Source organism: Bacillus sp. P14.5 (genome assembly GCF_003316765.1).
Taxonomy (GTDB): domain Bacteria; phylum Bacillota; class Bacilli; order Bacillales; family Bacillaceae_B; genus Rossellomorea.
This window is the reverse complement of the sequence record NZ_NIJF01000066.1, coordinates 173,014-262,679: the sequence shown is the minus strand read 5'-3', so window position 1 is coordinate 262,679 and position 89,666 is coordinate 173,014. Positions and strand designations below refer to the sequence as shown.

The window sequence follows — 89,666 nt, the reverse complement described above, 5'->3', positions numbered from 1 at the left end:
AAGCCATTCTCCAAAGAGAATGGCTTTTTAAAGTAAATTACTTGTTGTTTTGAGACTTTGCAGCTTCTGCTAATTGAGCAAATGCTTTTTCGTCGTTAACAGCAAGCTCAGCAAGCATTTTGCGGTTTACTTCGATACCTGCAAGTTTTAGACCATGCATCATGCGGCTGTAAGAAAGACCGTTCATGCGTGCAGCTGCGTTGATACGAGTGATCCAAAGCTTACGGAAGTCGCGCTTTTTCTGGCGACGATCGCGGTAAGCATACATATAAGATTTCATAACCTGCTGGTTAGCTACTTTGTATAATGTATGTTTTGAACCGTAAAAACCTTTTGCTAATTTAAGAACTCTTTTGCGACGTCTGCGTGTTACTGTACCGCCTTTTACACGTGGCATATAATTTCCCTCCTAGTGTTAAATCTTCGATATTATAAGTTGTCAAGCATGTGACGAATGCGTTTGAAATCACCTTTAGAAACTACAGCGCCTTTACGTAGCTTACGCTTTTGCTTCGTAGATTTGTTAGCGAATAAATGGCTTGTATAAGCATGAGAGCGTTTCAATTTTCCAGAACCTGTCTTCTTAAAACGCTTAGCTGAGCCGCGGTGAGTTTTCATTTTTGGCATGTGAAATTCCTCCTCGATCCATTACTTTTCATTAATAGGTGCTAAAACTAAGAACATACTGCGTCCTTCCATCTTTGGCTTCGATTCTACTGTAGACAGATCTTTACATGCTTCAGAGAAACGATCCAGTACGCGTTGGCCGATTTCTTTATGAGTAATGGCACGGCCTTTAAAGCGGATAGAAGCTTTTACTTTATCTCCTTTTTCAAGGAACTTGCGAGCATTGCGAAGCTTCGTGTTAAAATCATGTTCTTCAATTCCAGGGCTCAGACGAACCTCTTTCAAATTGATGATTTTCTGGTTTTTGCGAGCTTCTTTCTCTTTCTTTTGCTGCTCGAACTTATACTTGCCATGGTCCATGATACGGCCCACTGGCGGTTTTGCATTCGGAGCAACCAATACAAGATCAAGATTCACACGTCCAGCGATTTCTAATGCTTCATTTTTGGATTTAATTCCAAGCTGCTCTCCATTTTGATCAATCAAACGGATTTCACGAGCGCGTATGCCTTCGTTAACGAACATGTCTTTGCTAATAGTCAGCCACCTCCAAGGTTAATTAAGAATACTGTGTTTGGGTCAAGATCAGTATTGAGCAAATAGCTGCAGGGCAAGAATGTATATTGGTTTTAAGCCATAAAAAAATGCCGGTGGCAAAAGCACACCCGCATTATAAGACGTAAACGTCATAAAGTACATTTCGTAAAACCTGCCAACTGCCTAGTGCGTCAATCAGGTGAGAAGCGGGTAGCTCCTTCTTTACCGCAAACTGTATTCAATTACCTTAGTTACTATATCATAATCAGTCTTACACTGTCAAATGATCGCTTTCTTTTGCAACAAGATTCATCTTATCAAAAGTCTGCTCATAACGCAATAGGTTTTTTGTAAAATGTTTGAAAAGTATTTTTAGAGGCTAAATAATAATAGCAGAATTTATTAAAGGAGTGTTTTTTGTGAAAAGATTATTCACCATCGGTTCGGCACTTTCTATAACACTCATGCTTGGCGCATGCCAGGATTCAGAAGAAGGACAGAATGAGGAGAACCAGGAAACTGAGCAAAACCAGGAAGAAGGACAAGATGCTGATACAGTCATAGCCTACGACTACTTTAATCTGAAGGTTGATTATCAGGACCTTGAAAATGCTTATGCAGTGGAATACGAGAAACAAGGTGAAGGCCAGGACGTCGACATTACTGATAATATTAACGATAAAGAATACGACACAACAGACAGCAGCGTCGCTTTCGGGGACATCCAGCCTGCCTTTGGAGAACTTGATTTTGATGAAAATACACCAGATGAAGAAGTAGCGCAGCAGCTGATCGACGCTTTCGGACTGCGGGATGATTACGAAAGCATCGAGCTTGAAGTTGATTTTACTGAGGGTGGAGAAAAAGAATTCACTCACGAAAATCAATCTAGTTCTTAATCAATGACATCAAAACCCCCTCATAAAGAAAGGCCGCTCCTTTAATGGAAACGGCCTTTTTTTGTTGGTTATTATCTATTCACTTCATCTGTTACTTTCCCAATGAAATCCGAAAGTGAGATGGTTTCAGAGTTTTGCTCGCCATACTTACGGACATTGACGGCTTCCTCTTTGATTTCATTATCGCCGACCACAAGCATATATGGAGTCTTGCTCATTTGCGCTTCACGGATCTTGTAGCCGATCTTTTCATCGCGGCTGTCAAGCTCTACACGCAGCCCTTTTGCCTGCAGGTCTTCCTGTACTTTTTTGGCATAATCGAAATGGACATCAGGAGATACAGGGATGACCTGAACCTGAACTGGTGCCAGCCAAGTCGGGAAGGCTCCCTTGTACTCTTCAATCAAGAATGCAACAAAGCGTTCCATTGTTGAAACGACTCCGCGGTGGATAACAACCGGACGATGGTGCTTGCCATCTTCTCCGATATACGTTAAGTCAAAGCGCTCAGGAAGCAAGAAGTCCAACTGAACAGTTGAAAGTGTTTCCTCTTTCCCCAAAGCAGTCTTAACCTGGACATCCAATTTAGGACCGTAGAATGCTGCTTCGCCCTCTGCTTCGAAATAATCGATTTCCATTTCATCCATTGCTTCTTTCAGCATTGCTTGCGCTCTCTCCCACATTTGATCATCATCAAAATACTTTTCTGTATCCTGAGGATCACGGTAGGAAAGTCTGAAGGAGTAATCATTAAGATCGAAATCTTTATATACCTCCAGGACCAGGCGGACAACGCGCTTGAATTCTTCTTTGATTTGATCTGGACGCACAAAGAGATGAGCGTCATTCAAAGTCATTCCTCTTACACGCTGTAATCCAGAAAGAGCCCCTGACATTTCGTAGCGGTGCATTGTGCCGAGCTCTGCAATCCGGATCGGCAGTTCACGATAACTGTGAATGCTGTTTTTGTAAATCATCATATGGTGCGGGCAGTTCATCGGGCGAAGAACCAATTGTTCGTTATCCATGTCCATGACAGGGAACATATTTTCCTGATAATGATCCCAGTGTCCGCTTGTTTTATAAAGGTCCACACTTCCCATAATTGGTGTATACACATGGTCATAGCCCAGTTTTTCTTCTTTATCGACGATGTAGCGCTCGATGATGCGGCGGATTGTAGCCCCTTTTGGCAGCCACATTGGAAGTCCTTGTCCGACTTTTTGGGAATTCATGAATAAGTTTAGTTCTTTTCCGATTTTACGGTGGTCGCGTTCCTTTGCTTCTTCAAGCAGGCGCAAGTGCTCTTTTAAGTCTTCTTTTTTGAAGAAAGCAGTGCCATAGATACGCTGCAGCATTTTGTTATCGCTGTTTCCGCGCCAGTAAGCCCCGGCCACACTCAGCAGTTTGTACTCTTTGATTTTACCTGTTGATGGAACATGGATTCCGCGGCAAAGGTCAAAAAAGTCGCCTTGCTCATAGATGGAAACCTGCTCGCCTTCAGGGATTGCCTCAAGAAGTTCCAGCTTATACTCATCCCCGAGATCTTCGTACATTTTCTGCGCTTCATCACGGCTGACATCTTTTCTGACAACCTCAATGTTTGATTCTGAAATCTTTTTCATCTCTTTTTCAATTTTAGGCAGGTCCTCGGATGTGATACTGTGTTCTGAATCGATATCATAGTAGAAGCCGCCTTCGATAACAGGACCGATGGCAAGTTTCGCATCCGGATACAATCTTTTCACTGCTTGCGCCATCAAGTGTGCTGTACTGTGGCGCAGCACTTCAAGAGCATCATCATGATCAGGTGTAACGATTTCAATCGGTCCATCCTCTTTGATCGGTGTTCTAAGGTCAATCAAGTTTCCGTTGATTTTTCCTGCTAATGCTTTTTTCTTCAAGCCGGAGCTGATGGATGAAGCAATCTCTTCAGTTGTCGTTCCTTGAGGAAACTCCTTTACCGCTCCATCTGGAAAAGTTATTTTTAATGACTCTGACATAGCAATGCGCCTCCTATTTATTATGTTTGGTGTCCGCGGGGCTGGCAAACAAATTTAGAAAACAAAAAAACCCCGTCTCTTCAATAAATGAAGGGACGAGGTTTTGTAATTATTATCTCGTGGTTCCACCCAACTTCTCATTTGTATTTTCAAAATTGAAATACAAATGACTCCGGATCATATAACGGCTGCTGCCGTCAACCAATACTGACGAACGATAAGCGGCGAATTTCTGCGTCGATTTCACTCGCTCGGAGCCTCAACGTTATAGATACGCTCCGGTCCTCTCTCCCTCATCTCCTTGAACTTCTTGCTTCTCGTTCGTCAGGGGCGGGGATTGCGGCGAATTTCTGATGTTTTCGTTCGATCGTGTTCATGGTTGAAGTTCAGAGGCGGTCAGTGCTTCAAGCGTGTTGGGAAGTTCCAGCCTAAGCTTCCCTCTCTGTGAACCGTTTTTGAATACTGTTGTCCTCATCAAAACCTTGATATATGAAGTTAATATGTAGGTTATTATAGTCGGTTAGATGAGGAAAATCAAGCGCATTAGAGCAATTTGGGCTATTCATTCGCTGCATCGGGGATATGGGGTTGAATACTGCCGGGAAATGCGGATAATGGCAGAATTCTTACACGCTCCTCGAAAATGTTTTGAATGGTGCGAATTAGCTTGATTTCGGAATCAGTGCAATACACATTAATCTGTCTGGGTGCCATGGACAGCAAAGGGGCAATCGTATAAGAATCAACATAGACTGGGTGATTGGTCAAGAGGCGTTTATCCACGAGACTGAATAATTCATTTCGTTTTAACTCTTTTAAATCAGCATTGAAAAAAAGCAGATCATAGTTGGAAAAATAAAGATGAATGCACTCCTCCTGGTTGTTTTTTCCTGCCAGGTAGTCTCTCAGCATTTGGACGAACATCTGATAGTCCTGTTCGAGTTTATATTCATCGATCGCCCTTTCTACATACAAAACCGTTCTTTCATAAAGAGCTTTCAATCGGAACTTTACAAAAGAATCAAAGTGGACAGGTTCCTCTGCTTCCAATAAAGGCTCCAGATTACTTATTAGAAAACCGGTTTCATCCCACTCCTCGATCAGGCTGGTTAATTCGTCCCTTTCGCCTGAGAGCATTTCATCAATGACCATCAGGATTTGTTCCTGCTCATGCTGATCCTTGTAAAGGTAGTATTCTGACAACATAAATGCCGCCCATTCAAGCCTTTTGGTTTTCATAATGAACTGAAACAGACCATCCATGATGGCTTGATGATTCTGCCTCTTATCCAATGAAACTATATAATGCACTTGATTTTGAAAAAGAGTTTCGTGTATTAGCGAGCTGCACGACCCTTTTTCAAAGAACTTTTGGAGATTCTTAGCGTCTCCGTTTTGTTTGAAGATAATCTCAAACAATCCGCTCCCCCCTTTAAAGCCAAATCCCTGCTTTATATATATGGGGAGCTGGGACAAATTAGAAGTCTTCATATTTACTTTCAATCAAATCAAGGAAGATTTTTGTATCACCAAGAATTTCCCCTACTAGGGATGCGGCTGTTTAAGAAACTGGATTTCCGCTCCAGCCGAGCGACTCCGCGGGGCGGGCGGTGAGCCTCCTCGGCTTCGCCTGTTTAAAAAGTGGAAGCGCCTAGGTCAGCCCCGACAGGCAAATGTTCTTAAGAGAATAAAAGGCGGTCTTTCCTTTTCTTCTCTTGAGGTTATTTGACCCCGAGGGGCTAGGCGCTGGAACTAGATTGGGGGTCTCACCTGTCCCGCTAGTCCCGCAGGAGGTCGCACGTCTTCCACTCCAATCCTTCTTGCCAAAAGGGAAAGGTAGGTAAAATAGTATGTAAAAGCAACTATCTTTTAGAAAATAGTCTTAATGTATACTCCTGTGAATACCCACTTAAAAGCGTTGAAAGGTATATAGACTTTAGTTCGATAATTAAATTAGATGCATTCTCTTCATTATCCCTTTCCTAAATAAATTCAGAGCAAGAATACTGTTAAAATATTCCGAAACTTAAAGTGGTAAGCTTTCGTCTAATCACTAATGGGTTTCCTTAGGTATTATTAAAGGGGAGGATGTAAAATGTCATCGTTAAAACGGATTTTGTTTTATACCGTCTACATTTTAATTATCTTGATTACTCTTTATTACGGATTGAATTATCAAAATACACTCATTGAACAATCGAAAAATATATATGAGAAGCCAAATGCCCTTCATTATTATTCAATCGTTTACTCTATTTTTATAGGTAGTCTTTTTGCTTTACCCCATATAATTGGGATTCTTAATAAAACCGGAGTCTGGAAATATGATTGGATAAGAAGTCTAATGGTTGGTCTCCCTGCACTTTTTGTTACTTTCTTGCCAGTTCTTTACTGGACTATACCTGAATATATTCAATTCCTCCCCACTCAGCTTTTACACTTAGCAGGTCCAACTTTAATACTTCCAACGATTTGCGGAGTATTGTTTGGCTATACATTAGTGTCCAGTTTCAAGAAAGTATTTTAGTTATCTTATCTAAAAAAGGATACTAATTCACATCATGAATTAGTATCCCTGTGCAGTTTTAATTTATTTTTCTTTTACGGCTCTGAACCTCACCAGCCCCTTCTACTGTCTTCGATTAATTCCATCAAGAAGGACCGGCTTGGTTAAGTACTTGATTCTCTCCATGATTCTCGCAGCCTTCATTTTTTCCTCTTCCCCACGCTGTGAATACGTTAGGTGATGCTTTAACCCTTCGTAATCAAAGTTAGAGGTGAAGAAGGTTGGAAGGTTTTCGAGCATCCGGAATTGCAGGATGGTTCCGAGAATTTCATCCCTCACCCAGCTCGACATTGTTTCCGCCCCAATATCATCGAGCATGAGGATAGGAGCCTTCTTGACCGCGTCCAGCTTTTCATCCATTGAATGATCATTGAGGGACTGCTTCATCTCCCTCACAAACTCCGGCATGTATACCAGCATAGAGGAAATTTTCTTTTCAGCTAGCTGATTGGCGATGGCACCAAGAAGATAAGACTTCCCGACTCCGAACTTACCGTGAAAATATAATCCCTTCTGGCTTCTGCCCGCTTCATAACTCTCAACAAATTCATTAGCTATTTCCACTGCTTTCAGCCTGCCAGGCGAATCCAGATCGATAGTCGAGAAGGACGCCTGAAGAATATCCCTGGGTACATAAAGACTTTTAATCAGCTTCTCGGACTTCCTCTTCTCATCATCCATTTCCTTGCGCGGGCAAACATGATACTCGATATCGATGAGTTCCCCTCTTATGACCAAATGGGGATCATACCCTTTCATCATATTCTTACATTCGGCGAGGCTTGGACAATCCACACACTGCTTGCTCTGCGAGATGTACTCATAGAGCTTCATCATGCTGTTGTCCACCATTGTTTTTGTGACTTTTCCTTGATTCTTTTCTATAAAATGTTTAATATACTCGTCTTGCATGATCTCCTGCCTCATTTTTTCATATCTTTCTTTAAAGGCTTGGGAGCCCGCAAGCTTCTTCAGGGAATTTTGGATCGAATCCAATCTTCTTCACCTACTTTCGGTATTTCTTCAGCTTCTCTTCCAATTTCCGTTTCTGTTCCTCAAAACTTGAACTGTTCTGATCCGGCTTCTTGTCTGCTTGGTCAGCAGGTTTTTCTTCAAACCAATCAGGAAGCTTCTCAGTCCTGACCGGCTTTTTATAATTTCTCTTATTATCTTTTTTGCCTTCTGCCCATGAAAGGTATTCCTTATGCTCTTTCTTAGCCAGTTCCATTGCTTCCTGGGCTGTCGAAACTTTCTTCCGCACCCACTGGGAAGCAATCTTCTCCACATATCCTTTCGTCAGCTTCATATCCGTTTTTAAAAGTACATATTGCAAAAGGACATTGGCCACACCTGTGGAAAGTTTCTTGGAGATCATCACTTCTTCAATTGCCTGCAAATCACTTTTGGCCGGCTCGATCCCTCCGGAAATATCCTTAAGAACTTCTTTAGGGGAAGTCGTTTCAAGATACTCTATCAATTCTTCTTCCTTTGTAGCAGGAGGTTTCCTGGAGGCTTCAGGCGGCTTTCCATTCTTAGTCTGCAAATCCGGAAGCGGGTCCCCGGCATTATGCAGCTGATACCAATCCCTTGCCGCTTTGCGAAGTTCCTCAATATTGATTTCATCGTCTTCCGTCAAAGCACTGAGCACGACATTCTTCATCTGAAGAGGGTCTATGCTGTACAAACAGCTCAACTTAGCTACGGTGTCTTTCACATCGGGAGTGAAGGAACGCCTTGGTACCATGTTCTGCGAAAGTCCGGCAAGCAGCAGGTCAAAGTCGAAATCAATGGTGTCAACAGGAACTCCGGAAGAATTCCGAGGCTCCGTAAACCTTTTGCCTTCAGAAAGTGAGCTTGCACTTTCTGCTTCCTCATCAAGCAGATTGATCGACTGGCTGGATGTATAGATATCCTGAAATGACCTGGTGACTTCCCTATATTGTGAAAAATCCTTTTCATCATCACAAAAGAATTTTTTCAACCGGTTGAAATGGGTCTTCCCAATTTTTCTGAAGAGGTATACATTCAGCATCCCATCAGAAAAGAATTGCTGAGGAGATAAGGGGGGCTGCACTTCATAAATGAACTCTCTTGGATCTCCATCTTGTTTCTCATAGGTTTTCAATAATCCGATGCCCTCCAACTTCATTCTTGCCTCGTAAACATCAGGCAGGTTGGAAGAAAGGAAATTCATCAAGTGATAATGTGAGGATTGTTCGGAATTCAGCTTGTTTTCTTCCACCTCATTTAACAGGGTCATATACAGACTGTAGCATACCGGCCCTATCAACGGCTGATAAAGAAAGGTGACGGCTTTTCGTTCATATTCCTGAATGACTCCGTTTAAACAAACCGTATACCTGTCGACAGGCTGAATTTTATTCCAGTGATTCTTCATCTGATCTCCTTACCTTTCCAAATACGACGACTTGCGGAGGTTGCCCTGTAACAAAGAGAAAAAGAGCCAAGATGTACCTCAGCTCAAACACAGTCAGTCTTTTTTATCAAATCTTTCAATTCATCTATAAAAACATTAATGTCTTTGAACTGGCGGTAAACCGAGGCAAAGCGGACATAAGCCACCTCATCCACTTTGGCAAGACGATCCATGACAAGCTCACCGATTTTTTCTGATTGAACTTCCGATGACCCTTCATTCCTCAGTTCTTTTTCAATATCTCCCGTGATGCTGTCGAGGGTATCCAAGGAGACTGGGCGCTTTTCACACGCTTTAATAAGCCCCCTCAGCATTTTCTCCCGGCTGAACTCTTCACGGATCCCTTCCTTCTTGACTACGATAAGAGGATATTCCTCCACCTTTTCAAAAGTTGTGAACCTGTAAGAGCATACCTCGCATTCTCTCCGTCTCCTGATTGACCGTCCTTCGTCAACCGGGCGGGAGTCAACCACTCTCGTTCCATTATATTTACATGATGGACATTTCATAATATCAGCTCCGAATCTTTGTCACAGTCGGACTACGCTTTTGCTTGTCTACTTAAATAATATATAACCGGACGCTCAATCACAAGATGGAATTTATGCCCTTTTCAATCTGCTGTCCAAGATTTTATAGTATGAAGCGATTTCCTGCTTCATCTTCGGATACAAGCCAGGCACCTTTTTTCTGCACTGATTTTGAAATCGACTGCTGATTCAAATGGTGCAACATTAATGGCCGTTACAACTATGAAATAACCGGGGAATCCGCCTTTCTCTACTGTAATTTCCCCGCGTTCCCTCGACTCGGCAATCACCTTATACCCATTTGATGCAAACAAGTCCAGGACCGCCTGAAAAACCTTATCCTGAGCAGATTTATAGTAATGGGTCTGAATTGCTTTATCCTGAGTACTGTCAGATGTTTCGATATCCGATTTAAATATGGTCATGATAGATGTAAAAACTCCCAAATTACTCCCTCGCTATCCTCATTCAAATATCCCGCAGGTTTCCCCGTCAAGACCTATTAGTTTCCGTAAATTTATTCATGCTCTTATTGTACCGAAATTCTTCACTTAAAAAAAGCATTCCCTTCCCAAAGTGATGGACTTTTACAGATACTTGCATCTCAGAAGTTGAAAATCGGAAAGAAGAGCTTAGACAAAAGCGCAAGCGCCATGGGTCAGCCCTGACAGAAAATTTTTCACAGTGTCAGGAGAGATGTTTTTTTGCTGAGTTATGTATGAAGATGGAGCTGCTTCGGTCAGGAGAGTTGTATTTTTGCAGAGTTATGTATGAAGATGGGGCTGCTTCGGTCGTGAGAGGCGTATTTTCAACTGAGTTATGTATGAAGAGCAGTATCTTCTGTTGTGAGCGCAGCGTTTTCCTTTAAGAAACAAATGAACGAGGGGATAGTCCTTACCTGTAAATTCAGACCTTCGGAGGCTGGGGCTGGATTCATTAAAAAACGCAAATACCTTGCTCACCACAGACATGCAACAGTTTCTTAAAGAGCAATTTCTCACATAAAAAGACCTTTTTCGAAACTTTGTTGCTTTTAATATGAATTTAGAAGGATACCGTTATTATTCACCTGAAATATTCTGGTAAGTATGAAAAAAAGAGGTGCACTTCTGTATAAATGCGTTTTACTTTCATTACCCTTTACGTAGAAGGATTGGAGCGGAAGGCGCGCGACCTCCTGCGGGACTAGCGGGACAGGTGAGACCAAGGTTACGTACCCACTGGAACGTAACCCCCAATCCAGTTGCAGCGCCTAGCCCCTCGGGGTCAAATAACCTCAAGAGAATAACAGGATAGACCGCCTTTTTTTCTCTTGAGGACATTTGCCTGTCGGGGCTGACCAAGGCGCTTCCACTTTTTATACAGGCAAAGCCGAGGAGGTTCAACGCCCGCCCCGCGGAGTCGCGCGACTGGAGTGGAGATCCATTACTTTTAAAACAGCCACAACCTTTACGAAAAGAGCGCATAAAAAAAGAGCCATTCTAATAATTAGAAGGCTCCGTAATTTTTTATAATGCGGTCACTTTGGATTGTTTCACTTGTACAGGACCCATGCCGCGCGGTAATTCGATATTCTCGCGTGTTTGTGCATTTAGGGCTTCAGCTATATAATCAGCAGCGATATTAGGATCAAGATCACCGCATGTATACACATCAATGCTGGCATAACCATGTTCAGGGAAGCTGTGAATCGTCAAGTGAGACTCAGAAATGATCACCACTCCGCTTACACCTTGAGGAGCAAATTTGTGAAAGGCTACCTCGCGAACTTCTGCACCTGATTTCAATGCAGCATCTACAAACGTTCTTTCAATCTCATTTACATCGTTTAACTTGTCAAAATCGCAACCCCATAATTCAGAGATTACATGTCTACCCATTGTTTCCATTTGTTGTTTCCCCCTTTGACATAATTTTTTTCGTCAAAATGAACCTATCCTTCGGCAACATAATAACTACCACGGGGGAAAGTTAGTCCGAAGAGGTCCTAACCCTTTAAGTAGCTAACAATATTTACAATTGCGTTCAAGAAGTTCACGAAAAATAGTATACTTTGTTTATTTCAGATTTGCAATAAAAAAGTTAAATATTTTAATTGAGTGATTTTTTGGTGAAGCATGGCCAGTTAAGGTGCATATCGAAAGTCTTTTCAGATATTATTAGCATCCTCTGACAAAATGATTTGAGCTTTCCCCGTTTTTTGACTTCAGCCCTTACTATGTGTCCCATTAGTCCGGTGGTTTACTCATATACTTGTCAGTGGCCTGTTACTGTTTGAGAACGGCTCCAGCGTTTTTTTATTGTTGAAGATAACTGATGGGCTTTGTATGGGCATGATTACCTTGCTACTTCGATGGTTTTTACTCTGTAGCAGGGTGTTTACTCCCTAATTACCCTATGACACAACTAATTTCCCTTGAAGAAATACAAAAAAGCCGGGAAAACTCCCCGGCTTTTCGAAAACTTTTAAACATTCACACTGGACTTCAGCTGCTGAGCAACATATTTAGCCAAGTCCACTACCCGGCAGGAATAGCCCCACTCATTGTCATACCATGCAAGCACCTTCACTTTGCGGTCACCAATGACCATAGTGGACAAGCCATCGATAATCGCTGAATGAGGGTTCGTATTGAAGTCAATGGAAACCAGAGGTTCTGTTGTAAACTGCAGGATTCCTTCCAGCGAACCTTGAGAAGCTGTAATCAGTGCTTCGTTAATTTCTTCCGCTGTAACTTCTCTTTTCACATCAACAACCAGGTCGACAAGCGATACATTCGGAGTCGGTACACGCAAAGCCATTCCGTGGAGCTTGCCCTTCAGTTGAGGAAGCACCAATGACAACGCTTTCGCAGCACCTGTTGTTGTTGGGATGATTGATTGCCCGCAAGCCCTGGCCCTTCTCAAATCTTTATGCGGGTTATCAATATTCTTTTGATCATTTGTATAGGCATGGACAGTCGTCATCAAGCCATTTTCAATTCCAAACTGTTCATCGAGTACTTTCGCTACAGGAGCAAGACAGTTTGTAGTGCAGGAAGCATTTGAAATGATACTATGCTCTTCAATTTTTAGAGCGCTTTCATTTACACCCATCACAATTGTCACATCTTCATTTTTCCCCGGTGCAGTCAGGATTACTTTCTTTGCCCCTGCTTCAAGATGCAGGCTGGCTTTTTCCTTAGAATTGAATTTGCCGGTAGCTTCTATTACTATATCAATCTCAAGATCCTTCCAAGGAAGTTCTCTTGGATCGCGGTTGCTGATTAATTTTACAGTTTTATCATTCACAATGATGGCATTTTCTTCAGTTCTTACTTCAGCGTTGAATGTGCCATGATTTGTGTCATACTTAATCAAATGAGCCAGGGTTTCAGGAGGATAGCTCGCATTGATTGCTACAATATCAATATTCTCATCCAGGATCGCTTTCCTGAATACCATTCTCCCAATACGCCCAAAACCGTTGATTGCTATTTTCGCCTTCATAATTCGGCTCCCCTCTATATAAACGTTATACTTTTTATGTGTTTCAATTAGCATTAGTATAACATATTTAACAAAATACGGAATGATTAATTTGCATATTTTAAATGATTAATTATTCCGAATTTTCATTCCGTAATACTCTTAATGCCTTTTGCCTTCTCAAAGTTAATTGTATTTGCTTTAACTTAGGGCTGCCTGAATTTATCTGGCTGTAATTAGGGAAAACTGCCTTATTAAAATATGAGTAATCTGATCATGAAATTCCTCATTCTCTTTTAAAATCATAAAAGAACAAGCATCTAGACCAGCAAATCTGCTTAAGGGAAAGATAGTGGTCTTTCGTTTTCGCTCTATTCACAAAAATTGTGGCTTTTTCTTCAAATTATCAAGCCATTATCTTCTTGGCTCTTTGACTTGTTGGTACATTCCCAGACTAATCAAGCCATTATCTTCTTGGCTCTTTGACTTGTTGGTACATTCCCAGACTAATCATGCCATTATCTTCTTGGCTCCATGACTTAATGGTACGTTTCCAGACTAATCATGCCATTATCTTCTTGGCCCCCTGACTTAATGGTACGTTTCCAGACTAATCATGCCATTATCTTCTTGGCCCCCTGACTTAATGGTACGTTTCCAGTCTAATCATGCCATTATCTTCCTGGCTCCCTGACTTAATGGTACGTTTCCAAACTAATCATGCCATTATCTTCTTAGCTCTATGGCTTAATGGTATGTTTCCAAACTAATCATACCGTTATCTTCCTGACTCCATGACTTATTGGTAAGTTTCTCCCCTGCTGCCTCTTTTTTATATCGGCATCTCTGAAACTTTTATCAAAAGTTTTCGCGAAAAGAGCCTGCCTTTTATTCTCCGGCGCTTATTTGACCCTGAGGACCAGGTTAAAGCTCAATTAAAGCTATCCAGGAAAGTTAAATATATAACCTCCTAAATAAAATCAAACTAAAAAGAAGCTGACTGTTCAGCTTCTTTTCAAGTCTAGGGCATTAAGTTCCACCGAGCAAGAAGTCCATCCAACTGGACGGCCGTTTCCTCGATGGTCCCTCTGTTATCCAATACCGCGTCTGCCAAAGTCTTTTTTTCTTCAAGACTCATCTGGGAGTTCACTCTTGCTGAAGCTTCTTCCTCCGTCAGTCCGTTTCTCTTCATAAGCCTGGATAATTGTGTTTCTTTATCTACATACACAACAACCGTTTTTTTAACCATCCAAGTCAAATTACTTTCAAAAAGCAGCGGAATATCCATCACGACAGTCTGCATACCATTCTCAAAGGCTTTCTCTTTTTCGGCCAGCATCTCGGCTCTCACTGCGGGATGGACTATTTCGTTAAGCTCTTTTCTCCGCTCTTCATTATGAAAAATGATGCTTCCGAGTGCTGCCCTGTCCAGAGTTCCATCCTTATTCAAAATATCCTGACCGAATGTCTCGACAATTTTAAGATAAGCTGGCTCTCCGGGTTCCACGACCTTTCGCGCAGCTAAATCTGCATCCACCACCGTGAACCCTTTTTGGGCAAGAAGGCTTGATACTGTACTTTTTCCGCTGGCAATCCCGCCAGTCAGGCCGATAATTGATTGCATTATCAGTCATCCTTTCTTCCAATCAGAACCGCAGCACGCCAATCACTATTAAGAGCACTCCCGGCAGAAAAGATACCTTCTTCACCCAACCCATATGGGCACAGTTCTTTCCGATTCTCAAACCCGCTGACAGGAATACAACACTCATCATCATGACCGAAAAAGCAAGCAGCAAAGGAGAATAGCCCAATAAGGCAGCCCCAATTCCTGCACCAAACGCATCAAGAGAGAGGGCGAGACCCAGCATGACTGCTTCTACACCGGTGATTGTTCCTGATCGATCAAAATCTGCCGCCATCGGCCTTTTGAGTATATTGATTACGAGCCCGATCGATTCTATTTCAAAATTAAATAAGATTTTCTCTTCATCTGCAGCATAATCTTTTCCAGTTGTGAAAAATTGCAGAAGGACAAAGGCGCCCAGGGCAATGAGAATAAGCCCTCCAATCCTGTCGGCAGCTCCCTCTGATAGAAAGCTTTCCGCTGCTCCGCCTATAGACATGGCGGCCAGGAGAGAGCCTGCAGAACAAACTGAAATAATCACAATGGATCTTAGCGGCATCCCCATTTTCCTTAGGCCATAAGTAAGTCCGGTACTAAAGCTGTCGAGGCTTACGGCAAATGCAAGCATGAATAATAAAAGTGTTCCATCCATGATGTAAAGCTCCTCCTCCGTCTTTCAATCAAGAGGATAAAAACCAGTTGTAACACGCTGGTTTCCTCCATACGTTCATAGCTACGTTAGTATATGGAGAGAGCTTATCAATTGTTAAGAACCTATTATTATCGTGCTTCAATCAACGCAATCAGCCTGCGGTTACTTCTGACAATTCGAACAGAAATGTGTGCCTCTTCCCGCTGTCACATTTTTTTCGATGGGTTTGCCGCATGTTCTGCATTCTTCATTCTTTCGTCCGTAAACGAACAGCTGCTGCTGGAACATTCCGATTTGTCCCTGTGAGTTCACGTAGGAGCGGATGGTGCTGCCTCCCTGCTCAACCGCCTCACTTAACGTATCGATGATTTCCTTATGCAGCTTTTTCATTTCAGTTTTTTTGATTGTCTTTGCCTTTCTCGCCGGGTGGATCCCGCTTCTGAAGAGGGCCTCATCTACATAGATGTTCCCCAAGCCGACCAAAACGGTCTGATCCAGCAGAACCGCCTTTACTGCCCGCTCGGTCTTGGCCAGCTTTTCAGTGAGGTGGTCTATTGTAAAATCTGGTGAAAATGGTTCCGGGCCCAGCTGCGACAACGGCAAATGCAGAGTTTCTTCCCCTTTTGGAAACAGGTGCATGGTCCCGAATTTCCTGACATCTTTATATCTTAATTGAGAGCCGTCTTCAAAATGAAAAATCACATGAGTGTGCTTCTCGACAGGTTCTTCACCAGGGAAAACCCCATATCGGCCTTCCATCCTTAAGTGGGAGACCAGGGAGTAGTGGTCTGTCTGCAGGATGAGAAATTTCCCCCTGCGGTCGACTCCCTGAATGATTTCTCCTTGCAGCAGCAATTTGAATTCTTCCACCTCTGCCGGCAGCTTGACCATTTTAGGCCAAAAAACCGATACTGAATCAATCTTCTTTCCTGTGACTAATTCCGCCAATGTTCTTCTGACGGTTTCCACTTCTGGCAGTTCCGGCAAATCAGGTCACCCGCCTCTTCATCATTTTGCATCGTACCATGTCGGACCGTAGGAATAGTCCACTTTTAATGGAACCTCCAGCTCAATGGCATTCTCCATGACTTCCGGTACAATTTCCTTTAACCGTTGGATTTCATCTTCTGGTGCCTCAAAAATCAATTCATCGTGTACTTGGAGGAGCAGTCGTGTTTGAAGCTTCTCTTTCTCCAGTCTTTCCGCCATCTCGATCATCGCTTTTTTGATAATGTCTGCTGCACTTCCCTGGATTGGCGTGTTCATGGCTGTCCTTTCTGCAAAGCTGCGCAGGTTAAAGTTCCGGCTGGTGATTTCAGGGATATACCTGCGCCTTTGCAGCAGTGTCTTAACAAAGCCATTCTGTTTGGCTTCCCCGATGATGTCATCCATATATTCCTTAACTCCCGGATAGCTGTCCAGGTACCTCTGAATAAACTCGCCAGCTTCTTTTCTTGTAATGCCCAGGCTTTGAGAAAGACCAAAATCGCTGATTCCATAAACAATCCCAAAGTTGACGGCTTTGGCATGTCTCCTCATGTTGGAGGTCACACTGTCCGCCTCTACATGGAAAACATCCATCGCTGTTTTCGTATGGATATCCATACCTTCCCTGAATGCATGGATCAGTTTTTCGTCTCCTGCGATATGAGCCAGCACCCTTAGTTCAATTTGAGAGTAGTCCGCGGCAAACATAAGCCACCCTTTCTCAGAAGGAACAAACGCCTGTCTGATTTTCCGGCCTTCTTCCAGCCTGATAGGTATATTTTGCAGGTTTGGATCTGTTGAACTGAGCCTTCCTGTTTGGGTCAGTGCTTGATTAAATCGTGTATGCACTTTATTTGTGTCTTCATGGATGACCTTCAACAAGCCCTCTAAGTATGTTGATTGCAGCTTGCCAAGCTGACGGTAGTGAAGGATATAATCCACGATTTCGTGCTTAGATTGCAGTTTTTCAAGTACATCCGCGGAAGTAGAGTAGCCGGTCTTCGTCTTTTTGATCGCAGGCAGCTCTAACTTTTCAAACAAGATGACTCCGAGTTGTTTGGGGGAATTGATGTTGAATTCCTCTCCTGCCAGTTCATGTATTTTCTTTTCCAGGGTATCGAGTCTTTCAGCCAGCTCCGACTTCATTTCTTTCAAGCGCTCTGTATCCACAGCGACCCCTGTGTATTCCATTTCAGCAAGAATGATGGCAAGCGGAAGTTCCAAATCGGTAAATAACTGATACTGGTCATTCTTCTCCAAAGCTTCTTCGCATGTACTTTTCAATTCAAAAACCACGTTAGCTTTTCTTGCCAGATGCTCTGCCAGTCTATTTTCTTCAGGAACCTTTCTTTTTGCCCCTTTTCCGTAGACAGCTTCATCGGACTCAATAGCAGAAGCTCCATGTTTTCTCGCAACACCCGCAAAATCATCGGCAGATTCAGCCGGGTTTAAAATGTAGGAAGCAATCAGCAGATCAAATTCAACACCATTCAGTTCGATTCCCTGTCTTCTCAAGGAAACGATGGACCTCTTGGCATCAAAGACAGACTTCTTATTGTTTTCATCGCTGGCCCATTCCTTAAAAACATCTGATTCAAGGGCCGTTTTCAACGTAAAAAAGTAATTTCCCTGGCTGTTTCTCATGGTGAGTCCAACGATATCACCATTGAAATAGTTATCTTCCATAACTTCAACGTACAAGGAAGACTCCTCTTTAAGGTGCTCGTCCTTAATTTCGGATAAAATTTCAAAAGAAACATCCAGCAGATCCTGTTCTTCTTCCACTGTTTCTCCCATCTTTTCCAGAAGGGAATTGAAACCAAGCTCCTTAAAGAACTCTTTTAACTTCTTATCGTCGCTTCCTTCATAGTTCAGTTCCTCTAAAGAAACCTCTATTGGAGCTTCACGGAGGATGGTGGCAAGTTCTTTACTCATCACTGCCTGATCCTTGTTCTCTTCAAGCTTTTCTTTCAGCTTTTTGCCGCTCACTTCATCAATCGATTCCAGAAGCTTCTCGAGGGTCCCAAATTGCTTCAACAGCTTGATGGCCGTTTTCTCACCGACTCCAGGAACTCCAGGGATATTATCTGAACTGTCCCCCATCAAGCCTTTCATATCAATGATCCGGTCAGGTGTGATTTCCCATTTCTCCATGATGTGATCCGGAGTATAGACCTCAATATCCGTGATGCCTTTACGGGTAATGCCGACTGTCGTGGTTTCAGAGCTGAGCTGGGTCAAGTCTTTATCTCCGGAAATGATTTTCACTTCGTATCCGTCTTTCTCCGCTTGAAGCGAAAGAGTCCCGATTATATCATCCGCTTCATAGTTTTCCAGCTCATAACGGGGAATTTGATATGCGTCCAGCAGCTCTCTAATATAAGGGAATTGTTCCGAGAGTTCTGGCGGGGTTTTCTGTCTGCCGCCTTTATACTCGCCAAATGTTTTATGCCGGAAGGTCGTCTTTCCGGCATCGAATGCGACCAGGATATGAGTCGGGGTTTCTTCTGACATTATTTTTTGCAGCATGGTAGTAAAACCGTAGACTGCATTCGTATGTACCCCTTTCTCGTTGTTTAATAAAGGCAGGGCAAAAAAGGCGCGATAAGCTATACTGTTACCGTCGATCAATACTAACTTTTTCTTCATGAATGAACCTCCCGGGTCATGGATTTTTTCAAAAAACGAAGGCCTATGTAAATAATTTTGCACATAGGGATCAAGGACCTCTGCAGAAATTATTTTTTAAAAATAGGCTCTTTTCTCATAGATCGCAGCTGTTGAAAAGGAATGGATTTCCGCTCCAGACGTACGACTCCGCGGGGCGGGCGGTGAGCCTCCTCGGCTTCATAAAAAGCGGAAGCGGCCGTTCAGCGACGTACAGATTTTAAGGCTCTCGTATGAGATAAAGGAATCACGAAGAGCGTTAGCGATTCGATGATGACTTATCGCAAGGAGAGAGACTGAAATCTGCTAGTCGGTGGCCGCTGGAGCTGGATTCGCCTGCGGGGTCTCACCTGTCCCGCTAGTCCCGCAGGAGGTCGTACGCCTTCCGCTCCAATCCTCCTATGTTAAAGGGGATGAAGGTAAATTATAGGCTAAAAAAAGACAATAAAAAGACATTTTTTGTATTTACGTTCGAAAAATATAATGACAAAATTCTTCCTTGATACTAAGGTTTTTCTCTCTAACTGGGAAGCAGCTCTATACTTTTCCTTACCAGAAGATCTCCGGTGAATCATGTCGTTAACTTATGATTTCATACTAAATAGCAACAAAGTTTACGAAAAGAGTCAGAAAATAAGAACCAAAAAATCATTCAGCTTGCACGCAAGATTGTTCCCAGAAAAATAACTGTCTACTTATAAAAGTAAATACGACAAAAAAACCGCTATCTTTCCTTCATTCTATCATGTTCAGAATAGAAAGGAAAAATAACGGTACTGGCCGCAGGGAGCGGCAGCTTTCATATAAAATTACGTTTTACTCAGTATAGCCGCTTAACAATTGTGCGTATGGAGAGTTAGATGGAAGTACTAGTACGGTCTCTCCATTTACCGTTTTCTTGTATGATTCCAGTGTTCTGAATAATTGGTAGAATTCAGGGTCCTTTGAGAAGGAGCGGTTATATATCTTAGCTGCTTCAGATTCTCCCTCGGCACGAATCACGTTGGCATCCGCCTTCGCAGTAGCAAGCAATTCAGTAACTTCCCTGTCTGTATCCGCCATGATTCTCTGCTTCTGGGCATCACCCATGGATAAGTACTCCTGTGCTGTCTTCTCTCTCTCTGAAATCATTGCGATGTACACTGCATTCTCATTTGTTTCAGGCAAGTCGGTTCTCTTCATTCTTATGTCTTTCACACTGATGCCATAGTTTCCGTCTTCAAGCAATTCATTCACTCTTACGGTGATCTTGTCATTCAGGCTGCCGCGTGCTGATTTTTCATCATTGATAATTTCTACATAATTTAATTTTCCAAGTTCAGCACGTACAACAGAATAGATAAATTCTTCCATTCTGGTTTCAGCATTAATGACGTTTCTCGCATTGGAAATCATCTTTTTCGGATCATCTATTTTCCAGACGGCATAGTTATCGATCATCATTCTTTTTTTGTCTTTCGTATTGATTTCTGCTTCTGATACATCATAAATCATTTGATATTTTGGCAGAGTGGAAACCGTCTGGATAAAAGGAACTTTGTAACTAAGTCCTGGATCTTCTTCAATCCTGACCACTTCCCCAAATTGGCGGACCACCCGGTATTCTCCTTCTTTTACAATAAAGACATTGAGAATAACAAGAAGCAGGATTGCTATAATCGCTATTAAAAAGAGTCCCAGCTTCGTGTACTTTCTCCATTCTATTTCCGGTTTCTTTTTATCATTAAAATTGGCTATATTGGAATCACTCATTCTCAGCATTCCCTTCTTGACCTTGAACAGGTTTTTCTTTTTCTAATGGACGAATCGGAAAGTATTTCATTGTGTTTCCATCATCGTTCATTATATAAACTTCAGCATCCGGCAGCACCTGCTCAAGCGTTTCCAGGATGAGACGCTGCTCTGTAATTTCAGGATTTCCTTCATATTCTGCATAAAGCTTATCAAATACAGATACATCTCCCCTCGCCTGCTCTATTCTGGCAGCTTTATCCCCTGTTGCTTTAGATAAGATAGCATCCTTTTCACCTTGTGATTCATTCAGCCTCTGATTTTGATACTTCTCCGCTTCATTGATTTTAGTATTCATCATTTCCCTGGCATCTGTTACATCTGTAAAAGCCTTCCGGACATCCTCATTGGGCAATTCAACATCTTGCAGCTTGACTCCTATGACAGATATGCCCATATCATATTTATCAACTAAGTTTACAAGCAAATCCCTGACTTCAGCTTCGATTTCCGCTTTCCCGGATGTCAAAGCTTCATCTATTTCCGTGCTTCCGATGATACTTCTTAATGAAGAGGAAGTTGCATCATATAATATCTCCTTAGGATCTTCCGCATTGAATAAATATTTTTCAGGGTTCGTGATTTTCCACTGAACGACCATATCAGCCAGGACGATATATTCGTCACCTGTAATCATTTTGGTCTCTTTAGGGAATTCAACAATTTCTCCATCTTTTTCTTCATAGCCGAACTTAAGGCTGAACGTTTCTTTTGATAATTTTTCCACAGTCTGAATCGGCCACGGCATTTTGAATTTAAGACCAGATTCTGTTATTGGCTCCCCGGCCTCTCCGAATGTCAGAACGATTGCCTGATCGGATTCATCCACTGTGTACCAGGTTGTAAATAGAACAACGATCAACACAATGGCCCCCACTATCATTCCTGTAACCTTATAAATTTGCTTCAGGCTCATTTTCATACCCCTCTCAATCTCGATACCTTTTATACGATTAAATAACAAGAAGGTTTCAATAATATTACAAAAAAAAATAAACCCTCACCAAGTTAAAGAGCGCAGGAATACGAAATGGGGTATATCTAAAGGGGGTGGAGGATAGGGATAAAGCTAAGGAAAAGAAAAGATGCACGAGTACATTCAGAGCTAAAAATACACATAAAAATAGAAAAGGTGAGAACGGGGTCAGTTCTCACCTTTTCAGGGCTCCTTGGATGAAGGGGTTTTCACTAAGTATATTACCAGCCGATTATTAAGCTTCGTTGAAAAAAATGTAAAGACTGTGTAAAATTCTTATTTTATGAATATTCCTCTTCAGAATCATCCTGTGGAAGTTGTTTATATAAAGTCACTTTAAATGTTGTTCCTTCGTTCACTTTGCTTTCAACCCCGATATTTCCTCCATGAGCCTCTACCAAGTGCTTTACAATGGCCAGCCCAAGCCCCGTTCCTCCAGAATCACGGCTCCTTGCCTTATCAACCCGGTAGAACCTTTCAAAAATGCGGGGAATTTCCTCTTCGTCAATTCCTATCCCGCTGTCCATTATCTCTACAATGACTGTGGACTCTGTTTGGCTAACCGAAATAGAAACCTGCCCTTTTGCGGGAGTGTAGGTGATGGCGTTGCCAATTAGGTTGATGAACACCTGCTTCATTCTCATTGTATCCACCTCCGCAACAGCTGGTTCATCTGCCTGCAGAGTAAGATGTATTTCTTTTTTCTCCGGCTTCTTCTCTAGAATTGCGACTACTTCCTGTAAGATCACACTAACATCAGCTTCATGTACATTCAGATGGAAGCCCTGCTTTTCCATCTTGGATAAATCAAGCAAATCGGTGATTAAAGACTGAAGCCTGTCGCTCTCATTAAGGATAATGTTCAGAAATGCTTTAGTTGTCTCTTTATCCTCCATTGCCCCATCCAATAACGTTTCACTGAATCCTTTGATGGAAGTAATAGGTGTCCGAAGCTCATGGGAAACATTTGCAACGAAATCCTTCCGCATCTGTTCAAGTTTTTTCAATTCGGTAATATCATGGAAAACCAGAACAATCCCTTTCCACTCTTCTTTCGTCCCGATGATAGGGGCGCCGTAAACCTCAAAATGTTTACGTTCAATCTGCAAAGGGAGCAGCAATTGCTTCCTCACCTTTTGCTCTGTCATGAAAATCTCTTCAACCAATTTATTGACTTCAGGAAACTTGATCACATCATAATATCGCTCATTGACAAAGCGTTCTGATTTTATAGAAAAGAATTCCTTGAAAGCCCTGTTCGTCATAACCGCATAGCCTCTATGATCAATCAGCAGCAATCCGCTTCCCATATTTTCAATCAGGGTGGTCAAGCGATTCTGCTGAATTTCCTGTGCGGAGGTCATCTCCTGCAAATTCCTGGCCAGTATATTAATGGATGTACTTAACATGCTGGTTTCATCCATCCGGTCCTCATATGTTCTGGCTCGGTAGTTTCCTTTAGCCAATTCCATTGCCACCTGTGTCGCAGAATCAATCGGCTTTGTGTAACGCGACGTTATTCTTGACCCCAGCATAATTATAACGACAAGTGCCAATCCGAGAGAGATCGACAGAACAGCCCAGATCTGTTTATAGCCTGCCACAAGGATATCGACGCGGGAACTGAGAATTAATAATGAAGATTCCTCTCCATCACCTATTGGCTGCCAATAGTAAAAGACTTCATTCCCATTTTTCATCAATTCTGTCTGCTGAAGGCCACTGTTCCACTCTTCTGTGATTTCATAAATGGCTCCATTTTGTACCTCAGTATCAATTTCAGAAAAAGGTCCGCTGTCTTTCAGGATAGTGCCATCCGGTCCGGTTATCGTGACGCGGATATCCAGAAGACTGCTGATTTCCTCTATCTGATCGTCTGCAATGGTTTGCGGCTCCTGGGTGCTAATGACTTCATTTACTATCAGCTTGGCCTCTTTCTCAATTCTATGATTGAATGACTGAAGATAATAGCTTTTGAAAATCTGGCCTAAAAGCAAGCCAAGTCCGATCAGCACCACAATGATCAGCATGATCAGAGCAAACAAAAGGCGTGACCTGAATTTGATCATGAACCTTTTTGCTCTTCCAGCTTATAGCCCAGTCCCCGGATAGTTTTGATATAGACTGGTTTCTTTGTATTGGTTTCGATCTTGTCCCTTAAATGGCTGATATGCACATCGACAATTCTTGTATCACCGGCAAAATCATAATTCCAGACCGCGCTCAGCAGTTGATCGCGTGTCAGGACCCTGCCCCTGTTCTCCGTCAAATAGAGAAGAAGTTCAAATTCCTTGGGAGTCAGCTCCAGAAGAGTGCTGCCAAAATAAGCCTCATATTGCTCCGGATATACCTTCAATTCCCCTACTTGCAGATAATCCTTTTGTTCTGCCCGCAAATGTTCCGCTGCATCTATGACTGCCTGGCTTCTGCGAAGAATCGCTTTTACCCTTGCCATTACTTCCCGGGGGCTGAATGGTTTGGTCATATAATCGTCCGCCCCGAGCTCAAGGCCTAGAACTTTATCAAATTCATCATCCTTAGCAGTCAGCATAAGAATAGGAATCATCACTTTCTGCTGGCGAATCTGCTTGCACACTTCAATTCCGTCAATCTTTGGAAGCATTAAATCAAGGATCATTAAATCAGGAACCTGCTCTAATGCCAAATCTCTTCCTTCTTCTCCGTCATTCGCCGTGATGACGGTATAGCCGGCCTGCTCCAAGTTGTACTTCAGCAGGGTGACAATCGATTGCTCATCGTCTACTACAAGAATCTTTTTGCTCATTAACGTGTTCCTCCGTATACCTGTATTAAAAACCCCATCATCCAAAAATTATTTAGTTATAACTTCATTATAATATAAACATAGGGGATAATCCCATGTCTATCGCAGATTTCCTATTGTCAAACCTTTCCCTCATAAAAAGCTTTAGTTTTCATTCGAAATACTGCATTTTATATAACTTTTTCTTAATGTGCCTGAACGTTTGCTAATTTATGTGGATGCTTGGCTTGAACCCTGAAATCTGTACGTCGCTGAAAGGCCGCTTCCGCTTTTTACAAAGCCGAGGAGGCCCGGTTCTCGCAACGCGGCGTCGCGCGCCTGCAGCGGAAATCCATTACTTTTACAGCAGCCACTACCCTTGTGAAAAGAGCGTAAAAAAAGACCGCCCGGGATTTTTAACCAGGTCAGTCTCCTAATGCTTCCTTAAAAATTTTCTAATGCATGCCCATTCATTTTCTCTAATTTATGAGGGGGACAAACCTCCACTGAACCTTTTATGACGGTCTCGTCCTGTTCATTAGTGGCAATTACATCGATTGTAATCAAATGGCTGCTGCTGTCTATATGCTTTACTTCAAAAAGGAATTTTACAGTATCATAATGGTATACAGGTTTCGGGAACTCAATTTCCTGTTTCATAATATGGGATCCCGGCCCCGGCAAATACTTTGACACAGCAGAGTTAATGATACCTGTCAGCATGATAGCAGGTACCAAAGGCTTCTTGAAAGGCGTCTGTGAAGCATAGTCATGCTGGATGTATAAAGGATTCGCATCATTGGTCAATCCTAAATAGAGAAGCAGATCTTTATCTTCAATCTTCTCTGTTAGTGTCAGCTTTTCTCCTACTGAAATATCATCAATCTTTCTACCCGGCTTACGTTTTTACCTAATAACATAGCTGGCGCACCTCCGTTGTAACCGTTTACAATTAAGAATAAAAGAAATACTCTTTATTGTCTGTCTATTTATATTTTACCACTATTAGTATAACCTTACAAAGGAGATTTTTTCAGGATAGTTGAAATATTGTTTTATGAGCCTTTAAAAAGGCAAAAAAAACCGGGTCCAGGGAACTGGATCCGGTTTTGTCGTATGACTATGTTAATATATCCATCACATTACGCACAGAATCGGCAGACTTGGAAAGTGCTGCTTTTTCTTCTTCTTCTAATTCCAATTCGATGATTTGTTCAAGACCATTTCCGCCTAGTATGGTCGGGACACCAAGGTAGATTCCATCGAATCCGTATTCGCCTTCAAGGTAGGCAATTGCAGGAATGACTCTTCGCTGGTCTTTAAGAATCGCTTCCGTCATTTGGACCAGGGAGGCAGCCGGAGCATAATAGGCGCTTCCGTTTCCTAGCAAACCAACGATTTCCCCGCCGCCTTTACGCGTCCTTTCCACAATTGCATCCAGGCGGTCCTTAGGTATCATCTTTTCCAGTGGAATTCCGCCAGCATAGGAATAGCGGACAAGCGGAACCATATCATCGCCATGGCCTCCTAACACGAATCCAGTAATATCTTTTACAGAGAGGTTCAATTCTTGAGCAACAAATGTACGGAAACGAGCGGTATCCAGCACGCCAGATTGACCGATGACTCGATTCTTCGGAAAACCTGATTCTTTGAATACAGTGTAAGTCATGGCATCGACCGGATTCGTCAGAACAATAATAATGCTTTCAGGAGAATACTTAACGATCTCCTGTGTTACCGACTTCATGATCTTTTGATTCGTTTGAACCAGGTCATCCCGGCTCATTCCCGGTTTCCGGGCAATTCCGGCAGTGATTACAACGATATCGGAATCTTTTGTATCTTCATAGTTTGAAGTTCCGGTAATTTTCGCGTCGAATCCTTGGACCGGGCTTGCTTCTTCCATGTCCAAAGCTTTTCCTTTAGTCGGGTCTTCCATTTGCGGAATATCCACCAGCACTACATCTCCCAATTCTTTCTGTGCGAGCATCAAAGCTGTTGTAGCCCCTGTGAATCCTCCGCCGATAACCGAAATTTTCTTACGTCTGATAGCCATAAGAACCGCCCCCATTTATTAGTTTTGAACAGAGTCGGCTTGCATAAATGCAAGCCGACTCGTTTTCATCCCATGAATAGAATAGAACAGGATATTACATATTTTCGATTAAGGCAGTACCGAACTCAGAACATTTCACTTCTGTAGCACCGTCCATCAGGCGGGCAAAGTCATAAGTAACGACTTTAGAAGCAATCGTTTTTTCCATTGATTTTGTAATCAATGTAGCTGCTTCCGTCCAGCCAAGGTGTTCAAGCATTAGTACACCTGAAAGAATTACGGAAGAAGGGTTTACTTTATCTTGGCCGGCATATTTAGGTGCTGTACCATGTGTTGCTTCAAAGATCGCATGTCCTGTATCGTAGTTGATGTTTGCTCCAGGAGCGATTCCGATTCCGCCTACCTGCGCTGCAAGGGCATCAGAGATATAGTCACCGTTCAAGTTCATTGTAGCTACTACATCGAACTCAGCCGGACGTGTAAGGATTTGCTGTAAGAAGATATCAGCGATGGCATCTTTCACGATGATTTTGCCAGCTGCTTCTGCATCAGATTGAGCTTGGTTTGCTGCATCCAGGCCTTTATCGTCTTTGATACGGTCATATTCAGCCCATGTGAATACTTTTTCGCCGAATTCTTTTTCTGCAAGCTCGTAACCCCAGTTCTTGAAAGCACCTTCAGTGAATTTCATGATGTTTCCTTTATGTACAAGGGTTACAGATTTGCGGCCTTCTGTGATGGCATAGTTGATTGCAGCGCGAACAAGACGCTGTGTGCCTTCTTCAGATACAGGCTTGATTCCAAGGCCTGAAGTTTCAGGGAAACGAATTTTGTTTACACCCATTTCGTCTTGAAGGAAAGAGATCAGCTTTTTCACTTCATCAGAACCTTTAGCATACTCGATACCCGCATAGATATCTTCAGTATTTTCACGGAAGATGACCATATCTGTGTCTTCAGGACGTTTCACAGGAGAAGGAACACCTTCAAAGTAACGTACAGGGCGAAGACATGTGAACAAGTCAAGCTCCTGGCGAAGAGCAACGTTCAATGAACGGATACCGCCGCCGATCGGTGTAGTAAGAGGCCCTTTGATCGCGATGAAGTATTCGCGCACTGCATCAAGAGTTGCGCTTGGAAGCCACTCGCCAGTTTGGTTGTAAGCCTTCTCACCGGCTAATACTTCTTTCCAAACAAGCTTGCGCTCACCGTTATAAGCTTTTTCAACCGCTGCATCTAAAACGCGGGAAGCAGAAGCCCAGATATCAGGACCAGTTCCGTCACCTTCAATGAAAGGAACGATTGGATTATTTGGCACATTCAAGTTACCATTTTCGACAGAAATTTTTTGACCTTCAGACATATTATTACCTCCAAATTCATTATTAAAGGGACTGATACAAGGCAGGAAAACCTTTGAAATCAGACCCGCTTTTATTGTTGACGGAAAAGGCCGGGTTAGTAAAGCCTTTTCCATTGTCATTACACCAGATATTAAACTTTTTGTAAAATATTAACCGCGCTGCTCAACCGGAACATATTCCTGTTTGCCGGGACCAGTGTAATCCGCGCGAGGACGGATCAAGCGGTTGTTGGAGTATTGCTCAAGGATATGAGCCAGCCAGCCTGACACTCTGCTCACCGCAAAGATCGGAGTGAACAAGTCGTGGTCGATGCCCAGACTGTGGTATACGGATGCAGAATAGAAATCTACATTCGGCGGCAATCCTTTTTCAGATGTCACAATGTCTTCGATCTTCGTTGACATCTCATAGTATTTGCTTTCGCCTCTCAGCTCAGTCAGTTTCTGGGACATCTCTTTCAGGTGTTTCGCCCTTGGATCTCCCTGCTGATAAACACGGTGGCCGAAGCCCATGATTTTTTCTTTGTTGTCGAGCTTTTTACGGATTGCAGATTCTACGTTATCAACAGAATCAATTTCTGTCAGCATTTTCATAACCTGTTCATTGGCACCGCCGTGAAGTGGTCCCTTCAAAGCCCCGATTGCCGCAGTGACACCAGAATAAACATCTGATAGAGTTGCTACACAGACACGGGCCGTGAACGTAGAGGCATTCAATTCGTGATCGGCATGAAGAACAAGAGCTTTATTGAACGCTTCCACTTCAATGTCTTCAGGATCGTTACCGGTAAGCATGTAAAGGAAGTTTGCGGCAAAACCAAGATCAGTTCTTGGAGCGATTGGTTCTTTTCCGCTTCTGATACGCGCAAAAGAAGTAACAATTGTTGGAATCTTAGCTTGCAGGCGGACAGCTTTACGGAAGTTGGCCCCCTCTTCCATCACATCTGATTCTTCATCATATAATCCAAGAAGTGATACTGCAGATCTTAACGCAGCCATCGGATGGACATCCTTGATTGGGTACATTTTGAAATGCTCAAGTACTTCCTTAGGAAGAGCAGCATTCTCAGCTAGATCTTTTTTCAGCTGATCAAGCTCTGAAGCTGTAGGCAATTTTAGATTCCATAATAGATAGATTATCTCTTCGAAGCTGGCATTGTTGGTTAAATCATCGATGTTATATCCAACGTATGTAAGAGTGTCATCAATGATTGAACTGATTGAAGACGTAGTTGCTACAACACCTTCTAATCCACGGGTTGCTGTCATAAAAAAACCTCTCCTTTATCTGAATAATCGCCAGTCGTCCATTGCGGGAATGAACAATATTTTCAAGAGCGCAGGAGTCTCTTAAAATGGCTTGTTTCAAAAAATAAATATAGTTGTTTAAAACTTACGCTATCGAGCGCTCGCTCAACACAGTACCACACAATCACCATGGTAAAAATCAGATCTTCATCATGGGATGCGCTTTCATTTTCTATTATAAACAATTATCTGACTTTTGTGAACGAAAACGGTTCAATTTCTATAAGAATTATTTTAGTAGAAAAATATACTGCCCCTTCTCCAACTATATCCTAACATAATATTCCGATCTTCCCTAATTATCCTTAACCCTTCGTGCACTCAATCATAGAAAAGGGAAAATCAAGAAGCGTCAGTCTTCGTATGGATAAACGGCCAGTCCTTTCTTTATTCTCTTTTTCCTCATTGAGAGCTTAGATAGTATATGGCGAAACTAATTTTTTTCCATCTTTTCTCTAAAAGCTTTATAAGAAGTGGAACGGACTCTCTCTTATATCGAAAAAATTTCAGGCAGAAAGTCTTTTATTCTCTTGAAATGTTCAACTTTCTTTCATTTCATTCCTCAGCTAAAATATATATATACTATAAACAGAAAAATCTGGCAGGGGGTTTGTATATGAATTTGGAGTTTCTTTACCGTTGCTTGCGCTTTCTATTTGTTGTGGCGGTAGTGGCTTTGACCGGGATAGCAATCTACTATGTTTCAAAGGTGACTTATCCCTTCATCATTGCTTTGATTATCGCGCTTTTAATCAACCCGGTAGTAAATCTCCTTGAGAGGAAAGCAAGAATGCCGAGGGGATTGGCTGTTGCGTTAGCCCTGCTCTTGATCATCTCCCTTTTCATAGGACTGATTACATTGCTGATAACAGAGATTGTTTCAGGTGCAAACTATCTGGCCGATGTTGTCCCTCAGCATGTAAACACCCTTGTTGAGTACTTCGAAAATTTCATTGCTGGACAAGTCATCCCTTTTTACCATCAAATCAGCGGCCTTTTCAAAAATTTAGAAGCAGGACAGCAAGGCGCCATCCTTGAGAACATTCAAGCCGCCGGAGAAAGAATCGCCTCATCAGCTGGTGATTTCATCCAGAACTTCTTTCAGAAGCTGCCAAATATCGTTTCTTGGATTCCCAACGCCGCAACCGTATTGATTTTCTCTGCATTGGCTACATTCTTTATAAGTAAAGACTGGTACCACCTTTCTGACAAGCTCTCTAAGTATGTACCTGTAAAAGCTGCGGCAAGCGGGAGAAGGGTTTTCGTGGACTTGAAGAAGGCTTTGCTCGGCTTTGTACGTGCCCAGTTCACCTTAATTTCTATAACAGCCGTGATTGTCCTTATCGGCCTGTTGATCCTTCGGGTTGACTATGCCATTACAATTGCTCTCGTGATCGGTCTTGTGGACATACTCCCGTATCTCGGAACCGGAGCAGTTTTCGTTCCATGGATCATCTATGAATTGATTACAGGAAATATCGGATTGGGGCTGGGCCTTGGAGTCCTTTATCTTGTAGTCGTTGTCCAAAGGCAGATCATGGAGCCGAAAATTTTATCCTCAAGTATCGGGCTCGACCCGCTGGCAACCCTTATTGCCCTGTTTGTCGGCTTCAAGCTGGTAGGGTTCCTCGGCCTGATCCTCGGCCCGGTGACTCTCGTGATATTATCCACCCTGCGAAATGCCGGGGTATTTCAGGATCTTTGGGATTTCATTACCGGCAAACCGGAGATAAGAGAATAAAGCATAATAAAAAGATCCGTTCCCAATGAACGGATCTTTTTATTATCGGTATATTATAACGTTTCCATTATTTATCCATCTTCTGAACAATCTTAAAAGGAACGGCTTAATCAGTTTCCTTGTTTGCGGAAATAACAGCAGAAATCCTGTTGCATCTGTTATAAAACCAGGTGTCAGAAGAACCACACCGCCGACCAGGACACACAAGCCGTCTACTATTGCATCACCGGGAACCTGTCCGAACTTTATTTGTTCCTGCACATTCCTTATTGCCTGGAGACCTTGTTTCTTTGCCAGATAAGCGCCTAGTACACCTGTAGCAATAATCATCAGAATTGTCGCAGGCACTCCGAATGTCTGCCCTGAAAGAATCAGCAAACCTATCTCAAGTGCAGGCACTACAATCAGAAATAACATCATATATCTCATTATATTAATTCCCCCATTTTCTGGACAACCTGATTCTATTATAACATATTCACAAACAATAGACTGATGACAGCCTGCGACAACTTTTCAACAGATTATTTAAAAAGCGGAAAGGCCCCGCTCAGCGGCGTACGGACTGTACCAGCCCCGCATGAGATAAAGGAATCACGAAGAGCGACAGCGATTCGATGATGAATTATCGCAAGGAGGGGATGGGCAGTACGCTAGCCGCTGGGGCCTTGGAGCTGGATTGATAAAAAGCGGAAGCGGCCGTTCAGCGCCGTACAGATTTATGGGATCTCGCATGAGATAAAGGAAACACGACGAACAGAGTGAGTCGATGTTGACTTATCGCAAGGAGAGAGACCAAAATCTGCTAGGCGCTGGCCGCTGGAGCTGGATTCGATGAAAAGCGGAAAGGCCCCGCTCAGCGGCGTACGGACTGTACCAGCCCCGCATTGAGATAAAGGAATCACAACGAACAAAGTGAGTTGATGATGACTTATCGCAAGGAGAGAGACCGAAATCTGCTAGCCGTTGGGACCTCGAAACTGGATTTGCAAAGGAGGGGATGGGCAGTACGCTAGCCGCTGTGGCCTTGGAGCTGGATTGACAAAAAGCGGAAGCGGCCGTTCAGCGCCGTACAGATTTATGGGATCTCGCAAGAGAAAAAGGAAACACGACGAACAGAGTGAGTCGATGTTGACTTATCGCAAGGAGAGAGACCGAAATCTGCTAGGCGCTGGCCGCTGGAGCTGGATTGATAAAAAGCGGAAGCGCCCTGTTTCGCCCCGACAGGCAAATGTTCCCCGGTGAAAAAAAGGAGGTCTTTCCTTTTATTCTCAGGGGGTTATTTGATATATGACCTTCGTAAGATAAAAACATTATTCCTTGTAAATATTCTGGTAAGCAAGAAGAAAAGAGCTGTTCCCTGTTTAGAGGGAAAACCTTATAGGCTTTTTTTAAATAAATGTTCCTTTAGAATGCTATTTCCCTTCATCCCCCTTTACCTAGGAGGATTGGAGCGGAAGGCGTACGATCTCCTGCGGGACTAGCGGGACAGGTGAGACCCCGCAGGCGCAGCCGAGGAGGCTCACCGCCCGCCCCGCGGAGTCGTCCGCCTGGAGCGGAAATCCATTACTTCTCACTAGCCACAGCCTTTGCGAAAAGAGCCATTAAAAAAGCGATGCCTCCCAAAGGAGACACCACTTTTTAGAATCACTTATAGTACACTTGCATGTCCGTCATAGATGACGCCTCTTGAAGAATCAACGGTGATTTCCTGGCCATCTTGAAGGAGAGACATGGCGTTATCCACACCTACAATTACAGGGATGCCGATATTGATGCCGACAACAGCCGCATGGCTTGTGAGGCCGCCCTCTTCTGTAATCAGTGCCGAGCATTTCTCAAGTGCAGGGACCATATCTTTATCACTGCCAACCGTCACAAGAATAGAACCTGGCTGTACCTTTTCGTTTGCTTCTGCAGCGTTTTTAGCCAAAACCGCTTTGCCGAATGCCGTCTTGCGTCCGATACCTTGTCCTTTTGCCAGAATATCGCCGACTACATGGATTTTCATCAAATTCGTTGTGCCGGATTCACCGATTGGCACACCAGCTGTAATGATGATGCGGTCACCATGAGTGATCAAGCCGGAATTGACGCTTTCCTCAACAGCCATTTCAAGCATTTCATCTGTCGTGGAAACCTTTCTGCCCATTTGAGGATATACGCCCCAAACCAATGCCAGCTTACGGGAAACGGAATCATTAGCCGTTACAGCAATAATCGGTGCTTTTGGACGGTATTTTGAAATCATCTTGGCTGTATGTCCGCTTTCTGTAGGAGCAACAATCGCATTGACAGAAAGGTTGATGGCAGTATGCGCAACAGATTGTCCAATGGCATCTGTCATATTATGGCCGCTGTCTTTGCTGCGGGTAGAAAGGATGTCTTTATAATCAAGTGCCGTTTCCGCGCGTGAAGCAATATTATGCATCGTTTGAACAGCTTCCAGCGGGTAAGCTCCAGCAGCCGTTTCCCCGGATAGCATGATGGCATCCGTACCATCAAAGATGGCGTTGGCAACGTCACTCGCTTCTGCCCTTGTCGGACGAGGATTGCGTTGCATGGAATCCAGCATTTGAGTTGCAGTGATAACCGGTTTGCCAAGCGCGTTACATTTCTTGATCAAATCTTTTTGCACAAGCGGAACTTCTTCTGCAGGAATTTCCACACCAAGGTCTCCACGGGCTACCATCAAGCCATCGGATACTTCCAGAACTTCATCGATATTATCGACACCTTCCTGGTTCTCGATCTTAGGGACAATTTGAATATTGCCAGCATTATGGTCTTCCAGCAATTGACGGATTTCCAATACATCAGATGCACGGCGGACGAATGAAGCAGCGATGAAATCTACACCTTGCTCGATTCCGAATTTGATGTCAGTTGCATCTTTTTCGGTGATGCCAGGCAGGTTTACGGACACGCCGGGAACATTAACTCCTTTTTTGTTCTTTAATGTGCCGGAATTAAGGACCTTTGTTTTAATCTCGCCTGCAGACTTATCAAGGGCAATGACTTCAAGACCGATCAATCCGTCATCTAAAAGGATTCTGGATCCCTCATGGACGTCATCAATCAAGCTTTCATATGTCACTGAGAATTTTTCAGGAGTTCCAAGCACTTCAGTCATGGAGACAATCGCTTCAGATCCTTTTTCAAGCTCGATGGATCCATTTTCCATGTTATTGGTGCGAATTTCAGGGCCTTTTGTATCCAAAAGTATTCCTACTGTTTTCCCTGTTTTTTCAGCAGCAGTCCTGATGTTCTGGATTCTGGCACCATGCTCTTCATGATCGCCATGCGAGAAATTCAAACGGGCGACATTCATACCCGCTTCGATTAACTGTGTTAATTGTTCTACTGATTCACTTGCCGGTCCTATGGTACATACTATTTTGGTTTTTCTCATTTCGTAATGCCCTCCTGGATATTTCCTGTCATTTTGAATCTATTGCAATATTAATTAGATAGACAACTCTTTTGAAAGTTTGTACATATTTAAATCTAATACGTGCTCTTTAGCCAGTGCTTCTATAATATCATAATCGACCAGTTCGTTTTTCTCGATTCCTACTGCTCTTCCACCCTTGCCCTCAGCAAGAAGGTCTACTGCACGGGAACCCAGGCGGCTTGCCAGCACCCTGTCCGAAGCGGTAGGCGAGCCTCCGCGCTGCATGTGGCCAAGTACGGATACACGAGTTTCCAGATTTGTTGCTTCCTTAAGTTTAGAAGCAAATTCTTCACCGCCCATTACACCTTCAGCAACGATAATGATACTATGCTTCTTACCGCGATCCTGCCCTTTTTTCAGGCGGCGGGCAACATCATCCATATCATGTTTGTCTTCCGGGATCAGGATTGTCTCAGCTCCGCCTGCCAGCCCCGACCAAAGAGCCAGGTCACCCGCATTACGGCCCATTACTTCAATGATGAATGTTCTTTCATGCGATGTTGCTGTGTCACGGATCTTATCAATTGCGTCTATGACCGTGTTCAAGGCCGTATCAAATCCGATAGTATATTCTGTTCCCGGGATATCATTGTCGATTGTTCCAGGTACGCCCACGCATGGGTACCCAAGCTCAGTCAGCGCTTTCGCACCGCGATAGGACCCGTCACCGCCGATGACCACAAGGCCTTCGATGCCATGCTTCTTAAGCTGTTCTATTCCCTTTTGCTGTCCTTCTTTTGTCTTGAACTCTTCACAGCGGGCCGTATACAGCATTGTTCCTCCGCGGTGGATGATATCACCTACAGAACCAAGCTCCAGCTTCTTGATATTTCCATTGATCAGGCCATTATACCCTTGGTAGACCCCATATACTTCCATGTCTTGATAAATAGCCTGCCTGACAACCGCTCTGACGGCTGCGTTCATACCAGGAGAGTCTCCTCCGCTTGTCAATACACCTATTCTTTTCATTCACAATCACCTCTTATTAAGTCTTTATGTATAGTTAGTTTTGTTATTGTTCTTTTGGGGGGCAGAAAGAAGATAATCGGGGGACACGTTTTTAACACTTATTAGTATAGGCAAAAAGCCTTTGGATTATTTCTAAAATAACATGAAGATTGCCAGCTAACAACGAATATAGAGTGGTTTTTGATAAAGACGAAATTATCTAAATAATGAAAGCGTTTCACTGTAAAAGATTGCGTTTACATTCTCTGTTTCTGCTTAAATCCTGATTTCCCGAAAAAAAAGAAAAAGCGTGAAAAAGTGTCCACGCTTAAGAATTTACCCTTGAAAACTCATCTAAAACTGTATATTCACCCATAATTTTATATTTTTGATAGCGCCCTTCTACCAATTGTTCTGAAGTCTGAGGCACCAATTCCTCCAAAGAAGACTTCAAGGCTTCACCGATGCTGTCGGCCTGTGTCTTGACATCTTTATGGGCACCGCCTCTTACTTCAGGAATGATTTCATCGATAACACCAAGCTCTTTCAAATCCGGTGCTGTGATTTTCATTGTTTCCGCAGCTCTTTTTGCCTGAGCAGCATCTTTCCATAAAAGAGCCGCCGCTCCTTCAGGGGAAATAACTGAATAAGTGGAATTCTCCAGCATATGGATATGGTTTCCTACTCCTAAAGCCAATGCACCGCCGCTTCCGCCTTCTCCAATAACGATACAAATGACCGGAACACTCAATCCGGCCATCTCAAAAAGATTGCGGGCTATCGCTTCACTTTGACCGCGTTCTTCTGCAGCTTTCCCAGGATAAGCTCCTTTTGTATCAATGAAGCAAATAATCGGCCTGCCAAACTTATCAGCCTGCTTCATCAGCCTTAATGCTTTCCTGTAACCCTCAGGGTGAGGCATCCCAAAATTACGCCGGATATTCTCTTTTGTATCTTTCCCCCGCTGATGGCCTATAACAGTTACTGGGAGACCACGGAATTTTGCAATCCCGGCGACAATGGCTTCATCCTCTCCATAGAGGCGGTCACCGTGCATTTCATGAAAATCAGTGAACAAATGACTGATGTAATCCAAGGTCGTAGGTCTGTTTTGGTGCCTGGCGACTTGAACCCTTTCCCATGGTTTCATATTTTCATATAGGTCATTTTCCAGTTTCTGCAAACGATTTTCAAGCTTTTCGATTTCAGAAGAAAGATCTACTTCCGACTTTTGAGTAAATTCCTTCAACTCCGCAATCTTATTTCTTAACTGTGTTACAGGCTTTTCAAATTCCATTTCATTTACCATGTCAGTTCACCATCCCATTGATGAATCTCCAGTATTTTCGAGATCTTCTCCTTCATATCCAAACGTGAAATGACATCATCCAGCTGTCCATACTTCAACAGGAACTCCGCCGTTTGGAAATCTTCAGGCAGGTCTTCCCTGATTGTCTGTTCAATAATCCTTCTTCCGGCAAATCCAATTAACGCTCCCGGCTCCGCAAAATTGTAATCACCAAGGGACGCAAAGCTGGCAGACACTCCGCCGGTTGTAGGATGGGTCATGATGGAAATGAACAGGCCGCCATTATCACTAAACCTTTTCAGGGCTACAGATGTCTTGGCCATTTGCATAAGAGATAGAACCCCTTCCTGCATTCTTGCCCCGCCTGATGCTGTGAAAATGATGAATGGACAATGTCTTCTATCAGCCTCTTCTATTGCTCTGGTAATCTTTTCACCAACCACAGAGCCCATGCTTCCCATTCTAAAACGAGCATCCATAATCGCGACTATTGCTTCGCAGCCGTCAATTTTTCCGGCACCTGTCACAACAGCCTCGTTGATATTGGTCTTCTGACGGTCTTTCTCCAATTTTTCTATGTAATCAGGAAAATTCAGAGGATTTTCCGAAATAAGGTTTGCATCCAGCTCTTCAAAACTTCCCTCATCTATGAAGCAGTCAATTCTTTCAAATGCATTCATGCGGTGATGATACTCACAATGCAGGCAGACATTCATATTTTTTTTCAGTTCTTTTGTATACATGATCTTTTTACAATTTGGACACTTCGTCATAATTCCTTCCGGTACATCCTGTTTAGCCGCATCAGAGGGAATGGTTGCATACTTTTTCTTTTTTGTCTTTACGAAAAGATCTTTAAGCAAAAGGGAAACCTCCTTATTCATACTAGTATGAGTCCTGCCCTAAAGGGCGTATAATCTCTTATGCTTCAGGCAATAGGGTCGTATGCGGCTGATTTTGACGGCAGTTGGTCAACTGCCCTTCAAACGCCTTGCCTGCCTGTGTTAAATCGGACTTGCTTTCATACACTCTACATCAATCCAGCCAAAAAAGATGTAGGAACATGTCGGCATTTTCTCGACAATTTTCTGCCTTGTAAATCTAACTTGTTTATATATTATTGCCTTCGGTTCGTGGTTTTCAGAGTGTGGTAATACTCCCACATCTCATTTTCCCGCTTTGCACGAAGGGAATCTATTAGTCCCTCACATACTTTCTGTTTCTCATCATCCATCGGTACCGCGCTCTCTACCATCGCTCCATATTGGGAGAGTATATACCAGATCTTTCCCGCCAAAAGATTTCCTGATTGAAGGATGACCTCCCTGAGAAAACTGTCTACAGTTTGATGCTCACGGGATGCCAGGGAATTTTGCAGACCTTCCAGGCTTATGCCAGAATCCAAAATGGTTCTAAGGCTCTCTTTTTCAAGCCACTCTTTAGTCAGCAGGACATCCCCTTTTGCCTGGCCGTCCTTCAGGATAAAAGTCCCGAGCAGCTCCACTAAATGATGATTGCGGAAGTCTTTCAAAAAAGTCCCTTCACCCCGCCTGGTTTCAATCAGACCAAGCAGCTCCAGGGCCCTTAAAGCTTCTCGAATAGAAGAACGCCCTGCTTTCAGGCGTTCTGACAACTCTCTTTCGGAAGGGATCTTATCTCCCGGCTGTAAGCCGTCAACGGAAATCATCTCCCTGATTCTATTGACAATTTCAATGAATACCTTTGAGTTTGGTTTTGGTGAATCCATCCCTTGGATCATTCACCCTTTCCGATGACTGCCAGTTGTTCAGTTTTTCTGCGTACTTCTTCAGGGTCGACTTTTTGCCTTGCGACACCTGTTTCCATCGCAGCCTGGGCCACGGCTGCCGCTACGGCTGGTGCGACACGGGCATCAAATGGGGCAGGGATGACATAGTCCTCATTCAGATCTTTTTCGGCTACAAGCCCTGCAATGGCTTCCACTGCAGCCTGTTTCATTTTCTCATTGATGTGAGTGGCGCGTACATCCAGCGCACCCCTGAAAATCCCCGGGAAAGCAAGGACATTATTTACCTGGTTAGGAAAATCGGATCTGCCCGTCCCCACTACCTTTGCTCCCGCAGATTTTGCATCCTCAGGCATGATTTCCGGTACGGGATTGGCCATGGCGAAAATAACTGGATCATCATTCATGGAACGCACCATGTCTTCGTTAAGGGCTCCGGCTACCGAAACGCCAATGAATACGTCTGCATCCTTGATAACATCCTCCAAGCTGCCTTCGATACGATTGCGGTTCGTAAACTTGGCTACTTCATCCTTAATATCATTCATGCCATTAGGACGACCTTCATAAATGGCTCCCCTTGTATCGCACATGACGATATCGCGGACACCGTAGTTATGAAGAAGCTTTATGATAGCAATTCCGGCTGCGCCCGCTCCATTGGCAACTACCTTGATCTCAGACATTTTTTTGCCAACAATTTTCAAAGCATTCACAAGACCCGCAGCTGTTACGATAGCCGTTCCATGCTGGTCGTCGTGGAAAATTGGAATATTGGTTTCTTTTTTTAATCGTTCTTCTATCACAAAGCAATTCGGTGCGGCTATATCCTCCAAATTCACACCGCCGAATGTCGGCTCCATCAATTTAACGGTTTCGACAATCTTGTCCACATCATTGGTATCAAGACAGATTGGGAAAGCATCCACTCCTGCAAAACTCTTGAACAGAACAGCTTTTCCCTCCATCACAGGAAGTGCCGCAGATGGACCGATATTCCCTAGTCCAAGGACAGCAGTACCATCGGATACAACCGCTACCATGTTGCCTTTCATTGTATATTCATAAACCGTTTCAGGTTTGTCGTAAATCACTTTACAAGGTTCCGCTACACCCGGGGAGTAAGCCAAGCTTAAATCTTTTGCATTTTTGACCTCTACTTTTGCTGTCGTTTCCAGTTTCCCTTGGTTAATTCTGTGCATGTGCAACGCTTCTTCACGTAATGACAAGCTTGTTCACTCCTTAAGTATCTGCTTTTATAGGTAATGTATTGTAATGAAATCATTTTATTCTAGGGTGGTCAGACCACCTATTTCCCTTTAAACAATATAATAAATGCTTAATGAAGTAAAGGAAATACTATTAAATTACTTCTTCAAATCAAATTTTGTTATCGTAAACATAAAAGTTGATATCAACTACAGGTGCGGGGTTCCGATGGTCTTGCAGGAAACGATTTTTTGCTATTTGTACCCATTCCCTTTAAAAGAAATAAGACGGGTAAACCAGCAAAACACCACCAATACATGGCGGTGTTTTGTATTTCAACTAAGCCCTGAAGCTTCATCATATAATCTTCTATTCCTGCCATGCTGTGTTTAAGCTGTGCGCCAGGGGTGTTGCTCTCCGAACAAAATTCCCCGCAAATAAGGAAGCAGAGTCACTTCAGGACTGTATTTTTCTCTCCCAGAGCTTCCTTTAATTCACGCAAGCATTCGGCCGATGGATTCACCCACTGGTTATTCGGAAGCTGAACCGTTCTGTTTTCTCCATCGAAATGGATGATGACAGGTACCTTGCCCTTATACTTCTTCAAAATTCTCTTCACTGCTTCTATGGCTTCCCCAGCAGAATGATCCACCTTCAGATAGAGTCTCCTGTTGATTTCATCGGATAGTGACTTTACCTCTTCTATAGAGAAGGCTTTATTGACCAGCAGCTGGATCTTATCATTCCGCTCTTCAACAGAGCCCTCGAGCATGAGGATATTTCCTTCTTTAATCAAAGCAGAATACTGCTTATACGCATTGGGGAAAACAACGCCTTCCATTTCACCGCTGGAATCACTTGCGGTAATGAACGCCATTACCTCGCCTTTTTTGGTCCGGATCGTCTTCAATGAAGTGATATAGACTCCTGCCCTGATATTTTTGTTTCCCGCTTCAAGGTCGAAAAGGTCAATGGCAGAGATGTCTTTGAATAACTTTTCAAAGGGTGAAACTGGGTGGTCTGACAAGTACAATCCGAGCACCTGTTTTTCGTATTCCAGCTTCTTCTCAAGAGGCATATCCTCGACTACTGTGTACTTGGGCTTCAGGAAAAAAGCCTCCTCCTCCTCGAACAAGTCATATTCCTGATCACGCGGGCGGACCAATTCAGAATGCTCAATAGCTACATCTAGACTTGCCAGCAGAGTAGCCCGGTCTTCACCAAAGTCATCCAGTGCTCCAGAAAATACAAGAGCTTCAAGCGTCTTTCGATTGACAGCTTTCACAGATACCCTTAAGCAGAGATCAAACAAATCAGCAAAAGGCTTTCCCTGCCGCTCTTTATAGATTTCCTTCAGCGCTGCCGCCCCTACACCCCTGATCGCTCCCAGACTGTAGCGAATGCCCCTTTTTTCGACTTTGAAAGGAAATTGACTGAGATTGATTGAAGGCGGAAGGATATCAATATCATTCTGTTTCGCCTCACGGATATATTGTGCAACCTTGGCATCATTCCCGATCACCGATGTGAGCAGAGCGGCAAGAAAGTACGAAGGGTAGTTCGCTTTCAAGTAGGCAAGCTGGTAGGCGATCATACTGTAGGCAACCGCGTGTGAACGGTTAAAGCCGTAGTTGGCGAACCTTACAATCAAATCATATATTTTCTCTGCCGTTTCAAACGTATATCCTTTCTTTAATGCCCCGTCGATGAAATGCTTTCGTTCACTGTCCAGGACATCCCGTTTCTTCTTGCTGACCGCCCTGCGCAGCAAATCGGCTTCCCCTAAAGAGAAACCGGCCATTTTGGAAGCAATTTGCATAATTTGCTCCTGATAGACGATGACTCCGTATGTGATTCCGAGGATTTCCTTTAGATCGGAATGGGGATAGTCTATGCTTTCCTCTCCATGTTTCCTGGATATGAACAATGGAATGTTTTCCATTGGGCCTGGCCTGAACAAAGCATTGACCGCCACGATATCCTCGAAAGAAGTGGGTCTCAACTTCACCAATACATTTTTCATGCCATCCGATTCCAGCTGAAATACCCCATCCGTTCTTCCTTGGCTCAGAAGCTGGAATGTTTTTTCATCATTCTGCGGAAGAGCATCCAGCGAGAATTTCTTTCCCGTACCCTTTCGTATGGATGAAACGATCCTGTCCAGAATCGTTAAGTTCCTCAGGCCGAGAAAATCCATTTTTAAAAGCCCGATTTCTTCCAATACCTCCATTGGATATTGAGTCAGATGGACGTCTCCTTGACCCGCCTGGATGGGAATCAAATCTACAAGCGGCCTTTCACTGATGATGACCCCTGCCGCATGGGTAGAAGCATGGCGTGGAAGCCCCTCCAGCTTAAGGGCTGTCTGGAAAAGCCTCTGCTTGTGCTGTGACTCATTGATGAAGTCTCTAAACTCCGCCGACTCATCGTACGCAGACTTTAAGGACAAGCCATGCCGGGAGGGAACAAACTTAGACAGCTGCTCCAGTTCCTTGGAATTAAAGCCGAACACCCTTGCTGTATCTCTCAGGGCCGCTTTTGCCGCAAGGGTCCCGAAAGTGATGATCTGGGCAACATGCAGATCTCCGTATTTTTGATGCACATATTCAATGACTTCTTCCCGCCTATAATCGGGAAAATCAATATCGATATCAGGCATTGAGATTCTTTCCGGGTTAAGGAACCTTTCAAACAACAAGCCATGAACAATCGGATCTACATCGGTGATCTTGAGGATATAGGCAACGAGGGAACCCGCTGCAGATCCCCTCCCCGGTCCTGTTAAAATATGTTGCTCGCGGGCAAACTTCATGAAGTCCCATACAATCAGGAAATAATCACTGAAATTCATTTTGAGGATGACTGATAACTCATATTTCAGTCTATCCATATATATACCAGTGTTCTCGAGCCCCCGCTCCTTAAGCCCCTGCAAACACACTTTCTCTAAGTATTGGTCAGCTGATTCACCAGGCGGCAAAGGATACTTGGGCAGCAGATTTTGATTGAAAGCGATCTCCACATTGCATTCATTCGCTGCATTCATTGTATTTTCCAAGGCATCCACATGCCTGCCAAACAACTCAAGCATTTCATCCTTGCTCTTGAAATAGTACTGATCATTTGGAAGAGTTTCACGCTCATCATCCGCTAATTTGACTCCGTCCCTGATTGCCAGCAGGCATTCCTGAGCGAACGCATCCTCTTTTTCAACAAACTGGACATCATTGGTCACAATCTGTTTGACTCCGTGCTTTTGACTTAATTTCTGAAAGCCTTCCTCTATTATCCGTTCATCTTGAAGTCCATGATTTTGAAGCGAAAAATAAAAAGAATCCTTTCCAAACACTTTCTGCATCCTGACGCAGGCGGCCTCTGCATTTTCATGAGATCCCGCAAGCAATCCCTGTTCTATTTCTCCTTTGATTCCAGGGGTGATCCCAATCAGGCCATTACCGTACCCTTTCAGCCATTTGTAGGGAATTCCTTCAGGGGATTTCGTTCCAATCACGCTGGAAATCTTTAAGAGGTTTCCATATCCCGCATTATTTTTAGCAAGCAGCACAAGCGGAAAGCTTCTATCCTCACTTTCACTCATCACATCTACAGTCATCCCAATGATCGGCTTTATGCAGTTCTTCCGGCACTCCTGATAAAACGGAATGACCCCATACATCACGTTTCGATCTGTGATGGCGATAGCACGATACTGCTGCTGTACAGCTTTTTGTACAAGCGATTTGACCGATGCTGTGCTCGACAATAAACTGAACGCGCTTGACACCTGCAAGTGGACAAACGACATGAGCACTCACACTCCTTTTCACATACTCCTCCTTTCATTATAAGAAACTATAAGGAAAAAGAAAATATGTTCGCTTTTTTCATGTCTCTTATTCTTCATATGTCAGCGGCCCGTCCCATATATATAGAGGGAGGACTTTTATACGATTCTCGCCTGATGAAAAAAATTACTATTTTCGGAGTTGATAAGAATGGCTGAAGCTTTCTTCCCGGAGCTTTTCAAAAGTTATTTCATTGCATTGGGGGTTCTTCTTGGGGGATGCCTGCTGGGAGGACTTGCGGCATTCATGACAGGCCAGCCGCTCCTTACGGAAATTTCACGGCTGTCCAGAATACTGAGGATATGGGCCATCATCGCGGCCATCGGCGGAACCTTTGATACTCTGTACAGTTTTGAAAAAGGATTCCTGAACGGTGAAACCAAAGAGGTTTTTAAACAGTTCCTTTTGATCCTTTCTGCAATGGGAGGGGCCCAGACAGCAGCACTATTCATTTTTTGGCTTACACAGGAGCATATTTCCTCATGAGAATTCCTCCGTATTACAGGCAGCCTTCTTGGCAGAGATTCTTTGCAGGCGCTCTGATCGGCGGGGTCATCAGCTGGAGCATTTTCTTGTTCATGTTCGGTGTCCTGCAGGAGGAGCAGACGTTCCTTATAGAAACGCAGCAAAAAACAATAGAGGATTTAGAAGTGGACATCTCCCATTGGCAGGAGGACTTCAAAGAACTGAATAAAGAAAACAGCAAACTGCTGACCATCCAGGACATCAAACTGGAAATTGTCAACGCAAAAGAATTCAAAATCAATGATTCACTCAGCATTTTTGAAGCAGAAGAGGAAATCAAATCAGATCTCAGCCCCCTGCTTGCAAAAGACCTGGATTCTGTTTACAAAAACAAGGACCTCGTCAAAAAAACAATCGAAAACAAAACTCTGCGGATCAATGATAAGAGGTACAAAGTAAAAATAAAGGAAATCTATTTTTATACCGTTATCCAGATTTTCCTGGAACTGGAGTATGACGGGTAGTAAAGCAGTTAAGACCCGCTTGGTGGCGGGTCTTTTTTCTATTGAAGTTAATAAACGCTTTGCGTGGCAACCTTATAAGCTTTTTGGGATGCTGTTTAATATTGTTTTGTATGAATAGGGCGTTTATCCGCTATTCATCATACTATAAGACGTTTTCCTGATTAAAATGGGGTGTTTTCGGGCTATTCACTATACTATAAGACGTTTTTCTGATTATACTAGGGTGTTTACTCGCTAATCACTATACTATAAGACGTTTTCCTGATTATAATAGGGTGTTTACTCGCTAATCACCATACTATAAGACGTTTTTCTGATTATACTAGGGTGTTTACTCGCTAATCACCATACTATAAGACGTTTTTCTGATTATACTAGGGTGTTTACTCGCTAATCACCATACTATAAGACGTTTTTCTGATTATACTAGGGTGTTTACTCGCTAATCACTATACTATAAGACGTTTTCCGGATTATAATAGGGTGTTTATCTGCCTGACAGGGGATTTACCTAGGCTTCCACTTTTTATACAGGCTGGGCAGAAGGAAACTCAACAGCTTCCAAGCGGCATTCCTACTATATAAAATGCGGAGGAGGGGAAAATAGCAAAAAAACAGCAATCTTTTAGAATACAGACTTTAGAAAAGCTGGCTGCTTCTCTTTTTTTGTGCAGTCGCAATTCTCCAGAAGCCTTCTTGAAGTATTCATTCTCTTCATTTATCACTTCACAGGTCTGCATAAACTCTTTTACTATATCTCTCCCGAATATATAGTTTAGATGTCCAGAAACCCCGGCTAAATAAAACAGAGGGTCATCGCCAGGCGAATCCCCTCTTCTGATTTTCATTTATCAATTCTCTGCACAAACCTGCATCAAGTCTTCCAGAACTTCATCCTTTTGTGCCCAGTCATAAATGGAAGCTCCTGCTGCCAGGGGATGTCCGCCTCCATTATACTTTTTGGCGACAGTATTGATCACCGGACCTTTTGACCTGAAGCGAACCCGGATCTGGTCTGCCTCTTCTATAAAGAAGACCCAGGCCTTGATTCCTCTTACATTCCCGAGTGAGCTTACAAGAAGGGACGCTTCAGCTGGAACTAGTTTGAATTGCTGAAGGATTTCCTTTGTGATCGTCATGCACCCGACGTTATTCTCGAGCATCTCATAATTTTGGAGAACATATCCTTCTAATTTAATCACCTGTGGATCAGCTTCATACATTTTATTATAGAGCTCATTGCGGTCGAAATCATAACGGATGAGCTCTCCCGCTACATCAAATGTGCGCTGAGTCGTGCTTGGATATAGAAATCTTCCGGTATCCCCGACGATTCCCCCATAGAGCAGCCGGGCCGCTTCATCAGTCATTTGGAGTCCTTTATCTTTTCCATGCTGATAGAACATATAGATCATTTCGCTGACCGAGCTTGCCTCTGTATCCACCCATAATAAATCACCATAAGGATCTTCGTTAGGATGATGATCGATCTTGATGAGCTTATCACCCAGCTTGTAACGGTCATCACAGATCCTCGCTGAGTTGGCTGTATCACAGACAATGATCAAAGCATCTTTAAAAACACTATCCTCAATTATGTCCAGCCTTCTAAGGTAATGCAGTGTCGGTTCTTCTTTTCCAACAGCATAAATATTCTTATCCGGGAAGGAGGCTCTCAGGATTTCCACCAGCCCTCCCTGAGACCCGTATGCATCCGGATCCGGCCTGACATGGCGGTGCACGATGATGGTTTGATATTCTTTAATCATCTCGATAATTTGATCTTTCATGGTAAACTCCTTTTAGACATAAAAAGTTCATTTGGAATCCAGCAGAAATACCGTTAGAATAGTAAACGGAGATTCAAAAATTCAACCAACGATATTTTGGAGGATATAAGATATGCCCGTTTTTGTATTTTTAATCATTCTTTCATTTTCTTTTTATTTCTATTATAAAGTGAAGTCCGTGAGAAGCAGACGATTCATCGAGAAAAAATGGCTTTCAGGTAAATCCAGTATCGCTCTGGGACTTTTTGTCGCCTTTTTCGGAATCAATCAGCTGTTTCTGTTCCAGACCACTTTCACTTACATCATTTCTGCCCTTTTCATCATAATCGGACTGGGAAGTGCCTGGATGGGCTGGAAAGTGTACAAGCATTTCCTGCCTCAGGCTATAAAAGAAGCACAGGAACTCGATAACCAGTAACGGCTTATAAAACCTGCATTCATTTTTGAATGCAGGTTTTTTATTGTTTAGGTTTTGGGCAAAATAAGATTTGCCTGGCGGGCCTGTTCAGGGCGCTTGCGCTTTTGTAATGGCTCTTTTCGTAAACTTTGTTGCTATTTAATATGAATTTCGAAAAACATCACCAGAATTCACCTATATATCCTGGTAAGCAAGAAAGAAAAGAGCTGCTCGCCCTGTTAAGAGAGATAAACATTAGTATTCAGGGGAAAAATCCAGCTCTTGGGGTTTTTCCGAAAGCAACAGTCTATACGAAAACAGCCTTTGTAATTAATGTTTGTCGATGAGCTGGCAGATCATCATGGCTTTTCCCACTAACACCGTTTCATGATAGACTTCTACATCCACCTTCCCAAACTTGCGCCCTACATCCAATACTTTCGGCCGGATGTCGATCACGCTCTCCATTTGAATGGATCTGATGAAATAAACTGTCATATTTTCAACCACCAGATCTCCTTTTTTGTAGTATTTCAACGCCCTGTTGGCCGCTTCTGTCACCAGAGTTGTAAATACACCATAGGAAATGGTTCCGAGCCCGTTGGTCATTTGCGGAGTGACTGGAAATTGGTAGCTTGCCTCAGCAGAGTCTTTGGTATCTGAAGTTGTCATATTGCTCGTAATATTGTCATCGATCGTTTCCCCGACCTGCGGCTGGCGCTGGATCATTTGCATCGCCTTTAGAACATCCTGGCGGCTGATTATTCCTTGAAGCCTGTTTTGGTCATCAACCACCGGAAGGACTTCAATGCCTTCCCAGATCATCATATGGGCTGCAGAGGCCACACTGGTATTTGCTCTGACAGTAATCGGCTTTCTTGTCATTACCTTTTCAATAGCTGCACTCTTTTCCTGACCCATCACGTCCTTGGAAGTCGCCATCCCCTGCACCTTCCTGTTCCGGTCAATGACAGGAAAGCGGCTGTGGAAGGTCGATTGATTTTTTTCATACCAATCTTCCAAAGTATCACCAACTTGTAAAAAGGCCGTCTGATCTTCTGCGGTCAAAATATCTTCCACCAATACGATATCTTTCTTAATCAGCTGGTCATAGATCGCACGGTTGATCATTGCGGCAACGGTAAAAGTATCATAACTCGTCGATATGACAGGCAATTCAAGCTCATCGGCAAGGCGTTTGACACTTTCTTCAGTATCAAATCCACCGGTAATCAACACAGCTGCGCCTGCTTTCAAGGCGAGCTCATGAGCTTTTGTCCGGTTGCCGACAATCAGCAGGTTCCCGGCCTCTGTGTAACGCATCATGGCCTCGAGTTTCATTGCGCCAATAACAAACTTATTGAGCATTTTATGCAGCCCTGTTCTCCCGCCAAGAACTTGTCCATCAATAATGTTGACCACTTCTGCAAAAGTCAGCTTTTCGATGTTCTCTTTTTTCTTTCTTTCAATCCGGATGGTCCCGACTCTTTCAATCGTGCTTACATACCCTTTTGTCTCAGCATCCTTGATCGCTCTGTATGCCGTGCCTTCACTGACATTTAAAGCCTTGGCGATCTGCCTGACGGATATTTTTTCTCCAATGGGGAGTGTATCGATATACTCAATTATTTGCTCATGTTTGGTTGCCAAGCTTTTCACCCTTCTTATACTGCCTGAAATAGTATCTTAATTATAAAGTGAAAAGCCTGGTGTTTCAATTTTCTCCTGAATTCTCAGCCAAAAGAACGAATCTTTCTGACTTCTTTCTTCCTTTTCACCTGTTTCCCTTTCACTTTCAGTTTGCGCGGAGCAAAGAGCATCCCTGATAAATTACCTGCTATAACAATGGCTGCAAAAGCAAGCCAGCTGATGGCAAACCAGCCTGACAACCCTTCTGCAAATACATTCAGTCGTGGAACGGCATAGTAGAGCATCATCCCGGCCAGCAATAAACAAATCAAATAACGCTGCTTTTTCATATACTTCCTCCTTTTACTAGCTTGTTTAATATGTATGCGGGACAATCCCTTCTCATTATTCTTTGTGATGGAATACTTTGATCCTGGCTCAGTTTCCCTCTTTTGAGCCTGGCTCAGATCCCCCCTTTTGAGCCAGGCTCAGACCCTCCCTTTTGAGCCAGGCTCAATTCCCCAAAACAAAAGAACACTGACCCAACCTCGGATCAGTGTTCTCGATAATTAAAGTTCAATTACATCCCCAGCATTCATTACTTTTCCTTCTTGTCCTTTCAACATGGAAACAAATTTTTCAGGATCCTGTTTGATTGGCGGGAATGTGTTGTAATGAATCGGCACAACTATTTTAGCGTTTATAAATTCCGCTGCCAGAACGGCATCATCAGGTCCCATCGTAAAGTTGTCTCCGATTGGAAGGAAGGCAAGATCAATGGTATTTCGCATCCCTATCAGCTTCATATCGGAGAAAAGTGCCGTATCTCCAGCATGGTAGATTGTTTTCCCTTCTGCCGTAAGCAGGATTCCAGCCGGCATTCCAGTGTAGATAATCTGTTTGTCTTCTGTTTCATAGGAAGAGCCGTGAAATGCCTGTGTCAGCTTCACTCTTCCAAATTCAAAGTCATACCCTCCCCCGATATGCAGCGGGTGGGTGTTCACTCCCTGCCAGCCTAAGTATGTAGCCAATTCAAAAGGAGCCACTACAAGTGCGTCATTTTTCTTCGCCAAGTCGATTGTGTCACCGACATGGTCATTATGGCCATGAGTAAGCAAAATTACATCCGGATTTTCATTGTCCACTTTAAGGTCAGTGAGTTCATTTCCGCTGATAAATGGGTCAATTAGTATCGTATGATTTTCTGTGACTACTTTGACAACCGAATGTCCATGATAAGAAACTTTCATTCTTTAGCCCTCCTGTGAAATAGTTTACTGCGCTGCGAATGGGTTTTCCCCGATAAAACCATCAAACTTCTGTTTATCCAATTTCCCAATAAGCATAGCTTCTACAATACTTAGTTCTTGATTGACAGCTCATATCCTTTTTCCACGCTCCATTCTTTTTCTACCCTGTATTTTCATCTTTTAAAAGTAAATGATTTCTCTAGAAATAGAGGGAAAAACTTCCCTTAATTAATAGATGGTACTGAAAAACAGCTTAAATAGAGGGAGAATTTCCCCTTATTTGATTTAAAAGACTAAAAAATAGATACTTAAACCTTGAATAAGGGGAAATTCTCCCCTTATTCACCAACAAAATGAGCTCAGATCCGCAGTTAACGGGAAATTCTCCCCTTATTTTCCTCATGGTTTATTCCTCAGACGTACGCCCTCGTGCTGGCCTGAAGAATTCGGCCGTTCTTCCTTAGCTCAAAGCTGGTTTTCTTATTTTTCAAAAGTATTTGTTTTACTATTCAAGACGCTCTTTCAATTACTTGTAAAAGAACATCTAATCGCTCACCTCTTAGCTTTTTATGAAGCTGCTAAGGCTCACTTCCCGCCACATGGATGTGAGGAGAGAGGAAACCATCTTTTTTAAAAAAATCGATAAAAAAGACTGTCCCATTTTCACGGGACAGCCTTCGCATTAATTAAATTTGATCAAGCAGTGTTTTTGTATCAGAGTAGTCGAGGTCATGTGCTTCTGCTACTGCTTTATAGGTAACATATCCGTTCAATGTGTTGATTCCTTTTAGCAATGGCTCATTTCCAAGGCATGCATCTTTGTATCCTTTGTTTGCAATCTGAATCGCGTAAGGAACCGTAACATTTGTCAAGGCGATTGTAGATGTACGCGGAACGGCACCAGGCATGTTCGCAACCGCATAATGAACAACTCCGTGCTTCACGTATGTCGGGTCATCATGAGTCGTGATGCGGTCCGTTGTTTCAAAGATTCCTCCCTGGTCTATGGCAATATCCACCACAACTGAACCAGGCATCATGGATTTGATCATGTCTTCTGTAACCAGCTTCGGCGCTTTTGCACCAGGGATCAAGACTGCTCCGATAACAAGGTCGGACTCAGCTACAGCTTTTTCGATATTCAACGGATTGGACATCAGAGTCTGGACGTCGCTTCCGAAGATATCATCCAATTGGCGAAGGCGCTCTGGATTTAAATCCAGGATCGTTACTTGCGCTCCAAGTCCGACGGCCATCTTTGCAGCGTTTGTTCCAGCAACTCCGCCTCCGATGATTGTTACACGGCTGCGCATTACTCCAGGAACTCCTGATAGAAGGACTCCTTTTCCACCATGGATTTTTTCAAGGAACTGCGCTCCGATTTGCGTAGCCATTCTTCCGGCAACTTCGCTCATAGGCGTCAATAGCGGAAGAGTACGGTTTGCTTCAACTGTTTCGTAAGCAATCCCGACTACTTTATTGTCAATTAGTGCTTTCGTCAACTCCGGCTCTGGAGCCAGGTGTAAATATGTAAATAGGATTAATCCTTCACGGAAATACTGATATTCGCTTGGCAGCGGTTCTTTTACCTTCATGACCATATCCATGGACCATGCTTCAGATGCGCTTCCAACAATGTGACCTCCAGCGGCTGTATATTGTTCATCAGTAAAACCAGAGCCGAGGCCCGCCCCGGATTCAATATACACTTCATGGCCGAACTGGGTAAGGTTCACCACTCCTGCCGGTGTCATTGCCACTCGGTTTTCATTGTTTTTTATTTCAATTGGTACTCCGATACGCATTAAAAAAACCTCCTCATTTCAAATCCATTGTAAAACTTCTTAACTAATATAACACTATCATTCTTAAAATGCTAAACAATTTTATAGGAAATGTAAGCATTTACATTTAGACAGAAAAGCCTGAATTTTCCCTATCTATATGCGGGTAATTAGTTGATGAAAAAACCTTTAGATAACATGCCGCTGACTGTCTTTAGGATATTCCTCTTCTTTTAAAATGGCTGTTTTCTTATAGATTGTGGCTTTTTTAAACGAAATGGATTTCCGCTCCAGGCGGACGACTCCGCGGGGCGGGCGGTGAGCCTCCTCGGCTTCGCCTGCGGGGTCTCACCTGTCCCGCTAGTCCCGCAGGAGGTCGCACGCCTTCCGCTTCAATCCTCCTACTTAAAGGGGGATGAAGGTAAAAGCGCATTCAAAATCAGCAATTAGTTAGCAAACGGCCTTTTAAATAGACTGGATTCGCATTTAATTGCTTTCGGCAGTATCTCCCTTCTGATACTAAGATTTTTCTCTCTATCTGGTTAGCCGCTCATTTCTTTTGGCTACCAGAATATAATGGCGTTATCTTACGAAATTTATACGAAATTAATAAAAAGAAGCAACAAAGTATACGAAAAAGCCTTTAAAATTAAACAACTTATTACCACTGCAGCTCCTTCATGAAATATTAGGTTATTAAACTTCAGGTCTTCACTTTTCCCCCACTTCCTTTACAATAGAATAGAATTACTTCGAAGATAGAAGGAGTCCTCATGATGAAAAAACCGATGATCGAAAGATTAGGATTGGAATCTGTACCTCAGCATTTAAAAACCACTACTTGGTTTGAATATTTCATCATTCAGCTTGCTTTCTCAGTTAATGCAGGGAATTTCCTTGTGCCTGCCTTAGCTGTAATGGAAGGCGGGTTGTCCATGATATGGGCTATAATCAGTACGCTTCTTGGAGGGAGCATTGCCTTTTTATTTGTCTCACTTCTATCATTACCAGGGGCAAGGTACGGCCTGCCCGCTCAGTATGTCATAAGGTCAATGATCGGAACGAGGCTTTCAAGGCTCGTCGCATCCCCTGTCCGGTCCCTGACTTCCCTATATTGGTTCAGTGTCCAGACAATCGGCGGTACATTGGTCGTGTTGTCACTCGTGAAAAAGGCGACTGGATTCGAACTTCCTCTGGTTCCGATTGCCATCTCACTCGCATTGATCATGACGGTCTTGGCTTTAATCGGATTTGAGGCTGTTAAAAAGGCAACCAAGATGTTCATGCCTTTCCTATTGATTGGGCAGGCAGCCATACTCGTCATCTTTATCACATCTGCGGCTGATGGGATTGGAAGCGGAGTCCTGGTCTCAGGAGGAGGATTCTCTTTTGGCCCGTTTGTGTTCTTTGCCAGCCTGGCCTTTGTCCAATATGTTTCCGGAGTGAGCGCTTCTTCTGATATTACACGTTATGCCAAATCTGGAAAACAAGGGTTCTGGGGCCTGTTTGCCGGCAATGTATTCGGATTTTTCATGACAGCCCTGCTGGGAACCTTCAGTGCGGCATTATTTCAAAACTCCAACCCTTTCGTTGCTGCAACAGAACAGACCGGGTCGGCACTCCTGACCATCCTGATTGGGATCTGCGCGATGGTCTCCATGATATCGATCAATCTCAGTAACGCTTATACGGGAGGATACAGCCTCCTTAATGCCATCCCTTCACTTGGAAGAGTAAAAAGCGCACTTGCTTTCGGTTCAGCAGGCATCATATTGAGCTGTTTTCCGGCGCTGGTCGATAATGCCCAAGACTATATTTCCCTGCTCGGCGCGTTCGTCATTCCCCTCTCCGCTGTTATCGCGGCTGACTATTTGTATATCAAGAAAGCAAGGATAGCGGAAGAAGATCTCGAAAGGATCGCTACTGGTGCCTTTCAATACAATAACAAGGCCATATACACGCTGGGTGCTGCTCTGGTGATTTACTTCTTGATTCCAGAAAAATGGTCGCCTGGGTTTATCAGTTTTTTGCTTACATTTGCGATTTACAGTATCGTATCGCATCGGTCTAAGCAACATATTGTGAAGGATCAAAGCCGTCAAGCTCTTTAAGCTTGGCGGTTTTTTATTCAGCAATCAACCTGCAACCAGGATCTGTTTAAATCGCTCATTATCCATTAATATTGGCGGCGCAGAAAACACTCTTGAAGAAGAGTATAGAACGGCAGATATCCTGGCAGAGGTCCTTTCTGAGATTCATTCAGAGAACTAGGAATGCAATAAAATGCTGTCCTGAATGATTTTCAGGACAGCATTTTCTCGTCACATCTGCTCTTCATCTTGATCTTGAAGATTGCTTGAACTTAGCGGCCCAGCTTCGCCAGCATGAAGGCCTGATTCATAAGAATCCATGATTTGAGCCGAGGTTTGCTCTGCCGCTCTTTCATCATAAAAACTCTGCTGTGATAATCTGTTCTTTTTATCCATGGTTTAATGTCCTCCTTTTTCGGAAAGATAATTACTAATAGCTTTTGAAATTTTGTAACAGATATTATAGGAAATATATAGTAAAATTAAGTTAAGGAGGGATGAGCCATGACTTTGAAGTATAAAAACATACTTGTAGCAGTTGATGGGTCTAAAGAAGCTGAATGGGCATTTACAAAATCAATCGATATTGCATTACGTAATGATGCGAAACTCTCGATCCTGCATGTAATCGATGCGAGGTCATTTGCAACGGTGGAATCCTATGAGCAGTCAGTAGGTGACCGCGCTGACCAATACGCAAAAGAATTAATGACATCTTATAAAGAGCAAGCGCATCAGGCAGGCGTAACCAATGTTGATACCCTGATTGAATATGGATCCCCGAAAGTCATCATTCCGAAAGACGGAGCGGAAAAAGTCAGTGCAGATCTGATTGTCTGTGGAGCTACAGGACTGAGCGCAATGGAGAGGTTCCTGATAGGAAGCGTATCAGAGCATATCACCCGCTCAGCTAAGTGTGATGTTTTAGTAGTCAGAACTGACGATCAATAAGCAAAAGACCAACCGGCTGGCGGTTGGTCTTTTTGTTATTTATCCATCACTGCGCTTTCTGGATAAGTAACGATATTGATAATACTTCTCTGCAAAATCATTCATTTTTCTTGTGAATTGATAATTGACTCCAGCGCCGACCGCCATGCTGATCAGCGGTATTCCTGACAGGCGTTTTTTCCTAAACATCGTAATGACTGTCCCTTTGAGCATATGCTTCAAAGGACCTTCCATCCAGGTGTAATCCGTAAGTTTTTCAGTGCCATTATAAAAATAGTCATTTTCTTTTCTTTCGAGGTCCTCCATTAATTCTTCCCAGGCTGCTGCCCTCAATCTAGCCGGGAGAGTAGCTGCATGGAAAACCTTCAAAGATGTCATCATTTCAAAAGGTGTTTGAACATCGAAACCATACGAAATGGCAATCAGCTGAATGGAACGTAAATTGATGACGGCCATCGCCGGCAAATCCGCACCAAGTGCTGCCGCTCCGCCAGTACCAGTCAGTCCACCTTGTACAAAAGAATAGAACTGATGGCGGCCGGAATGCTGCATGGCTATATAATGAAGCTGATCAATCGTTAATAAGTGAAGGTCTTCGATTATCTCAACCTCATGGTGAAAAGCACGAGCGGTTTTCAATATACGTTCCCGGGCATCATTCTGAAGCTGAGAGCCCTGCAGCAAAGAATGTAAATGAAACAGCCATCCATCAAGCTTTTGGAAAAATTGCTCCTGCACATCGACCGGAAGTGCGGAAAACGCACCATCAAGCCACTTTACATATGTATTCTCAAGATCATTCGCCTCATAATCATAAAGGGAATCCTGCCACTGCCGAATCTCTTCCAGCACTCTTTCATCTCTTTGGGACAACTCCATCGATCTCAACTCCTTATGAAGACATGATTTTCTTTAATATACCATATTGGCTGGGTTACTACTTATACAATAACAAAGTATTTCTGTAAAGCTTAATTAATCAATCTGTACTTTCAATGTTGTTTAATTAAAGAGTTGTTGATTTCCGTTCCAGGTGCACGACTCCGCGGGGCGGGCGGTGAGCCTCCTCAGCTTCGCTTGCGGGGTCTCACCTGTCCCGCTAGTCCCGCAGGAGGTCGGACACCTTCCACTCCAATCAACACTGCGAAAAAAAACAATCTCTTAGAAAAGAGCCTTAGTCTAAAAATTGTCTATTTCAATTTGTATTGAAAGAAGGCATAAAGAAAGAGTGAGAATCTCTCCATCACTCTGGTAACTGGAATATTTACTACTATCTGTTTTGTGCACTTAAATTTTTGTTTGTCCTTCAGCTGCTAACAACAGAGTCAAACTGTCTTGCTACAGCTAGAATCTTCTCTTTATACAGAGTAATGTCATTTACTGATTCAATTTTAAGGTTTGTTCGACTTTCATCGTTGAATAAGATGTACTTATTGGATCCATTAAACCCTAACCTGCAAATCCATCTTCTAATGTTATCATCTAATAAAACATTAAAGTAACTCTTGTTATCCCTATAAAACACCCTGGATGGATCAAATTCTTCTTTTAGGATCAATTTCACTAGTACGTATCCTTCAATTTCTTCTTCTGTAGTGTGGATTTCATCTTGAGGGGATTTGACTGGCAAGTTATTTTCTTTTCTTTTTCTACTTCTATAGCAGCAGTTATATTAGGAGTATTACTTTCACTTGAAGTATTCAAAGCTTTTTGTAACTTTTCATTGACCTTATCATTAACATACTGATTTAGAGATTTTTTTACTAATTCTCTAAAATTATCAATAACTCTTTTCGTTTTGACACCTTGGTAAATATCATTAAGGATAACTTTGATGAAGTCTTCTGAAGGACCTTCCCATTGTTGACTTAAATACTGCTTGATTTCTCCTGTGTACTTTAATTCAGAGGCAGTTGTAAGGACATTTACCACATCAAAATCAGTCTTCCGAAATTTAGCAAGTTCAATTATATCAACATCTTTTAAATTAAGCATATCAATTGTGAAAAATGGCTTCGAATCCATTTTGTTCTGCTCTTCTAGATCAGTGAAAAATTTATATTCTATTCCATTTGTGAGGATAGCGAACTTTGCTTTGGTAGTACCAAAATACCTAAACAATTGAGAGTCATGTTTGGTTAACATTTCATTAACACTCTTTGCTTCAATTAGGATTACTGGTTCATTGTTTTGCATAATCGCATAATCAATTTTTTCTCCCTTTTTAATTCCTACATCTGCAACAAACTCGGGAACTAGTTCTTCGGGATTGAAAATATCATATCCTAAAGATTGAATTAAAGGCATAACTAAAGACGTTTTCGTAGCTTCTTCTGTTTGTATATTTCCTTTGATTCTCTCTATACGACCAGCTAAGTTTTTAATTTGCTGCTTAAATTCTTCCACAAAGTACACTCCCTTTTTAGATTTCATTTGAAATAATTTCCTACTAATTATATCAAACAGCTCTTTAGTTGTCTTTATAATTCAGAATTTTTAGATTTCACACTTGAAATGTATGTGCATTCATCCCCACGACTTTATATAAAAAAGCCTGCTTATTCTATACTAAGCAGTATAGAAAAGCAGGCTTTTTAACAAGTTATAATAATTTTTTAGATAATCAAACAGTCAAACGCTGAATATCACGGGCAATCATGACTTCCTCATTTGTTGGGATAATCATGACTTTTACAGGAGAATGAGGATAGTTGATGAATGTTTCTTCTCCTCTTACTTTGTTTCTTGCCGGATCCCAGTAGATGCCCATGAATTCAAGGCCTTTTAGGACTTTTTCACGAACGATCTGACTGTTTTCCCCAATGCCGGCAGTGAAGATGATGGCATCAACACCATACATGCGGGAAGCGTAAGAACCGATGTATTTATGGATGCGGTTTGCGAAGACTTCCAATGCCAACTCTGCACGTTCGTTTCCTTCTGCCGCCTGGCCTTCAATGTCACGCAGGTCACTGGAAAGACCGGAAACCCCAAGCATACCTGATTTTTTATTGAGGACATCTAATACCTCATCCGCTGTCTTGCCAGTCTTCTCCATGATGAACGGAATAAGGGCAGGGTCAATGTTACCTGATCTGGTTCCCATCGCAACTCCTGCAAGCGGTGTGAAGCCCATGGAAGTATCGATTGATTTTCCGCCTTCGATTGCAGCGATACTTGCACCGTTCCCTAAGTGGCAGGAGATCAGTCTCAGCTGCTCTTTTGGACGGCCAAGCATTTCTGCCGCACGCTCAGAAACATATTTATGGGAAGTTCCGTGGAAGCCGTATTTACGGATGCCATAGTCTTCATAATAGTCATATGGCAGGCTGTATAGGAATGAACTTTCCGGCATTGTCTGATGGAAAGCTGTGTCGAATACGGCTACTGCAGGGATGTTCGGCAGCACACTTTGGAAAGACTTGATTCCAGTGATATTCGCTGGGTTATGAAGTGGTGCAAGTTCAGAAAGCTCCTCAATTTTTTCGATTACTTCGTCAGTAATAAGAACTGAATCGTTGAATACTTCTCCCCCGTGGACGACACGGTGTCCAATTCCTTCGATTTCATCAAGGGATTCAATGATACCTGCAGACGTCAATTTATCAAGGAGCATCTTAACGGCTACTTCGTGATTAGGGATATCCGTAACTTCTTCCTGTTTTTCTCCGTTCACAGAAATGCTGAATACAGAGTCGTTCAATCCGATTCGTTCAATCAGACCTTTTGTAATAACATCTTCTTGAGGCATTTCGAAAAGCTGGAACTTTAAAGAAGAGCTGCCAGCATTGATTGCAATCATTTTTGCCATTTTATTTTCCGCTCCTTTTGTCTGTTCTATCTTGTGTTGGTGCGTTCTATCATAGTTTGTTCATTTCATGACTTTATATCTCTCAATTTTTCATTTAATCACTGCTTGTTTGCCTTTTCAAGGGTAAGGTTCGCAGGTAATCGTTTTCATGATAAAATAAATATTTTCAGAAAATAATACGTTTAGCAGATTAGTCCATTTAAGACTGTGCAATTTTATTGCAGGAGCAAGAGTACATATTCACAGAAAAAAGGCAAAGTCCAATAACGATTGCGACTTTACCTAGTTTTTGCTTTCCCTTATTTATTTTCCTTAAACCATTGATCCATCTTCGCCAGCATATTTTCCATCGCTTTGGGATTGGAAAGAGACGGCATATTCGCCATAAGGACTTCTTTAGGCGGTTTCACATCTGCTTTCTTCTTTTGAAGAATTAGAATGCTTTTTGCTGAACTTTCATTTTTGAAAAGAGACATCGGTAATTGCAGCAAGCCTTGAATGTAAACTTGTTCTTTAAAATAGCCGTGCAGTTTTTTTGCTTCCTCAGACTCGAATAAGTGATTCGGAACAAGGAAGAACAAGTAGCCCCCTGGCTTCGTATGCTTCACACTCTGCTCGATGAAAAGGTGATGAGAGTAAGAATGTCCTTTATCACTTCTCAATTCATAGTCGGCAGCCCTTAAGTCGTTAGGATAGTAGCCGACTGGCAGATCACAGATGACTAGGTCGACAGGGTCAATGAAAAGCGGCTCCAGTGAATCCTGGTTAAACAGTTCCAGTGGATGCTTCTGAAGATTCGCTCCAATGTAGGCCAGCTTCACCAAAAGGTCATCGACGTCTACTCCGACAGAAGCCACTTTCTTATCTGAAAGACCGTTCAGAACGGTTGTCAGCAGGTTGCCTGTCCCAATTGCGGGATCAAGAAGGCGCAATTCCCTGCTGCCTTTAGTGAATTTTCCCGTTAAGTAGCTGAGGAACATACCAATTGCGTCTGGAGTCATTTGGTGGTTAGGCTGTGAACTTTCCTTCATGCCTTTTAGAATCGCAAGCTGAAGTGCTTTGCGTATCTGCTCTTTTTCCATGCTTTCAAGACCGGCATCGCTGTATTTCTTTTGAAGCCTTTTCTTCGTCAATTCGGTCAGCTCATCTTGCAGGATATCTCCATGAAAAAGATTTTCCCCGCTTTCTGCAATGGCTTCCAGGTATGTACAGGATAATTCCTCTTGCAGGATTAACGCTGTTTCGTCTAGTGTATTAAATAAATTCTCTATTGGAGAAACCGTCATATGTCTCTGTCTCCTTTACTATTGATTCTTTCTCTATTTTACCTTTGTCTGCACAAGTGTCAAAGAAGGTTACTTGCTGTCCAGAGGGGAATGGCCAATTACATCCCGATAACCAGCCTGATAAGGATGATGATTTCGGTGAGCCTGGCTCATTTTCTGCTTTTTGAGCCTGACTCGATTTCCGCCTTCTAAGCCTGGCTCAACATTTTATTTCACCAACAAAAAACAGCCCTGAAGGATTGCTCCAGGGCCAGTCTTAATAACAACTCATTTAATTTACTGAGCGTTTTTAACCGCTTCGATTGCTGCATCATAATCCGGATGATTGGTTGCCTCACTGACATATTCAGCGTAGGTCACTTTATCATTGCTGTCGACTACAAATACCGCACGGGCAAGAAGGCGCATTTCTTTAATATGAACGCCGTATGCTTCACCGAAGGACAAATTCCGGTGATCCGATAATGTTTGAACGTTTTCAATTCCGTTTGCACCGCACCAGCGTCTCTGGGCAAATGGCAAATCAACGGATAGAGTTAATACTTCTACATTCTCAAGATTTCCGGCTTCCTCGTTGAATTTGCGTGTCTGCGCATCACAAACTCCCGTATCAATGGAAGGCACCACACTGATTAACCGGACCTTGCCTTTTGTGTCGTTAAGAGATACTTCTGATAGATCGTTAGCTAAAACTGTAAAATCCGGAGCGGAATCTCCAGGTTTTACTTCAATTCCTGAAAGTGTAACAGGATTATTTTTAAATGTGATAGAAGCCATATTGAAATACCTCCTCTTTAAGTATGAATCTTCTTTATCGTACCGAACGGTTTCAAAGGAAATCAACTAATATGATTGTATTTTTGTCCTTTTACACTGCGGTTCGCAGATTGGCAGCCTGCTTTGGAGAACCCTAATTGTTCGAGCATCTGTTATAGAATCAAACCCACCAATGAGAATTGGCGGTTTGCTCTACGCCTTGAAGCCTCTCTTACCGGCCTCTGCAAAAAAGGCCCACCGATTGGTTTCAACGCAATTTATTCCAGATGAAAAAAATTTAAGAAATAAGGGAAGAAATTCCACTTTTTTAAAAAAAATCATCAGAAACAGCTTAATTAAGCGGAGAAATTACGCTTATTTGCTAAAAAGATGTGAAAATTGGTCTATTCAGCTGTGCTTAAGCGGAAAAATTCCGCTTATATACCCCATATCCCATGTAATTTCGGAGCTTAACCGGAGAAATTCCGCTTATTGTTGATTATTCATGTTCTTCACAGGTAAACCGCCTGCTTGAATGGTAAGACGTTTTAGGGACATCTGCTTATCTCTTCATAATGGGAGATTTTCTATACTTCGCTATAAACTCTCCAGAACCCCCGGCCCATGAATAACGAAGACTGATCAGATTGTATTCCCGGCGGGAACCTGATCAGTCCTATTTATTCCATTCAATTAGAAATCAAACGATTGATTCTGCCCATTATTATGATTTTGGTTTTGGTTTTGGTTCTGCTGTTGTCCCTGACCGTTGTCCTGTTGGTTTTTCTTCATCATCCCTTGGATTTTCTCCATAACACCAGGTGCTAAATCCAGGATTTTCTCAAGTAAATGAGTATTTTCGTCTAGGTGGAGCATTTTAATTCCTTTGGAGCCAACGATCAAAAACGCAATCGGCGTGATGGAAACCCCGCCGCCGCTACCTCCGCCGAAAGGCTGCTCCTTCTTGCCTTGCCTGCCATCTTGACCTTCTTTATCTCCCTTGCCGTTGAGGATAAATTCGCTTCCGCCTGCGGCAAAACCGAAACCTACCTTTGAAACTGTCAGGATTACACTTCCATCCGGTGTTTCAACTGGATCTCCGATAATCGTATTGACGTCAATCATTTCTTTAAGATTTTCCATTGCTGTAGTCATAAGTCCTTCGATTGGATGATCAGACATAAGATTACCTCCTAAATGTTATGTACAGACACTTTACCGCTTTAAAGCAGCACAAGGGACAGTCCCTTTTAGTGCAGCAGTGCAGTAAAGCGTTTGTCTTGCTAGACTGATTGATTTTTCTCTGATACTACGGATAGCGGTTTGGTCTGGAATTTCGGCTTTCCGCCTCTCCAGAACTTGATCAATTTGATTCCTGCTAATATAGCATGCCCGATCCGAAAAGTTATGATACATGAAAATTCCGTTTGAATGATTGCTTTTTGAAACGAAGGAAAGACGGCAATCTGCGGCATTGATTGCAGCTTCATATAGCCGCTGATAACACCAATAACGCTCCCTTTCGCCCCCCACATCAACCCTGTCATTGTTCCGGTTGATGCCGCATCTCCTGTACCAAAAACAGTCTGCCACTTAATATCATAAATTTTGATCCTGCTCATAAAACTTCTGACAATTCGATGAAGCCCTGCCACATGCTGAAGCAGTTCCCGAAAATCCTTGAATGAAGCGAGCATCTCCTCAGGAGTTTCCTTTTTTACCTTATCTTTTTCTTTCCCTTGTCCTTCTTTGCCTTTCTCTGTCTTCTCTTCAAATACAATATTCGGTCCGTCTTCATCGAGCTTGATCATCGGGACTTCGATTTTATATTTAATCAAACCAAACCAGGCCCTGAATCTTATGGATATATTGTCATTATCATTGCCATGATAAAGTGAAATTGTAATTGTCAGCTTGGTAATCAGGATGATGAAGAATAAAAATAATATAAGACCCAGGACCACTATGAGTGTAACCATCCATCCATTCACTTTTTTCACAACCTTTCAATTAGAAAGTATTTGCTAATTCCTGCCAAAATAAACCTTCCACCCATGCTGGATTGCGTGAAATAGCTGATTGCTTTTTAAATTTTAACATGTTACCATTTAGTCACATGTTAATTATTACTTAGAGAGGATCTTTTTATGGAAGACCATTTATCTCCATTATTTAAAGCGCTGTCCCATCCAATAAGAAGACGAATTCTTGATATCCTCAAAGAATCCCCCTCGACTACTGGCGAACTTAATGATCAGTTCCCTGCAGTGTCCCGGTATGCCATTATGAAGCATTTGACAGCATTAGAGGAAGGAAATTTGATTCTATCAAGGAAAAAGGGCAAATACCGAGTGAACTTCCTGAATGCTGTTCCCCTTCAGGAAATGCATAATCGCTGGGTAGGAAAATATATGGAACCGGCTGCATCTTCACTTCTAAATTTAAAAGCAGCCGCAGAAGATACAGGAGGAGACAAGACTATGAAACCTGCCGGACAAAATAAAGTTTTTCAAATTGAGCAAGAAACACTCATTAATGCCCCTCGCGATCAAGTCTTTAAAGCTTTAACGGAAAAAGTAGAAAGCTGGTGGGAATTCCGTATAGCACCTGAAGGAAAATCTTCAACACTTTCCCTGGATCCAGTCCCGGGCGGGCAGTTTCTTGAAAAGTGGGAAGGTAAAGGAGGAGCGGTCTGGGGAAATGTATATTATGTAAATGCTCCTGCAGAAATCAGAATCCAAGGGCACCTCGGGATGCAGGGAGCTGTCAACAGTGCCTATACTTATCGTTTAATAGAAGAAGATGGTACAACAAGACTGCAGCTTTCCCATACAGCATCCGGACTGATTGAGGATGATTGGGAAGACAGCCACAGAAAAGGGTGGGAATACCTGCTGGGTACGCTGCTGAAAAACTATATAGAAAAAGATTGATAATCTCTTTATAAATCGAGTATGACGGAGGAACGGACATGGTAAATGTAGTGACAGAGACACTGATTGAGGCACCTGTATCCCAAGTAGCAGCCTACGCATCTAATCCTGATAACGCACCAAAGTGGTACAGCAACATAGCAAGCGCTGAATGGGTGACATCGAAACCCCTTCAACTCGGTTCTCAAATTGCCTTCAAGGCTGAATTTCTGGGACGCAAGCTTTCTTACACTTATGAAATAGTAGAGTTCATTCCGGAAAAAAAGCTGGTCATGAGGACGGCACTAGGTCCCTTTCCAATGGAAACGACCTATAGCTGGAGAGCGATAGATGAAAAGCAGACTATGATGAGGCTTCAAAATAAAGGGGAGCCTTCCGGTTTTTCAAAGTTTTTTGCTCCTTTTATGGCTCCTATGATGAAAAAAGAAAACAAGAAAGATCTTGCGAAAATTAAAGCCATTATAGAAGAACTTTAACCATAAAGGCACCTTTCATAGACTTTGTTGCTATTTAATAAAATTTCGTAAGTTATCGCTATAATTCATCTTTTACAAAAGCAGCCATATATGCGAAAAAGAAGCAGCCGACACAGCGGCTGCTTCTTCCTTTTCCCAGGTTTCCAATGACTATCCCGCACTCTCTTTAAGACTGCAGAAGTAAACCCAATCTTTATGCGCTTACCGGTTTATACAACGCGGCTCGTTTTTCCCGTATCACGGTAGTATCCGCAAATAAATCGTGAATTCCCTGCTTCTTGTTCGTAAAGGCGACAACGATATATAAGACAAAGAAACTTGCAGAGATGAATCTGCCTATCAATTCCCTGAAGAGAATCGTACTCCATTGCAGAGGTTTCCCATCCAATTCAATAACCTTCAATCCAAAAGCCATCTTTCCAAGCGTCTGTCCAAAATATTTGGTCATTAACACAAAGTATCCGTAGAAAATGATCGCACTTAAGATTGATATCGGTGCGAACATATCGTCCTTCATCAGGGACAAGTCCATTGCCCGGAATATGGGATAGACAATCAGTCTGCCAATACTTGAAATCACGATTAAATCCAGAATATAAGCCCAGAATCTCATCCAGAAACCACCTAGTTCAACGACTCCCAGGCGTGTATCTTTCTTTTCATTCACTACGGTTGTAAATTCATTCTGATTTTCAAATTCACTCATGGACGGCACCTCCTCTTAAGTTATTCCGCATAGAGATACATCAGGCGAGGTGAATTAGGCTGAGAAAGGATTTTCATTAATGCCGCCGCTTCGATATCTCCGCCGGCAAGCCTTTTGGCACCCATATTTAATAATGAACCAAATCCGCCATCACTCGTATACTCGATGACCTGGGCATTTTCAAGCTCCAGATCCTTCTTCATCTGCCCGATAACATCTTCCACATACCCAAATCCATCAATCAAATTGTTTTCTTTTGCCTGGATGCCGTCATATACACGGCCGTCCGCAAGGTCCCTTACTTGCTCTTCAGACATCCCGCGTCCTTCAGCGATGACATCGACAAACCCTTCATATGAATTGTTGACCATGGACTGCAGGATTTCCCGCTCTTCTTCCGTCATTTCTCTCGTCGGGCTCATGATATCCTTGTGAGGCCCGCTTTTGATTGTCACGAAATCAACTCCATATTTTTCTGCCAGCTCAGAGTAATTGACGCTTTGCATGATGACCCCCAATGATCCGGTAAGTGTTTCCCTGCTGGCGAAAATTTTCTCAGCAGGAGCGGCAATATAGTAACCGCCAGAAGCAGCCATTGATCCCATGGAAACATAGATCGGCTTTTCTGACTCATCCTGTATCTCGAGAAGCTTTTCATGGATCTGCGCACTTTCCACTACGCCACCGCCCGGAGAATTCACTTTAAGGATAACCGCTTTGATGCTGTCGTCCTCCTGAACTGTTTTTAACTGCTCCATGAAAACCTCATGATTATATCCAGGGCTTTCAAAAATCGAAGTTGCCGTATTGACATCCTGAATAACACCATCAACCTCTAATACGGCAATTCTCTTATTGCTGCTGCCGTCCTCTATAATTTCCTCTGTAAAAGGATTTTCTGTGCCAGCAAACATTTCTTCAAAAGCTGCGCTAAAGTCATTTGACGCTGCAGAACTCGCAAAGTTGACTACAACCGAAAATAAAAACAACCCGGCAGCAATGGCTAAAGCCGTCCAACGTTTTCCACTCATATGTACTTCCTCCTTTTTTCTCTTCATGATTGCATACGTACATCGCTATCATAAAGTTTCACTATCATGATAAAATAATCATAAGCATCCGCCACATAGAACTTCATCATGAGAGCAGCACATTGCATATAATCACTATTCTAGCAAAATCTATCGTGAATGGAAAAATTCCGTCCTGAATTGGAGGACTAATCTGGAGGAGGCAATAACATGCAGGAAAGACGCAACCTTTATTTTTATACGCTAAAAGACGCAGAAACAATTCAAAAAGTAGAAGAATTATCTCTGCTTGCCCAACAGCACGGATTCAATATTGTAAAATCTTCGGCTGATGCAAACATCGTTGTCAGTGTCGGCGGGGATGGAGCATTCCTTCAAGCCGTTCGCAGCACAGGCTTCCGACAGGATTGTTTATATGCGGGCATCTCAACAACAGGGAACTTAAGTATGTACTGCGACTTTCATATTGATGATAAGGAAAAAATGATACAGGCTATGACAGAGGAACAGATCGAGGTCCGTCGTTACCCGACAATCGATGTATCTGTCGATGATGAAGCCACTTTTAAATGCCTGAATGAATTCAGTATCAGATCAGGCATCATCAAGACCTTCGTAATCGAAGTACATATCGATGACCTGCACTTTGAAACGTTCCGCGGCGATGGAATGGTCATCGCCACTCCAACAGGAAGCACTGCATATAACAAATCAGTGAACGGAGCGGTCGTCGATCCGATGCTTCCCTGCCTTCAGGTAAGCGAAATGGCGTCATTGAACAATAACCGCTACCGCACACTGGGCTCTTCCTTCATCCTCAGCGGAAACCGCAAGCTGAAACTTGAAATTGTACAAGACGGCAATGACTACCCTTCAATGGGAATGGATAACGAAGCACTCGGTATCCAGCACGTCAAACAAGTCGAAATCACCTTGAGCGAGGAAAAGATCAAAACCGTCAAACTGAAAGACAACTCCTTCTGGGAAAAAGTGAAGAGAACGTTTTTATAAAAAGGAACAGCGGGATTTAATAAGTTATCACATAAAGAGGCTGGGACAAAACCTTATAAAAAGCTCTTTTCAAAAGAATGTGTCTGAGTATAAAGAAAGGATTTCCGCTCCAGGTGCACGACTCCGCGGGGCGGGCGCTGAGCCTCCTCGGCTATGCCTGCGGGGTCTCATCTGTCCCGCTAGTCCCGCAGGAGGTCGCACACCTTCCGCTCCAATCCGCCTACGATCAGGAACTGGCGGATAACCTAATCTAAAAAATAACATCTTTAAGGTAAGAGCCTAATAACAAAAATGAACCGCATGAGATCAAGTATATAACCTTGATCTCATGCGGTTTTATTTTCGATGATTTCTACTTGCATCAATTAGTTTTCTACTTTTGTCCCAGCCTCTTTTTTGATGATTTTTTCTAAGCCCTGCAGTGTTCAACGACAGCCATCTTTATAAATTCCCTTTAACTCTTCGTTTGTTTCTCCCGTTTACTAGATGCCCTAATAATCCTTCCCCCGCTCACTCAGCAAAGCTATGGTCGGTACTGCTTCACGGCTATACAAATTACTGACGATGATGGTGAGATAAGAACAATTGCCATGATTACCAGGCTTGTTTCTGCATTTTCTTCCATTCCATCTGCTATCCAACTAGTTTCCTGACAAAATAATAAATTTCTTCAAGCCCTATTGACGAGATTCATCATATTGAGTTTTAAAAATATAAACCCTTTCTTTTTTACCAGTTGCAAAATTCCTCCACTTATTTTATAGTGTGTATATAGACATACACAGTTACACACTAATACATGGAAAGGAATTTTTTAATATGGATACGATACGTAAAGCATTCTGGCTGGCGAGGCTTGAGATGATTGTTTCGAAAAAGCACTATCTTAATCTATTTTTGATTGCGGGGATTTACACATTTTTCTTTCAACTGACGATTCCGACTTACCTGGAAGAAAACATCTTTATCTTTGATGTCTTTTTAATTATTTTCCTTATGTCGATCTCCTTTTCGACCAAACCAAAAGGCTTTCAATATCAAAAGATGGATGACGAATTGTATGCCTCTCCTTTTGTAGCGATGCTCAACCAGCTGCCAATCAAGCGCAATGTTCTTGTTATAAGCCGCTTTATCTTACCTTACTTTGCTATTTTTGCAGGCATTTTAATAGCCCTGGCAGCAACGTATGTTTTTTCTCCTGAACTGCAGGATGTGATTGATCCGCTTCAGTTAATTTCACTGATTGTCATCTGGATCTGTATCAGTTTTTCCTTAGGCGGAATTTTTCCAGCCAGTGAACCTGGTGATCAGATTAAACGGTTTACAATTGTCTGGTCATTCGCAAGCATAATCCTATTTTTCGCAGCGATGTACCTAATTTTTCAGGTATGGCTGGATACGGGCTTTTTTAAATGGACGATCTACCTGGCAAATGACTATCCCATTCTTTCAATAATTGTCTCTATTCTTACAGCGTTCTTTGTGACGTGGTACTGGATCCGCCATGCTCTGAAGCAAATCCAAAAAATTGATTATTTACAATAAAGGAGGGCTGATATGAATCTTCCAATACGGCTTTCAAAGTCCTCGCGTGAACCGATCTATCATCAGATCGAGAACCAAATCAAAGCTCTGATTGCCAGCGGACAATTAACAACAGGAGATCCCCTCCCCTCAATCCGGCTGATGGCGAAGGAGTTGGAGATCAGTTCCATCACGATCAGAAGAGCTTATCAAAACCTTGAGTACAGCGGATTCATACAAACCTCTCAGGGAAAGGGAACATTTGTGGCCGAGGTGGATCCTGATATGAAAACATCAATGGCCAGCCAGGCAGTTGAAGACGCAATTCTAAAAGCGATCACCACTGCTAAACAGCATGAACTGACAAATGAAGAAATTATCCGCATGGTAGAAACCCTGCTCCAAAAGGAGGATAACCGATGAGTTTTCCATTAACAATCCGAAATATCGAAAAATCCATTGACGAATTTCACTTGAACATACCGGAACTTACAATTGAAGAGGGGACCATTACAGCGTTTGTCGGGACAAACGGAGCCGGCAAGAGCACTTTATTCAAAATGATGATGAACCTTGTTAAACAGGACCACGGAGAAATTCAAGTGCTCGGTCAGCCTGTCAGCGGCGAAGATGACGGCTGGAAGCGCTATATTGCTTATCATGCCCAGACGTTGATTGGCTGCGATCCATTTACTGGTGAACAGCTCCGCAGACTGATGGCAGAAATCTATGAATCCTGGGACGAAGCGCTGTTTAGAAGGTTTTCCGAACATCTCAATATCCCGTTAAATAAGAAAGTTCAGAAGCTTTCACCGGGTGTGAAGACGAAGTTAAGCCTTGCACTCAATCTTGGCAAGAACACTCCGATTCTGATTCTTGATGAACCGACAGCTGCAATGGATATTCCATCGAGAAACTATTTTATTCAATTCATACTCGAGCTTATGGAAAATGGTGATAAAACGATCCTGATTGCTTCCCATCAGGCAGATGATATTAAAAAATTGGCTGACTACCTCGTCTTTATTAACAGAGGACGTGTATCAAAGCTGCTTGAAAAGGATTCGCTCGCCTCCACTTACCGGCTGTTCTGGTTAAAGGAAGAGCCGCCAGTGAGCCGGGTCCCAGGTGAAATCAAGCGTACCTATAAGAAAGTCATTCTATCAAATCAACCCCAGTCCACCATGACTTATCTTTCTCAAAACAACATGGTGATTGTGGATGAACAAATACCCGAGCTTGAGGATATTATCCAGGAAATCTTAATAGAAGGAGAAATGTTCGATGTCTGATATAGCGCTGACAGTACAAAGTCTTCAAAAGTCCTTTAAGGATCAACAGGTACTTCACGACGTTTCGTTTAATGTGAAAAAGGGTGAGATCACTGCCCTTCTCGGTCCAAACGGTGCAGGAAAATCAACGACCATCAGAAGTATTATGGGAATTCTCTATCCCGATCAAGGAATTATTAAATTTCATGGAGAAAAGGAAGGCAGGATCCCAAAGCACAAAATCGGCTACCTGCCGGAGGAACGAGGTCTGTATAAAAACGTTAAGATCATGGATATTCTTTTGTACTTCGCAGAGCTCAAGGACTATCCGCTGAAAAAAGCAAAGGAACGTGCCTTATTTTACCTGAAGAAATTTGGCTTAGAGGGAAAAGACAAGGTTTCTATTGAAGAGCTGTCGAAGGGGATGGGACAGAAGGTTCAGTTTATCGCCTCCATCATACATGAACCGGAGCTGCTCATTCTAGATGAACCGTTTTCAGGCCTTGATCCGGTCAGTCAGGAAGTGTTCAAGGAAGAGATCAGGGAGCTTGCCAAAAACGGAACCGCGATTCTTCTCTCCGCCCATCAGATGAACCTGGTAGAGGAAATGGCTGACCGGCTGATTATGATTCATAAAGGCAGAGAAGTCATCAGCGGTACAATGGATGAAGTAAAAAGGCAGTACGCAAGCTTTAAATGTACGATACACGGCAAGAATGATGAGAAAAAGCTGCAGGCAATCCCCTCCGTTACACGGGTAGAACAGCAGGACAACGTTTCAGTTCTTTTTCTGGATCAGAATCTGCAGCCGGCAGAGTGGATCCGCAAGCTGCCGTCAGATATTCACATTGATGAATTCAGGCTGGACCGGATTTCCCTTCATGAAATCTTTATTGATGTTGCTTCAGACAGAACACTCGCATTAGAGGAGGAAGTAAAATATGCGTAACAGCTTAAAAGTCGCCCGCTGGGAATTCAAGCGGAATGCCAAAAATAAATCGTTCGTCATTTCACTTGTGTTGACGCCGGTGCTTTTCATTCTATTTGCTACCCTGCCAGCGCTTCTAACGGGGTCAGATAGTGACGAAGAACCTGTCCATGTCTCTGTATCAGACCCGTCAGGTATATGGGCAGAACGAATTGAACCTTTTCTCAGCAGTGCTGATCTGAATTGGGAGACCAGCGTTGTTACCACCTCCCCTGATGAATGGAAAAGCGGGTTGGAGGAGGATGAAAGTGCCGTGTATCTTGCCCTTGATGAAGCTGCCCTTAGTGATGGACAGATCACCTATTACACAACGGAGGAAACTCCCGACTCATTTGCAAGTGAAGTCCAGCTTCTGGCAGCACCATTGCAGCAGCTGAATCTCCAAAATGCTGGATTATCAGAAGAGCAGATGGCTGCCGTAACAAATGGCGTTCAGTTCAACAAGGAAGACCTTTCAGGTTCAGAACAGGAATCAGCTGATTCAGGCATAACTGATCTGGCCCGTATCATTCCAGGTGCATTCGCCGGACTGATTTTATTCTCTATTGTCATGACCGGCATGATGATTTTCCAGAGTGCTTCACAAGAAAAGAAGGAAAAGGTTTCTGAAATTGTGCTGTCCTCTCTCACACCAAGTGACCTGATGCAGGGAAAAATTATCGGTTACTTCTGGCTCGGCATGCTTCAGGTCGGCGTATGGCTCCTCATTGCACTGCCTTTTGTAATTTGGAGATTCAATGACCTGCCGATCATGGAATACCTGTTTGTACCGGAGCTTGCACTGCTGATCGTTATTGCACTGATTGGCTACCTGCTATTCGCCGCCCTGTTTGTCGGACTTGGCGCAACGGTAGAAGATATCAGCTCAACAAGTAATTTCCAAGGGCTGATTATGATGCTCCCGTTTTCTCCGGTTATACTGTTCGGGCCAGTCCTATCCGATCCCAATGGATTCGCAGCCCAGGTCGGCAGCTATATTCCATTTACATCCCCTGCCGTTCTGATCATGAGATTATCTTTACTCGAAGAATGGCCATGGGTGGAAATCGGCATTGCGATGGCAATACTGACCCTTTCCGTCTGGCTCGTGATGAAGCTTGCAGGAAAGATTTTTGAAGTGGGAATTCTGCTGTATGGTAAGAATGCTTCTGTTGGTGAGATTGTGAAGTGGGTTCGATCGTAGTTGATTAACATCGCACTATAGGAGGCTGAGACGTACGGTGTCTCAGCCTTTTCATGATTTTAAAGTCTGCTTTTTCTATAAGGAGAAACCAGCAGGCTAATGGAACCCTATGCTAAAAAAAGCAAGGACATATTGTTTCTCAGTATCCTGCCTCAAAATATATAAGCACCTTCAATTTTTAAGAATACCGGCACCCAATTCAGGTACCGGCTCACAAACTCTTATGCGCATTTCTCCTGTGCCTTTGTTCTTCGTTTAACTCTTTTCATTCTGGACACCGAGAAAATGGTTAATGCCGACCAAATGAACGCGAATGCCACCAGGTGTGTTTGCGTGAAAGGTTCACCGTAAAGGAAGACACCCAGAATCAATGTTATCGTAGGCGCAATATACTGCAGGAACCCGACCATATAAAGCGGAATTCTCTGGGCTCCTTTTGCAAAATAAAGCAAAGGTACAGCCGTAACAGCACCGCCGGCTATCAATAACAAGTCTGTGCCTGCGGACAACTGGAACAATGAAATATTCCCCTGCGAAGACAAATAGATAAGATAAATGAGAGCAAAAGGCGCGGTCGTCATGGTTTCAAGCGTCAATCCAATATCTGAATCCACCTTGATCAACTTTTTAGCAAGTCCGTACAAACCAAAGGAAACGGCCAGTCCAACCGCTATCCACGGAAATCTTCCATACGACGCGGTCAACACAAGGACTCCCGCCGCAGCCAGTATAAAGGAAATCACCTGTGCTTTCGTCATTTTTTCTCTTAAGATGAAAACTCCCAGCAATACACTGACGAGAGGATTGATATAATATCCTAAGCTCGCTTCAACCATCTGATCAGTATTGACAGCCCATATATAGATAAACCAGTTTAAACTGATAAGAAGCGATGCTATGGCCAAAGCAGCCAGCTTCTTTTTAGTTCGCATCATTCCCTTAATCATTTTCCAGAATTCCGGGAATTTTTTTATGACAAGCAAAAAGACAATCATAAACCAGAATGACCAGAATATCCTGTTCGCCAAAATTTCATCTGCCGGTACATGATCCAGCCACTTCCAGTAAATCGGCAATATGCCCCAGAGAAAATAAGAAAATGCGGTATAAATTATCCCGGATTGTTCTTCGGTACGAATGCCGGCCACCTCCTTCTAAATATATTTCCGTTTTCGAAATAATATCATTATATCTCGGTTACCTCTAAAGGGCAATCTGAATTTTTAACTCTGGGATCAATGACTTGGACTGTGTTTTAGATTTTGCGGGCCGTTATCTTCTTTTTTTGCCTTCTCATTGGCCCGCATTTCGCTTTTGAGGGCCGTTATCTTCTTTTTCTCGCCTTCTCATTGGCCCGTATTCCATCTTTGCGGGCCGCTATCTTCTCTTTTCCGCCTTTTGGTTGGCCCGTATTTCGCTTTTGCGGGCCGCTATCTTCTTTTTCTCGCCTTCTCATTGGCCCGTATTCCACCTTTGCGGGCCGTTATCTTCTTTTTTGTCTTCTCATTGGCCCGTATCCCACCTTTGCGGGCCGTTATCTTCTCTTTTCCTCCTTCTGGTTGGCCCGTATTCCACCTTTGCGGGCCGTTATATTCCTCTTATCTCCTTCTCGTTGGCCCGTATTCCATCTTTGCAGGCCGTTATCTTCTTTTTTCACCTTCGGGTTGGCCCGTATTCCTCCTATGCGGGGAGTTATCTTTTTTATTCGTCTTCTCATTGGCCCGCATTCCTCAATACAAGACCGCTATCCGCTATTTTGCACCTCACAGCCTGACCATCCAACCCAAAATCAAAAAAAGATGCCCTGAACACCGGGCACCTTCCTAAATTGCTTATGCTTTTTTGTAAACAATCGTTTCGTCCACGATTGTCATTTCTACTTCCATACCCAGAAGTTCATCGGCATCTATTTTAAATAAATCTTTTGGAAGAACGGTAAAGTCCGCTCTGTATCCCTCTTTGATCATGCCGTGGTCATGTTCATGGTGACATGCATAGGCACTTCCTTTTGTGAAGAGAGAAACGGCTTCATACATCGATAGTCGCTGGTCTTCCATATAGACCGTTTTCTGCGGATCTAAAGGATTGGTTCTCGTTACTGCAGCATGCATGCCCAGCAGTGGATTGACAGGTTCAATTGGTGCATCCGATCCTCCTGCGCATGGAATCCCCTCATCCAGAAGCGTCTTCCATGCGTAGTTGTATTCCATGTTTTCCTCGCCGATACGGTCAATCACCCAAGGGAAATCGGAAGCAACAAACCTTGGCTGGATATCAAGGATAAGTGGAAGTTTCTTGATTCTGTCAATCAATTCTCTGCGCAGAAGCTGTGCATGAATAAAACGATCTCTTCTTCCATTAAATGTAGGATAAGCTTCCACCACATCCAGCACATTTTCAAAGGCTTGATCACCTATTGTATGCACAGCGATCGGAAGCTGAAGCTCTCTTGCTTTTTTAACAAGCTCTGTCAGTCTTTCCTGGGTATGAATGGCGACCCCATTGGTGGATGGATCATCTTTATAAGGGTGGCTCAGCAAAGCTGTCCTCCCGCCAAGAGCTCCGTCAGCAAAGATTTTCATCGCCCCGAACTCAACAAGTGATGTTCCTCCCATAAATGTACTTCCTGCTTCCTTCCAATCGTCGATGACAGCTTGGTGGACAAGCAGATGGGACCTGAACTTTCTGCCAGCCTTCTCAATGACATTCATAAAGGTCTGATAGGTTTTTTCAAAGTTTCCATAATAGCTTAAATCCTCGGTATGCCCCCCGACAAGTCCCAGCTTCCAGCAGTTTTCGATTGCCTTTGTCATTGCTGCTTCAAGGTACTCTCCCGTTGGGGAAGGCATGGCATCCACCAGCAGATCCTGGGCCGTGTCTTTTAAAACACCATTTAACTCGCCATCAGCATTCTTTTCAATCACCCCTCCAGGAGGGTTTTCCGTCGCAAGGTCGATGCCCGCCATTTCCAATGCCTTGGAATTGGCCACCATGGCGTGTCGGCATATGCGTTTCAGAAGAACGGGCTGATCAGGCACGACTTCATCAATTTCCTGTCTTGTTACAACTTCACTGTCTTCCCAAAGGTTTTCATTAAAGCCCTCTCCGATCACCCAGCTTCCTTCGGGTGTACTCGCCGCCTTTTCTTTGACAGCCAGCAGTACCTGTTCCTTCGTATTCATTTTGGAAAGGTCTAATCGAATCAATGTTTCGCCATGGCCGATAAGGTGCATGTGGCTGTCGACAAATCCGGGGTAAACCGTGTTTCCTTGGAGGTCGACTCTGTCCGTAATGAAATCTTTAAATCTGGTTTCCAGTTCCTGAACCGAACCCGTTCCCGTGATATATCCATTCTTTGTAAAAACAGCTTCAACTGAAGCGCCTTCATCTGTCATTGTATAAAATGTACCGTTAAACCATAATGTTCCCATACTAAAACTCCTTGTCCTGACATTTTCTATACAAAAAAGGACTGGCTCACCGTCCTGATAGAGGATGTTTCAGATTGCGCTTCTCTATCGAGACCGGGAGCCACTCCCGTCTTTTCTGTCTATTTCATTTTACTATAAGACTTTACTACTTTAAAGGATTTCGTTTTCTGAAATATCAGCCTTTATAGAAAAGCCAAATCCCTTAGCTCTTCAACGCTTTATTTTCGTTCTGTCTTAACTCGATCCTTCTGATTTTTCCTGAAGTCGTTTTAGGAAGTTCTTCCAAAAATTCAATCTTTCTTGGATATTTGTAAGGTGCTGTCAATTCCTTCACGTGTTCTTGAAGATTTTTCACTAAATCGGGATCCTCCGGGTTTACTCCGTCCCTCAACACTACAAAGGCTTTGACGATGTTCCCTCTTACTTCATCAGGACTGGCAACGACTGCGCACTCTTTCACGGATGGATGCTTAACGAGTGCATCTTCCACTTCAAACGGTCCAATCGTGTATCCTGAACTGATGATGATATCATCTCCCCTGCCTTCGAACCAGAAGTAGCCTTCCTCATCCTTCTTGGCTTTATCTCCTGTAATATAGTAATCTCCGCGGAATTGCATCGCTGTTCTTTCAGGGTCTTTATAGTAATTTTTGAATAATGCAGGTGTGTCCGTATGCACGGCAATGTCTCCAACTTCTCCAGGAGCGCATGGGTTGCCCTCTTCGTCAATGATTTCAACAGAGTTTCCGGGGGTGGGTTTTCCCATTGAACCAGGCTTCAGTTCCATTCCTTTCATGATGCCGACAAGCAGCGTGTTTTCAGTCTGGCCGTATCCATCCCTGACTTCCACGCTGAAATGTTTTTGAAAAGCATCAATGACTTCCCTGTTCAAAGGTTCCCCAGCCGAAACGGCACTGTGGAGGTGTTCAAGATTGTACTGCCCCAGATTGTCGACTTTAGCCATCAGGCGATACTCTGTCGGTGTACAGCACAGAACATTGACTTCATGGTCCTCCAGCATTTGCAGGTAGGTTCCAGGATCAAATTTACCTTGATACACCAGCCCGGTCGCTCCGGAACCCAGAACCGACAGGAACGGGCTCCAGATCCATTTTTGCCAGCCGGGTCCAGCCGTAGCCCATACGGTGTCTCCCTCTTCAATACTCAGCCATTTTTTCGCCGCTGTGCGTAAATGTGCAAAAGCCCATCCATGTGTATGGACGACTCCCTTTGGATTCCCTGTTGTTCCGGAAGTATAAGATAGGAATGCCATGTCATCACGGTTTGTATCGGCAAGTTCGAGTTCATCCGAGGCTTCTGTCTTTAATTGGTCTAAAGAAAGCCATCCCTCTTTTTCTGCTCCGATGACAAACTTCTTCACTCCTTCGCTTTCTTCCACTTCATCGAATTGATTTGTAAACGGCCCATAGGAAACAATCGCTTTAACATCTCCATGCTCAATCCGGTATTTGAGGTCTTTGGAACGCAGCATTTCTGAACTTGGTATGACGACCAGTCCTGCTTTCAGTGCGGCAACATATGTTTCATAGGCTTCTATCAGCCTTGGAATCATGACAAGGACAACATCCCCTTTTTCCAATCCATGCTCCATGAAGGCGTTTCCAATTTTATTCGCATTTTTCATCAGGTTTTCATATGTAATTTCCTTCTCTTCCCCTTGCTCGCTTTTCCACAGGATCGCCTTCTTACCCGGCTCATCTGCGAACTTTTCCACTTCACTGATTAAATTGTATTTTTCAGGTGAAAGCAAATCTTCTCTTCTCATGATTCTCCCCCTTTGATGTTATTCCACTTTATTATACTAAATTTTTATAATATTTAAAATTATTTACCAAGGGGACTTTAGAACTTTTTTTGATGTTTATACAGCTTTTTGTGACACCTGCACCTCTTTATGATCCTCCAAGTGTCCCTCATGACTCTCCCGAAGGACACCTGCACCACTTTTTTGCCCCCCCTTGTGTCTCTAAGTAATATAAAAAAAGACAAATCAAAAAAGGAGCGGGGAAAACCCGCTCCTTGTAGCCATATTATTTAATTAATTATTTTTGGTAACCGCCGCCGATTTGTTGTTCAGCCATTTGAACTAAACGTTTAGTGATTTCACCACCGACAGAACCGTTAGCGCGTGCAGTAGTGTCTGCACCAAGTTGTACACCAAATTCAGAAGCGATTTCATACTTCATTTGGTCGATTGCTTGTTGAGCTCCTGGAGCTACTAGTTGGTTTGAACTGTTGTTGTTTGCCATGTGTTTTCACCTCCTTGTGAGTATAGAATGTGCGAAAATACATGGCTTCATTCGGAATTATAATTGGTAATTCTTCCTAATATTTTTACAACAGTTCGTTAAATTCATCTTGATCTGTCTGCAGTTCTCCGCCCTCTATGATAAGCGTTTCGGTTTCCTCCACAGCTTTATCAATCAAGGTTTCAAAATCAACAAAGCTTTCGTAGTACTGGATCTTTTCCCTTTTCGGCTTGGTTTTTGGCGCTGGAGGCGTAAAGACCGTACAACAGTCTTCATATGGAAGTATGGAAATATCATGAGTACCGATTTCCTTAGCAATATTGATGATATCCAACTTGTCCATAGCGATCAACGGCCTGAGGACAGGCGTGCTTGTTACTTCATTGATTGCAAGCATGCTTTCGAGGGTCTGGCTCGCCACTTGCCCCAGACTTTCACCAGTCACTATTCCGAGGCCCTCATGTTGTTCTCTCAGCTTCTCTGTGATTCTGAGCATCATCCTTCTTGTTGATGTCATCGTATAATTTTCTGGAACCTGATTATGAACTGTCTGCTGTATTTCAGTAAATGGCACCACATGCAGTTTGATGCTCCCGCTGAAAGCGGATAGTGATTTTGCAAGGTCGATGACTTTCTGCTTAGCTCTTTCACTTGTAAAAGGCGGGCTGTGGAAGTGGACAGCCTCAATTTCGACACCGCGTTTCATTGTCAAATATCCGGCAACAGGACTATCCAGCCCTCCTGATAGCATCAGCATGGCTTTTCCACTGGCACCAGCCGGCATTCCTGCTGCTCCCGGATAAATTTCGCTGGAGAGGTAGGCTCCCTCTTTGCGGATTTCCACATTCAGCTTAATATCCGGATTCTTGACATTGACCGTCAACCCCTCCGTATTTTTAAGGACATGGGAACCTACTGCATAATTGATTTCATTGGTATCCAGTTCAAATGTTTTATCAGCTCTTCTCGCCGACACTTTGAATGTCTGTCCTTCTGAAAAAGATTTTTGAATAAGGTTAAGAGCCGCATCATTAATTTCTTCCATATCCCTATCGGTTTTGACCACCGGGCTGTAGGATTGAATGCCAAAAACATTGGCCAATCTTTCCAGTGCTACCTCTCCACTTTCACCATTCAGGTAAATATGAAGCCTGTCCCGGGTGGCACTGATTTTGATATTCGGAAGTTCCTTCAATGTCATAAGGATATTTTCTCTGAGTTTCTTAGTAAACGCTTTGCGATTCCGCCCTTTTGTCGATATTTCTCCGTAGCGGACTAATATTTGATCGTATATCATCTTCTTCTCCTCGTTGTTTCCTCAAGATTTTTCTTCACTTTGTTAATTGCGTTGCACAATCGATCGACTTCTTCTATTGTATTTTCAAACGAAAAACTGACTCTTATTGAAGTATCCAGCAGGTTCTCATCCACACCCATTCCGAGCAATGTCCTTGAAGGCACATTTTTTTTGGAAGAACAGGCACTTGTCGTTGATACATAAATATCAAACTCTTCCAGTGCATGAACAAGGATTTCTCCTCGTATATCACGAACAGAAAAGTTCACAATGTGAGGGGCTGCTTCTGCTTCAGGTGAATGAATGGTGATTCCCTCTATATCTTTTAGACGATTCCGGAGATAAGAATTCAGCTTCTTCATTTTGGAGAGCTCTTTGCCGCTCCTTTCCAAATGCAGCCTTAGTGCCTTGGCAAAGGAAACGATGCCGCCAGTATTTTCTGTTCCGCTCCTGATCTTTCTTTCCTGTTCACCGCCTGAAAGAAGTGGTGAAATTTCCAAACCTTCCTTGATATATAGCATCCCTGTCCCTTTCAATCCATGAATTTTATGGCCGGAAATGGAGCATAGGTCTACTCCTGATTCATATAAGGAAAGCGGAACTTTTCCTATTCCCTGTATGTGATCGACATGAAAGATGGCTTTTGGAAAACGTTGAAGGGCCTTGCCGATCTCCTCGACAGGCTGAATACTTCCCACTTCGTTGTTAACATGCATAATGGAAACTAAAATTGTATCGTCTTTTATAGCATCCACTACATCCTTCACTCTCACCCTGCCATTCGAATCCACTGGCAGATAGGTAATATCGAAACCAAGTTTCTCAAGTTGTCCACAGGTTTCCAGGATGGAGGGATGTTCGATGACCGAGGTGACGATATGCCTGCCTCGATTTCGATACTGAAGGGCTGTCCCCTTCAAGGCAAGATTGTTTGATTCTGTTCCCCCTGAAGTGAAAAATACTTCTGTTTCTTTAATGCCCAGCAGGCCGGCGACCTGTTTTCTTGATTTGGAAATCAGGGACTCCACTCTTCCACCGAGCGCATGAATCGAGGATGGATTGGCAAAATAATCTTCGTTCACTTTTGTGAAGGCATGAACTGCCTCTTTATATGGTTTTGTCGTTGCACTGTTGTCCAAATAAATCATCGAATATACACCTTCTGATGTTTCAATTTATAATAACCGTGAATCTATTGTTTACAAATGATAATATTATCACAAATTTCATTTTAAAAAAATTTCATTTCATTGAATTTGCTGCCGGTTTCCTTCTTAAAGGTGGATACCAGGCTTCATTTGCTGTTTTTAAATGCTCTTTTCTTGTAAATAAATCCTTCATTCACCAAAAAACCTGGTAATCAAGAAAGATTATCAACAGGGGGTTAAAATCTGGACAATAAAAAGAAGACAAAACATTAATGATTTTGTCTCCCCTTGAATTCCACCCAGACTCATCCATGATGTTCGCGTGCCGCAAACTTTACATACCGGCTCCGGTCCATCCAATTATGAGCTTTTCGTTACCAGCGGCCTATAATCATCTGTCTTACAAATCACCGTTGAATGATTAACGTAGTTATGAATGGAGGTTATGCTGTGAGAATTGGCATCCGCCCGCCGGTTGTTCACGAAGTTATATCTGTTAGTAGCATAAATTTTATACCCTTTTTTTAGGCAGTAACTTAGAAATCCGGAATCTTCTCCGGTATTTACGTTAGTGAAGTGACACTCTTCCCAAAGTTCTTTTCTAAATGTCAGTGTGGCTCCCCGAATGAAAGTTACATACCTATCCTCAAATCCAGGGTAAAACAGATTTAATGATTCGCTCCCTTCAAAATAAATAAAAGAAGTACTTTTTCCAACAATAGCAGCATCCGTTTTCTCCAAAGCTTCTATTTGCTGACTTAAATAGTAAGGTGAGTAATAGTCGTCATCATCAAACTTAGCAATGTATGGATGCTTTGCCAGCTTAATTCCAAAATTCAAACATTCGCCCAGCGTCGTGTTCTGGGGTAATTGATAAATAGAAACATTACGGTAGGATTCAGCCTTTTCAAGCCAATTGTTAATATTCATGCTGTCTTTATTTAAAATGACAATCAGTTCTTTCGTTTCCGAATGCTGTCTACTGAAATTCTCAAAAACATTTTCCATATACTCTTCTCTTATTGTGCAAGTAATGACGGAAACCAATGATTGATGTCCCCTTTCTTTATGGTAACTTACTAATATCACTCTCATTACTATATGCCGGGGCAGGACATACCGTGTAGCAGTTTATTCAGTATGGATGCCCTTTTCCAAATAAAGCTGAGGGATTCTTCCAGTTCTTGCGAGTCGCTTATCCTTTCTTGACTTGTAAAGTAAGTTGCTTTATTTTGGGTAAAATAAGAACAGAGATTTTTTAAAAAATTATTTTATTATACTGAATTTTTTAACTTTTAATTATTTCGACAATTTTCGCCGCTTCTGTGATACTATATAACAGCTTGATTCACCTTGAAGTTTAGGGGGTATAAAATATGAAAGAGAAAGCGCTGTCATTCAAATTGATATTTACTGTAGGCCTGATGTTGTTTGCTCTGTTCCTCGGAGCTGGCAATATGATATTCCCTCCGTTTTTGGGGCAGCAGGCTGGAGAAAACATCTGGATTGGAATTTTCGGTTTTTTGATAACCGGTGTTGGGCTTCCACTGCTGGGAATCATTGCGATTGCCAAAACGGGTGGAGATCTGCAGACACTGGCAAACAGAGTTAATCCTGTATATGGAGTAATCTTTACTGTCATCATGTATCTGGCAATCGGCCCGTTTTTTGGGATTCCCCGGACTGGGACGGTCGCTTATGAAATTGGTGTCACACCCTTCCTTCCAGAAGGTGTGAATAAATATGGTTTATCACTATTCATCTATACGATTATCTTTTTCGGACTAACGATTTGGCTGGCCATGAATCCGGCCAAGCTTGTTGACAGGATTGGAAAAGTTTTGACCCCTGCCTTACTTGTCATCCTCACGATATTGGTGATAAAGAGTATCCTGACACCAATGGGCGACCTTCAAAGTCCTTCCGGCGCCTATATGGATGGTCCGTTTTTCAAGGGCTTTCTTGAAGGCTACCTTACAATGGATACAATCGCGGCACTTGTTTTTGGAATTGTTGTTATCAACTCTATCAGAGAAAAAGGATTTGAGTCCAAGGCTCTTATTACTAAGGCTTGTATATATGCAGGAATCATTGCAGCTGCTGGCCTGGCACTCGTATATGTGTCACTTGGCTATATCGGAGCAACGAGTACAGAAGCTATCGGATTGAAGGAAAATGGTGGAGCCATCTTGTCCGGTTCCGCAAATTACCTGTTCGGCCAGATAGGAACCATCATTCTGGGACTGGCAATTACCTTCGCATGCCTGACTACTTCTATCGGCCTGGTGTCCGCATGTGCTCAATACTTTTCAAAACTAATGCCCTTTTCATACCGTATACTGGTCATTATCATCAGTATTTTCAGTATGATCATCGCAAATATTGGATTGACACAGCTGATTTCCGTTTCCCTGCCGGTGCTGATTGTCATTTATCCATTGGCCATTGTGCTGATAATCCTTTCATTCATGCATAACTGGTTCAACGGTTTTTCCGGGGTGTATATCGGTGCATTGATATCCACTTTCCTTATCAGTTTCATCGACGGCTTAAAAACCGCAGGATTTGAATTTCCTGCTCTAAACAACACTTTAAGCTTTCTGCCTTTATTCAATGAAGGAGTCGGCTGGCTGCTTCCGGCGGTAATAGGCAGCATCCTCGGTTTCCTGATTTCTACAGGAATCGGAGAAAAAAGAAAATTATATAAAAAAAGCGGAAAGGTCCCGCTTAGCGGCGTACAGATTGTAGGGCTCTCGTATGAGATAAAGGAATCACAACGAACAAAGTGAGTTGATGATGACTTATCGCAAGGAGAGAGACCGAAATCTGCTAGCCGTTGGGGCCTTGGAGCTGGATTGCAAAAAAAGCGCAAGCGCCCCTTTCAGCCCCGACAGGCAAATGTTCTCTGGAGAAAAAAAGGCGGTTTTTCCTTTTATTCTCCAGGGGTTATTTGACCCCGAGGGGCTGGATTCAGAAACACTAACTAATTCTCGAACTAAAAAAATCCCGGGCTGGCTGCCGCCAGTACCGGGATTTTCTTTATTCATTCAGTTCTTCGTTTACAATGCCTTCAATTCTTTTGATAGCACCTGGTTCCACTTCTTCTATGGCTGTTGCCGCTTGTTCAAGGGCTTCCCTGTAGTCAAAGCTTCTAAATGCAGATTCTGCTTTTTGAAGCTTATGTGATACATCGCCATATCTGCTGCGGTACCGATTTCCATACTGTATAACTCTTTCGGCAAGCATGACCGTTTCAATCAGGTCTGACGTCTTCTTATAGAAGTGGTCGACCGTATCCACAGCTTTTTCTAAATACTTCTGTACCACCGGCATATTTAGCGGTTTTTCTTCCAGCGCACGGACAACCTCTATAATATTCTTGTGCGCTTCTTCCAAAAGGGCATTATAGTCGGTAGGAAGTCCAGGTATATTACTTTTGGAGATCATCCGGCTCGCTTCACCGATTTTCTTCTTAAGCATGGCAACCTTTTCCTTAGCTTCAATTTCTTCTTTTCGAAGAGCCTGAAGCTGCTCAGAGAAAGCCGCCTGCTCACTTTTAATCAGTTCCAGCTGCTGATTGATATCCTGCAGTTCTTCACTTAAATAGGAATAAGCGGAATCGTTTTCCTCTACTTTTTCCCGCAGCTGCTGAAAACGTTTAAACAGGGTATTGATTTTCTTATCAAGCCCGACCGGAATCTGCAAATCTTCGTCTTTCAAGTGGTAGCCCTGCTGGACGAATTCAGTTTCCAGCTTGATTTCTTTGTTGACCGCTTTGATGGTTTCCAGCAATTCGGAAGACTGTTCTTCATTTTGCAGGACAAAGTGCTTGGCCAGGACTTCTTTTTCAAGCATGTCATACAATTGCTCGACAGTTACTTTCATCCCGTTCACTTCTTCTGCTGCCTTTTCAGTTTGCAGTTTCTCAAGCGAATCCAGGCTGGCAGCCAGCTCTTCCCTCAGTTTTGAGATTTCGGTATTGATGCCGAGATGCTTCAATACATACCCTTGGGCTTCCATCTCTTTATATCCTGCTTCAACCTCGTTCAGCTGAGTTGGAAGTGAATTCTGGCAGGCTGTGAGCAAATCAGGTATGGCCTCCATCTTAACGATGATGTCCTCGATATCAGCTGTCAGTCCCAGAACCAGCTCTCTTGCTTCCAGATAATTCCCTTCTTCAGTAAGCTTATTGAAGTTCTCGATTCTCTCAGACATTTCATCCAGCTTAGCTTCAAGCCCGTATGCCGCTTTGCCATAAGTATGGCGGTGGGCAAGCAGCGTTTTCTTGCTTTTGCGGAAATCCTCCCGCAGTTCTTCAATCTCAAGCCGGTTCTTCTCTTCACTGCCGACAAGTTCTTCCACTTCCGAATGAATCCTTTCCATCTTATCTTCTGTCTGGTTCAGGATATCTTCTATCCTTGCCAGAACCTCTTTGGCGGATCCAAAGCGAAACTTATCAATATACTCTTCGGCTTCGAACAGGCGCTCTTCCACTTCAGGAAGATCTGCTGTGACAATGTCATCCCAGCCTTTACGCCATTTTTCAAAAAGTTCTTCCGTCTGCCCAGTCATGTTAAGCTGTTTGACCTTGGACAGTTCATCCAGGATGGGCCTGTTCATGATGTCGACCTTCCAGGATTCAAGCCGGTCGACGAGATGGTAGTATTTTCTTCTTATAAAAAAACCGATGATAAATAGGATAATGAATAGTATAATTCCTCCGATGATAAATTCCATCGTAAGCCCCCTGCTTCTTTAACTTAATCAGATCTATGTAAAAATTGTAAAATCTCACACCATAGCTTTTATTATGATACCATGATAACGACATTTTTTGACGATTTATTTGCAATTTTTCCTCTTCTGATAGAAGTTTTATTATAAAAGTCTACCTATATAGCGAAATTATTGGTATTTTACTATTATATATGGAGATGACAGTAAAAGGAAATGAGGGATTTGATGAAAATTGACGGACATATCCACAGCCCTTATTGCCCGCATGGGACGAAGGATACTTTTTTCGATTATATTAACCGGGCCATTGACCTCGGGTATGAAGAGATAACCTTTACGGAGCATGCACCTCTTCCCGAAGGATTCGAGGATCCGGTGCCTGATAAGGACAGCGGAATGAAGAAGGAACACCTGCAGGAGTACTTACGTGATCTGAAAGAACTAAAGAAGGAATTCGAGGGTAAACTGATTATAAAAACAGGATTGGAAATTGATTATATAGAAGGATACGAGACAGAAACCAAACAGTTCCTCGATACAGTCGGCCCGCTTCTTGATGACAGCCTGCTTTCTGTCCATTTACTGCTAAAAGAAGGATCCTATGACTGCCTGGATTTCAGTAAGGAGAATTTCGGAAGAATGATCAAGGTTTACGGCTCTGTGGACAGCATACACCGAGCCTATTATACAACCGTACGGAAATCCATCACAGCGGACCTTGGGGATTATAAGCCTAACCGGATCGGCCACATTACCCTGGCGGACAAATTCAAAAAAGATTTCCCTCCAGCGGGATCGTTTCAAAACAAAATAGACGAGATCCTGGAGGAAGTCGCCAACCGGGGAATGGAACTGGACTATAACGGTGCAGGATTTTTCAAAAAGGGCTGCGGTGTCTCTTATCCGCCGCCGGAGATTGCCCGCCAAGCCCGCAAAATGGGAATCCCTCTTGTTTACGGTTCAGATGCACATCAAGCGAAAGACCTGAATCAAGGAAGGGACCTGATGATTCTATAATAATGTTGCCTTCGGTGCAGCGTGCCTTGCCAAAAGGCATTGATCGATCCACTGCTCCAATGAAGTGAAATAGCGGTCCACAAAGTATTGTTCCTGAGGAAAGACATGCCACACTTCCCTTAGATACTGGCTGTTAAGGAATGGCATAGACATCATCGACTTCAGTTGTATGATAAAAATGCTTACGGGCATCGAAGTGAACCGGTTTTGGTCCTGTCCCATCTCAAAGAACCGTTTCAACAAGTACCTCTCTTTCATTAAATAGGAAGAAATAATTTCGCGGACAACCTGGGAATCAATAGAGATCTCCCTCCATACAAAACGGGAGAGGAGATGGTTTTCACTTTGAAACTGAAGAATATTGAAAACGGCTCTCTTCAAGCATTCATCCGCAGGGGTGAAGTCCAATTTATCGGCTTCCATCTCAAGGCATTCTAAATATGATTCGAAAAAACGGGTGAAACAGGATTCAAGCAATCCCTGCTTGCCATGAAAATGGTAGGAGATATTGGCAGCATTGACCGATGCTTTATTGGCAATATCCCTCACAGACGTGCCGCTATATCCTTTAGTATTAAATAGTGAAACCGCAGATAAGAGAATCTTTTCTTTTGTCATTCCTTGCGCAGCGGGTTTTCCCATTTTCTCACTACCTTCGAATTTATTAGTTGAATCACCTTTGGAATTATGCTAAAAATGGTTCATCAGGACTGTCTCAGACTGGCGGCATTTTATGGCTCTTTTCGTAAGCTTTGTTGCTTATCAATGTGAAAGGATAACGCTATAATTCACATGAAATATACTGGTAAGAAAGAAAAGAGCTGATTACTCCGATTAGGGAGGAACCTTAGTATCCGGGGATTTTTCCGAAAGCAGCAATTCATAAGAAAACAGCCTTTGTAATAAAAGCGAATCCCTTTCTTAACTAAAGCATTCGGGACCGCAACTGATATTCCTTTATGTATTTCTCGACACTTTCCTGCCCAAGTTGTAGGAATTCGTGGAATTTAAGCTTTTTAGATCAAAACCTGTAGAAATGAGGGAGTTCTATGTTTCAAACTTCTATGTACCAAGGTACGCGCGAAGAAAATTACGACCTGGTCATCAAGCAATTGCATGCCCTTTTAGAAGGAGAAAGCAACAAGATCGCCAACCTGAGCAACGCATCTGCCCTGCTCAATCAATTTCTGGACCGCATAAACTGGGTCGGCTTTTATCTTATGGAAGACGGTGAACTTGTACTTGGACCATTCCAGGGACTTCCAGCTTGTGTCCGGATTGCGGTCGGCCGGGGCGTTTGCGGCTCAGCAGCCAAAGACCGGGAAACATACCTGGTCGAGGATGTCCATGCCTTCCCTGGACACATCGCATGTGATGCAGCCTCTCAATCTGAAATTGTCGTGCCCATCATCAAAGATGGTGAGTTGATCGGTGTCCTGGACATTGACAGCCCTGAAAAAGGCAGGTTCGATGAAACAGATAAAATAAAGCTTGAAGCGTTTGTTTCAGCATTGGTTCAATATATTTAATGAGCTGGAGCCGGGATTTTATATTCCGGCTTTTTATTATTCCTTGCGTTTTGATGTTTTTGGGGCAGCCGCAGAAGTCTGTGGTCTTTTCTGATTGCATCAGAATTTTATTTTAGATGATTCCATTCTATCTGCTGTCTCTTCTGACTGCATCGATTGCTGGATTTCCTAATTCCATGCTGCCTGATGCTTCTTCTGACTAGTGCCGAATTTCCTGATCCCATGCATCCGGTCTTCCCGTTATTTATAAAGTCTCTCCAAAGTTTACTCTCGCCTTTACGAGGGGAAAATCAATAGTATAAGACTTTTTAAAGGAGGATCAGTATGCAGAGCAAGGACGTAGAAACTTTATATTTTGAAGAAAGTGGATCGATTCCAAAACAACCCTGATTTACCAGTCTTATTCTATAAGGGTGTTTTTAAGGATGATCCTGAAAAGGCAGAACGCACGTTTAACGACCACAACTGGAGAAACAGCTGGCAGGGAGGCGTCTTTGATTACCACCATTTTCATAGCAATACCCATGAGGTTCTTGGGGTCGTCAGCGGCTCCGCAGAGTTGATTATCGGCGGGGAAAGCGGTAAGACGATGCAAGTCAAGCCAGGTGATGTGATTGTGCTGCCGGCTGGTACCGGGCATAAGAGATTGAATTCCACTGAGGACTTCCAGGTTGCCGGGGCTTATCCAAACGGCAAAGACCATAACCTGAAAACAGCTGAAAACAATGAGAGGACCCAGCTGTTAATTGAAATTAAGGAAGTTGACCTTCCTTCTCTGGATCCAGTTCACGGGGAAAAAGGACCGCTGCTATCATTATGGGAAAATGCAGAGTAACGCAAAACACCCGAAGTGCACTTTAGTGCTTCGGGTGTTTTTCTCATGAATCATATATTTTTTTCAAAGGCTTGACTGCCGGTCCTTCTATCACATCTCCGCAAGCAGAGAATCGACTGCCATGACACGGGCAGTCCCATGATTTTTCAGCATTATTCCATCCCAGTTCACAGCCCATATGTGTACAGGTCGTATCAACCACTGTAACTTCTCCTTGGTCATTACGGTATGCGCCGGCTCTCTTTCCGTCGAGAGTGACCACACCGCCTTCTCCGTTTTCCAATTCTTCAAGTCTTCGGTCATGCTTATCAAGCTTGCCTTTTACAAATTCTTTAGCGACATCAGCATTTTCTTTGATGAAATTTTTAACAACCGGATTTGCGTTAAATCGTGACGGAGAAAACAGTTCTTCGAAGCGGTTCTCTCTTTCAAGTACCAAGTCTGTGAGCAGCAATGCTGCCGCCGTTCCATTGGTCATGCCCCATTTAGCATAACCAGTCGCCACAAGTGTGTTTCTCTCGTGTAATGTGACAGGGCCGATATAAGGAACTTTGTCCAAGGTGGTCAAATCTTGTGCTGACCATCGATACGGAAATTCTTTTGCCGCAAAGTGCTTTACTGCAAAATCCCTAAGATTTTCATAATGCTCGATTGTGTCTCCTCCCTGCCCGGTTTTGTGGCTGTCTCCGCCAAACAGAATCATTCTATCGCCATTGGAATCCGTAGTATACCTCAGAGACCGTTTCGGCTGATCGGCACTGAGATACATCCCATCGGGAATTCTGCTGTCTGTTTTGGCTGCAAGGGTATAGGATCGTTCTATATCGAGCCTTGAAAAGTAAAGTCCTTTAAAATCATTGATTGGAAAATGGGTACTTACAATTACTTTTTCAGATGTAATTTTCCCATCGTCCTCTGTCAGGACTTCTACAGGGCTGTCCCCGCTGACTTTTGTCACTCTTGTATGTTCAAAAATCAAGCCTCCCTTTGCCTTGATTTCACTCAACAACGGAAGTAAAAATTTCACGGGATGAAATTGTGCTTGACCATTTAATTTGAGAGCGTTCTTCACTTTGAATGGAAGCTCTGTTTCTGTCGTCATTTCTCCAGGAATATTCAACTTCTCATAAGCTTTTGCTTCTTTTTCAATTTGCTCTGAACCTTTATCTGTTTGAGCATATACATATGAAGGCTGAGTTGTATATTCACAAGAAATCCCAAGCTCTTCGGTCAAGCTTTGTAAAAACTTCATCGCTTCATCATTCGCCTGATAATACAGGGCAGCTTTTTCTTCGCCATGATGCTTAATCAAGTCATCATACATCAATCCATGTTGAGTGGAGATTTTGGCCGTTGTATATCCTGTAGTCCCATTTATCACTTTGCCGCTTTCAATAAGTGCTACCTTCTTGCCCTCTTGCGCTAATAAGAAGGCTGAGATAATCCCGGTAATCCCGGCTCCAACAATTGTCACGTCCACCTGAAGGTTTTCATTCTCAAGTCTATCAAAAGGAAGTCCCCTCTCCTCGGCTGCTTTCCGCCAGTACGAGTTTGACTCCTTTGGTATCATCTGCTCATTCATTTAAGCGTTACCTCCTAAATATCTGATACAGATTACTTACCCAAAAATACTTAGAAAATGCCTTTTGATATGCAGGGGGGGTTATTGTTCCGGGAAGGTAATTTCAGGTGTACTTGATTGAATGATAGGTGACGGATTTTCGACATTGGAAGCGGAAGGATATATATCATGATGGCAGGTGATTTGTTTGTTTCAACGTTTCGTCGTGCCGGCCGGCCGCGTGGGGGATATCATCTTGAGAAATCCTATTTTTCATGTACCTCGCTCGCCGTTCGAGGTTCATCATCTTTGTGAATTGCCTCTTTTCATGTACCTCGCTCGCCGTGCGAGGTACATAATCTCTGTGAATTACCTCTTTTCATGTACCTCGCTCGCTGTGCGAGGTACATCATCTTTGTGAATTACCTCTTTTCATGTACCTCGCCAGCC

At 43.1% G+C, this 89,666-nt stretch carries 76 protein-coding genes, 2 pseudogenes and 1 other annotated feature; of the genes and pseudogenes, 20 read left to right on the top strand and 58 right to left on the bottom strand.

Annotated features, from left to right (window positions below):
• Nucleotides 1-37: 37 nt before the first annotated feature.
• Genes rplT through infC form a run of 3 tightly spaced genes read right to left on the bottom strand, consistent with a single transcriptional unit; the run spans nt 38 to nt 1,152 of the window.
• Nucleotides 38-397: a 50S ribosomal protein L20 gene (rplT, locus tag B9Z54_RS11245; RefSeq protein WP_113928487.1), complete on the bottom strand. Its 360-nt coding sequence runs from the start codon at nt 395-397 to the stop codon at nt 38-40.
• Nucleotides 398-429: 32 nt separating this feature from the next.
• Complete coding sequence (gene rpmI / locus B9Z54_RS11240; protein ID WP_113928486.1) at nt 430-627, bottom strand: 50S ribosomal protein L35; 198 nt, start codon at nt 625-627, stop codon at nt 430-432.
• A 21-nt stretch (nt 628-648) separates the two neighbouring features.
• Nucleotides 649-1,152 (bottom strand): translation initiation factor IF-3, encoded by a 504-nt coding sequence (infC, locus tag B9Z54_RS11235; protein ID WP_113928485.1) that lies wholly within the window; start codon nt 1,150-1,152, stop codon nt 649-651.
• A 107-nt stretch (nt 1,153-1,259) separates the two neighbouring features.
• Nucleotides 1,260-1,393: a sequence feature (ribosomal protein L20 leader region), on the bottom strand.
• A gap of 190 nt (nt 1,394-1,583) precedes the next feature.
• On the opposite strand from infC, the gene B9Z54_RS11230 reads away from it, so the two are divergent.
• Complete coding sequence (locus B9Z54_RS11230) at nt 1,584-2,063, top strand: YusW family protein (RefSeq protein WP_113928484.1); 480 nt, start codon at nt 1,584-1,586, stop codon at nt 2,061-2,063.
• Nucleotides 2,064-2,134: 71 nt separating this feature from the next.
• Here B9Z54_RS11230 and thrS read toward each other — a convergent pair whose 3' ends face one another.
• Both thrS and ytxC read right to left on the bottom strand, forming a co-directional pair.
• Nucleotides 2,135-4,066, bottom strand: a complete 1,932-nt coding sequence (thrS, locus tag B9Z54_RS11225; protein ID WP_113928483.1) for a threonine--tRNA ligase — start codon at nt 4,064-4,066, stop codon at nt 2,135-2,137.
• A gap of 558 nt (nt 4,067-4,624) precedes the next feature.
• Complete coding sequence (gene ytxC, locus B9Z54_RS11220) at nt 4,625-5,485, bottom strand: sporulation protein YtxC (RefSeq protein ID WP_162785178.1); 861 nt, start codon at nt 5,483-5,485, stop codon at nt 4,625-4,627.
• Nucleotides 5,486-6,161: 676 nt separating this feature from the next.
• Here ytxC and B9Z54_RS11215 point away from each other — a divergent pair.
• A complete protein-coding gene (locus tag B9Z54_RS11215; RefSeq protein WP_113928481.1) occupies nt 6,162-6,593 on the top strand; it encodes a hypothetical protein in 432 nt (143 codons plus the stop codon).
• 102 nt (nt 6,594-6,695) lie between these two features.
• Here B9Z54_RS11215 and dnaI read toward each other — a convergent pair whose 3' ends face one another.
• The 18 genes and pseudogenes from dnaI to citZ form a co-directional block, all read right to left on the bottom strand.
• Nucleotides 6,696-7,628, bottom strand: coding sequence for a primosomal protein DnaI (gene dnaI / locus B9Z54_RS11210; RefSeq protein WP_113928480.1), 933 nt, complete (start codon nt 7,626-7,628; stop codon nt 6,696-6,698).
• Between the two features lie 10 nt (nt 7,629-7,638).
• The gene (locus B9Z54_RS11205) at nt 7,639-9,030 is read right to left on the bottom strand and encodes a replication initiation and membrane attachment family protein (protein WP_113928479.1); all 1,392 of its coding nucleotides are present in this window, start codon (nt 9,028-9,030) and stop codon (nt 7,639-7,641) included.
• A gap of 83 nt (nt 9,031-9,113) precedes the next feature.
• Entirely contained in the window at nt 9,114-9,578 is a 465-nt protein-coding gene (gene nrdR / locus B9Z54_RS11200; RefSeq protein ID WP_113928478.1) for a transcriptional regulator NrdR, read from the bottom strand.
• Between the two features lie 149 nt (nt 9,579-9,727).
• A complete protein-coding gene (locus B9Z54_RS11195; protein WP_113928477.1) occupies nt 9,728-10,024 on the bottom strand; it encodes a hypothetical protein in 297 nt (98 codons plus the stop codon).
• Between the two features lie 1,083 nt (nt 10,025-11,107).
• Nucleotides 11,108-11,488, bottom strand: a complete 381-nt coding sequence (gene speD, locus B9Z54_RS11180) for an adenosylmethionine decarboxylase (RefSeq protein ID WP_113928474.1) — start codon at nt 11,486-11,488, stop codon at nt 11,108-11,110.
• A gap of 577 nt (nt 11,489-12,065) precedes the next feature.
• A complete protein-coding gene (locus B9Z54_RS11175) occupies nt 12,066-13,088 on the bottom strand; it encodes a glyceraldehyde-3-phosphate dehydrogenase (protein ID WP_113928473.1) in 1,023 nt (340 codons plus the stop codon).
• Between the two features lie 1,000 nt (nt 13,089-14,088).
• The gene (gene coaE, locus B9Z54_RS11170; protein WP_113928472.1) at nt 14,089-14,691 is read right to left on the bottom strand and encodes a dephospho-CoA kinase; all 603 of its coding nucleotides are present in this window, start codon (nt 14,689-14,691) and stop codon (nt 14,089-14,091) included.
• Between the two features lie 22 nt (nt 14,692-14,713).
• Nucleotides 14,714-15,346, bottom strand: a complete 633-nt coding sequence (gene ytaF / locus B9Z54_RS11165; RefSeq protein WP_113928471.1) for a sporulation membrane protein YtaF — start codon at nt 15,344-15,346, stop codon at nt 14,714-14,716.
• Between the two features lie 162 nt (nt 15,347-15,508).
• The gene (gene mutM, locus B9Z54_RS11160; RefSeq protein ID WP_113928470.1) at nt 15,509-16,333 is read right to left on the bottom strand and encodes a DNA-formamidopyrimidine glycosylase; all 825 of its coding nucleotides are present in this window, start codon (nt 16,331-16,333) and stop codon (nt 15,509-15,511) included.
• 21 nt (nt 16,334-16,354) lie between these two features.
• The gene (gene polA, locus B9Z54_RS11155) at nt 16,355-18,982 is read right to left on the bottom strand and encodes a DNA polymerase I (RefSeq protein ID WP_113928469.1); all 2,628 of its coding nucleotides are present in this window, start codon (nt 18,980-18,982) and stop codon (nt 16,355-16,357) included.
• An 834-nt stretch (nt 18,983-19,816) separates the two neighbouring features.
• The gene (hflC, locus tag B9Z54_RS11150) at nt 19,817-20,752 is read right to left on the bottom strand and encodes a protease modulator HflC (RefSeq protein ID WP_113928468.1); all 936 of its coding nucleotides are present in this window, start codon (nt 20,750-20,752) and stop codon (nt 19,817-19,819) included.
• Nucleotides 20,745-21,707 carry an FtsH protease activity modulator HflK gene (gene hflK, locus B9Z54_RS11145; protein WP_240189888.1) on the bottom strand — a complete coding sequence of 321 codons (963 nt, stop codon included), beginning with the start codon at nt 21,705-21,707 and terminating at the stop codon, nt 20,745-20,747. The genes hflC and hflK overlap by 8 nt, the downstream gene beginning before the upstream one ends.
• 341 nt (nt 21,708-22,048) lie before the next feature.
• Nucleotides 22,049-23,836, bottom strand: coding sequence for a two-component system histidine kinase PnpS (gene pnpS / locus B9Z54_RS11140; protein WP_113928466.1), 1,788 nt, complete (start codon nt 23,834-23,836; stop codon nt 22,049-22,051).
• Complete coding sequence (locus tag B9Z54_RS11135) at nt 23,833-24,552, bottom strand: response regulator transcription factor (RefSeq protein WP_113928465.1); 720 nt, start codon at nt 24,550-24,552, stop codon at nt 23,833-23,835. The genes pnpS and B9Z54_RS11135 overlap by 4 nt, the downstream gene beginning before the upstream one ends.
• A 423-nt stretch (nt 24,553-24,975) precedes the next feature.
• Nucleotides 24,976-25,451: pseudogene (locus tag B9Z54_RS11130) on the bottom strand (MaoC/PaaZ C-terminal domain-containing protein).
• 200 nt (nt 25,452-25,651) lie between these two features.
• On the bottom strand, nt 25,652-26,590 hold the full coding sequence (gene mdh / locus B9Z54_RS11125) for a malate dehydrogenase (protein WP_113928463.1): 939 nt from the start codon (nt 26,588-26,590) through the stop codon (nt 25,652-25,654).
• Between the two features lie 94 nt (nt 26,591-26,684).
• Complete coding sequence (icd, locus tag B9Z54_RS11120) at nt 26,685-27,953, bottom strand: NADP-dependent isocitrate dehydrogenase (protein ID WP_113928462.1); 1,269 nt, start codon at nt 27,951-27,953, stop codon at nt 26,685-26,687.
• A gap of 150 nt (nt 27,954-28,103) precedes the next feature.
• The gene (citZ, locus tag B9Z54_RS11115) at nt 28,104-29,222 is read right to left on the bottom strand and encodes a citrate synthase (protein ID WP_113928461.1); all 1,119 of its coding nucleotides are present in this window, start codon (nt 29,220-29,222) and stop codon (nt 28,104-28,106) included.
• A gap of 655 nt (nt 29,223-29,877) precedes the next feature.
• On the opposite strand from citZ, the gene ytvI reads away from it, so the two are divergent.
• Entirely contained in the window at nt 29,878-31,002 is a 1,125-nt protein-coding gene (ytvI, locus tag B9Z54_RS11110; protein WP_113928460.1) for a sporulation integral membrane protein YtvI, read from the top strand.
• Nucleotides 31,003-31,044: 42 nt separating this feature from the next.
• Here the strand turns inward: ytvI and B9Z54_RS11105 are convergent, their stop codons facing one another.
• The 8 genes from B9Z54_RS11105 to dnaE all read right to left on the bottom strand — a co-directional run bounded on the left by B9Z54_RS11105 (nt 31,045) and on the right by dnaE (nt 43,495).
• Entirely contained in the window at nt 31,045-31,431 is a 387-nt protein-coding gene (locus tag B9Z54_RS11105) for an FxsA family protein (protein WP_113928459.1), read from the bottom strand.
• Nucleotides 31,432-32,653: 1,222 nt separating this feature from the next.
• The gene (gene pyk / locus B9Z54_RS11095) at nt 32,654-34,414 is read right to left on the bottom strand and encodes a pyruvate kinase (RefSeq protein WP_113928457.1); all 1,761 of its coding nucleotides are present in this window, start codon (nt 34,412-34,414) and stop codon (nt 32,654-32,656) included.
• A 54-nt stretch (nt 34,415-34,468) separates the two neighbouring features.
• On the bottom strand, nt 34,469-35,428 hold the full coding sequence (pfkA, locus tag B9Z54_RS11090; protein ID WP_113928456.1) for a 6-phosphofructokinase: 960 nt from the start codon (nt 35,426-35,428) through the stop codon (nt 34,469-34,471).
• Nucleotides 35,429-35,735: 307 nt separating this feature from the next.
• Nucleotides 35,736-36,716: an acetyl-CoA carboxylase carboxyl transferase subunit alpha gene (gene accA / locus B9Z54_RS11085; protein ID WP_113928455.1), complete on the bottom strand. Its 981-nt coding sequence runs from the start codon at nt 36,714-36,716 to the stop codon at nt 35,736-35,738.
• The gene (gene accD / locus B9Z54_RS11080) at nt 36,710-37,579 is read right to left on the bottom strand and encodes an acetyl-CoA carboxylase, carboxyltransferase subunit beta (RefSeq protein ID WP_113928454.1); all 870 of its coding nucleotides are present in this window, start codon (nt 37,577-37,579) and stop codon (nt 36,710-36,712) included. Before accD ends, accA begins: the two co-directional genes overlap by 7 nt.
• Nucleotides 37,580-37,833: 254 nt before the next feature.
• Complete coding sequence (locus tag B9Z54_RS11075; RefSeq protein WP_240189887.1) at nt 37,834-38,475, bottom strand: FadR/GntR family transcriptional regulator; 642 nt, start codon at nt 38,473-38,475, stop codon at nt 37,834-37,836.
• On the bottom strand, nt 38,472-39,710 hold the full coding sequence (gene ystJ, locus B9Z54_RS11070; protein WP_113928453.1) for an NADP-dependent malic enzyme: 1,239 nt from the start codon (nt 39,708-39,710) through the stop codon (nt 38,472-38,474). Before ystJ ends, B9Z54_RS11075 begins: the two co-directional genes overlap by 4 nt.
• Nucleotides 39,711-40,141: 431 nt before the next feature.
• Nucleotides 40,142-43,495, bottom strand: a complete 3,354-nt coding sequence (gene dnaE, locus B9Z54_RS11065) for a DNA polymerase III subunit alpha (protein WP_113928452.1) — start codon at nt 43,493-43,495, stop codon at nt 40,142-40,144.
• 190 nt (nt 43,496-43,685) lie between these two features.
• On the opposite strand from dnaE, the gene ytrH reads away from it, so the two are divergent.
• Both ytrH and ytrI read left to right on the top strand, forming a co-directional pair.
• A complete protein-coding gene (gene ytrH / locus B9Z54_RS11060; protein ID WP_113928451.1) occupies nt 43,686-44,021 on the top strand; it encodes a sporulation membrane protein YtrH in 336 nt (111 codons plus the stop codon).
• Nucleotides 44,018-44,524 (top strand): sporulation membrane protein YtrI, encoded by a 507-nt coding sequence (gene ytrI / locus B9Z54_RS11055; protein WP_113928450.1) that lies wholly within the window; start codon nt 44,018-44,020, stop codon nt 44,522-44,524. The genes ytrH and ytrI overlap by 4 nt, the downstream gene beginning before the upstream one ends.
• A gap of 851 nt (nt 44,525-45,375) precedes the next feature.
• Here ytrI and B9Z54_RS11045 read toward each other — a convergent pair.
• Nucleotides 45,376-46,314, bottom strand: coding sequence for a DHH family phosphoesterase (locus B9Z54_RS11045; RefSeq protein ID WP_113928448.1), 939 nt, complete (start codon nt 46,312-46,314; stop codon nt 45,376-45,378).
• A 112-nt stretch (nt 46,315-46,426) separates the two neighbouring features.
• On the opposite strand from B9Z54_RS11045, the gene B9Z54_RS11040 reads away from it, so the two are divergent.
• Nucleotides 46,427-46,732 carry a YtpI family protein gene (locus B9Z54_RS11040; RefSeq protein ID WP_113928447.1) on the top strand — a complete coding sequence of 102 codons (306 nt, stop codon included), beginning with the start codon at nt 46,427-46,429 and terminating at the stop codon, nt 46,730-46,732.
• Between the two features lie 309 nt (nt 46,733-47,041).
• Here B9Z54_RS11040 and B9Z54_RS11035 read toward each other — a convergent pair whose 3' ends face one another.
• The 4 genes from B9Z54_RS11035 to ald all read right to left on the bottom strand — a co-directional run bounded on the left by B9Z54_RS11035 (nt 47,042) and on the right by ald (nt 51,395).
• Nucleotides 47,042-48,361: a CBS domain-containing protein gene (locus B9Z54_RS11035; protein ID WP_113928446.1), complete on the bottom strand. Its 1,320-nt coding sequence runs from the start codon at nt 48,359-48,361 to the stop codon at nt 47,042-47,044.
• An 83-nt stretch (nt 48,362-48,444) separates the two neighbouring features.
• A complete protein-coding gene (locus tag B9Z54_RS11030; protein WP_113928445.1) occupies nt 48,445-48,690 on the bottom strand; it encodes a hypothetical protein in 246 nt (81 codons plus the stop codon).
• 219 nt (nt 48,691-48,909) lie between these two features.
• Entirely contained in the window at nt 48,910-49,590 is a 681-nt protein-coding gene (locus B9Z54_RS11025) for a metal-dependent hydrolase (protein WP_113928444.1), read from the bottom strand.
• A gap of 686 nt (nt 49,591-50,276) precedes the next feature.
• Nucleotides 50,277-51,395, bottom strand: coding sequence for an alanine dehydrogenase (gene ald / locus B9Z54_RS11020; RefSeq protein ID WP_113928443.1), 1,119 nt, complete (start codon nt 51,393-51,395; stop codon nt 50,277-50,279).
• Nucleotides 51,396-52,150: 755 nt separating this feature from the next.
• Here ald and B9Z54_RS11015 point away from each other — a divergent pair.
• Nucleotides 52,151-53,485, top strand: coding sequence for a purine-cytosine permease family protein (locus B9Z54_RS11015; RefSeq protein WP_345840722.1), 1,335 nt, complete (start codon nt 52,151-52,153; stop codon nt 53,483-53,485).
• Between the two features lie 210 nt (nt 53,486-53,695).
• Here the strand turns inward: B9Z54_RS11015 and B9Z54_RS24815 are convergent, their stop codons facing one another.
• Nucleotides 53,696-53,860 carry a hypothetical protein gene (locus B9Z54_RS24815; RefSeq protein ID WP_162785177.1) on the bottom strand — a complete coding sequence of 55 codons (165 nt, stop codon included), beginning with the start codon at nt 53,858-53,860 and terminating at the stop codon, nt 53,696-53,698.
• A 108-nt stretch (nt 53,861-53,968) separates the two neighbouring features.
• Here B9Z54_RS24815 and B9Z54_RS11010 point away from each other — a divergent pair, with 108 nt between their 5' ends.
• Complete coding sequence (locus B9Z54_RS11010; RefSeq protein ID WP_113928441.1) at nt 53,969-54,415, top strand: universal stress protein; 447 nt, start codon at nt 53,969-53,971, stop codon at nt 54,413-54,415.
• Between the two features lie 39 nt (nt 54,416-54,454).
• Here the strand turns inward: B9Z54_RS11010 and B9Z54_RS11005 are convergent, their stop codons facing one another.
• From B9Z54_RS11005 to B9Z54_RS10970, 7 genes and pseudogenes are all read right to left on the bottom strand, one after another.
• On the bottom strand, nt 54,455-55,294 hold the full coding sequence (locus tag B9Z54_RS11005) for an EcsC family protein (RefSeq protein ID WP_113928440.1): 840 nt from the start codon (nt 55,292-55,294) through the stop codon (nt 54,455-54,457).
• 427 nt (nt 55,295-55,721) lie between these two features.
• Nucleotides 55,722-56,848: pseudogene (locus B9Z54_RS11000) on the bottom strand (type I restriction endonuclease).
• Nucleotides 56,849-57,038: 190 nt separating this feature from the next.
• A complete protein-coding gene (locus tag B9Z54_RS10995; protein ID WP_113928439.1) occupies nt 57,039-58,226 on the bottom strand; it encodes an acetate kinase in 1,188 nt (395 codons plus the stop codon).
• A 299-nt stretch (nt 58,227-58,525) separates the two neighbouring features.
• Entirely contained in the window at nt 58,526-59,512 is a 987-nt protein-coding gene (locus B9Z54_RS10990) for a class I SAM-dependent methyltransferase (RefSeq protein WP_113928438.1), read from the bottom strand.
• A gap of 276 nt (nt 59,513-59,788) precedes the next feature.
• The gene (tpx, locus tag B9Z54_RS10980) at nt 59,789-60,289 is read right to left on the bottom strand and encodes a thiol peroxidase (RefSeq protein ID WP_113928436.1); all 501 of its coding nucleotides are present in this window, start codon (nt 60,287-60,289) and stop codon (nt 59,789-59,791) included.
• Between the two features lie 672 nt (nt 60,290-60,961).
• On the bottom strand, nt 60,962-61,450 hold the full coding sequence (gene ytfJ, locus B9Z54_RS10975) for a GerW family sporulation protein (RefSeq protein ID WP_113928435.1): 489 nt from the start codon (nt 61,448-61,450) through the stop codon (nt 60,962-60,964).
• A 101-nt stretch (nt 61,451-61,551) separates the two neighbouring features.
• Complete coding sequence (locus tag B9Z54_RS10970; protein ID WP_205207703.1) at nt 61,552-62,268, bottom strand: DUF2953 domain-containing protein; 717 nt, start codon at nt 62,266-62,268, stop codon at nt 61,552-61,554.
• 147 nt (nt 62,269-62,415) lie between these two features.
• On the opposite strand from B9Z54_RS10970, the gene B9Z54_RS10965 reads away from it, so the two are divergent.
• A complete protein-coding gene (locus B9Z54_RS10965) occupies nt 62,416-63,201 on the top strand; it encodes an SRPBCC domain-containing protein (protein WP_113928433.1) in 786 nt (261 codons plus the stop codon).
• 38 nt (nt 63,202-63,239) lie between these two features.
• Nucleotides 63,240-63,677 carry an SRPBCC family protein gene (locus B9Z54_RS10960; protein WP_113928432.1) on the top strand — a complete coding sequence of 146 codons (438 nt, stop codon included), beginning with the start codon at nt 63,240-63,242 and terminating at the stop codon, nt 63,675-63,677.
• A gap of 193 nt (nt 63,678-63,870) precedes the next feature.
• Here the strand turns inward: B9Z54_RS10960 and B9Z54_RS10955 are convergent, their stop codons facing one another.
• Together B9Z54_RS10955 and sppA are read right to left on the bottom strand one after the other, a co-directional pair.
• On the bottom strand, nt 63,871-64,383 hold the full coding sequence (locus B9Z54_RS10955) for an RDD family protein (protein ID WP_113928431.1): 513 nt from the start codon (nt 64,381-64,383) through the stop codon (nt 63,871-63,873).
• A 20-nt stretch (nt 64,384-64,403) separates the two neighbouring features.
• A complete protein-coding gene (sppA, locus tag B9Z54_RS10950) occupies nt 64,404-65,414 on the bottom strand; it encodes a signal peptide peptidase SppA (RefSeq protein ID WP_113928430.1) in 1,011 nt (336 codons plus the stop codon).
• A gap of 210 nt (nt 65,415-65,624) precedes the next feature.
• Here sppA and B9Z54_RS10945 point away from each other — a divergent pair, with 210 nt between their 5' ends.
• The 6 genes from B9Z54_RS10945 (at nt 65,625) to B9Z54_RS10920 (ending at nt 71,391) form a co-directional block, all read left to right on the top strand.
• Complete coding sequence (locus B9Z54_RS10945) at nt 65,625-66,425, top strand: NAD kinase (protein ID WP_113928429.1); 801 nt, start codon at nt 65,625-65,627, stop codon at nt 66,423-66,425.
• A gap of 819 nt (nt 66,426-67,244) precedes the next feature.
• On the top strand, nt 67,245-67,970 hold the full coding sequence (locus B9Z54_RS10940) for a hypothetical protein (RefSeq protein WP_113928428.1): 726 nt from the start codon (nt 67,245-67,247) through the stop codon (nt 67,968-67,970).
• A gap of 12 nt (nt 67,971-67,982) precedes the next feature.
• Complete coding sequence (locus B9Z54_RS10935; RefSeq protein ID WP_113928427.1) at nt 67,983-68,372, top strand: GntR family transcriptional regulator; 390 nt, start codon at nt 67,983-67,985, stop codon at nt 68,370-68,372.
• On the top strand, nt 68,369-69,241 hold the full coding sequence (locus B9Z54_RS10930; protein ID WP_113928426.1) for an ATP-binding cassette domain-containing protein: 873 nt from the start codon (nt 68,369-68,371) through the stop codon (nt 69,239-69,241). The genes B9Z54_RS10935 and B9Z54_RS10930 overlap by 4 nt, the downstream gene beginning before the upstream one ends.
• Entirely contained in the window at nt 69,234-70,169 is a 936-nt protein-coding gene (locus B9Z54_RS10925) for an ABC transporter ATP-binding protein (RefSeq protein ID WP_113928425.1), read from the top strand. Before B9Z54_RS10930 ends, B9Z54_RS10925 begins: the two co-directional genes overlap by 8 nt.
• Nucleotides 70,162-71,391 (top strand): ABC transporter permease, encoded by a 1,230-nt coding sequence (locus tag B9Z54_RS10920; protein WP_113928424.1) that lies wholly within the window; start codon nt 70,162-70,164, stop codon nt 71,389-71,391. Before B9Z54_RS10925 ends, B9Z54_RS10920 begins: the two co-directional genes overlap by 8 nt.
• Nucleotides 71,392-71,612: 221 nt before the next feature.
• On the opposite strand, the gene rarD is transcribed toward B9Z54_RS10920, so the two are convergent.
• From rarD to B9Z54_RS10880, 9 genes are all read right to left on the bottom strand, one after another.
• Complete coding sequence (gene rarD / locus B9Z54_RS10915) at nt 71,613-72,539, bottom strand: EamA family transporter RarD (RefSeq protein WP_113928423.1); 927 nt, start codon at nt 72,537-72,539, stop codon at nt 71,613-71,615.
• A gap of 176 nt (nt 72,540-72,715) precedes the next feature.
• Entirely contained in the window at nt 72,716-72,847 is a 132-nt protein-coding gene (locus B9Z54_RS26200; RefSeq protein ID WP_275887803.1) for a hypothetical protein, read from the bottom strand.
• A gap of 78 nt (nt 72,848-72,925) precedes the next feature.
• The gene (locus B9Z54_RS10910) at nt 72,926-73,108 is read right to left on the bottom strand and encodes a hypothetical protein (RefSeq protein WP_113928422.1); all 183 of its coding nucleotides are present in this window, start codon (nt 73,106-73,108) and stop codon (nt 72,926-72,928) included.
• Nucleotides 73,109-73,223: 115 nt separating this feature from the next.
• Nucleotides 73,224-74,822 (bottom strand): amidohydrolase, encoded by a 1,599-nt coding sequence (locus B9Z54_RS10905; RefSeq protein ID WP_113928421.1) that lies wholly within the window; start codon nt 74,820-74,822, stop codon nt 73,224-73,226.
• A 202-nt stretch (nt 74,823-75,024) separates the two neighbouring features.
• The gene (gene mbcS / locus B9Z54_RS10900; RefSeq protein WP_113928420.1) at nt 75,025-76,608 is read right to left on the bottom strand and encodes an acyl-CoA synthetase MbcS; all 1,584 of its coding nucleotides are present in this window, start codon (nt 76,606-76,608) and stop codon (nt 75,025-75,027) included.
• A gap of 277 nt (nt 76,609-76,885) precedes the next feature.
• Nucleotides 76,886-77,092, bottom strand: a complete 207-nt coding sequence (locus B9Z54_RS10895; RefSeq protein ID WP_113928419.1) for an alpha/beta-type small acid-soluble spore protein — start codon at nt 77,090-77,092, stop codon at nt 76,886-76,888.
• A gap of 85 nt (nt 77,093-77,177) precedes the next feature.
• The gene (gene thiI, locus B9Z54_RS10890; protein ID WP_113928418.1) at nt 77,178-78,389 is read right to left on the bottom strand and encodes a tRNA uracil 4-sulfurtransferase ThiI; all 1,212 of its coding nucleotides are present in this window, start codon (nt 78,387-78,389) and stop codon (nt 77,178-77,180) included.
• Nucleotides 78,386-79,537, bottom strand: a complete 1,152-nt coding sequence (locus tag B9Z54_RS10885) for a cysteine desulfurase family protein (RefSeq protein ID WP_113928417.1) — start codon at nt 79,535-79,537, stop codon at nt 78,386-78,388. The genes thiI and B9Z54_RS10885 overlap by 4 nt, the downstream gene beginning before the upstream one ends.
• A 360-nt stretch (nt 79,538-79,897) precedes the next feature.
• Entirely contained in the window at nt 79,898-80,632 is a 735-nt protein-coding gene (locus B9Z54_RS10880) for a glycosyltransferase family 2 protein (RefSeq protein ID WP_113928416.1), read from the bottom strand.
• A 281-nt stretch (nt 80,633-80,913) separates the two neighbouring features.
• Here B9Z54_RS10880 and brnQ point away from each other — a divergent pair, with 281 nt between their 5' ends.
• Complete coding sequence (gene brnQ, locus B9Z54_RS10875; protein ID WP_113928415.1) at nt 80,914-82,326, top strand: branched-chain amino acid transport system II carrier protein; 1,413 nt, start codon at nt 80,914-80,916, stop codon at nt 82,324-82,326.
• 250 nt (nt 82,327-82,576) lie between these two features.
• Here the strand turns inward: brnQ and ezrA are convergent, their stop codons facing one another.
• Nucleotides 82,577-84,274, bottom strand: a complete 1,698-nt coding sequence (gene ezrA, locus B9Z54_RS10870; RefSeq protein ID WP_113928414.1) for a septation ring formation regulator EzrA — start codon at nt 84,272-84,274, stop codon at nt 82,577-82,579.
• 225 nt (nt 84,275-84,499) lie between these two features.
• Here ezrA and hisJ point away from each other — a divergent pair, with 225 nt between their 5' ends.
• A complete protein-coding gene (hisJ, locus tag B9Z54_RS10865; protein ID WP_113928413.1) occupies nt 84,500-85,291 on the top strand; it encodes a histidinol-phosphatase HisJ in 792 nt (263 codons plus the stop codon).
• On the opposite strand, the gene refZ is transcribed toward hisJ, so the two are convergent.
• Nucleotides 85,286-85,933, bottom strand: a complete 648-nt coding sequence (refZ, locus tag B9Z54_RS10860; RefSeq protein ID WP_113928412.1) for a forespore capture DNA-binding protein RefZ — start codon at nt 85,931-85,933, stop codon at nt 85,286-85,288. The genes hisJ and refZ overlap by 6 nt on opposite strands.
• Nucleotides 85,934-86,340: 407 nt before the next feature.
• On the opposite strand from refZ, the gene B9Z54_RS10855 reads away from it, so the two are divergent.
• Nucleotides 86,341-86,820, top strand: coding sequence for a GAF domain-containing protein (locus B9Z54_RS10855; protein ID WP_113928411.1), 480 nt, complete (start codon nt 86,341-86,343; stop codon nt 86,818-86,820).
• A 364-nt stretch (nt 86,821-87,184) separates the two neighbouring features.
• Complete coding sequence (locus tag B9Z54_RS10850; RefSeq protein WP_240189886.1) at nt 87,185-87,655, top strand: cupin domain-containing protein; 471 nt, start codon at nt 87,185-87,187, stop codon at nt 87,653-87,655.
• Between the two features lie 43 nt (nt 87,656-87,698).
• On the opposite strand, the gene B9Z54_RS10845 is transcribed toward B9Z54_RS10850, so the two are convergent.
• Nucleotides 87,699-89,237 carry an FAD-dependent oxidoreductase gene (locus B9Z54_RS10845; RefSeq protein ID WP_113928410.1) on the bottom strand — a complete coding sequence of 513 codons (1,539 nt, stop codon included), beginning with the start codon at nt 89,235-89,237 and terminating at the stop codon, nt 87,699-87,701.
• Between the last annotated feature and the right edge of the window lie 429 nt (nt 89,238-89,666).

Coding starts and splice junctions, on each gene's coding strand:
- rplT (WP_113928487.1), bottom strand. CDS start 397: ATGCCACGTGTAAAAGGCGGTACAGTAACACGCAGACGTCGCAAAAGA.
- rpmI (WP_113928486.1), bottom strand. CDS start 627: ATGCCAAAAATGAAAACTCACCGCGGCTCAGCTAAGCGTTTTAAGAAG.
- infC (WP_113928485.1), bottom strand. CDS start 1,152: ATGTTCGTTAACGAAGGCATACGCGCTCGTGAAATCCGTTTGATTGAT.
- thrS (WP_113928483.1), bottom strand. CDS start 4,066: ATGTCAGAGTCATTAAAAATAACTTTTCCAGATGGAGCGGTAAAGGAG.
- B9Z54_RS11215 (WP_113928481.1), top strand. CDS start 6,162: ATGTCATCGTTAAAACGGATTTTGTTTTATACCGTCTACATTTTAATT.
- B9Z54_RS11205 (WP_113928479.1), bottom strand. CDS start 9,030: ATGAAGAATCACTGGAATAAAATTCAGCCTGTCGACAGGTATACGGTT.
- nrdR (WP_113928478.1), bottom strand. CDS start 9,578: ATGAAATGTCCATCATGTAAATATAATGGAACGAGAGTGGTTGACTCC.
- B9Z54_RS11195 (WP_113928477.1), bottom strand. CDS start 10,024: ATGACCATATTTAAATCGGATATCGAAACATCTGACAGTACTCAGGAT.
- speD (WP_113928474.1), bottom strand. CDS start 11,488: ATGGAAACAATGGGTAGACATGTAATCTCTGAATTATGGGGTTGCGAT.
- B9Z54_RS11175 (WP_113928473.1), bottom strand. CDS start 13,088: ATGAAGGCGAAAATAGCAATCAACGGTTTTGGGCGTATTGGGAGAATG.
- coaE (WP_113928472.1), bottom strand. CDS start 14,691: ATGCAATCAATTATCGGCCTGACTGGCGGGATTGCCAGCGGAAAAAGT.
- ytaF (WP_113928471.1), bottom strand. CDS start 15,346: ATGGATGGAACACTTTTATTATTCATGCTTGCATTTGCCGTAAGCCTC.
- polA (WP_113928469.1), bottom strand. CDS start 18,982: ATGAAGAAAAAGTTAGTATTGATCGACGGTAACAGTATAGCTTATCGC.
- hflC (WP_113928468.1), bottom strand. CDS start 20,752: ATGAGTGATTCCAATATAGCCAATTTTAATGATAAAAAGAAACCGGAA.
- hflK (WP_240189888.1), bottom strand. CDS start 21,707: ATGAGCCTGAAGCAAATTTATAAGGTTACAGGAATGATAGTGGGGGCC.
- pnpS (WP_113928466.1), bottom strand. CDS start 23,836: ATGATCAAATTCAGGTCACGCCTTTTGTTTGCTCTGATCATGCTGATC.
- B9Z54_RS11135 (WP_113928465.1), bottom strand. CDS start 24,552: ATGAGCAAAAAGATTCTTGTAGTAGACGATGAGCAATCGATTGTCACC.
- mdh (WP_113928463.1), bottom strand. CDS start 26,590: ATGGCTATCAGACGTAAGAAAATTTCGGTTATCGGCGGAGGATTCACA.
- icd (WP_113928462.1), bottom strand. CDS start 27,953: ATGTCTGAAGGTCAAAAAATTTCTGTCGAAAATGGTAACTTGAATGTG.
- citZ (WP_113928461.1), bottom strand. CDS start 29,222: ATGACAGCAACCCGTGGATTAGAAGGTGTTGTAGCAACTACGTCTTCA.
- ytvI (WP_113928460.1), top strand. CDS start 29,878: ATGAATTTGGAGTTTCTTTACCGTTGCTTGCGCTTTCTATTTGTTGTG.
- B9Z54_RS11105 (WP_113928459.1), bottom strand. CDS start 31,431: ATGAGATATATGATGTTATTTCTGATTGTAGTGCCTGCACTTGAGATA.
- pyk (WP_113928457.1), bottom strand. CDS start 34,414: ATGAGAAAAACCAAAATAGTATGTACCATAGGACCGGCAAGTGAATCA.
- pfkA (WP_113928456.1), bottom strand. CDS start 35,428: ATGAAAAGAATAGGTGTATTGACAAGCGGAGGAGACTCTCCTGGTATG.
- accA (WP_113928455.1), bottom strand. CDS start 36,716: ATGGTAAATGAAATGGAATTTGAAAAGCCTGTAACACAGTTAAGAAAT.
- B9Z54_RS11075 (WP_240189887.1), bottom strand. CDS start 38,475: ATGATCCAAGGGATGGATTCACCAAAACCAAACTCAAAGGTATTCATT.
- dnaE (WP_113928452.1), bottom strand. CDS start 43,495: ATGTCGTTTGTCCACTTGCAGGTGTCAAGCGCGTTCAGTTTATTGTCG.
- ytrH (WP_113928451.1), top strand. CDS start 43,686: ATGGCTGAAGCTTTCTTCCCGGAGCTTTTCAAAAGTTATTTCATTGCA.
- ytrI (WP_113928450.1), top strand. CDS start 44,018: ATGAGAATTCCTCCGTATTACAGGCAGCCTTCTTGGCAGAGATTCTTT.
- B9Z54_RS11045 (WP_113928448.1), bottom strand. CDS start 46,314: ATGAAAGATCAAATTATCGAGATGATTAAAGAATATCAAACCATCATC.
- B9Z54_RS11040 (WP_113928447.1), top strand. CDS start 46,427: ATGCCCGTTTTTGTATTTTTAATCATTCTTTCATTTTCTTTTTATTTC.
- B9Z54_RS11030 (WP_113928445.1), bottom strand. CDS start 48,690: ATGAAAAAGCAGCGTTATTTGATTTGTTTATTGCTGGCCGGGATGATG.
- B9Z54_RS11025 (WP_113928444.1), bottom strand. CDS start 49,590: ATGAAAGTTTCTTATCATGGACATTCGGTTGTCAAAGTAGTCACAGAA.
- ald (WP_113928443.1), bottom strand. CDS start 51,395: ATGCGTATCGGAGTACCAATTGAAATAAAAAACAATGAAAACCGAGTG.
- B9Z54_RS11015 (WP_345840722.1), top strand. CDS start 52,151: ATGAAAAAACCGATGATCGAAAGATTAGGATTGGAATCTGTACCTCAG.
- B9Z54_RS24815 (WP_162785177.1), bottom strand. CDS start 53,860: ATGGATAAAAAGAACAGATTATCACAGCAGAGTTTTTATGATGAAAGA.
- B9Z54_RS11010 (WP_113928441.1), top strand. CDS start 53,969: ATGACTTTGAAGTATAAAAACATACTTGTAGCAGTTGATGGGTCTAAA.
- B9Z54_RS11005 (WP_113928440.1), bottom strand. CDS start 55,294: ATGGAGTTGTCCCAAAGAGATGAAAGAGTGCTGGAAGAGATTCGGCAG.
- B9Z54_RS10995 (WP_113928439.1), bottom strand. CDS start 58,226: ATGGCAAAAATGATTGCAATCAATGCTGGCAGCTCTTCTTTAAAGTTC.
- B9Z54_RS10990 (WP_113928438.1), bottom strand. CDS start 59,512: ATGACGGTTTCTCCAATAGAGAATTTATTTAATACACTAGACGAAACA.
- tpx (WP_113928436.1), bottom strand. CDS start 60,289: ATGGCTTCTATCACATTTAAAAATAATCCTGTTACACTTTCAGGAATT.
- ytfJ (WP_113928435.1), bottom strand. CDS start 61,450: ATGTCTGATCATCCAATCGAAGGACTTATGACTACAGCAATGGAAAAT.
- B9Z54_RS10965 (WP_113928433.1), top strand. CDS start 62,416: ATGGAAGACCATTTATCTCCATTATTTAAAGCGCTGTCCCATCCAATA.
- B9Z54_RS10960 (WP_113928432.1), top strand. CDS start 63,240: ATGGTAAATGTAGTGACAGAGACACTGATTGAGGCACCTGTATCCCAA.
- B9Z54_RS10955 (WP_113928431.1), bottom strand. CDS start 64,383: ATGAGTGAATTTGAAAATCAGAATGAATTTACAACCGTAGTGAATGAA.
- sppA (WP_113928430.1), bottom strand. CDS start 65,414: ATGAGTGGAAAACGTTGGACGGCTTTAGCCATTGCTGCCGGGTTGTTT.
- B9Z54_RS10945 (WP_113928429.1), top strand. CDS start 65,625: ATGCAGGAAAGACGCAACCTTTATTTTTATACGCTAAAAGACGCAGAA.
- B9Z54_RS10940 (WP_113928428.1), top strand. CDS start 67,245: ATGGATACGATACGTAAAGCATTCTGGCTGGCGAGGCTTGAGATGATT.
- B9Z54_RS10935 (WP_113928427.1), top strand. CDS start 67,983: ATGAATCTTCCAATACGGCTTTCAAAGTCCTCGCGTGAACCGATCTAT.
- B9Z54_RS10930 (WP_113928426.1), top strand. CDS start 68,369: ATGAGTTTTCCATTAACAATCCGAAATATCGAAAAATCCATTGACGAA.
- B9Z54_RS10925 (WP_113928425.1), top strand. CDS start 69,234: ATGTCTGATATAGCGCTGACAGTACAAAGTCTTCAAAAGTCCTTTAAG.
- B9Z54_RS10920 (WP_113928424.1), top strand. CDS start 70,162: ATGCGTAACAGCTTAAAAGTCGCCCGCTGGGAATTCAAGCGGAATGCC.
- B9Z54_RS26200 (WP_275887803.1), bottom strand. CDS start 72,847: ATGAGAAGGCGAGAAAAAGAAGATAGCGGCCCGCAAAAGCGAAATACG.
- B9Z54_RS10910 (WP_113928422.1), bottom strand. CDS start 73,108: ATGAGAAGACGAATAAAAAAGATAACTCCCCGCATAGGAGGAATACGG.
- B9Z54_RS10905 (WP_113928421.1), bottom strand. CDS start 74,822: ATGGGAACATTATGGTTTAACGGTACATTTTATACAATGACAGATGAA.
- mbcS (WP_113928420.1), bottom strand. CDS start 76,608: ATGAGAAGAGAAGATTTGCTTTCACCTGAAAAATACAATTTAATCAGT.
- B9Z54_RS10895 (WP_113928419.1), bottom strand. CDS start 77,092: ATGGCAAACAACAACAGTTCAAACCAACTAGTAGCTCCAGGAGCTCAA.
- thiI (WP_113928418.1), bottom strand. CDS start 78,389: ATGATATACGATCAAATATTAGTCCGCTACGGAGAAATATCGACAAAA.
- B9Z54_RS10885 (WP_113928417.1), bottom strand. CDS start 79,537: ATGATTTATTTGGACAACAGTGCAACGACAAAACCATATAAAGAGGCA.
- B9Z54_RS10880 (WP_113928416.1), bottom strand. CDS start 80,632: ATGAGAGTGATATTAGTAAGTTACCATAAAGAAAGGGGACATCAATCA.
- brnQ (WP_113928415.1), top strand. CDS start 80,914: ATGAAAGAGAAAGCGCTGTCATTCAAATTGATATTTACTGTAGGCCTG.
- ezrA (WP_113928414.1), bottom strand. CDS start 84,274: ATGGAATTTATCATCGGAGGAATTATACTATTCATTATCCTATTTATC.
- hisJ (WP_113928413.1), top strand. CDS start 84,500: ATGAAAATTGACGGACATATCCACAGCCCTTATTGCCCGCATGGGACG.
- refZ (WP_113928412.1), bottom strand. CDS start 85,933: ATGGGAAAACCCGCTGCGCAAGGAATGACAAAAGAAAAGATTCTCTTA.
- B9Z54_RS10855 (WP_113928411.1), top strand. CDS start 86,341: ATGTTTCAAACTTCTATGTACCAAGGTACGCGCGAAGAAAATTACGAC.
- B9Z54_RS10845 (WP_113928410.1), bottom strand. CDS start 89,237: ATGAATGAGCAGATGATACCAAAGGAGTCAAACTCGTACTGGCGGAAA.